Origin of the sequence: Amycolatopsis sp. NPDC004169, from assembly GCF_040610315.1 — a bacterium.
Lineage (GTDB): Bacteria > Actinomycetota > Actinomycetes > Mycobacteriales > Pseudonocardiaceae > Amycolatopsis.
Window position 1 is genome coordinate 54,262 of sequence record NZ_JBEXMD010000023.1, and the last position, 100,727, is coordinate 154,988.

The following is a 100,727-nucleotide window of genomic DNA, read 5'->3' on the forward strand; positions in this document are numbered from 1 at the left end:
GACCTGTCCTACAACGGGACGGTGGTCGCGACGACCGGCACCGACGTCGGCGGCGGCTACGCGTTCTCCCTGAACGCCAACGCCATGCCGGTCGGTGCGGGGACGTACACCCTGACCGAACGCCCGCAGGCGGGCTGGGTCCAGTCGCAGGCGCCGGCCCCCGTCGCCGTCGGGTACGGCGCGGGTGAAACGCGCTTCGGCGGGAACGACTTCGGCAACTACCGGCCGGCGACCATCGGGGGGCGCAAGTTCGACGACCACGGGGCCGACGGCAGCGGCGCCGGCGATCCCGGCCTGGCGAACTGGACCTTCGACCTGGACAACGGCGCCACCGCGGTCACCGGGGCCGACGGCGGGTACGGGTTCTCCGGCCTGCGGCCGGGAACGTACACCGTCCGGGAGCAGGACCAGAGCGGCTGGTGCCGGACGACACCCGAGTCCGGGAGTACCACCGTGACCGTCACCAGCGGCCAGGTCGCCGGCGGCGTCGACTTCGGCAACGTCTGCCTCGGCGCGATCGCGGTGACCGCTCCGGACGGTGTCGCCGTGCGCGTCGACGAAGTGAGTGTTCCGGGCGTCCTCGCGAACGATCCGCCGGCCCCTCGCACGACCTCGGGGACTTCGACGGTCGGCGGGCTGCTGCCCGGCACGTACCGGGTCACGCTGACCCTGCCGGACGGCGTCTTCACCACCGATGCGGATCTCACCTCGCTGGACGGGAAGTTCGCCATCGTCAAGACGGTCACCGTCGGCGAGTGCGGGACCACCGCGGTCGCGCCGCCGTTCGTCACCTCGCAGCCCGGCAAGATCACCGGCGGGGTCCGGATCCTCGTGCCCGGGGGGATCGCCACCGCGGGGTTCGAGTTCATGCAGCGCAAGGAAGGCCCGCGCGGCACGCTCGAATACAACGACCACGGCAACGGGATCGACGTGCACACCTCGGACATCACCGGGATCTCGGTCTCCGGCCAGGACGCCTACGTGTTCGGCCACGCCGTGCTGAACGGGGTCACCACCGGCTTCCGGCTCCACCTCGTGGACGCGGGGGAACCCGGGCGGGCGGACCGGTTCGAGCTGTTGCTCGCCACGGGGTATTCGGCCGGGTACGGCCGGACGCTCGACGGTGGGAACGTCCAGATCCACTGAGCGGTGAGACCGGCGGTGTGCTTCCCCGCACGCCGCCGGTTCCCCGTCACCCCAAGCGCTTGTCCCAGTCCTCGAACGCGCTCACCAGCTCCTCCGGCGCCCCGGTCTCCCGCAGCCGGCCGGTCTCGGCCTCGATGTAGTGCCGGTACAACGGCACCAGCCCCGCCGCCAGCTCCGGCTCCACCTCGGCCGCCTCCAACGGGTGCCCCGCTCGGACCTGCTGTGCCAACCGGACCAACGATGTCCCCGGGGCGTCGGCCAGCCCCAGGTACCACTCGATCGCCTCGTCGTTGTTCGCCGCGCGGCCGGTCGGTGTCGTTCCCGAATACAGGAACCGGACCGGGAACAGCACCGCCTTCGTGAACCACACCTTGTCCACCAGCAGGCGCTTCGGCGTCCGGAACTCCGCCGTCACCTCGTCCGTCGCCAGGACCGCGATCGCGAAGCCCGCGCTCTCCAGCAGCAGCTCCCGCGCCTGCGGGCGGGCGATCTCCGCGCGGACGTCCGTGCCGGTCAGCACCCGGCCGTCGTCGGCGAGCTGGAGGCGGTCCAGTGCCGGGAAACGGCCGTCGTCGCGGCCCTCGCGCAACGCCGGCAACGAAGCCCAGAACACCGATAGCTTGCGGTACAACGGGCTTCGCTCCTGCAGGGCCGCCGTCGTGCTCTCGACCGACGAGCGCGTGTCGTCGCCCGTTTCGGTCAGGACCAGGGCCAGGTCGATGTCGCTCGCCGCCGCGGAGTAGCCGCCGTAGGAGAGGCTGCCCAGCAGGTACGCGCCGATCAGGCGCTCTCCCAACGCTTCCTGGTACGCGCCGGCGGCCTCGAGGGCGATTTCCCGGGCCGCGGCTTCCGGTTCGGTTGTCGTCACGCAGCCACCGTATCGCGGCGGGCGCACTCGGCGATGCGGTCGGACACCACGCCGATCACCTGCCACGCCCGGTCCAGCACCGTGATCGCCGCCTCCGGGGTCCAGTCCGTGCGCCGCCGCAGCACTTCGTAGCCCATCTCCAGGTGCTCGACGTCGGCTTCGTCGTGCAGCTCGAAGTACTCGTCGTCGGGGAACGCCTTCGTGCCGGCCTGGCTGAACACCAGGCTGCCCGCCTCCAGGGCCAGGTGCGCCAGCACCGCGCGCTGCACGCCGGGCAGGATCGCGAACTGGTCGACGAACCAGGACGCGCCCATCTCGATCACCGGGTCCCAGACCAGCTCCCGGTCCTCCGCGCGGCTGCGGGCCAGGATCTTGTCGTGGCCGACCTCTTCGGCCTGGTGCTCGCACGCGAGCGCGCGCAGCTCGGGGTCGCTCTCGAAGGTCACCCGCGCGCTGATCATCCGCTGGAACGCGTTCGACCACGGCTGCAGGTAGGTGAGCACCGCCTTCTTCGTCTCGGCGGTGGTGCTTTCGTCGGTCAGCAGCCGGATCAGGTCCGACCCCTCGTACTCCCGCTGCCGCTGCTCGTTGTGGCGGGCAACGCGCTCGACGTCCTGCTCGGTCACGATCTGCTCCTTCCGGTCGGGGTCATCCGAGATCGACGGGCGAGAGGGGGGACGGCGGCGGCCGGTCGTAGACGGGGAGGCGGAAGTAGGTGGTCACGTCGCCGGGCCGGCCCGCGGCGCGGAAGCTCACCAGTTCCAGGACGCCCTTGCCCTCGCTCAGCGGCCCGGGGGCCAGCGCGGCGGCGAGGGTGCGGAACCGGCCGGGGTCGACGCCCTGGCCGTGCAGCAGCGCGGCCGTGCGCTCCACGGCTTCGCCGTCGTCGGGCACCAGCGCGGGCATCCTCAAGTACGTCGTGGACTCGGCGGCCCGGTCCACGCCGGAGCGGAACGCCAGGCAGCTCAACGCCGCCTCGCCGGCGTCGGGACGTTCGCCGGTCAGCGTCCGGTACGCGGCCAGCGCCCGTTCGGAGTCGTGGTGCAGTGCCACCGCGGCAACGCGCTCGACCTGGGCCAGGCCGGCGTCGTGGTTGCGGTAGTAGATCTTCACCCGGGCCTGGGCTTCGTCGGTCAGGTCGACGGCGAAGAACTCGATCTCGCGCTCGCCTTCGACAGTTTCGACGCGACGGCGAGCGTCGGCCCACGCCCGGGCCAGGCCGAGCCGGGCCATCGCGTCGGTCACCGCGGCCTCGCGGTGGGTGTGCGGCCAGGAGTACAGCCCGAAGTACGTCTTGTGGACCACGCCGGACGGAGGCCGCCAGGCGATCGAATGCCACAGCGGCGCCGGGGTCGGCCGGCCCGCGCGCGGGGTGAACGTCTCGCGGACGTGGTCGAGCCGACGGCTGCGGAAAACGCTCTCACCAGGCCAAACCACGTCGTGGCCGAGGCTGTCGAACAGGATGCGCAGCTCCGGCTGCGCGCCCGACCAGTTGACCGACATCTCGGCCGGGAAGCCGTCGTCCGCCACATAGGACGGCTGGGCGGGTGCGGACCCGATCCGCTCGTGCGCCCACGGCGGCAGCAGGGACCGCAGCATCCGGGTGGTCCGGACGGACTGTTCCACCGGGACGTCGAGCGCCTCGCACGCGGTGGCCCACAGTCCACCCAGGAAGTCGCCGAAGAGACGACCCTGTGCCGGGTAGTTTTCCCTTATATATTCAGGGAATTCCGGCGCGCGACTCGTCACGAGCGGATGCTATCAGTTGGATGCTTGCTCAACTAAAAATCTGCACCCGGGTGGTCCAGTCAATTGCGCCATGTGGGTACGCCGGTGTCCGCCGCGGGCACGCAGGGCCACAGCGGACACCGGCGGTGTCCTGTCCGGACAAAACCGGACAACGCGCAGCTCAGACCCGGGCGGCCGGGACCACCGTCATGGCGTGCTTCACGAGCCGGATCAGAGCGAGCTTGCTGGAGTCGCGGTCGCGTGCGTCACACATGACGATCGGCACACGGTCCGGGACGACCAGCGCCTCGCGGATCTCCTCGGGGGTGTAGCGCGGCGCGTTGTCGAAGCAGTTCACCGCCACGACGAACGGGATCTTCCGGCGCTCGAAGAAGTCGATCGCGGCGAAGCTGGTCTCCAGCCGCCGGGTGTCGACCAGCACGACCGTCCCGATCGCGCCGCGGGCCAGGTCGTCCCACATGAACCAGAAGCGCGCCTGGCCCGGCGTCCCGAACAGGTACAGCACGTGCCGCGGCGAGATGGTGATCCGGCCGAAGTCCAGCGCGACCGTCGTGGTCGTCTTCCGCTCGACGCCGGAGAGGTCGTCGACGCCGGCGCTCGCCTCGGTGAGCACCTCTTCGGTGGTCAGCGGCGGGATCTCGCTGACCGAACCGACCATCGTGGTCTTCCCCGCGCCGAAACCGCCCGCGATGATGATCTTGACCGGCGTGGGGACCATGTCCGCCCCCGTGCCGTCAGTACTTGATGAGGCCATCGAGAACCGCCTGGAGTGTTTCGAGGTCCGGCGACTGCGCCGGGTGGTGGGCAGGGGACCGCGTGATGACGAGTCCGCGTTCGATCAGGTCGCCGACGAGCACCCGCACGACCCCCAGCGGGATCTTGATGTAGACGGCGATCTCGGCGATCGACACCGGGTGGCGGCACAGCTGCACGATCGCGTTGTGCTCCGGGCCCAGCCCGGCCGGCTCCTGCTCCGAGCGCAGGGTCATCACCTGCGTGGACAGGTCCAGCCGTGCGGTACCGGCCGGTGTCCGGCCGCTGGTGATCGTGTACGGCCGGACCAGCGGCCCGGCGGCCTCGTCGTACCAGCCGTCGTCGACACTCATGTGGCCTCCCGCAGCACCGACGCCGCTTCTCGCGGCGCGGACGCCATGTAGTCGCCGACGCGCTTGACGAGCCGGCTCATCTCGTAGGCGATCATTTCGACATCGACGTTGTCCGCGGCCAGCACGGCGAGGCAGGCACCCTGGCCGGCGGCGGAGACGAACAGGTAGCCGCGCTCCATCTCGATCATGTTCTGCAGCACCGGGCCGCGGTTGAACTGCTTGCTCACCCCCTTGGCGAGGCTCTGCAGGCTGGAGGCGATGGCCGAAAGCTGGTCCGAGTCGTCCTTGCTCATCCCGGCCGACTTGCCGATCAGCAGCCCGTCGGCGGACAGCACGATGGCGTTCTGCGCGCCGACCACGCGGTTCACCATGTCGTCGAGCAGCCAGTTGAGATCGGGTTTGGCGTTCCCGTACTCGTTCATTCGACTTCAGACCCTGACTTTCCTGTGTGGACTTTCCGTGTGTGTGGGGCCGGGGAACTACGAGTTGTCGTCCGGTCCGCCGCGGCCGCGGCGGGTGCCCTTGTGGAACGCCGCGAGCGTGCGCGCGGTGCCTTCACCCGGGGCCACGACGTCGTCGGCGCTGTCATCGGGTTCGTTCTCGAGCTGGGCGACGAGGTTCTGCTGCGGCTCCCGCCGGGGCAGCCGGGGCCGGTCGTCGGTCGGCTTGAGCTCCGCCGCCGGGCTCGCGGTCACCGGTTCCGGTTCCGCCGACGGCACCGACGGGAGGGCGTCGGGCGGGGTGAGGGCGCGTGCCGGGTACGGCCTCGGCTTGGTGTCTCGCTTCATCGGGATCTGACCGCTGAACGAGGAGGGCGTGTCCATCGTGCGGAGCGAGCTTTCTGCCGCCTGCGGCGCCGGGGCGCCCACCGGGGCGAGGACCGCGGTGGTCTCGGCCGGGCTGGACTCGGGGCCGTCGGCCCGGTCGGCGTCCTCGCCGGCCAGGTGCTGGGTGGGAATGAGGACGGTGGCGCGCAGGCCGCCGTAGCGGGACGGGTCGAAGGTGACGGTGATGCCGAGCCGGTCGGCCAGCCGCGCGACCACGAACAGGCCGAGGCTGGAGTCGGCGCGCAGCGCCATCGCGTCGAACTCGGGGGCCTCGGCCATCATCCCGTTCGCCCACTCGCGGACGCCGTCCTTCATGCCGAGCCCCTGGTCAGACACGTCGACGACGACCCCGCGCGCGACCATCCGGCTGGTCACCTCGACCGGCGAGCCGGGCGGCGAGAACGACGTCGCGTTGTCGACCAGCTCGGCGACCAGGTGGATCGTGTCGGCCACCGCGGCGCCGACGATCGCGACGTCGGGCACCTGCTCGACCTGGACCCGGGCGTACTGCTCGGTTTCCGAGACGGCCGCGCGCAGGACCTCCATCAGCGGCACCGGCTTGCGCCAGCGGCGGCCCGGCTGCTTGCCGCCGAGGATGATCAGGTTCTCGGTGGTGCGGCGGGCGCGGGCGGCGAGGTGGTCGAGCTGGAACAGTGCCGCCAGCTGCGTCGAGTCGTCCTCGCGCGCTTCCATCTCGTCGAGGATCTGCAGCTGCTGGTGGACGAGGACCTGGTTGCGGTGCGCGATGCCGAGGAACACGTTGTGCACACCGCTGCGGGCCTTGGCCTCGCTCGCCGCGGCGTTGACGGCGGTCAGCTGGGCGACGTTGAACGCCTCGGCCACCTGCCCGATCTCGTCGCGGCCGTGGTCGAGCCGGGGGAGTTCCTGCTGCAGGTCGACGGGTTCGCCGCTCTTGAGCCGCTCCACGATGTCCGGCAGGCGGTTGCGCGCGAGGTCGAGCGAGTCGTTGCGCAGCCGCGCGAGGCGCGTCATCAGCGCGCGGTCGACGAGCGAGCGCGACACCCGGACGGCGACGATGATCGCCGCCAGCGACGCGAGCAGGGCGACGATGCTGCCGATGATGACGTTGCGCAGCTGGGCGTCACCGGCGTCGATCGCGGCGGCGGAAACCTTGTCCGCCTGGGTGATCGCGAGGTCGTTGAGGCTCTGGGCGACCTGGGTCGTGGCGTTCTGCCAGTCCGTTTCGGACACCGGCACGGAGTTCTGCTCGCCCGTCGACCACGGACCGCGCTTGACGAGCGCTTCTTCGGCCGTCGCCAGCTGGCGCCAGGCCGTGCTGGTGGCCAGCGCCTGGTACTTCTGGCGGACGCCGGGGTCGAGGAACGGCTCGATCTGGGCCAGCTGCGTCCGGTAGAGCCCGGACAGCTGCGCGAACTGGGCGAAGTCGTCGGGCGCGAAGGTCCCGGCGGAGAAGGCGGTGGAGACCAGCGACGTCTCGCGCGACATCATGTCGCCGGCGCGGAACACCGACGTCGCCGTGATGCCGCCGGTTGCGGCCTCGGCGTCGGGGACGATCCGCGCCTGGGTGTCGAAGAGGTTGGACGCGGTGTCCATCACGCCGTTGTAGTAGGAGTTGACCTGGGCGCGGTCGATGCTGCGGAAGCTGATCTGCGAGCGCAGCACGGGCAGCTGGTCGAACTGGGCCTTCAGCGCGTTCACCTTGGACGCGATCTCGTCCGGCGCGTTCGAGATCGTCGCGGCGAAGGCGTCCTTCAGCGCGGCAAGCTTTTCGTCGGTGGCCCGCTGCTGCTGCTGGAGGCGGGCCGGGCCGAGCGCCGGGTCGTCGAGGTACTGCAGGGCAGACTGGCGTTCCTTCTGGAACTCGGCCAGCGCGGTGGCCGCCGGGATCGAGACCTCACGGACGGAAGCCGCGACCAGCCGGACGTAAACACCGTTGAAGAGGAAGTAGGACGAGACCGCGATCCACAGCACCAGCAACGTCACGCTGGGAATGAGAACGGTCCTGGTCAGCCTTTTGCGGATCGACTTGTCGTACGGCTTGTCCGACTCGTCCCTGGGGTCTTTGTTCAGCACGGCGGTTCACGAACTCCTGAGTGACGGTCGGCGAGGAAAGGGGACCCGGACGAGGAAGCGGACACGACGATGGGACACAGCGGCCGCCGTCACCCGTCTTCGCCTCACCCTCCGTGTTGCCGCGGAATCGATCAGGGTCCGTTTTTTACCACGAACCCCTGACCCCTGTTCGGTGCGACCCGGCTTGCGGACACTCGTCCGCCCTCCGGCGAACGGTGTTTACTCAGCGTTCGGAGACGATCACCGGCATTTCCTCAGGTACTGGCGTTGTCGGCTATTCGGGGATGCTGATCGCTGCGCTGAACGGGTGAAAGTGAATTCCGCCGGTTCGGCGCGTGCAGTGCTTCGCGGCGGAGGAAAAAGGGGAACGGAGGGTGCCTGGAAGTGCTCGCCGCGGCCGGATGTGCGCCACCGGGTGCCACGCTGCGTCGCTTTACATACGGCAAAGTATTGTCAATCAGGCTGGACGTCGGTTACCGTCTTGTCAACTCAACCGCCAAGGAGGGTGTGATGAGCGAAGCGACCGGGACCGTGCCCGCCGGCTCCACCGAACGGTGGCGCGATCGCAAGCGGTACCTCTGGCTGATCGGCCTGGTCGTGCCCTCACTGGCGTTCCTCGCCATCGGGCTGCACGCCGCCACCGGGTGGGGTGGCTGGTTCTGGATCGGGCCGGTCGTGATCCTCGTGATCGTGCCGCTCGTCGACCTGGTCGCCGGGCTGGACCGCAGCAACCCGCCCGATGACGTCATCGCGCGGCTGGAGAACGACCGCTACTACCGCTGGATCACCTTCGCCTTCCTGCCCGTCCAGTACCTCGGCTTCGCGGCGGCGTTCTGGCTGATCGCGCGGGGCGAGCTCACCGTCGTGGACAAGATCGGGCTCGCCGTCTCCATCGGGCGCGTCGGCGGGATCGGCATCAACACCGCGCACGAACTGGGCCACAAGAAGGAAAGCCACGAGCGCTGGCTGTCGAAGATCGCGCTGGCCCAGAGCTGGTACGGGCACTTCTACATCGAGCACAACCGCGGCCACCACGTCCGCGTCGCCACCCCGGAGGACCCGGCGAGCAGCCGCGTCGGGGAAAGCTTCTACCGCTTCTGGCCGCGGACGGTGGCCGGCTCGCTGAAGTCCGCGTGGCGGCTGGAGCGCAAGCGCTACGCCCGGCGCAACCGCCACCCGTACCGGCTCGGCAACGACGTCGTCAACGCCTGGCTGATGTCCGCGGTGCTGTGGGCGGCGATGGTCGCCTGGCTCGGCGCCGGCATCCTGCCCTACCTGGTGATCCAGGCCGTGGTCGGCTTTTCACTGCTGGAGGTGGTGAACTACATGGAGCACTACGGCATGCTGCGGCAGCGGGTCGGCGCGCCCGGGCGGCGCCGGTACGAGCGGGTCGATCCCAGTCACAGCTGGAACTCCAACAACATCGCCACCAACGTCCTGCTCTACCACCTGCAGCGGCACAGCGACCACCACGCCAACCCGACGCGGCGCTACCAGACGCTGCGCGACTTCGCCGAGTCGCCGGTGCTGCCCACCGGGTACGCCGGGATGATCCTGCTCGCGCTCGTCCCGCCGCTGTGGCGCCGGGTGATGGACCCGCGGGTGCTCGCCCACTACGACGGTGACATCTCGCGCGCCAACATCCAGCCCGGCAAGCGCGCGCAAGTGCTGGCCCGCTACGGAACCCGCGTCACGGCGGCCGCGCCGGAGCTCGCCGACACCCGCGGCGACGCCACCGAAGGCGGCATGTGCCCCGGCTGCGGCTACGTCTACGACGAGCGGCGCGGCGACCCGCGGGAGGGCTTCCCGGCCGGCACGCCGTGGGCGGCGATCCCGGACTCGTGGTGCTGCCCGGACTGCGGCGTGCGCGAGAAGATCGACTTCGTCGCGCCGGGGCGGGTGGGCCCGGCCGCGGCGGGCACGACCTAGAATGCCGATCATGAGCAGGGCGGTTCCGGTGCCGGCGGAAGGTGGTCAGCACCGGCAGCCGATCATCGCCGCGGCGATCGAGCTGACGGCGCGGTCCGGCTGGCCGGCCGTCACGATGGCGCGGCTGGCCGAGCTGGCCGGGGTCAGCCGTCAGACGGTGTACAACGAGATCGGGTCCAAGCCCGCGCTCGCCGACGCGATGGTGGCGCACGAGCTCGACCGGTTCCTCTCGGCGGTCGGCGCCGCGTTCGACCGCCACCCGGACGACCTGGTCGAGGCGATCTACGACGCGGTCCGCGCGGTCCTCGAGCTGGCCGACGACAACACGCTGCTGCGCGCGATCGCCTCCGCCACCCACGGCACGGCGCCGGAGCTGCTGCCGCTGCTGACGACCGACGCGAGTGCGCTGCTCGCCCGGGCGAAGGCGGTGCTGGCCGCCCGGGTGGCGGCGTACCGGCTTCCGCTGGCCGAGGACCAGGTCGAGGTGGTGATCGACCTGGTCGTCCGCGCGGTGCTCAGCCACGTGATGCAGCCGTCGGACACCCCGGCCCGGACGGCGGACGCCCTGGCGTGGGTCGTCGCCCGCGTCCTCGGCGTGACGGCGAACCCCCCGCTGCGGCACACGTAGGCGCCGATCTGGCGGGGTGCCTCACCCGCGATCGGCCAAGCCCTTCCCAGGCAAGGGACTCGATGCCTGCCGCGGTGGTCGGAGGCGGACAGGTCCGCCGCGGCGGCACACGTAGGCGGGAGCCCCTTCAGCGCACGAGCCTCAGCGCAGCCCGTGCCGGTCCAGCCAGGAGGCGATCTCCGCCGCGATCTCCTTCGGGCGGTCCTCCTGCGCGTGGTGCCCCGCTTCCCCACAGGCGACCACGTCGAGCGCGGCGATGTGCGCGGCGCACCACTGCGCCATCTTCTCGCCGATGAGCAGCGTCGGTGAGCCTTCGAACGTCATCAGCAGCTTCGGCGTGCTCGCGCTGCTGGCCAGCCACTCGTCGTAGGCCTCGATGCGCTCGATCAGCTCGGCCGGGTCGCCGCCCAGTGGCAGCTGGCGTGCCCACGCCAGCACCGGGCGGCGGCTCTCCGGCGTCGGGAACGGGGCGAGGTAGGCGGCCAGGTCCTCGGCCGCCACCGGGGTGCGGACGCCGCCGGTGAACGCCTGGCGGATGAACAGGTCCTGCGCCAGCACCATGTCCTCGCCGGCGCCGGGCGTGCGGATCTTCCGCGAGCGCTCGGCTGCCTGTGGCGTCAAGTCCTCCCAGGCCATCGGCTTCACGATGGTTTCGAAGAAGGCGAGCCCGCGGACGCGGCCGGGGTGGCGGGCGGCGAAGTCGAAGGCGAGCGCGCCGCCCCAGTCGTGCCCGACGAGGACGACGTCGTCCAGGCCGAGCGCGTCGAACCAGGCGTCCAGGTGGTGGGCGTGGTCGGCGAAGGTGTAGGCGATGTCCGGCTTCGGCGAGCGGCCCATGCCGATCAGGTCGGGGGCGAGCAGCTGTCCGCCGCCGACGTGCGGGAGGACGTTGCGCCAGCTGTGCGACGAGCTGGGATTGCCGTGCAGGAACACGATCGGGGTACCGGTGCCGGTTTCTTCGTGGTGCAGCATCGGGTCTGTCCTTTCAGGAATCCAGTGGGGTGTCGAGGAGGACGCCGAGTTCCCGGACCAGCGCCGCGGTGCGGTCGCCGTGCCGGCCGCCGAGCGGGGCGAGGAGCCGGTCGAGCAGCTCGGCCACGGTGGCGATCGCCGGCTCGGTCACCTCGCGCCCGCGGGCGGTCAGGCGCAGCCGGACGGTCCGGGTGTCGGCCGGGTCGCGGGTGCGTTCGACGAGCCCGTCGGCGTCGAGCGTGCGGGCGAGCTTGGAGACGTAGAGCGCTTCCAGGCCGGTGTGGTCGGCCAGTTCACGCTGGCTCGGGCTCGCGCCGGCGCGCTCCAGCCCGAAGAGCGAAGACAGGAAGACGTACTGCGCGTGCGTGAGCCCGGCGGGGGCCAGGGCGCGGTCGACGGCGACCCGCCACTTCGTGGAGAGCCGCCAGACGAGGTGACCGGGGGTGCTCATGCCAGATACTGTACATGGCTACTAAGTACATGGCTACTATCGTCGGCCGACGAGGGTTCGGCTCGGATCGGTGCCCGTCAGGCGAGCTCGCGGATGCGCTCCACGGCCCGCCGGACCTCGGCGAAGCCGGTGGTGAGCGGGCTCAGCCCGATGCGGATGCCGTCGGGGCGGCGGAAGTCGATGAGCACGCCGTGCTCGATCAGGACGCGCGAAAGCCGTTCGGCGTCCGGGTGGCGGAGGGTGACGTGGCCGCCCCGGCGGTCGTCTTCGCGCGGGGAGGCGACCGTGAACCCGAGCGGGACGAGCCACGCGTCGGCCAGCGCGATCACCCAGCGGCCCAGTGCCACGGCCTTGGCGCGCACCCGGTCGAGGCCCGCTTCCGCCAGCAGCGCCACCCCTTCACGGACACCCACCATGCCGAGCACCGGCGGCGTGCCGGAGAGCGCCCGCCGGATGCCCGGCGCGGGAACGTACTCCGCGGCCATCCCGAAGGTGTCCGCGGCGCCCATCCAGCCGGTGATGGGCTGGCCGAAGGTCTCGTGGTGGCGGGCGTTGACGTAGAGGAACGCGGGCGCGCCGGGCCCGGCGTTGAGGAACTTGTACGTGCAGCCGACGGCGAAGTCGGCTTCGGCGGCGTCCAGCGCGACGGGGATCGAGCCGACGCTGTGGCAGAGGTCCCAGACGACGAGCCCGCCGCGCTCGTGCACCAGCCGCGTGACGGCGGCCAGGTCCGTGATCGCCGCCGTCCGGTAGTCCACATGGGACAGGGTGACCACCGCGGTCCGCGGCCCGACGGCCGCGGCGACGTCGTCGCTCCCGGCCCACCGCACGGTGAGGCCGAGCTCGGCGGCGACGCTCTCGACCAGGAACCGGTCGGTGGGGAAGTTCGCGGTGTCGGTGACGATCTCGTCGCGGCCCGGCCGCAGCGCGACGGCGGCCCGGAGCGCCTTGTAGAGGCACACGGACGTCGAGTCGGCGACGATGGTCTGCCCCGGCGCGGCCCCGAGGGCGACGCGGCCGAGCTCGTCCCCGATCTCTTCGGGCAGGGTCAGCCAGCGCTCGTCCCAGGACCGGATCAGCCGGGCACCCCACTCGTGCGCGACGAGCTCCTGCAGCCGTTCGGCGGTGGCGCGCAGCGGACGGCCGAGCGAGTTGCCGTCGAGGTAGGCGACGACGCCGGGATCGGTGATCGGGACGAACCGCTCGCGGAAGGCGGCGAGCTCGTCCGCGGCGTCGAGGCGGTCCGCGGCTTCCGGGGACAGGTCGGTGGCGCTCAGCGGTTCTTTTCCTTGACCCGTACGGTTTCCTTCCGCACCTCCGCCTGGGTCGCGCGCTCCCGGACCAGCCACTCGGGGCTCTCCTCCTTCAGCGCCTCGATCTGCTCGGTGGTCAGCGGCTCGGTGATGCCGCCGCGGGTGAGGCCGCCGATGGAAACGCCCAGCTTCGCCGCGACCACCGGCCGCGGGTGCGGGCCGGTGCGGCGCAGTTCGCGCAGCCACTCCGGCGGGTCGGCCTGCAGGGCGTTCAGCTCGTCGCGCGTCACGACGCCCTCGCGGAACTCCGCGGGGGTGGCTTCGAGGTACACACCCAGCTTCTTCGCCGCCGTCGCCGGCTTCATCGTCTGGGTGGTCTTGTGCGACGTCATGCCGTCCAGGGTAGCCAGCGTCACTCCCGGTAACCTGACCCGGTGACCACTTTCAAGCTCGCGTACGTCCCGGGAGCGACGCCCGCCAAGTGGGTGCGGACCTGGGGCGAGCGGGTGCCGGAGGTGCCGCTGGCCCTCGTCCCGGTCGCCGCCGCCGACGCCACCGGGCTGCTGCGCACCCGGGAGGCCGACGCCGCGTTGCTGCGCTCGCCGATCGACCGGGACGGCCTGCACGCGATCCCGCTCTACACCGAGACGACGGTCGTCGTGGTGCCCAAGGACCACCTGATCGCGGCGGCGGACGAAGTGTCCACCGTGGACCTGGCGGACGAGGTCGTGCTGCACCCGCTGGACGACACGCTGGAGTGGCCGGAGCCGCCCGGCCGCCCGGCGGTTTCGCGGCCGGAGACGACGGCGGACGCGGTCGAGCTGGTCGCGGCCGGGGTCGGGGTGCTCGTCGTCCCGCAGTCGCTCGCCCGGCTGCACCACCGCCGTGACCTGACCTACCGGCCGGTCGGGGACGCGCCGCAGTCGAGCGTCGCGCTGTCGTGGCTGGAGGAGGAGACGACGGACCTGATGGAGCAGTTCATCGGGATCGTCCGCGGCCGGACGGTGAACAGCACCCGCGGGCGGCAGCAGGCGCCGTCGGAGCGCAAGCGCCCGGAACGCAAGCCCGCGGCGGCGGCGAAACCGGCGCGGCGCGGCGGCGGCCCCGGCAAGCGGCGACGGCGGGGCTGAGCCGCTACGACGTCGTGCAGACGCAGTTGCCGTCCGCGCGGTCGGCCAGGTCGGGGTCGTCGAACCAGTGGCCGTTCTCGCCGAGGTAGCGGAACTGCAGGACGGTGCCCGGCGCGACGTCGACCGACGCCGAACGGCGGCCGTTGGACCGCGGGGTCAGGTGGTGCCTGCCGGGGGTCCAGTCGTTGAACGAGCCCACGACGCTCACCCGGCCGGCCGGCGCGCCGATCGGGAGGCTGAAGGTGACGCGCTGGGTGCCGGCCCGGCTCTTGCTGATCTTGATCACTGGTGGGGCCTTTCGCGGGGAACGGTTCAACGGGTGCTCGGCACTGAGCGCGCACATGATCGCACAGCTGTGACGATTTGGTCACGCCCAGTGCCCGATCGGGTTACGGCGCCGCTCAACGGGTCGCCACCGACCGGGTGGTCCTCGGGTGAACGATGATCATCTCGGGGTTGTCGGCGGATACCGGTGGGAAACTGACTGCCGTGACCGTCGTCGCTGATCGTCAAGTCAAGGACCCGTGTGCCTGGCTCAGCGCCGTCACCCACGAGCTCGCCGACGCCCCTCCGGCCGACACGCGAGCGGTGCTCCTGACGGTGTGGGACGGGCTCGCCGCCGCCCGTCTGGCCGGGCTGTACGCCGCGGCCGCTTCGCCCCGATGGCGGGCGAGACAGCGTCACGCCGAAGCGGTCGAGTTCGATCTCGCCCTGCAGCTGGCGCGGAACTGCACCATCGGCACCGGCCTGGCCATCCCGGCCCGGCTCCCGGGCGCCGCCGTCGCCTGGCCCGCCGAACGGGCCGACGGAGCGATCGCGCGGGTGGTCCGCTTCTGCCGCACGGCGGAATCGATGCTGCGCCGGGCGGGCGAGCTGACCCCCGTATGGGAGGACAGCCTCCTCGGGCCGGTGGCGCTGACCCGCTGGCTCGCGGACTGCTGGACGGGCGCGCATTCGGGCTGCCCGCTGCGGCTCCCGGTGCCCCCGCCGCCGTGGTGGCGGTGACGGGCGTGTCCGTCAGGGGAAGGCTGGTGCCGGTCGAGAGGAGGCCGAGGGTGACCGACCCGTGTTCGAGACTCCCGGAGCCGACCCGCGCGGCGGTCCGCGCGCTCCTGCTGGCCGAGCTGACGGCCGCGGGCCGCCGGGCGCGGGCGGCGGGCTGCCCGCCCGAGGTGTTGACGGCGGTCTTCGAGGCCCGCCGCCGCTCGATCGAGGACGGCTGACCGGGCGCTGCGGAGGCGGTCGAAGGTCGCGCGCACTGCTTCTCCTCGGTCGAGCCGGGGTTGGGCGGTGGGGGATCGCCGGCACCGCTGCGGCCGCAGCCCGAGTTCGCCGGTGGTGAAAAGCCGTCGCGGCTGCCGCTTGTCCTCCGCCGAGCCGGGAGCAGGCCGCGGTTCAGCGGTGCAGGATCGCCAGCGCCGCCGCCACGATCTCGTCCAGCCGGCCGCGATCCGCCAGCGCCGTCGTCAGCCAGTCCGCGTCGACCGAACTCGACGGTGCCTCGCCGAACACCGTCCGGACCACCGAGGCCACCGCCGCCGCGGCCGCCTCCCCGCGGTTCAGCCGCAGCTCGATCGCCCGCAGCGCCTGCTCGGCCAGACCCGCCAACCGGGCGTCCGCGCGCTCGTGCGACGCCACCAGCTCCAGGGCGGGCAGCTCCGCCGGCATCGGGGCGACCGGGGCCTGCTTGTGCCCCAGCGGGCGCTCGACGTGCTCGGCGTACCAGGCCGGGCGGGTGCGCATCGCCGCCAGGACACGCTCGACCTCGCGGTCGAGCGTGTCGCGGGTGGGTGGCGGCTCGCCCGTCAGCTCGGTGCGCCGCGCCGCCCAGCCGTCCAGGGGCCACAGCTCGGCTCCCGCCGTGGCCGGGACGCCCACCCAGACCAGGAGCTGCACCGCCAGGTCGCACAACCACCCGTCCCCGTCGAGGGCGCCGGACAGCCAGGCCGGCAGGCGGGGGCGCTGCAGTGCGCCGATCTCCCCGCGGCGGCGCCGGTGCGCGTCGACCGTCGCCGGGGTGAGGCGGGTCGCCAGCCAGCCCTCGAGGTTGCCGATCGGGCCCGTCGCGCGCCGCAGCGTGTGGTCCACCACCGCCTCGACGTCGTCGTGGAAGCGGTCGAGGCAGTCGGGCCGCAGCCACTCGAGCCCGCGGGCGCAGTCCGCGTGGCGGCGCCGGTGCTCCAGCGGCTTGGTGATCCGCGTGAAGACCAGCGGCCACGCCACCGTGTAGACCCCGCCGCGCAACCGGGCGAGGGCGCGGGGCCGCGCCGCCGCCGCGGAGCCGGCGAGCAGGCCGTCGCGGGCCAGCCGCCGGACGCCGGCGACGTCGGCCGGGCCGGTAGTGTCGAGCACCCTTCCTCCCCGAATGCCGACGGAAACTCGACGGGGAAAATCGTCGGGCAGCCGGCGAAGCGGAAAAGGCCGCGCACTGGCCGAAATCGCGCGGAACTGGCCAATGGCTGGCCACCGCGGAATCACCTGATCGGCGCACCCGGTTCCGCCGAGCGCAGTGAAGTGCGCGTGTCACAATGAAAAACCCATGGCACAGGACGATGGGCTGCTCCGGGAACTCACCACCCTGCGGCGCGGCTGGGGATTGGAAGCCGACCGGTTGCGCAGCCGGCTCGGGCCGCTCGTTTCCGGCTGGTGCGCCATCCACCGGACGACGAGCGATCGTGACGCGCGCCGCGTCCTGCGGGCGGCGATTTCCGCCGCGATCGCGGAATTCCCGGCCGACGACCGGCTGGCGGTGAACATCGCGCTGGGCATCGCCCCGGGCGCGCAGCACGCGCTGCTGAGCGACCGGATCGGCGTCCTCGCGGATCGGCTGCGCGTCTCCGAACGCACGGCCCGGCGCCGCGTCGACCGGTCGTTCGCCCGGCTCGCCGCGGAGATCGAGGCTGGCGTGCGGCCGGGCAACGGGCTGCCGAACCCGGACGAGGGCTGGTTCGTCAAGCGGCTCAACGTGCTCGTCCGGCTCGACACCGGCGAACCGGAGGTGACCGAGGAACGGCTGATCGTCGCCACCCGCGACGCCCTCGACCGGATCGCCGCGCAGTTCACCGTGCCGCGCACCGAGGACGGCCACGACGGCGAACGCGACGTCGCCGTGGACGCCCGGCACGGCGTGCGGATCAGCGCGGGCACCCGCGACGGACAGCGCCACTTCCGCTGGCTGCTCGACCTGCCGCGCGCTCTCGACCGCGGCGACACCCACACGTACTCGCTGGTCTACCGCATCCGGGACGGCCAGCCGATCCGGCCGTCGTACGTGTTCGTGCCGCTGGTGACGTGCGAGTCGTTCGAGGTCCGCGTCCGGTTCGACCCGCGGCGGCCGCCGCGCGTGGTGTGGCGGCTGGACCGCGTGCCGCCCTCGGTGCTCGCCGACCCGCCCCAGCCGGGCGAGCCGCTGCCGCTCGACGGCGCCTGCGAGGTGGCGCAGGAGTTCGCCGGGCCGCAGCTGGGGTACGCCTACGGGCTGCGCTGGCTGCCCGGCCAAGATATTCCATGACGTGAATATTTTCCGGGGTGAACACCTGCGGCCACCGAGGCGCACGCGGACGAGCCCGCGAACCGGGAACACGGCGGTGACCCACGATCGCCTGCGCTGACCTGCGCGGCAGCCGGGATCGGTTGACGACATCGGGTGGCTGGCCGATACTTGCTCACCGGGGGCGGAGCGCGAAAGGTGTCCACAATGGACGCCGAGCCTGTATTCAGCCTAGCTGACTGGGGAATTCATGACGATCCTGGTGACCGGCGCGACCGGAAACGTCGGCCGCAACGTCGTAGACCTGTTGCTGCGGGCGGGCGCCGACGTCCGCGCGACCTCGCGCAACCCGGACGCACTCGACCTGCCGGCCGCGGTCGACGTCCGCCGGGCGGACCTCGCCGAGCCGGAGACGTTCCGGCAAGCCCTGCAGGGCGTGGAAAAGCTCTTCCTGTACACCCAGCCGTCCGGCGTCGAAGGGGTGCTGGAGGTCGCGAAGGCCGCCGGTGTCCGGCACGTCGTCCTGCTGTCGTCGCTGGCCGCCGCCGGGCGCGACCCGGACCACTGGATCGCGCGGTGGCACCTGGCCGAAGAGGCGGCGATCGAGCGGTCCGGCCTGGCGTGGACGTTCGTGCGGCCGGGGGCGTTCGCGGTGAACTCGTTGCAGTGGGCCGAGTTCGTCAAGCGAGGCGAGCCGGTGCCGATCCTCTACGCGCACTCGTACCTGTCCTCGATCCACGAACGCGACATCGCCGAGGTGAGCACGACGGCGATGCTCCAGGACGGCCACGCGAGCGCGAAATACCACATCACCGGCGGCGAAAGCATCACCCAAGCCGAGCAGCTCGCCCTGATCGGCCGCGCGATCGGCCGTGAACTGCCGTACGTCGACCTCACCGGCGACGCCGCCCGCGCCGACTTCCGGGCCCGGATCGGTGGTCGGTTCGAGGAACTGGTCGAGGAGGGGACGGTCGGCCGCGAGGACGCGTCGAGCATCATCGAGACGCGGATCCGGTACTACGAGGAAGCGCTCGACGGGCCCGAGGAGATCGACCGGACGGTGGAGAAGGTCCTGGGCAAGCCGGCGCGCACCTTCGCCGAGTGGGCCGAGGACCACAAGGCGGACTTCACGAACTAGCGCACCCCACTACCACCCCGTCGCCCGCACGGCAATTCCGCGCGCGGACCCGGTCGTCCGGGTCCGCGCCGTTCTCCGAGTGTCCACTAAGGACTCCAGAGAGCGGTTTCCGCTGGAAGTGACCCTGTGGCGGCGGGGTTTTCGCTGCGCGGACGCCGCCGGTCCCGGCCGCCGGGCCGCGCGAGGAATACCAAGTGAGGGGATGCGCGGCCGGTCGCCGCTTCACTAACGTTCCGAATCCGAGCCGCACCGATCATGCTCTTCGTGCCGTGCGGGTCGTCGGTATTCCCCGTGCCCCGGAGGGTCCCCGCATGACCGAAACCGTTGTGTTCCCGCAGGACCGCACGTGCCCCTACCAGCCGGCCCCGGCCTACCTCCCGCTGGCCGACCAGAAGCCGCTCGCCCAGGTCGCGCTCTACGACGGGCGGCGCGTCTGGGCGATCACCGGCCGGGACGTCGCCCGCCGCCTGCTGATCGACCCGCGGATCTCCAGTGACCGCACCAATCCCGCGTGGCCGATGATGTTCGCGAGCATCGCCGCCACCGTCAGCGACGTCCAGCAGAAGGTGATGAAGATCGTCACCGCGCTGGTCGGGGTCGACGGCGCGGTGCACAACGCCCGGCGCAAGCTGCTCATCCCCAGCTTCACGACCCGGCGGGTCAACGCGCTGCGCCCGCAGATCCAGGCGATCGTCGACCGGCAGCTGGCCGAGCTGCTCGCGGCCGGTCCGCCCGCGGACCTGATCCCGGTGTTCGCCGGGCCGGTGCCGGTGACCATCCTCTACCGGCTGATGGGCATCCCGGACAGCGACCACGAGTACTTCGAGAAGACGTCGCAGCAGCTCGCGGGCGGCCCGGACGCCAACTCGGCCTACGACGAGCTGATGGCCTACATGACCGAGCTGATCGCCGAGAAACGGCGCAACCCCGGCGACAGTGTCCTCGACGACCTCCTCTCCGAGCGCACCAAGGGCGAGGCGGACGAAGAACTGGTGTCGACGCTCGTGCTGCAGGTGGCCGGCGGCCACGGCACCACCGGCACGATGATCTCGCTCAGCACGTTCGTCCTGCTGCAGAACCCCGAGCGGCTCGCCGAGCTGCGCGCCGACCCGTCGCTGCTGCCCACCGCCGTGGACGAGCTGCTACGGGTGCTGTCCATCCCGGACGGGGTGTCCCGGCTGGCCATCGACGACATCGAGGTCGAGGGCACCACCATCCGCAAGGGCGACGGCGTCTTCTTCATCACGTCGCTGATCAACCGCGACGAGAACGTCCACGAGGAGCCGGACGCCCTCGGCTGGCACCGGAGCACCGCCCGGGACCACGTGTCGTTCGGCTTCGGTGCCCACCAGTGCCTCGGGCAGAACCTCGCGCGCGTCACCATGGAGATCGCCATCGGCACGCTGCTCGAACGCCTGCCCGGCCTGCGGCTGGCGGTGCCCGCGGAGGAGATCCCGTTCAACCCCACCGCGGGGTTCCAGGTGCTCACCGAGCTTCCGGTTACCTGGTAGGGAAAAGTGGACGACTCCGTCGACCGGCGTACCTTCCTCACCGCCGCGGCGCTCGGTTCCGCGGGCGTCGCGGCGGGGGTGCTGCTCGGTCCGAGTGCCCCGCGGACGGCGTCGGCGGCGACCGGTGCGCCGGCGGCGCCGACCTTCGGGCTCACCAAGTTCCTCGACCCGCTGCGGATCCCGCCGGTGCTCCAGGCGCATTCGCGGCAGTACGGGGGCGAGCTCACCGTCACGATGACCACCGCGCGGGCGCGGCTGCACTCGCAGCTGCCGGAAACCACGCTGTGGACCTACGACGGCCACTTCCCGGGCCCGACCATCGAGGTGCGCGGCGGCCGGCGGCTGCGGGTGGCGTGGGCCAACGAGCTGACGGGCACGGTCCCGCTGGTGGCGGTGCGGGCGCCGTACGAGGTGCCGACGCCGGCGAACCGGCCCGGCTACCGCGCCGCCGACGGCAGCCTGCCCGCCGGGGTGGAGCTGGTCGAAGGCGTCGCCGAGCTGCCGCCGTGGAACGTCGTGCACCTGCACGGCGCGCTGACGAACGCCGGCAACGACGGCTGGGCGCACAACGGGATCTCACCGGGGCACACGCAGCTCACCGAGTACCCGAACCGCCAGGCGGCCACCGCGCTCTGGTACCACGACCACGCGATGGCCGTGACGCGCTTCACCGTCCACTCCGGACTCGCGGGGCTGTACCTGATCCGCGACGAGGAGGAGGACCGGCTGCGCCTGCCCGGCGGCGACCACGAGATCCCGCTGGTGCTGGCCGACCGCAACCTCGACACCGACCCGGCGACCGGCGCGCTCACCGGCCGGGTGCTGTTCAAGTTCCAGTACCTGCCCGCGTCCGGCACGACGGCGCCGGTCACCGGCCCGTTCACGCTCGTCAACGGCGGCATCTGGCCGCACCTGGACGTGGACGCGCGCTGGTACCGCTTCCGGGTGCTCAACACGGCCAACGGCCGGTTCTTCCGCCTCGACCTGGTCGACGAGGCGGGCACCGTGCACAACGACGCGGTGCGGATCGCCGGCACGGACGCGGGCCTGCTGCCTGCCCCGGCGGCGGTACCGGCCGGCGGCCTGACCCTGGCCCCGGCCGAGCGCGCCGACCTGCTGATCGACTTCAGCCGGTTCCCGGGGCAGCGGCTGCGGCTGGTCAACACCGGGGCGTCGATCGAGCCGGACATCATGCAGTTCCGCGTCGAGAGCCGCCGTCGCCCCGAACCGTTCCGCCTGCCGGCGCGGCTGTCGCCGTCGTACGCGCGCCTGGAGCGGGTTCCGGAGGACCACGACGAGGTGTTCGTCGTGTCGACCCCGCCGGGGGTGGCGGGCCGGCCGCACCCGGAGATGTGGGAGCTGAAGGAGATCACCGACCCGGCCGAGCTGCCCGCCCGCTTCCCGGAGGAGGGTGTCCTCCAGCTCACCGACCCGGCGACGGGACAGGTGCGGACGTTCCGCAGGGTGGCCAGCCTGTTCGACGACACGACGACGATCTTCATCGACCGCGGCCGCTGGGTGGTGTGGAACCTGCTCCAGCTCGGCGGGGCACCGCACCCGATGCACATCCACATGGCCCGGTTCCAGCTGCTGACCAGGAACAAGTTCGCCGACCTGACGGCGTTCGACCTCGCGGCGGGCGGCACGACCCGGCCTCTGCCCGCCCCAGCAGCCGGCGCGGCGATCGAGAAGCACGAGGAAGGCTGGAAGGACACGTTCACCACCTGGGCGGGGGAGTGGATCCGCGTCGCCGGCCGCTTCGAGGACGCGACCGGCGAGTTCATGTACCACTGCCACATCCTCGACCACGAGGACGAGGGCATGATGCGCCCGTTCGTGGTGCACCCGCCGGAGGTCAGCCGGTTCCACCGGCACGCGGGGAGCACGGGGCACCACCCGGGCATGCCCGGCCACGGCGGGCACTAGGCCGGCCGTCGGCTCAGCTTCGCCTGCGGCTCGCGATCTCCTCGGAGAGCTGCCGAACACGGGCGGGGTCCGCGTCCCGGGCGAGCGCGACGTAGTGGTCCATGACGGCCGGCCGGTAGCGCACGGGCAGCGTCTGTCCCGGAGCGAGCCGGGTGAGCTCCGTGATCGTGAGGTCTTCGTCCGCGATGCCGCGGAACGCGACGCCTTCGGCGGTCTCCACGTCGAACATCAGGACCACGCGCGGATTGCTGTTCACTTCCCGCCAGTCGACGAGCACGCCGAGCGCCAGCGCCCCCGTACGCAGTTCCGCGGTGCGCTTCCGGGCGTCACTGCTCAGGAGCGGGTTCGCGGCGACGCCCGGGAAGGCGGGCCCGACACCGAGCGACTCCGGACTCAGGTCGGGCCTGAGCTGCCCCGCCAGATCGTTCAGAGCGTTCAGCTTCTTCTTCCACCCGAACATCCTGCTCCCTCCCGCACGCCGGTGCCGGAATCCCGGCCTGGCCGCACCCTCGCCGTGATCGTACGGCGCCGGGTCACCGCGCCAGCGCGGCGTGCCGTTCCAGGAACCGGGCGACCTCCGCGGGATCCTCCAGCGGCAGCGGGTAGACCACGAGCCGGTCCACGCCCAGTGCGGCGTACTGCTCGGCGGCGCGCGCGCCCACCTCCACCGGGTCGAGCGGCAGGTAGCTGATCTCCAGCTGGCCCAACCGGGCCGGGCGGTCCACCTCCTCGGCGGCCCGGCGCAGCCCGGCCAGGTGGCGGGGCAGGTCGGCGAGCCCGCCGTTGCCGAACCAGCCGTGGCCGCGGGACACCGCGCGGCGGAACGCGGCCGGGCTGTGGCCGCCGACCACGATGCGGACACCCGCCGGGCGCGGGTGGGCGTCGACGTTGCGGAACTCGACGTATTCCCCCTGGTACGCGGGCGCCGGATCGGTCCACAGCGCGGTCATCGCGTCGAGGTACTCGTCGGTGCGCCGTCCGCGCCCGGCCATCGGCACCCCGAGTGCGCGCAGCTCGGGCTCGAGGTAGCCGGCGCCGACGCCGAGCAGCAGGCGGCCGCCGCTGAGCACGTCGAGGCTCGCCGCCTGCTTGGCGAGGACCAGCGGGTTGCGCTGCGGCAGGATCACCACGCCGGTGCCGAGGTCCAGCCGCTCGGTGACGGCCGCGACGTAGGCCAGGTGCACCAGCGGGTCGAGGATCGGGTCGGTCGGTTCCATCGGCGCCGCCGGCACCCGCGGGCTCGGCAGCACCACGTGCTCGCCCGCCCACCACGACCGGTAGCCGAGGTCCTCGGCCAGCCGCGCCAGCCGGACCGTCTCGGCCGGTGCCAGCGTCGCCTTGGCGTTCAGTCCCGACACGCCCAGTTCCATGTCCTTCTGCCCTTCGCCGCCGTCGATGATCACGGTCATCGTCGGGCCGCGCGGCCCCCGGCGTCCAAGATCGGGCGCTATAGCCTGTGGCTATGGATGTCCACGTCCGGGACCTGCGGTACTTCGTCGCGGTGGCGGAGGAGCTGAGCTTCACCAGGGCCGCGGGGCGGCTGTTCATCGCGCAGCCGTCGCTGAGCAAGCAGATCCGCCGCCTGGAGACGTCGCTGCGGGTCGCGCTGTTCGAGCGTGACCACCGCACGGTGACCCTGACCGCGGCGGGGGCGGCGCTGCTGCCGGAGGCGCAGCGGATCATCCGGCAGTGGGAGACCGCGCAGCACGCGCTCGCCGAGGTGGCCGCGGCGCAGCGGGCGACCCTGACGGTCGGGTTCCACACCAGGATCGGCCGCGGGCTCATCCCGAACGTCACGGCGAAGATGGCGACGGCGCTGCCGGAGTGGAAGCTGTTGTTCAAACAGGTCGCCTGGAGCGATCCGACGGCCGGGCTCGGCGGCGGTGAGGTGGACGTGGCCGTCGCCTGGCTGCCGGTGCCGCCCGGGTTCGCGCGGAAGGTCGTCGCCACCGAGGACCGCTGGGTGGCGCTGCCGGCCGGGCACCGGCTGGCCGCGCGGGAAGCGGTGCCGTTGGGCGAGCTGGCGGAGGAGGCGTTCATCGCGCTGCCGCGGGCGGCCGGGCCGCTGCGCGAGTTCTGGCTGGGCAACGACCGGCGCGAGGTGCCGGCGCGGGTGGTCGCCGAGGCGGAGACGGCCGAAGAGTCGCTGGAGGCGGTGGGTGCCGGGCTGGGTGCGGTGCTGGTTTCCGAGGGCAACGCGCAGATCTACCAGCGCGACGACATCGTGTACCGCCGGGTCACGGGGTTGCCGCCGAGCGAACTCGCCGTCGTCTGGCGGGCGGAGGACGGACGCCGGGCGGTGCGGGTCTTCGTCGAGGCGTGCGAGCGCTGCCTCTGCGCCGGGTGAGGTTTCGACGGCGAACGGCGTCGCGCCGGGGGTTGTCCTCCGGATGGAGAGTGCGGGCACCGGCGAAGGTGCGTCAGCACCGGGTAGCCGGAGCCGCCTCGTGGGGCGGGCGGGGCTCGAACCCGCGGCCAAGGGATTATGAGTCCCCTGCTCTAACCAACTGAGCTACCGCCCCCTCACTCGGGCGTGCGCAAGCGGCCCGAGGTTTGCATGTGCACAGAACACTCAGTTCGCTTCAAGTTATCACAGCGGCCATCCGGGCAGATCCGGTAGGCCAAACAGGTTGAACTGACCGCCGAGCGGCGCACGCTCGTCTAGGTTGCAAGGGCGCCACCGCTGACCGGAACGGCGGGAGTAAGACAATGGGCACTGCCACCTCGTCCCGTTCCCTGGCCACCCGGCTGGCGCTGCTGGACGCATTCGCCGCGGGGGCCGGGCTGGGGTACCTCGCACACGAGTACCGGGAGGTCATCGTGGCGAATCCCGGGCTGATCGGCTTGACACTGCTGTTCACGTTCGTTTCCGGCTACCTGATCCGCACCGCGGTCCGCGCTTTGCGGCGCGCGAGTTCACGCGTCGAGACGATTTTCGCGGAAGAGCTGGGAAAGAAGCCTTCGCCCCGCCCGCGATGACGGAAAATCCCGGCGGGCCGGGCGAAGGGTGCGGATTTCGTTCAGCGGTCGTCGGCTGACAGCGTCCAGGGCCTTGCCGGCGCGGTGTGGCGGCGGTCGTCGGTCACGCCGGTGGCCTGGCGCACCCGTACATCCGGCTTTGTACGGCGTCTGTACGCCCCGGCTGGACGCTCTCGCCGACATCCGAACCAGGAGGCGAGCCCGTGTCGCAGAATCCGTGTATCACGTCGAGAGCGCTTTCCCGGCGCTCCTTCCTCCGCGCCGGAGCCGCGACCGCCGTCGCGCTCGGTTCCGCCGCTCTGCTCCCCGGTGTCGCCTCCGCCGAGGGGGAGGGGATCCCCGCGTCGCCCCACATCGACATCACCCAGCCGTCCTCGGATCTCTTCCGCAGCAAGATGCTGCACGAATCGCACCACGTCATGCAGGGGTTCGCCTTCGACAACGTGAACCGGCGGCTGTTCGTCGTCCAGGCGCGGAACGGGACCTCCGGCGACGACCTGTGCATCAACCAGCTCAGCTTCAGCGGTGAGCTGCTCGGCTCGATGCACGTCGACCACGCCGGGCACGGCGTCTCGATCGGGGTGGAGCCGGTCGGCACCTCCTCCTACATCTGGATGGAGTGCGACGCCGACGGCACGACCACCGACGCCCGCGGCACCGCGCTGGCGCGCTTCAAGTTCGTCAACGGCGGCACGCCGTCGGTGAAGAAGTTCCTCACCGGCAGCAAGACGATCACCTGCGCGACCGACCCGGTGTACCAGCGGATCGCCGTGCGCCGCAGCGAAGGCGGCCGGATGTGGTACAGCGTCTTCCCGCTCGCCGGCGCGGCCGCCGGCGACTTCTCCAAGCCGCTGGTGCACTTCCCGCAGCCCGCGCTCAGCACGACGAGCGTGGTCTTCCAGGGCTACACGATCCTCGGCAGCAGCCTGTACACATTGGACGGATCGGGCCACGCCGACGCGGCCGACATCGACTCGTACGTGACGCGCATCGACATGAACACCGGCCTGGTGGCGGACCGCGACATCACCCGCGCCGGCTCGACGCTCGTCTACCGCGAACCCGAAGGCCTGGCCGTCTACCGCACGGCCGACGACGAGACGCGGCTGTTCCTCGGGTTCGGCTCGCGCAGCAGCATGGACAACGTCAACCGGTACGCCAACCTCTTCTACAAGAATGTCCTGGTGAACGCATGAAACTGGCAACCACGCTCTTCGCCGGCGCGCTCGCGGCGGCTTCCTTCGCCGGCGTCGCCGCGCAGGCGCTCCCGGCGTGCCCGGTGATCGTCAGCCACGGTGGCTACCCGACCGGTGCGAACCCGTGGGACCGCGACCAGCTGCGCGCCCCGAACAACCCCGAGGCCGTCGACGCCCTGATCGGCCAGGGCGCCGGCGGGTTCGAGGCCGACGTCCAGCTGACGAAGGTCGCGGTCGGCTCGGACGGGACGGTCAGCGGCAAGGCGGTGATGTGGCACAACACCTCGACGCACGGGCTGAACGGCGTCAAGAAGAACATCACCGACATCTACTGGTCCTCGGGCAGCGACAAGCTGGAAGGCCGGACGCTGCAGTGGGGCCCGTACCAGGGCGAGGGCGTTTATTCGCTGCGGCAGTGGCTGGACCACGTCGCCGCCAAGGGCGCGTTCGCCGAGCTGGAAATCAAGCCGGAGACGAAGGTGTTCCTCGTCGACGGATCCGCGGCGGTGAAGGCGAAGGCGTGGAGCGAGATCGCCGACCCGGTGCGCGAGCGCTACCGCAACCAGGCGATCACGGTGTACTCGCACGACCCGGACATCGCGGCGGCCCTGAAGTCCCGCGTGGCGGCCGGGACGTTCCCCGCGGTGCTCGGTGGTGGCCCGTCGTGGCCGGACACGGTGAAGTGGGAGGAGCCGCCGCCGTCGTGGAGCGGGAACGCGGCGAGCTGGCAGGCGAACCTGGCGACCGGCCCGGAACGGGTCGCGACCAGCTGGACGGCCGACTACCGGAAGTGGCTCGCCGGCCGGTGTTCCTGACCGTCCACAACGGAATCGACGAAAATCAGGCCGGCACGAGGTCCTGCTCGGCCGCGTACCGCCGGGCCAAGGTCGCGCAGACGATCAGCTGGAGCTGGTGGAACAGCATCAGCGGCAGCACGATCAGCCCGACCTGCGCGTGCCCGAACAGGACCGTCGCCATCGGCAGGCCGCTGGCCAGGCTCTTCTTCGACCCGCAGAACACGATCGTGATGCGGTCCGCGCGGGCGAAGCCCAGCAGGCGGGCGCCCCAGCCGGTGGCCGCCAGTACCGCCGCGAGCAGCGCGCCGCACACCGCCAGCAGCACCAGGAGGTGACCCGGGTCGAGCCGGTGCCAGATGCCTTCCGTCATGCCCGCGCTGAACGCCGTGTACACCACCAGCAGGATCGAGCCGCGGTCGACCAGCTTCAGCGGGGCCGCGTGCCGCGCGATCCAGCCGCCGATCCAGCGGCGGGCCAGCTGGCCGGCCACGAACGGCGCCAGCAGCTGCAGCACGATCCCGAGCACGGCCGACCCGTCGACGCCCGCGCCGTCCCCGGCGAGCAGCAGCGCCACCAGCAGCGGCGTGAGCACGATCCCGGCCAGGTTGGACAGCGACGCGCTGCAGATCGCCGCCGCGACGTTGCCGCGGGCGATCGAGGTGAACGCGATGGACGACTGGACCGTCGAGGGCAGCACCGCCAGGAACAGCACCCCCGCCGCCAGCTGCGGCGGCAGGACCGCGGCCGGGAGCAGGAACAGCGCCAGGCCGAGCAGCGGGAACAGGACGAAGGTGGCCGCGAGCACCACCGCGTGCAGCCGCCAGTGCCGCAGCCCTTCGACGGCTTCCTGCGTCGAGAGGCGGGCACCGTACAGGAAGAACAGCAGGCCGACGGCGATCGTGGTGGCGACGCCGAAGCCGTCCGCCACCGCGCCCGATGCGGGCAGCAGGGTGGCGACGCCGACGGTGGCGAGGATGGCGAGGACGAAGGGGTCTGGACGCAACCGGGACATGGCTCTCCTTCCACCGCCATTTTCGGCGACCCCACGCTCATTGTGAACCCCGATGACCGGACTGACTGTCATCACGATTCGCGATAAGCTGCGCCGGTGCTGGATCCCCGCCTCTGCCGTTCGTTCCTCGCCGTCGCCGAGACGCGCAGCTTCACCGCGGCCGCGCGGCGGCTCGGCGTCGGCCAGCCGACGGTCAGCCAGCACGTGCGACGGCTCGAGCGCGACGCCGGCGGCCTGCTGTTCGCCCGTGACACCCACACGGTGGAACTCACCGCGCGCGGGCAGGCGATGCTCGGGTTCGCGCAGACGGTCGTCGACACCGAAGAGCGGGCCGAGCGGCACTTCCGCGGCGCCGAGCTCCGCGGCCGAGTGCGCTTCGGCGTCTCGGAGGACTTCGCGCTCGGCGAGCTGCCGGAGATCCTGCACCGGCTGCGCCGCAGTCACCCGCTGGTGGACGTCGAGCTCACGGTCGAGCTGTCGGACGTCCTGGCGCAGCGGCTGCGCGCCGGGCAGCTGGACCTGGTGCTGGGCAAGCGCCGCCCGGGTGCGCACCACGGCCGGCTGCTGTGGCGGGAGCCGCTGGTCTGGATCGGGTCGGCCGCCACCGTGCTGGAGCCGGGCCAGCCGGTGCCGCTGGTGCAGTACCCGATGCCGTCGATCACCCGCCGGCTGGCGGTGGAGGTCCTCGAACGCGCCGGCCTGGAGTGGCGGGCGGCGTGCCAGACGTCGAGCCTCACCGGCCTGCGCGCCGCGGCGGCGGCCGGCCTGGGCGTGACCGTGCACGCCCGCAGCCTGGTCCCGGCCGACCTGATCGAGCTCGACGGCCTCCCGGACCCCGGCGACATCGAGTTCATGCTGCTGGCCAGGGAGTCGATGGAAGGCCCGGCGGCGGCGCTGGCGGAGTTCATCCTGGAGCGGGTCCGGCGTTAGTCCGCCGATACCCCCACCGCCACCCTCAACGGAGGAGCTGCGCTCCCGGTCACTCCGCCGGTGCCTCCGCCGCCCTCGACGGAGGAGCTACTCCTCTTCGCCGGTCAGCAGCCGCCGCAGCCGGCCGAGGGCCCGGTGCTGCGCCACCCGGACCGCCCCCGGCGTGGACCCCACCGCCGCGGCCGTCTCGTCCGCCGACAGCCCGACCACCACCCGCAGCACCACGATCTCCCGCTGCTTCGCCGGCAGCACGTCCAGCAGGCGGGCGAGCCGCTCGTTCAGCTCGAACCGCAGCGCCCGCTGCTCGGGGCCGGCCGTTTCGCTGACCCCGTCCGGGACTTCCGGGACCGGGTCGCTGCGGTTGCGGGCCGCGGCGCGGTGGGCGTCGGCCACCTTGTGCTGGGCGATCCCGTAGACGAACGCCAGGAACGGGCGGCCCTGGTCGTGGTAGGACGGCAGCGCCGTCAGCACCGCGAGGCAGACCTCTTGGGCGACGTCGTCCGCCGAAGCGAACGAGCGCTCGTGCCGGCCGACCCGGGCCCGGCAGTAGCGCACCACCAGGGGCCGGATGGTGGCGAGCAGGCGTGCGGTCGCCGCGTCGTCGCCCGCGATCGCGGCCGCGACCGGCTCGTCGTGACGCCGCCAGTGCGGCGGGAACGCTTCGGCGGGCTGCGCGGCGGCGATCTCGCGGACGAGGGCCCGGCTGCGCACCCGCAGCAGCGTGCCCTCGACGTCGAGCCCGGCGCGCAGCGAGTCGTGCAGCGCGGCGTTGGACTCCCGCAGCTGCTCGGTGATCGCCCGATCCCCGTACTCGGTTGCCGGCATTTCGCTCACCTTTCCCTGTCCCGCTGGTCGCCGGGCCGGGCGGCCCGGAGTCGCCGGAGGCGTTCCCGCACGTGGCGGAGGGTGGACCGGACGGTCGCCGGCGCGATCCGCAGCGCCTCCGCGATCTGCGACGGCGTGAACCCGTCGAGCGACCACGCCAGCACCATCCGCTGCTTGCCCGGCAGGGCGGCGAGCAGCTCGAGCAGGCCCGCGTGCTGCTCGACCAGCCCGGCGAGCTCGTCGTCGTCCTGCGGGTTGCCCGCCACGGTCCAGTCCGCCCGCGCGCCGCCCCCGGCGTCGAGCAGGCGCCCGGCGACCCGGCGCACCCAGGCCCGCGGGTCCTCGGCGATCGGCCACGCTTCGAGCGCGTGCAGCATCGCCTCGGCGGCGACGTCGCGGGCCGTCTCGAGCTCGAACCCGGCCTTGCAGAGGAACGCCACCAGGGCCGGGAAGTCCGCGCGGAAGAACGCGTCGAACTCGTCGTGACCGCACACCGGACCCCACCACCCCTCGCCTCACTAGGACAGGTGCAGTGAAGTGACCGCTACGTGTAACGATTCGATCAAGACTGCCCGGTAGGAGTAATGGAATGCGTTGCCTCGGTGACGGCTGGTGACGACCGGTTCCGGCCGGGTGCCGCGCCGGTCCGCGAACGGCGGGTTCCGGACGGGCTCCCACTCGGGCCTGACGGACGTGTTTACCCGCCCGAAGAGCCGGAAACCCCTCCCGGACAACGCAAGCGGATGGTGGAGGACTGTCCGTCCGCCGGTCGGTGCTGCGCGGAGTTCGCCGATCGGGTGACGTGATCGACATCGAAATCCCCGGAAGAAAGGCGTACTCTCATGTGTTGCAGTCTTGGTTGCCCGGAGGGTGAGCCGGGGACCGAAGCCAAAACCCCCTTGACCCAGGCGGATGCGCTCGCGCGCCCGCCAGTGTTAAGTCGGTTGACGCGCCCCAACAATGGGAAGCAGTAAGAGAAGGAGGTGAACGAAGGAAATGGAAGCCACGATGACGGGCTGGGCGGAACTCGCGGCCTGCAAGGACGAGGACCCGGAACTGTTCTTCCCGATCTCCGAGATGGGCCCCGGCGCCCGGCAGACGGCACAGGCGAAGGCCGTGTGCGCCCGCTGCCCCGTGCGCGCCGAATGCCTCGGCTACGCGCTCGACAACGGCCTCGACCACGGCGTCTTCGGCGGCACCACCGCGGACGAACGCCGCCGGCTGGTGCGCACCGCGCCTCAGCGGCACCGAGTGGCCTGACGCGCCGGCCGGTGACCTCTTCCCGGCGGCCGCAAGGACAGCAAGCAAATCCGGAAAGCAAATGAGATTCCGGTTGTGCGCTTGCCCGGGTGGGTGATTCCCCGTGAATCACCCACCCGGGCTTTTTTTCAGCGCAATATCTATGCGTCGCTTTGCATCTTTCCTGCCGGCCCGTGGTCATCGTGCTCGGCGGGCCAGGTCTCCGGCAGGCCCCACGCCGCCGCCGGGACCGACTCGAACGCGGCCATCGCCGTGATCGACCCGGCTTCGACTGTGAGCAGGGTGACCCCGAACCACCGGTGATCGTGCTCTCCCGGGCGCCGCAGGTAGGTGGCGACGGCGGGCTGGCGGTTGGCGCGCACGGGCAGCATCCGGAACCGCCCCACGCAGTCCGGCGACGCCGGGTCCAGCGAAAGGGAGAGCGCGCGCACGATCGAGGTCCGGTTGCCGAACCACAAGGTGTACGGCGGCATGATCGCCTGGGCGTCTTCGTGCAGCAGCCGGGCCACCGCGGCCGGGTCACCGGCTTCGTACGCGGCGATGAACCGCTTCAGCAGCGCCGTTTCCGCCGCCGTCGGGTCGCCGACCGTCCACTCGGCACGCCGCGCGGGCAACCGCTCACGCAACGTCGCCCGTGCCCGCTGGAGCGCGCTGTTCGCCGACGCCACGCTCGTCTCGAGCGCCGCCGCCGTCTCCCGCGCCGGCCAGCCGAGCACGTCCCGCAGGACCAGCACCGCCCGCTGGCGCGGCGGCAGGTACTGGACGGCGGCGAGGTAGGCCAGCTCGATGGTTTCCCGCTCGATGACGGCGTCCTCCGGGGCCGCGTCGTCGAGCAGCCGGTCGGGGCAGGGCTCGAGCCACGGCAGGTCGGCGGCCTCGATCGGCCCGGCCGGCTCCCCGGCCGGCCCGAGCTGGTCGGGCAGCACGCGCCGCGGGCGCCGGGCGAGCACGTCGAGGCAGGCGTTCGTCGCGATCCGGTACAGCCAGGTGCGCACGCTCGCCCGGCCCTCGAACCCGTCGCGGGCCTTCCACGCGCGCAGGAACGTCTCCTGCGCGAGGTCTTCGGCGTCGGCCAGGGAACCGAGCATCCGGTAGCAGTGCACCTGGATCTCGTGGCGGTGCCGTTCGACGAGCGTCTCGAAGTCCTGACCCACCCGGGAACGCTAGCGCACCCGGGCTGAAAGACTGGTCTGGTGAGTGGAACGGTTCTGGTCCTCGGCGGCCGCAGCGAAATCGGCCTGGCCGTGGCGAAACGCCTGGTCAGCGGGGACGTCCGGCGATTCGTGCTGGCCGCGCGGCCGGGCGCGGACCTCGCGGGCGAGGTGGCCGCGCTGCGCGAGGCGGGCGCGGAGACGGTCGAGACCGTGGACTTCGACGCCGACGACCTCGCCGCGCACGGCCCGTTCCTGGAGAAGGTCGCGGCCGAGCACGGCCCGCTCGACACCGTCGTGCTCGCCTTCGGCATCCTCGGTGACCAGGCGCGTGCCGAGCGCGACGCCGCCCACGCCGCCGCGATCGTCCACACCGACTACGTCGCCCAGGTCGGCGTGCTGACCCACGCCGCGAACCTGCTGCGCGCGCAGGGCCACGGCCGGCTCGTCGTGTTCTCTTCGGTGGCCGGGGTGCGCGTGCGCCGCGCGAACTACGTCTACGGCTCGGCCAAGGCCGGCCTCGACGGCTTCGCGAGCGGCCTCGCGGACGCCCTGCACGGCTCCGGTGTCCGGCTCGTGCTCGTCCGGCCCGGGTTCGTGATCGGCCGGATGACCGAAGGCATGACACCGGCGCCGTTCTCCAGCACGCCGGACCAGGTGGCCGAAGCGACCGTCGCGGCCCTGCGCCGCGGCCGCGACGTCGTCTGGGTGCCCGGAATGCTCCGTCCGGTCTTCTTCGCGATGCGCCTCCTGCCGCGGGCGATCTGGCGCAAACTGCCGCGGTGACGCGATCGCGCCGGCCACTGTGGCCGGAGCCACAGCACGTTCCCGTGCGCGCCTCCCTACCCTGCGTGGCAGAATTCGGCCGATAGGCCGGATTCCGCTCGGCCGATCGGGCAGCGTCACAGGTTTCCGACAACTTTCTCAGCTGATTCCCAGCAAACCCGGTGATCCTCGAAGGAGGGGGAACACCAGAGGGAAGCAAGGGGAACGTCGTGCTGTTGTCGTCGCGGGGCCGCCGGATCGGCGGCCGGGTCGCGCTCGGCGTCGTCTCGACCGTGGTGCTCGGCGCCACCGGTTACCTGTGGACGCAGCTGAGTGCGCTGGACGACGGCATCGTCACGGCCGACGTCATCCCGCCGGCCGCGCAGATCGACAGCGAGGACACGCCGGTCGGCGAGCCGCTGCAGGTCGCCCAGAACATCCTGCTCGTCGGGATCGACTCGCGGACCGACACCTACGGCAACCCGTTGCCGCAGAACGTGCTCGACGCGTTGCACGCCGGAGGCGGGGACGACGGCGGCGACACCACCGACACGATGATCGTGGTGCACATCCCGGCGGGCGGCGCCGCGGCCACCGCGATCTCGATCCCGCGTGACTCCTATGTGGACATCGCGGGCGGCTACGGCAAACACAAGATCAACTCGGCCTACAGCCGTGGCAAGAACGCCGCGATGTCCGGTTTGCGCGCCCAGGGGCTTTCCGGCGCGCAGCTGGAGGTGGCGGCGAACCAGGCGGGCGCGAAGACCGCGATCCAGACGGTGGAGAAGTTCACCGGGCTGACCATCAACCACTACGCGGCGATCAACCTCGCCGGCTTCGACGCGCTGTCGCAGGCCGTCGGCGGCGTCGAGGTCTGCCTCAAGGCGCCGGTGCACGACACCTACTCCGGCGCGGACTTCGCGGCGGGCACGCAGACGCTCTCGGGTCCGCAGGCGCTCGCCTTCGTCCGGCAGCGCCACGGGCTGACCAACGGCGACCTCGACCGCATCGCGCGGCAGCAGGCGTTCCTGTCCGGGATGGCGAAGAAGGTGCTGAGCGCGGGCACGTTCACCGACCCGTCGAAGCTGGGCCTGCTGGTCAGCGCGGTGCAGGGCGCGGTCGTGCTGGACAAGGGCTGGGACATCCTGAGCTTCGCCCAGCAGCTGCGGGGGATGACCTCGGGCGCGATCGCGTTCGCCACCATCCCGGTGCAGAGCCTGTCCCTGCCGACGCCGTCGGACGGCGACGCGGTCAAGGTCGACCCGGCGCAGGTCCAGCAGTTCGTCCGCACGGCGATCAGCACCACGAATGTCCAGGCCGCGGGCGACGACCCGGCCGGGAACGTGAAGCCGGTCGCCGCCACCGGCACCAAGGCGCCGGCGCCTTCCTCGAACGCGAAGCAGCCGGCGACCACCACGGCGGCCGCCGGCTGCGTCAACTAGCGCCTCACACGAACGCGGACTGGCCCGTGATCGCCTTGCCGACGATCAGGGTGTTCATCTCGCGCGTGCCTTCGAAGGAGTAGATCGCCTCGGCGTCGGCGAAGAACCGCGCGACGTCGTAGCCGAGCACGATCCCGTTGCCGCCGAAGATCTCCCGGCTCCAGGCGACGACCTCGCGCATCCGGGCGGTGACGAACGCCTTGGCCAGCGACGAGTGCTCGTCCTGGAAGATCCCCGCGTCCTGCAGGCGGGCGAGCTGCACCAGCATGCCCCAGGAGGCGGTGATGTTGCCGAGGCTCTTCACGAGCAGGTCCTGCACCAGCTGGAAGCGGGCGATCGGACGGCCGAACTGGGTGCGCTCCTTGGCGTAGTCCAGCGCGAGCTCGTAGGCGCCGACCATCACGCCCAGTGCCTGCCAGGCCACGCCGCCGCGGGTGGCGCGCAGGATCTCGGCGACGTCGCGGAAGGAGTTGATGCCCTGCAGGCGGTTGGCCTCCGGGACGCGGACATCGGTAAGGGTGATTTCGGCGTTTTCGACGATCCGGAAGGCCGTCTTGCCTTGAATCTTCTCCGCCACGAAGCCCGGCGTGCCCTTCTCGACGACGAAGCCTTTGACGTGGTTGTCGTCGAGGTCACGGGCCCACACCACGACGTAGTCGGCGAAGGTCGCGTTGCCGATCCACTTCTTGGCGCCGTTGAGGACCCAGGTGTCACCGTCTCGCTTGGCCGTGGTGCGCATGCCGCCGGCGACGTCGGACCCGCCGAGCGGCTCGGTCATCGCGAACGCGCCGATCTTGTCCATCGCGGCCATCTCGGGCAGCCAGCGGTCCCGCTGCTCCTGGCTCCCTCCACTGTAGATGGAGTACATCGCGAGTCCGTTGTGGACACCGAAGAACGTCGCCACGGAGGCGTCCGTGCGGCTCATCTCCATCGCCATCATGCCGGTGAGCAGGTGGCTGACCGCCGGCTTGTGCTCGCCGTAGCCTTCGTAGGGCAGCCCCGCGAGACCGCTCTCGCGGAACATCCCGATGAGCTCCTTCGGGAAGGTGCCGGCTTCCCAGTTCTCGTTCACCAGCGGCTTGACGTCGGTGCGCATGAACTCACGGGCCTGGACCAGCAGCTTGCGCTCGTCGTCGCCCAGCAGCGTCTCGTAGTTGTAGAAGTCGGCGGTCAGCTGGCCTTCGAGTGCTTCCATCGTCATCTCAGTTCTCCTCCAATGCGGACAGGACGGCGAGCTGCTTGCGGTCGCGCGTCTCGGCGAGTTCCGAGTACGTGGAGGAGCCGTAAGCCTTTTCGACGGCTTCGATCAGCCGTTCCTGCTCTTCGGGGCTCTGGCTGGGGTCGCCCAGCCCGGCCCACATCTTCTTCATGGACTTGCCGATGTGCTCGGCCATGTGCCGGTAGCCGCCGGGGCCACCGCCGAGGTGCGAGCCGAGGAACGGCCCGACCGTGGCCCAGCGGATGCCGAGCGAATTCGTGATGACCTTGTCGAGGTCTTCGGGGGTGACGACACCCTGCTCGACGAGGTAGATCGCCTCGCGGCTGAGCGCGTTCTGCAGCCGGTTGCCGACGAAGCCGGAGATCTCCTTGCGCTCCACGACCGGCGTGCGGCCGAGTGAGGTGTAGAAGTCGACGGCCAGCTGCACGGACTCGTCGCTGGTGCGCTCGCCGGGGACGACCTCGACCAGCGGGATCAGGTGCGGCGGGTTGAACGGGTGTCCGATGAGGACCCGGCTGCCGTCGATCTCGCCGGTGAACGCCGTCGACGGGATGGCGCTCGACGAGCTCAGCAGCAGCGCGTGCCGCGGCGCCTCCTCGACGAGCTGCTTGAACAGCTCCTTCTTGAACTCGACGTTCTCCGGCCCGTTCTCCTGCACGACGTCGGCGTCCTGCACGGCTTCGGTGACGTCGGCGGCGAGGTGGACGCGGCTCGCCAGCTCCTCGGCGGTGGTGCCGAGGTGCGGGGCGTACTGGGCCAGTGCCTGTGAGACGGCCTCGGCGAGGTCGGGGCGGGGATCGGTGACCCGGACGGTCAGGCCGTGGTGGGCGAACAGCGCCGTCCAGGACAGGCCGATGGTGCCGGCGCCGATGACTGCCGCGTTCCTCATGACTGCGCTCCCTTCAGGTAGTCGAAGACCGGCTTGACCGGGGCGAGCGTCAGGTCGGTGGTGATGTGGCTCGCGGACACGACCTCCAGCACCGGCAGGTCGGCCAGCGGGGCCAGGACGTGCTGGAACAGCTGCAGCCGCGCGGGGCCGGTGTAGGCCTCCTTGACCACGACGTCGGTGATCTCGGTGCGGACCAGCTCCTGCACGCGCGGGGCACCGTCGTAGCCGGGGATCGTCTTGAGCATGAACGTCGGGACGGTGATCTGGCGTTCGGCCTCGCGGACGTCCAGCTCGTGGTGCTTGTAGCCCATGGTCGCGGTGGCCACCCGCAGCGTCCCGTAGTCCAGCGTGCCCACGAGCACGCCGTTGTCGACATAGAGCTTCGGCGACCCGATGGTCTTCGGGTACGCGCTGACCTCGCGCCCGGACGCGGTGGCCGGGAAGTTGTCGAGGTACATCGCGTGCAGGTACTCGCCGCGCTCGCCGTCGAAGCTGACCTCGATCGCCTGGCCGGACTCGGTGTACGGGCCGTAGCCGGAGACGTCGCCCATCTTCATGACCTCGAACCGCACCAACGGTTCCTCGACCTGCAGCGGCTCCGGCACGACGGCGCGCAGGGCGGCGGCGTCGGTGCGGTAGACGATGTTCAGGTATTCGCGGTTCGTGAACCTCGGGACCACCGGCGCGAACGCCGGGGCGGTCAGCGGGGTCGTCACGTGCCGCCGGACTTCTTCGATCTTCATTCGCCTGTCCACTTCGGAGCGCGGCGCTCGGCGAAGGCGGTCATGCCCTCGCGGACGTCGTTCGACTGCATCAGCTTCCGGATTTCTTCGCGTTCCGCGGCTTTCGGGTCCGCGGCACGCACGATCTTCTTGACCGCGGCGAGCGCGAGGGGCGCGTTCTGCGCCAGCTGCTCGGCCAGGCCGACGGCGACCGCGGCGGCGTCACCGGTAGCGGTGACGCGGTTGACCAGGCCCAGCTCGCCGGCGCGGCGGCCGGTGACGGGCTCGCCGGTCAGCAGGAACTCCATCGCGAGGTGGTGCGGGATCCGCTGGGGCAGCCGGATCACCCCGCCGCCCGCGGCGATCAGGCCGCGCTTGACCTCGGGCAGACCGAACTGCGCGTCTTCGGCGGCGACGATCAGGTCGCACCCGAGGGCCAGCTCGAACCCGCCGCCCATGGCGAACCCTTCGACGGCGGCGATCAGCGGCTTGGCCAGCTCGGCTTCGGTCAGGCCGCCGAACCCGCGGCCCGGGATCTCCGGTGACTCGCCCTTGAGGGCGGCCTTGAGGTCCATCCCGGCGCTGAAGGTGTTTTCGGCGCCGGTCAGGACACCCGCCCGGAGCGTGGGGTCGGCCTCGAGTTCGTCCAGGGCGGCGGCCAGCTGCTTCGCGACGGCGGCGTTGACCGCGTTGCGGGCCTGCGGGCGGTCGATCGTGATCAGCAGGGTGCTGCCGATCCGTTCGGTGCGTACTTCACTCATGAACTGCTTCTTTCAGAGTTCCGCGAGGACTTCGGCGGTGTCCTGGCCGGCCAGCGGGGCCAGGCGGCGGATCGAGCCGGGCGTCGCGGAGAACTTCACCGGGATGCCGACCGTGCGGATGGTGCCCTCGCTCGGGTGCTCGACGGTGTCGAGCAGGTGGCCGTCGCGGACGTACGGGTCCTCGTGGGCCTTGTCCAGCTCCAGGACCGGGGCCATCGGGATGCTGTGCTTCGCGCAGACCTCGGCCCACTCCTCGGTGGTCAGCGCCGGGGCGCACGCGGCGATCTGCTCGGTCAGCCACTCGTTGTCGGCGCGGTTGATGGCCTCGCCGTTCACCCGCGGGTCCGCGGCGAGGTCCGGGCGCCCGGCGGCGGCGAAGAAGTCGCGGAAGTTCTTCGGGTTGTAAGGGATGACGCAGGCGAGGCCGTCCTTGGTGCGGACCGCGGCGTGGCCCTTCGTCATCGACAGCGCGAACCCGGTGGGGCTTTCGGCCGGCTCGAACGTGTGCCCGGCGAGGTGCTCGACCAGGTTGAACGCGATCAGCGTGTCGGTCATCGGGATCTCGATCTGCTGGCCCTGGCCGGTGCGGTCGCGGTGGACCAGCGCGGCGAGCACGCTGTAGGCGATGGTCAGCGACGAGACCTTGTCGCCGATGATCGTCGGCAGGTAGACCGGCTGGCCCAGTGCCCGGTTGGCCACGTCGACCAGGCCGGAGGAGGCCTGCACGGTCTCGTCGTAGGCGGCGTTGCCGGCCTGCGGGGAGTCGCCGCGGAAGCCCTGCGCGTGGGCGTAGACCAGCCGCGGGTTGCGCTCGGCGACGTCGGCGTAGTTCAAGCCGAGACGGGCCAGCGCGCCGGGGCGCATGTTGGTGATCAGCACGTCGGCCGTGTCGATCAGCTTCAGCGCCTGCTCGCGCTCGGTCTCGTCCTTGAGGTTGAGGGCCACGCTGCGCTTGTTGCGGTTGACGTTGAGGTTCAGTGCGGTCATGCCCGGCGTGGTGCGGTACTCGCCCACCCGCACGGTGTCCGCGGGGGACTCGATCTTGATCACGTCGGCGCCCAGGTCGCCGAGGATCTGGGCCGCGTACGGGCCCATCACCACGGTCGAGAGGTCGATCACGCGCACGCCGTCCAGCGGTCCGGTCGTCATGTGTTTGCGTCCTTTCGCGCCTTGCTGTTCTGCTCTACTTCCGAACTTAGGCGCGGGCGACGGGAAAGGGAATGATCATGATGCGAACAATGGTATGACTCTGGCGGTCATACCATTCTTCAGCTGCTGAGCGGTTCGGCGAAGATCTCTTTCGCGGCGTCGACGAGGTCCTTCAGGTCGCCGACGCCGCGGTCGCGCCGCCAGAGGAGGCCGGTGTCCAGCTGAGGGCGGAAATCCGAGAAGGGGAGCACGATGACGTTGTCGAGCCGGTAGCCGTGCATCGGGCTCTTGGCGTCGAGCATGGAAATGGAGAATGCTTCGCCGCTGGAGATGATTTCCGACGTCCCGCCGTAGCCGGTGTTGGTCAGCCGGATGCGTTTCTTGATGCCGAGCTCGTTCAATTGGTGGTCGAGCTGCTCGAAATAGGCGGGAACGATCTCGCCTGGTGAGGCCACGTACGGGAATTCGGTGAGCTCGGCCAGGCTGACGGAGTCCCGCCCGGCGAACAGGTCGGCCGGGACGACGGCACCGAGCCGTTCGGTCATCACGGGCAGCTGGTCCAGCGCGGGATCGGTGACGGGCAGCCGGGCGAGGGTGAGGGCCAGCTTCCCGTCGTGCACGCCCTGCACGAGGTCGGCGGTGGTGCCGGGCCAGCGCTTGAGCTCGTAGGTCAGTTTCACCCGTTCGGCGAGCGCGTTGACACGCTCCCGCAGATCGGGGTGCACGCCGGCGGGCATGCCGAGGAAAACGGTGCTGCGCTGCGGCCGAGTGGCTTCTTCCAGCTTCCAGGGAATGGCACTGACCTGCTCGAGGACGTCCCGCGCGAGCGGCAGCAGCGCGGCCCCGGCGTCGGTGAGGGTGACGTGGTGGGTGCTGCGGTCGAACAGCTGCTGCCCGAGCTCGTGCTCCAGGTCCTTGATCCGCTGGCTGAGCGGAGACGCGGCCATGTGCAGCTTCCGCGCGGCCGCGGAGAAGTTCAGCTCCTCGGCCACCGCGACGAAGTAACGCAGGTGCAGCATCTCCATCCCCCGACCCTACGACCCCCGCGTGTCGTCCCCCCAATCACGTGAGATGCCCCTCCAATCACGAGTGATGCCCCCTCAATCACACGAGATACGCGTCCAATCACACGAGATACGCGCTGGATCACGTGAGTTCCGTCTCCGGTCACGCGAGTCCCGGGTACCGGGCCGGCGAACTCGCGTACCCGGACGGACGACTCGCGTACCCGGACGGACGACTCGCGTACCTGGAGGGTCGGGCCGGTGTGATCCGGGGCGGAAGCCGCGTGATTGAAGGCGGAACTCGTGTGATTGGAGGGGGATCTCGCGTGATTGAGGGGGCATCTCGTGTGATTGGAGGGGCATCACTCGTGATTGGAGGGACGACACGGTCAGGGAGTCAGGGGGAAGGTGAGGGTGAAGGCGGCGCCGCCTTCGGGGGCCGGGCCTGCGGTGAGCGTTCCGCCCATGCGGGTGACCAGGGCGTGGACCAGCGCGAGGCCGATGCCGGAGCCGACCGGGCGGCGGTCGCGGTAGCGGGCGTTCAGGACGCCGCGCTCGAACGCCACCGGGTAGTCCTCCGGGGCCAGCCCCGGCCCGCCGTCCCGGACCGCCAGCGAAGCCGACGAACCGGACACCGTGAGGGCGAACACCATCGGTGCCCCCGTCGGGGTGACGCGCAGGGCGTTCTCGGCCAGCCCGTCGACCACCTGACGCAGCCGGCGCGCGTCCGCCAAGACCGGCACAGGAGATGAAGGCGCCGAAACGGAGAGGGAAACCCCCTCCCGCGCGCACCGCAGCTGCCACACCTCCGCGCAGTCGCGCACCAGCGCGGCCAGGTCCACCGAAGCCATGTCCAGCCGGAACTCGTCCGCCCCCAGCCGGGCCAGCTCCAGCAGGTCCTCGACCAACCGCGAAAGCCGCGCCGCCTCGCGCTGGATCGTCTGCCCGGCGCGCACCGCGTCGTCGCCGGAAGCGACGCCGTCCGCGATCGCCTCGGCGAAGCCCGTCACCGCCGTCAGGGGCGTCCGCAGCTCGTGCGACACCGACAGCAGGAACTCCCGCTGCCGCGCCTCGCTGACGGCCAGCGCGTCGGCCAGCGCGTTCAGCGACCCGGCCACCTCCGCCACCTCGCGCGGCCCCTGCACCGGCACCCGCACGTCCCGCCGTCCCGCCCGCAGCGAGCCCGCCACGAGCGCCGCCCGGCGCAGCGGACGACCGAGCAACCGCCCGGAAGCGAAGCCGGCGAAGGCCGCCACCAGCAGCCCGATTCCCAGCGCCAGCAGGATGTTGCGCACCAGCGCCCGTTGCGTGGCCTGCGCGTTCTGCGTGGGCAGGACCAGCGCGAACGCCGCCCCGCGCGGGCCGACCACCCGCGTCTCGACCAGGTACTGCGACCCCGCCACCGTGACGCGCCGGGAGCCGTCCGCGCCGAGCCCGGCCTTGACCGCGGCCTGGACCGCGGCGGCGTCCCCGACCGCCTGCCCGCCCGCCCGGCGGACGACCACCGAGATGCCCTGCCCGCGCACGACGTCGGCCACCTTGCCGACGCCCAGCCGGTTGCCGATGCCCGTTTCGTCCAGCTGGGACGCCACCACGTCGGCCTGCGCGGCCAGTGACGCCTGCAGCGCGTTGTCCGCCGTCGTCCGGATGAGCCGGGCCGCGACCAGCCCCGCCACGATCACCGCCACGCCCGCGACGGCCAGGCAGACCAGTGTGATCCGCCCGGCGAGCGTCCCCCGGACCCTCACGCCGGGTCCGCCGCGTACCCGATGCCGCGCACCGTCCGGATCGGGCTCGACGGCCCGAGTTTCGCGCGCAGCTGCGCCACGTGGACGTCGACCGTGCGCGTCCCCGCGGCCGCGGCGTACCCCCAGACGGCGCTGAGCAGCTGGTCGCGCGAAAGCACCTGCCCCGGGTGCCGGAGCAGGTGCGTCAGCAGGTCGAACTCGGTCGAGGTCAGGGCGACCTCGGCGTCCCCCGCCCAGGCGCGGCGGCTGGTGAGATCCACCCGCGCCCCGCCGACGGTCAGCACCGATGCGGCCGGCGCCGCCCCGGAGGCGCGGCGCAGCACGGTCCGGACCCGGGCCGCCAGCTCGCGCGGGCTGAACGGCTTGGTCAGGTAGTCGTCCGCGCCGATCTCCAGGCCGAGCAGCCGGTCGAGCTCGTCGTCGCGGGCGGTGACGAACAGCACCGGCGTCCAGTCCCCGGCCGCGCGCAGGGCCTTGCAGATCTCGATACCGTCCATTCCGGACAGTCCGATGTCGAGCACGATCGCCACCGGCTTGAGCCGCCGGACCGCTTCGAGGGCCCGGCCGCCGTCGGCCTCGACGTGCACACCGAAGCCGTCGCGCTTGAGGTAGAGCGCCGCCAGCTCGGCGATCGCGGCCTCGTCCTCGACCACGAGGACGAGGCCGCGCCCCGGTGACCCCATGCCTGCTCCCGTCTCCACCGTCACTGACGGGAAGACGCTAGCCGGTCAGCCATCGCTGTTCATGTCCGACTCGATGCCGTTGAGTGTCGACTCGATCCCGCTCAGCTCGCCGGACGGCGAGACCGTGGACGACGACGCCGGCGGGTCGCCGGGCGAGCCCATCAGGTTGTCGCGGCAGCCCGAGCAGCCGAGCGCGACGAGCGCGGCGGCCCCGACCGCCGCCGCGACCCTCGCGCCCCTCACTTGGTCGGCGCCGTCGACGGCGCGGCCGGCTTGCAGTGCGCGGACGCGAAGGCGTCGAGCTTCTGCTTGGCCGCGTCCAGCTCACCGATGCGGCCCTGCCGCTTGGTGGCGCGCTGGTCCAGCTGGTCGGCGCGGGCGGTGTGCCCGGCCGCCCGCTGGTCGGCCGCCCGGGCCTTGAGGTTGGCGACCGAGCCCTTGACCTCGGGCCCGCCGTTGATCCGCTTCTCCAGGTTCTCGGCCTTCTTCTGCAGCTTCGGCACCCAGTCCGAGCAGACCTGCTGCGACTCCTCGGGGCTGAGCGTGATCGGCGCCACCGGCGTCGGCGTCTCGGCCGAAGCCAGCGGCGCCGCCACCAGCAGGCAGGCCGCGCTCGCCCCGCCCGCCAGGGCGAGCCGCGTCCAGGTGGTTCCTCGCATCGTTTCTCCTCGTCTTTCGTTCCGGGGTACGGGGAGAACTCTGGCCGGGCGGTGTTCGGAGCGCGTCCGCCTAGTGTTCGGGCTTTGTAAGGCCGACGGTGACCGACGTTCGCGCGAGGTCGAACGTCAGCGTGTCGCCGAGGCGCGGCAGCGCCGGGTCGAACAGCAGCCCGTCGGTGCCGCCGAGGAGCAGCCCGAGCCGGTGCCCGGCCGGGACGACGTGGTCGAGCGCGGTGAGGCCGAACGTCATCGAGTACGCCCGGCCGGGGACCAGCGGTTCGCCGTGCCGCAGCGACGCGTGGTGCCCGAGGTCGGCCCAGCCGGCCGCGACGATCCGGTGGTCGACCGGCACGACGTCGGCGGCCGTGTCGAGGAAGCACGCGCTGTCGCCCTCGGCACTGGCGCCCCAGCACGACCGTGTCGCGAGGTTGCGCACGCCGCTGCCGTACTCGGCGGTGTTGCGCAGGTCGGCCGGCCCGTAGTCGACGAGCGCGACGCCGACCCGGGCGGCGGCCTGGTCCGACGACGCCGTGATCGTCACCGAGGGCGACCCGGCGAGCCGCACCGGCGCGGGGAGGACGGGACCGGTGAACTTCGCGGCCGACACCCCGGCCGCCCACTGCTCGCGGGTGACGCCGGGGTCGTCGACGACGGCCGCCGTGCCGGACCCGGTCGGCCCCAACGTGCCATCGGCCGACGGGCGGAAGGTCGCCGGCAGCGTGGCGGGCGGCCAGCTCCGGACGTCGGTCCAGCGGTCCGGCGCGGTTTCGAGGTGCACGACGGGCTCCCGCTCGACGCCGTTGCGCAGCCCGAGCAGCCAGCGGTCGAACCAGCGGTGCAGCGTCTCGACCCACTGCGCCCGCTGCAGGTCGAAAGGGTCGGTGTGGCCGGCCTGGCTCAGCCACGCCCTGCGCGGGACGCCGGCCCGGCCGAGCGCGGCCCAGTAGCCGGCGAACTGGTTCGGCGCGACGACCCAGTCCCCGAAACCCTGCGCGATGAGCACGCTCGCCTGTCCGGGACGCGGGACATAGTGCACGCTCCGCCAGTAGTCGTTGTAGTCCCCGTTCGTGCCCGCGCGCGCCTTGACGTCCGCTTCGAACGGCTGGCACAGCTCGGCGGCGCGCTCGTTGTAGGTGAAGGCCGACCCGGTGTTCTCCGGCGTGGCCAGTGGCGCGCCGTTCGCGACGAGCTGGGCGTAGTTGTCCGCCACGCCTTCGATCGGCACGATGGTCTTCAGCCCGGCGACGCCCGAGGCGGCCATCCCGATCGCGGTGGCGCCGTCCTGCGACTTGCCGATCGCGCCGACGTCCCCGGTGGCCCAGCCCGCGGTCACCGGACGCCCGCCGTCGGGGGCGTCGAAGGCCTTCGCCCGCCCGTTCAGCCAGTTCACGACCGCGTTGCCGGAGCCGACGTCGTCGAAGCAGCCGGACGACCGGTTCGTGCCGCCGACGTCGGCCAGCACGACGGCGTAGCCGCGCGGCACGAAGTAGTTGTCGTAGAACAGCGGGAACTGCTGCGGTGTGCCGTCCGGCGCGTACGTCTTCTTCTGCTGCTCGTTACCGCGGCCGCAGCACGCGTAGTACGGGCTGACGTCGAGGATCACCGGCACCCGCACGCGCGCGTCGGGCCGGATGACGTCGGCGGCGATCCGGTCGGGCTTGCCGTCGTGGTCGTTGTCCGTGCCGGTTTCCACCCACGCCGTCTCGCGGATCGCGTCGGCGTAGGAATAGACCGGCCGGCTTTCCGCGGCGGCGGCCGGGGGTGCGAGCCCCGCGGTCGTGAGCAGAGCGGCCAAGAACCCCAGTATCAGTCGCATCCGGACAGGGGATCACGGTTTTTCGTACATCGCCAGGAACTTCTTCATCGCGGCGTCGACGGCTTCGCGGTCGCCGGTCGTGACGAGGTCGAGCAGCAGCCCGCGGGTCACGGCGAGCCCGAGCCGGGCGTGGGCGGGCCGGTCGGCCTCCGGGACGCCGAGCCGGGCGAGCCGGGCTTCGATGGGGCCGAGCCAGTCGTCGATCACGCCGTCGAGGAACTCCGCCGTGCCCGGGGCGCCACCGAGGGCCTGGCCGTAGAGCTGGAAGAACAGCTTTTCGTTGGCGCGCAGGTCGTCGTCGGAGAGCCGGCGCCAGAAGTCCGCCGGATCGAGGTCGGCGAGCGCGGCGCGCTGGCGGGCTTCCACCTCCCGCGCCACCGCCGTGAGCAGGCCTTCCTTCGACCCGAAGTGGTAGATCAGCATGCGGTGGCTGGTGCCGAGGTCCGCGGCCAGCGCCCGCAGGCTCCGGTCCGCGCCGCCGTGGTGGGCGATGTGGTCGATCGCCGCGTCGAGCAGCTTGGCGCGCGGGCTTGTGCCGATCATGTACCGGATGGTACACGTACCAAATGGTACAAAGAATCTCGGTGCACGCCTCCTCGGCCGCTTCGGCCGCCGACCTGTACGCGCTGCTGCGGGACGGCGCGAGCTGGCCGAAGTGGTCGCCGCTGGGGTCGTTCGAGCTGGTCCGCGAAGGGGAAGGCGAGCCGGAGGGGCTCGGCGCGGTCCGGTTGTTCAAGACCAACGGCGTGCGCTCGTACGAACGGATCGTGGCGCTCGAGCCGGGCCGCCGGTTCGGCTACGCGCTGGAGCACGGCCTGCCGCTGCGGGACTACGTCGCCTACGTCGACCTCTCACCCCGCGACGGCGGCACCGACATCCACTGGCACTCGACGTTCACGCCGAAGATCCCCGGCACCGGCTGGTTCTACCGGTGGTTCCTCGGCTCGTTCATCAAGCGGGTGGCCGCGGGTCTGGCCCGGGCCACCGCCTGATCGGCGTGTTACTCTCCCTGGGAGAGTGAGGAGGCGTGCCGTGGGGCCCGATCCGTACGACCGCAACTGCCCGACTCGCCAGCTGCTCGACCGGATCGGCGACCAGTGGACGGTGCTGATCGTCGGCGCGCTGTCCGCCGGCCCGCTGCGGTTCACCGAGCTCGGCCGCCGCGTGGACGGGATCTCCCAGAAGGTGCTGACGCAGACGTTGCGCAGCCTGGTCCGCGACGGCATCCTCACCCGCACGGCGTACCCGACGATCCCGCCGAAGGTCGAGTACGAGCTGACGGCACTGGGACGCAACCTGTCCGAGCCGCTGGACATGCTGGACCGCTGGGCCCGGCAGCACATGGCGTCGGTCCAGGAGGCCCGGGACGCCTACGACGCGGAGCACACGCCCGCTTCCGCTTAGCAGTTGACAGCTCCTGGACAGTTCGTCCCGTTACGGGTTCGTTCGTCCCGTCCGCAGGGACACTGTCGCGGTGCTCAACGAGACCGTGCCCCCTCCGGGCTGGGGAGTCGTTGCCCTCACCGCGTTGTTCGCCTTCGCGGTGTCGCTGACCTCGGTCGTCACGCCGCCCAGTGGGCGGCGGAGCCTCCTGCGCAACGCCAACGTCCTCGGCACCCTCTTCCACGAGGGCGGCCATGCCCTGCTGGTGCTGCTGATGGGCGGGACGGTCAGCCGCGTGAAGATCGACGACGCCGAAGGCGGCGGCACGTTGTCGCGCGGTACTGCGGGCCTCGCCAATGTCCTGGTCGGCGCCGCCGGGTACGCGATGCCGCCGCTCGCCGGGCTGGGAGCGGCCGTCCTGCTGCACCGCGGGCACGTCCAGGCCGTGCTCGTGCTGACCCTCGTCGCCATGGTGTTCCTCTTGCTGTTCGCGCGGGACCTGCGCACCTTGATCATGATCTTCCTGGTGGGGGCGGTCGTGTACGCGGCCTTGCGCTATGCCCCGGCCTGGCTGCGCACCGCCGTCGCCTACACCGAAGCCTGGCTGCTGCTGACGAGTGAGCTCGCCGGGGTGCGGGTCCTCGTCACGAACCGCCGCGAGAAAGGCTTCCGCGGCCATACGGATGACGCCGCCATTCTGGCCAAGCAGACCAAAATGCCGTCGCCGCTGTGGATCGGCGGGTGGTTCCTGCTCAACGGCTGGGCGATCTGGCACGCCGCCCCGCTGCTGTTTCCCTAACGGGCCACCAGACCCGCCTCGTGGGCCAGCAGCCCGGCCTGCGTCCGGTTCGCGCAGTCCAGCTTCACGAGCATCCGCGAGACGTAGCTCTTCACCGTCGCCTCGGCGAGGTGCAGGCGCGCCGCGATGTCCGCATTGGACAGTCCGGAACCCAGGCACGCCAAGACGTCCCGCTCGCGGTCCGTGAGACCCGCGATGCGGCGGCGGGCGTCCTCGCCGCGTTCCCGGCTGTCCGACGACAACGCCACCAGCCGGCGCGCGGCCGACGGTGACAGCACCGTGTGGCCGTCCGCCGCCACGCGGACCAGGCCGATCAGGTCCTCCGGGGGTGTCGACTTCACCAGGAAGCCCGCCGCGCCCGCGCGCAGCGCGCGGATCACGTACGTGTCCGCGTCGAACGTGGTCAGTGCCACCACCGCCGGCGGGTCCGGCAGCGCCGTGATGCGGGCGATCGCCGTCAGCCCGTCCACGCCCGGCATCCGGAGGTCCATCAGCACCACCCGCGGCCGGTGCCGGACCACCGCCTCGACGGCTTCGGCGCCGTCGGCGGCCTGGGCGACCACCTCGATGTCGTCCGCCGAACCCAGGATCGTGCGCAGGTGCGCGCACACCATCGGCTCGTCATCGACCACGAGCACCGGGATCACAGTGCGTGCCTTCCGCCGTCGGGACGTAGGCGGGCAGTATCGCACCGACCCGGAACCCGCCGCCCGGTCGCGGGCCCGCGTCGAACCGCCCGCCGACCAGTTCGACGCGCTGCCGCAGGCCGGCCAGCCCGGCGCCGGATCCGCTGCCGGCCAGCGCCGGGTCGGGCGGGAGCGCCGCCGCCGTGCTATCGACCGAGACGTCGAGGCCGCCCGGGTGGTAGCGCAGGGACACCGTCGCCGACGCACCCGGCGCGTGCTTGCGCACGTTCGTCAGCGCCTCCTGCACGAGCCGGTACGCGGTGCGCGCGACGGTCGGCGACAGCTGCGCCGGATCGCCGTCCACCACCAGGTCCGTGGGCACGCCGACCGACCGGGACTCCTCGACCAGCCGCGCCGGGTCGCCGGGCTCGGCCGGGCTGAGCGTGCGCGGCCCGGCCTCGGCGCCGTTGCGCAGGACGCCGACCAGGTCGCGCAGCTCGTCCAGGGCCAGCGCCCCTTCGCGGCGGATGTCCTCGGCCGCCGTCCGCGCGGCCGGGTCGGCCGACGTCACGCCGAGGGCACCGGCGTGCAGCACCATCAGGCTGAGCCGGTGCGTGACGACGTCGTGCATCTCGCCCGCCAGGCGCCGCCGTTCCGCGGCCCTGGCCTGCTCGGCGAGCAGGTGCTGTTCGCGCTCGGCGCGTTCCGCCCGGTCCCGCAGGGATTGCAGCAGCTGCCGTCGGGCGGCGAAGTACAGCGAGGCCAGCGCCGGCAGCGCGGTGTTGAGCAGGCCGAACGGCGTGGTCGACCAGCTCGGCGCCCACGGCCGCGAGGCGATCACGGCCATTACGCCGGCCACCCAGAGCACGCTCCGCTTGTCCAGCACCCGCGCGGCCTGGGACAGGATCACCGGGGTGATCGTCGGCACGGTGGTCAGCGCGAGCGGGTGGACCGGCACGAGCAGGCCGGGCGCGAAGGTGTCGGTCACCAGCATCGCGACCGCCGCCGCGGTGACGAACGCGCACACCGGGCCGGGGAACCGGAACAGCAGCACCAGGCTGAGGTCGCAGGCGACCTGCAGGACCAGCCCGGCGGCCGGGCCCCACGCACCGGTCGTCCGGTCGCCGATGAGGTGGAAGAGGACGTTCATCCCGGCGAACGCCAGCGCCGCGCCGAACAGCCAGCAGGCGTCGGAGCGGCTCGGCCACAGCGGCCGCCGGGCGGTGGTCACGCGGTCACGGTAACCGCTGCCACGGGCCGCCGCCGGAGGATGCAACCAAAGTTGCGCCCGGCAGCCACGTTCGTCGCGACGGGCACCATCCTCGGCCGGTTTCGCTCGGGCCCGGGTTCGCGGTGGACTGGAGCGGACGACGAGGGAGGGAACCGCGATGGGCGAGCTGTCCTTGCCGGCCCGGGCGTACCTGCTGGCGTGCGACACGGCGCGCGACCGGCTGCCGGACCGCGAGCGGGTGGCGCTGCTGGTCCGCGCGGCGGCGCTGACGGACCTGGTGCTGCGCGGCCGGATCACCGACGACGGCGGCCGCCCGGTAGCCTCGGGAGCGGGCGGCACGGGGCACCTGGTGCTCGACGACCTGCTCGCCGAGCTCGCCGCCGACCCGCACCGGAAGTGGCGCGCCTGGGTGCGCCGCGGCGCGCGCGAGACGTTGCGGTCCCTGGAGGAACAGCTCGACGCGGCCGGGGTGATTTCGCTGCGGACGTCCCGGGTGCTGGGGCTGTTCCCGCGGCGCCGTCCGGAGGTTCGCGAGCCCGCGGCGGCCGCGGCGCTGCGCGACGAGGTGCGTGCGGCGTTGCGGAGTGACGCGCCGGTGTCCGCGGACGTCGCGGCGCTGACGGCGCTGACGGCGGCGGTCGAGCGGGCGGCGGTGCTCTCGAGGGGTGAGCGCCGCCGCCACCGCGACCGGCTCGCCGGGCTGGAGGAGCAGGCCGGGGCCGCGGTCCCGGCCCTGCGCAAGGTGATCCGCGAACTCCGCGCCGCCCGCACGGCCCGGATCGCCGCGGCTTCCGGAGGCGGCGGCTGACGCCGTGTCGTCCCGGCGATCACGCGTGTCGACCCCGAGATCACGCGCGTCGGCCCGTGCTCCGGGTCGGCACGCGTGATTGAGGAGCCAGCACGCGTGATTGCGGGGACGACACGGCCTCAGTTCGTGAAGAGGCGGTCGAGGTAGTAGTCCACTGTGGAGATGGCCTGGGCCGGAGTGCGGTGGCCCATCAGGATTTCCGAGCCTTGGGAGTCCGCGATCGCCCAGAGCAGGGCCGCCTCGGTCTCGGGGTCGGCCCACGCCGGGACGTCGCCCGCCTCCTGGGCCTGGCGGACCTGGCCGGCGAAGAACTCCAGGAGCTCCGGCATGCCTTCGCCGAACGCCTTCGCCATCGCCGGATCCGCCACCGCGCGGATGAAGTACGCGACGCCGATGAGGAAGTCGGCCTCGCTGTCGGCGTCGCGCGGGAGGATTTCGACCAGGCAGGCGCGCAGGATCGAGCGCGGGGTCGGCGGGCCGTCGGCCAGCACCTTCGCGGTGATCCGCTCGCTGCGGAGTCGGTGGCGGTGTTCGAGGGCGTAGCGCAGCATTTCGTCCTTGGTCCGGAAGTAGTGCTGCACCGACCCCATGGACATGCCGGCCTCGGCCGCGACCTGGCGCAGGCTGACGCCTTCCAGGCCGGCGCGCGTGGTCAGCCGTTGCAGTGCCTCGGCGATCTGCACCCGGCGCTGCTCGTGGTCCACCTGCTTCGGCACGTCCGCTCCCGTTGTCATGCGATCGCATTGCGAAAATCGGGCTTCCGCCGTTACGATGCGACCGCATTGTAAAACAGTCTCGGGGGTGTCCGGTGGAGACCGGAGAAGTAAGGCTGCGGCCACCGCGCCACGCGCTCGACCGCCGCGCGATCGCCTGGTGGCGCGCGCAGGGAGCGCTGGCGTTCGGGCCCGCGGTACTGGTGCTCGCGGTCCTCGGCGTGCTGCTCCCGCCGGCCGCGGTCTGGCTGCTGGCCCCGGCGGTCGTGCTCGCGGTGCTGGGGATGGCCTCGTGCGCGGTCCTGCCGCGGTGGTGGTTCGGGGTGCACCGCTGGGAGGTCACCGACACGGCGGTCTACGTGCGCGCGGGGTTCCTGTGGCAGGAGTGGCGGGTGGTACCGCTGTCCCGGGTCCAGACGGTCGACACCCTGCGCGGCCCGCTGCAGCAGCGCTTCGGCTTGGCGACGGTCACGGTGACGACGGCGTCGGCGCGCGGCGCGGTCCGGCTTCGCGGCTTGGCCGCCGAGGTCGCGGCCGAGGTGGCGGAACGGCTGACCGAGCGCACGGACGCCATCCCGGGGGACGCGACATGACCGCGGAACACGCCCCCGCGGCCGCGGGAACACCTCCACGCGGCGGCGGAGAAGACGGCACCGCCGGGGCCGCTGCGGCTGGTGGCTCGCGCGCCGCCGTAGCCGGCGAAATCGGCAGCGGGGCGGGCGAAGACCGGGGCAGCTCCGCCGCCTCGGCGGGCTGGCGTCGGCTGGATCGGCGGGCCCTCGGCGTCACCGCGGTCCTCATGGCCGGCGTGGCCGTCTCCGCCGGGACCCCCGTCGCCATCGGTACCCGGTCCCTCTGGCTGCTCCCCGCCGCCGCGCTCCTCGTCGCCGCCGGGGTGCTCGCCGAATACCTCCGGTGGCGGCACACCCGCTTCCGCTGCACCGCCGAGCGCCTCGAAATCGAGTTCCGCTTCGCCGTCCACACCCGCAAATCCCTGTCCCGCGAACGCATCCGCACCGCCGACCTGACCGCCAACCCGCTGCACCGCGCGTTCGGCGTCGCCGCGCTCACCATCGGCACCGGGCAGCAGGACACGATCACCCTCTCCCCGCTGGCCAGAGCCGACGCCGAAGCCCTGCGCACCGAACTCCTCCACCGGACCCCGCAAGACTCCACCGAGGACGGTCCGATCAGGACATTCGACCCGCGGTGGATCCGGTACGCCCCCGTCTCCTTCGTCGCCCCGGCGCTCGGGCTGGCCGCGTTCGGGTCGCTGTTCAAGGTCGCCGACTGGTTCGGGGCCGGCGGCCGCCTGCTCGGCCGGCTCCTCGGCCTCTTCGGTGACCTCCCCCTGGCCGCGAGCGTCCTGCTCCTGCTCGTCCTGGCGATCGCCGCCGGGGTGGCCGGCGCCACCGGCCTGTTCACCGAAATGTGGTGGCACTACCGGCTGGACCGCGAACCCGGCGGCACCCTGCGCGTCCGCCGCGGGCTGCTCACCACCCGGTCGACGACCATCGAGGAACGGCGGCTGCGCGGGGTCGAACTGGTCGAGCCGCTCGGTGCCCGGCTCGCCGGCGCCGCGCGCGTGGACGCCATCGCCACCGGCCTGCGGCGGGACGACGACAAGACCGAGTCCAAGACACTCCTGCCACCCGCACCGAAAACCGTCGCGCACGACGTCGTGGCCCAGGTCCTCGGCGAGCGCGTCGAGACCGTCGAGCTGGTCCCGCACCCACCCGCGGCCCGCGGGCGGCGGCTGCGGTGGGCGGTGGCCGCCGCGCTCGGGCCGGTGCTGGTCCTGCTGGTGCTCGGTGCGCTGCTCACCGACGTGCCGCTCGTGCTCGGCGGCGCGCTCGCCCTCGTCGCGCTGCCGGTCGCCGTCCTGCTCGCCCTGGACGCCCACCGCGGCCTCGGGCACGGCCTGCGCGGCCGCTACCTGGTGACGCGCGCGGGCACCGTCCGCCGCGGCACGGCCTTGCTGGCCAGGGACGGGGTGATCGGCTGGACCGTGAAGCAGTCGGTGTTCCAGCGGCGGCGCGGCCTCGCGACGTTCACCGCGACCACCGCGGCGGGCTCCGGCGCCTACGCGATCCGCGACGCCGCCGCCGGCGAGGGCCTGGTGTTCGCGGACGGCGCCGTGCCGGGGGTGCTGACGCCGTTCCTCGAGGCTTCGGCGCCCGCCGAAGCGTCGCGGACCTAGGTTCGGGGCATGGACGAATTCCGTGCCCTGCACGTCCCCGGCGCCCCGCTGCTGCTGCCCAACGCCTGGGAGTTCGGCGTCGGCGCCTTCCTCGCCGCGCAGGGCTTCCGGGCACTGGGCACGACCAGCCTCGGCGTCTCCGCGGCGGCGGGGGAGCCGGACGGCGCGCCGTCGACGCGCGCCGCGACCGTCGCCCTCGCCACCCGCCTGACCCGGCTGGACGTCCTCGTCACCGTCGACATCGCCGACGGCTTCAGCACCGACCCGGCCGCGGTCGCCGACCTCGCCGCCGAACTGGCCGCGGCGGGCGTGGCAGGCGTCAACCTCGAAGACGGCCGGGCCGACGGTTCACTCGCCACGGTCGAGGCCCAGAGCGCGCTGGTCACGGCGGTGAAGGAGCGCGTGCCGGAGCTGTTCGTCAACGCCAGGACGGACACGCACTGGGCCGGCGACCGCTCGCTCGCCGAGGCCGAGCGGCGGGTGCGGGCGTACGCGGCGGCGGGTGCGGACGGCGTCTTCGTCCCCGGCCTCGCCGAGCCGGCGGACGTCGAGCGGATCGTCGCCGTCGGCCTGCCGGTCAACCTGCTGTTCCTGCCCGGGAAAGCCACCCTCGCCGGGCTGGCGGAGCTGGGCGTCGCGCGGGTCAGCCTGGGTTCGCTGCCGTACCGGATGGCCCTCGCCGCGGCGGCCGGGACCGCGCTGGCCGTGCGCGACGGCCGTGACCTGCCGCTGCGCCCGCCGTCCTACGCCGACGTCACGGCGCTGCTGCCGTAAATCGGGTGAACCGCCCGGGCCGGATCTGTTTGGCTTGGGGTATGCGCGCCTTCGGAACCGATTTCGCCGCCCCGCCCGGATACTTGAACACGCCCAGCGTGGGCGTCCCGCCCGCGCCGGTGGCCGCGGCGGTGGCCGAGTCCGTGGAACGCTGGCGGACCGGCGCGACCCGGCCGGGGGAGTTCGACGAGTACGTCACCCGGGCCCGGGCCGGGTTCGCCCGGCTCCTCGGCGTCGAGCCGGAGCGGGTGGCGAGCGGCGCCTCGGTCTCGCAGCTCATCGCCAACGTCGCCGCCGCGGTGCCCGCCGGCACCCGCGTGCTCACCGCCGGAGGCGACTTCACCAGCGTGACCTTCCCCTTCGCGGCGCAGCCCGGCGTCACGGTGACCGAGGTGCCCCTGGCCGAGCTGCCGTCGCGGGTCGAGGGGTACGACCTCGTCGCGGTGAGCGTCGTCCAGTCCGCCGACGGCCGGATCGTGGACCTGCCTGCCCTACGTGCCGCGGCCGCGGCCGCCGGCGCGGCCGTGCTGCTCGACGCGACCCAGGCGGTCGGCTGGCTGCCGCTGGACGTGGCGTGGGCGGACTGGGTCGTCGGGGCGGGCTACAAGTGGCTCTGCTCGCCGCGCGGCACCGCCTGGCTCGCGGTGCGGCCGGACGCCCAGGAGCGCACCCGGGCGGTGGCGGCGAACTGGTACGCGGGGGAGGACCCCTGGGCCACGGTCTACGGCCTGCCGCTGCGGCTGGCCGGCGACGCCCGCGCGTTCGACCTGTCGCCGGTCTGGCTGGCCCAGGTCGGCTCCGCGGCGGCCCTGGAGTACTTCGCCGGGCTCGACCTGGCCGAGGTCCGGGCGCACAACACCGGCCTGGCCGACGCGCTGCTGGAGAAGCTCGGCCTCGAGCCGCGCGGCACCGCGATCGTGTCGCTCGACGCGGACCCGCGGCGGGTGGCGGACGCGGGCGTCGTGTCCAGCGTCCGCGGTGGCCGGGTGCGGGTCGGCTTCCACCTCTACAACACGCTTGACGACGTCGAACGCCTGTTACCCGCATTCGAGTGAACTCGCGGCGGCGGGTGAACTACCGTATGTCCCCGTGGTTGGTGCGCATTTCACCCCAGGCCCGTCCGACACGGCCCCGCTGGGCGCGGTACCCCCGCAGCCCCGCCCGCCCGTACCGGGCCCGCCGGCGCGCGACACCCGGTCCCTGCTGCTCAAGGGCGCCGGGCTGGTCGCGATCGCCGTCGTGTCCGGGCTGCTGTGGTTCCTGATCCGGCACGACTCGACGCCGGACCAGCCGGTCGCGCAGCCGCCGGCGCAGAACACCGGGCAGTTCCAGTACACCCTGGTCGCCGGGCCGGTGAAGACCACCGACTGCGCCGAGAAGTCCTACGGCCGGACGAAGGACTTCTTCCAGGACAACCCGTGCCGGTCGCTGGTCCGGGCGCTGTACACGACGGAGTCGGGCGGCGCGAAGGCGCTGGTGTCCGTGGCGCTGGTCGGCATGCCCGACTCGACGAAGGCGAAGGCGCTCAAGACGCTGACCGAGCAGGACGGCACCGGGAACGTCACGGACCTGGTCAAGGACAAGACCTTCGCGGGCACCGGCACCCCGAGCGTGAGCGGCAAGGACGCGGCGTACTCGTCGCGGGTCGTCGGCACGAACACGACGATCGTGCTGGCCGACTTCTACGACAAGCACAAGGACAAGGACCTGATCGAGCGGATCGCCGACGACGCGCTGCGCCTGTCGGACGACCTCCCCTCCTGAGTGGTGAGGCGGGCCGGAGCCCGCCTCACCCACACCAGGTGCGTCAGGCGGTCCGGCCGGGCATGGCGATCGCCACCGGCTTCTGACCGGCTTCGCCGCGCCAGGGCGTGCCCCGGCGGGCGGCGGCGACCAGCGCGTGCAGCGCCGTCGTGCGCAGGCCGGCGTCGTCGGTGTGGTCGATCACCGCGAGCCACGCCGACGCGCAGTCCGCTTCGGCCGTCGCCACCACCTGGGACGCCGACTTCGCGTCCGTCACCGGGTTCTTCGGCACGTACGCCGCCTCCGGCGCCACCGGGGTCGCCCCGGCGGCCGAGAGCGCCGTCTGCAGGAAGTCGCGGCGCAGGGCGTGCTCGGCCGCACCGCTCTTCTCCGCGTCGCCGAAGTCACCCGGCAGGAACGCGCTGACGAGCCCGTACACCCACACGGCGGCGTGCTCGGCCGCCAGTGCCACCTGCAGCGGGTCGACCGCCTCCGGCGGCACCGCGCCGGCCGGGGCGGCACCCACCTTCGGGACGTCCTCGCCCGGGCCCAGCGCCGGGGCGAGGCGCTGCAGCGACGCGCAGCCCGCCGCGATCGCCGCGACCAGCCCGGCGCGGTAGCGGGGCAGGCCGCCGACGAGGTCTTCGGCCTGCTTGCGCGCGGCCGCCAGGCGGTCCTTCAGGTCGCCGAGCGCGGCCGGGGCGGGTGGGGCCGCCGACGGCGACGGCGTGGGCCGGTTCAGCCGGTCCACTTCGGACTTCAGGGCGGCCGCGTGCGCCGCGCGCGCGTCGGCGAGCTGGCCGGCGGCGTCGGCGTCCGCGCCCTTGGCCAGCGCCCGCGCGGCGTCGGCGTCGGCCTGGGCGGCGGCCAGCAGCGGCTGCAGCGGGTCGGGGCTTTCGTCGTAGCCGGGCCCGCAGGCGGCGAGGGGAACGGCCAGTGCGGCCAGTGCCCCCGCGCGGAGGGCGCCGCGGCGGGTCAGCTCGGTCGGTCTTCCGGTCACGCCGCCCCATCCTGCCAGGCCCCGGGGCGGCCCCGCCGCTCGCGCGGGGTGACCGGGCGACCGGATAAGCTGGTCCACCACCGACCCGACCACCCAGCCCGAGCAAGGAGACCCCCACGTGCCAGGAGAACTCGCCAGCCGGCTTCAGCCGATAGTGGCCGAAGCCGTCACCGCCGCGGGTTTCGACCTCGATTCGTTCGAGGTGCAGCAGGCCGGCCGGCGGCAGCTGGTCAAGGTCGTCGTCGACGCCGACGACGGTGTCGGGCTGGACGAGGTCGCCGAGGTCAGCCGCAAGGTCTCGGCGGCGCTCGACGAGAACGACCACGTGCTGGCGAGCGCCTACACGCTGGAGGTCACCTCGCCGGGGCTCGACCGCCCGCTCACCCAGCAGCGGCACTGGCGGCGCGCGCGGTTCCGGTTGGTCAAGGTCACCCCGGCCGACGGCGCGCCCTTCATCGGCCGGGTCGGCCACGCGGGCGAGCACGCCGCCCGCGTCCTCGAAGGCGGCAAGATCCGCGACGTCCGCTACGCCGACGTGGCGAAGGCGGTCGTGGAGATCGAGTTCAAGCAGCCGCCCGCCGAGGACCTGAAACTGCTCGAAGACGACGCGTCCGGCTTGATCACGGCCGAGACGGAGAAGGGGTCGAAGTGAACGTCGACATCGCCGCGCTGCGGGCGATCGAACGGGACAAGGACATCCCCTTCGAAACGGTGATCGAGGCCATCGAGACGGCCTTGCTCACCGCGTACAAGCACACCGAGGGCCACCAGCCGCACGCCCGCATCGACATCGACCGCAAGACGGGCCTGGTGCGCGTGCTCGCGCACACGCTGACCCACGACGGCCAGGTCGACGAGGAGTGGGACGACACCCCGGAGGGGTTCGGCCGGATCGCCGCCACCACCGCCCGCCAGGTCATCCTGCAGCGGCTGCGCGACGCCGAGCACGAGAAGACCTTCGGCGAGTTCTCCACCAAGGAGGGCGAGATCGTCGCCGGCGTCATCCAGCGCGACGCCCGCGCGAACGCCCGCGGCATGGTCGTGGTCCAGGTGGGTGACACCGAAGGCGTGCTGCCCTCCGGCGAGCAGGTCGCCGGGGAGTCCTACGAGCACGGCAGCCGGATCAAGGCGTACGTGGTCACGGTGTCGCGCAGCAACCGCGGCCCGCAGATCACGCTCTCGCGCTCGCACCCGAACCTGGTGCGCAAGCTGTTCGCGCTCGAGGTGCCGGAGATCGCCGACGGCACGGTCGAGATCGCCGCCGTCGCGCGCGAGCCGGGGCACCGCACGAAGATCGCGGTCAAGTCCACCGTGCCGGGCGTCAACGCCAAGGGCGCCTGCATCGGCCCGGTCGGCGCGCGCGTGCGCAACGTGATGAGCGAGCTGGCCGGCGAGAAGATCGACATCATCGACTACTCCGAGGATCCGGCTCGCTTCGTCGGGAATGCGCTGTCGCCCGCGAAGGTTGTTTCGGTACGAGTCGTGGACGAGCGGGCGAAGACCGCCCGTGTCGTGGTGCCGGACTTCCAGCTGTCGCTGGCGATCGGCAAGGAGGGCCAGAACGCCCGCCTCGCCGCCCGCCTGACCGGCTGGCGGATCGACATCCGCAGCGACGCCGCACCGGCGGACGACGGTGACGATCGCGGGGGTGATCAAGACCACGCCCGTCCGTCGCGGCCCGCCGCGACAACCGGTTCGGCTGAGTGAAGGTCGAAGCGCTAGACTCAGGAGTGGTTCGAAGCCCGCGGCGGGTAGCCGAGCACCAGCCCCACCGGATTTCCCCGGTGCGGACTTGTGTCGGCTGCAAGCGGCGGGCATTGATCGGTGAGCTGCTGCGCGTGGTCGCGGTGGCCGGGCGGGTGGTCGTCGACGAGCGTCGGCGGCTGCCGGGCCGGGGGGCTTGGCTGCACCCCGACCCGGACTGCCTGGCCAAGGCCGAACGGCGGCGAGCATTCCCGAGGGCCCTGCGGGCTCCCGGGGCGCTCGACGCCCGCGAGGTCCGCGAGCACGTCGGGCGCACCGGAGCACCACGAACCACGCACCACGAACCCGGGACGTCCCCGGAGTCGCGAGGAAGCAAGGAAGCAGGTCGACCCGTCATGAGTCAGCCGTGAAGCTGAAGCCATGAGCGTCAGACAATAAGGACGAGGTCAGCGGGTTTTCCGCCTGGCCTCCCCTAGATGAGGAGAGTTGTGCCAGGCAAGGCCCGCGTACACGAGCTCGCGAAGGAGCTCGGCATCACCAGCAAGGACGTGCTCGCGAAGTTGAAGGAACAGGGCGAGTTCGTCAAGTCCGCGTCGTCCACGGTCGAGGCGCCCGTCGCCCGCCGTCTCCGCGACGCGTACGCCCCCAAGGGCGCCAAGAAGCCCACGCCCGGTCCGTCGGCGCGCCCCGGTCCGCCGGCCGCCAAGCCCGGGCCCGCCGCTCCGAAGCCCCCCGCGCCTGCCCAGCAGGCTCCGGCGGCCCAGGCGGCTCCGGCCCCGTCGGTCCAGTCGGCTCCGGCCGCACCCCAGCAGCAGGCGCCCGCCGCGGCGAAGCCGGCCACCCCGGGGCAGCGCCCCGGCCCGCGGCCCGGCCCGCGCCCGGCCACGCCCGCACCCCAGCAGCAGGTCCCGGCCGCGAAGGCCGAAGCTCCTGCCGCGCCCAAGCAGGACACCCCGGCCGCGCCCGCCCAGGGCGGCACCGGCTCGGTCGTCCCGCCGAAGCCGCAGGGCCCCAAGCCCGGCGGTCCCAAGCCCGGCCCGCGCACCCCGCGCGTCGGCAACAACCCGTTCGGCGTCGGTTCCGGCGCCCCGGCCCCGCGCCCGCAGGCTCCGCGCCCCGGCGGCGGCCAGGGCGGCGACAACCGGCCCCCGCGTCCCGGCGGTGGCGCCGGCGGTGACCGTCCGGCCCCGCGGCCGGGTGGTGGCGCCGGTGGCAACCGGCCGAGCCCGGGCAACATGCCCCCGCGGCCGAACCCCGGCATGATGCCGGGCCGCACGCAGCGTCCCGCCGGTCCCGGTGGCGGCGCCCGCGGTGGCCCCGGCGGCGGCGCCCGTGGCGGCCCCGGTGGCGGCGGTCGTCCCGGTAGCGGCGGCGGTTTCCGCGGCGGTCCCGGTGGCGGTGGCGGCGGCGGTGGCTTCCGCGGCGGCCCCGGTGGCGGCGGCGGTGGCGGCGGCTTCCGCCCGGGTGGCGGCGGTCCCGGTGGGGGCGGCGCCCCGGCCGGTGGCGGCGGCTTCCGCGGTGGCGGCGGCGGTCGCGGCGGCCCCGGTGGCCGTGGCGGTACCGCGGGTGCCTTCGGGCGTCCCGGTGGTCCCTCGCGCAAGGGCCGCAAGTCGAAGCGGCAGAAGCGCCAGGAGTACATGGACAACATGCAGGCGCCCAGCGTCGGCGGCGTCCGCCTGCCCAAGGGCCAGGGCGAGACGATCCGGCTGCCGCGCGGTGCCTCGCTGACCGACTTCGCCGAGAAGATCGACGCCAACCCGGCTTCGCTGGTGCAGGTGCTCTTCCACCTCGGCGAGATGGTCACCGCGACGCAGTCCGTGTCGGACGACATCCTCGAGCTGCTCGGCGGCGAAATGAACTACAACGTTCAGGTCGTCAGCCCCGAGGAGGAGGACCGCGAACTCCTGGAGACCTTCGACATCACGTATGGCGAAGACTCCGGCGAGGAAGAGGACCTGCAGGTCCGGCCGCCCGTCGTGACCATCATGGGTCACGTCGACCACGGTAAGACCCGCCTGCTCGACACGATCCGGAAGACGAAGGTCCGCGAGAGCGAGGCCGGCGGCATCACGCAGCACATCGGTGCGTACCAGATCGAGACCGAGCTCGACGGCAACCCGCGGCTGATCACCTTCATCGACACCCCGGGTCACGAGGCGTTCACCGCCATGCGTGCCCGTGGTGCGAACTCGACCGACATCGCGGTGATCGTGGTGGCGGCCGACGACGGTGTGATGCCGCAGACGGTCGAGGCGATCAACCACGCGCAGGCCGCCAAGGCCCCGATCGTGGTCGCGATCAACAAGATCGACAAGGAAGGCGCGAACCCGGACAAGATCCGGCAGCAGCTGACCGAGTACGGCCTGGTCGCCGAGGAGTACGGCGGCGACACGATGTTCGTCGAGATCTCCGCGCGGCAGAACATCAACATCGACGGCCTGCTCGAGGCGATCCTGCTGACCGCCGACGCCGCTCTGGACCTCCGGGCCAACCCGGACATGGAGGCCCAGGGTGTCGCGATCGAGGCGCACCTCGACCGCGGCCGCGGCCCGGTGGCCACCGTCCTGGTCCAGCGCGGCACGCTGCGCGTCGGTGACTCGGTCGTGGCGGGTGACGCCTACGGCCGCGTCCGCCGGATGGTCGACGAGCACAACGTCGACGTCACCGAGGCGCTGCCGTCGCGGCCCGTCCAGGTCATCGGCTTCACGTCGGTGCCGGGTGCGGGTGACACCTTCCTGGTGGTCGACGAGGACCGCGTCGCCCGGCAGATCGCCGAGCGCCGGTCGGCTCGCACGCGGAACGCGCTCAACGCGTCGCGCCGCAAGCGGGTCAGCCTCGAGGACCTCGACTCCGCCTTGAAGGAGACGAACAGCCTCAACCTGATCATCAAGGGTGACAACTCGGGTACGGTCGAGGCCCTCGAAGCCTCGCTGCTCCAGCTGGACGTCGGCGACGAGGTCGAGCTGAACGTGGTCCACCGCGGTGTCGGTGGCGTGACCGAGTCGGACATCGACCTGGCGACCGCGTCCGACGCGATCGTCCTCGGGTTCAACGTCCGCGCCCAGGGCAAGGCGACCGAGCGGGCCACCCGCGAGGGCGTCGACGTCCGGTACTACACGGTCATCTACCAGGCGATCGACGAGATCGAGCAGGCCCTCAAGGGCATGCTCAAGCCGGAGTACGAAGAGGTCGAGCTGGGCCGCGCGGAGGTCCGCGAGGTCTTCAAGTCCTCCAAGATCGGCACGATCGCGGGTTGCCTGGTCATGTCCGGCGAGATCCGGCGCAACGCCCGGGCCCGTCTGCTCCGCGACGGCACCGTCGTGGCGGAGAACCTGCCGATCAGCTCGCTGCGGCGGTTCAAGGACGACGTGGTCGAGGTCCGCGAGGGCTACGAGTGCGGTCTGACGCTCGGTTCGTACGGCGACATCAAGGTCGACGACATCATCGAGACGTACGAGCAGCGCGAGAAGCCGCGAGCGTAAGGATGTTCGACACCGGGTGTGCGTTTCCGCGCACACCCGGTGTCTCCCTACTACACCACTAAAAATTTGCCTATGTTCGTCGGAGCTCTCGAGCTCGACATCCTGCTCGGCGACGTCCATTCGCTGAAGCAGAAGCGATCCGTGGTCCGTCCGGTGCTGGCCGAGGTGCGCAAGCGCTTCGCCGTGTCGGTGGCCGAAGCCGGGCACGCCGACCTGCACCGCCGCACCCTCATCGGGGTGGCCGTGGTGGCCGAAGGTGGCGAGCACGTCCGGGACGTGCTCGACTCGTGTGAGCGGTACGTGGCGAGCCGGCCGGAGTTCGAACTGCTCTCCGCCCGCCGTCGGCTGCTCGGCCCAGAAGACTGATTTTTCCCTAGGAGAACGACATGGCTGATCCGGCTCGGGCTCGCAAGCTCGCGAAGCGGATCTCGCAGATCGTGGCGTCCGCGATCGAGCACGAGGTCAAGGACCCCCGGCTGGACTACGTGACCATCACGGACACGAAGGTCACCGGCGACCTGCACGACGCCACGGTGTACTACACGGTCCTCGGCGAGAAGCTGGACTCCGTCCCGGACTTCGCCGGCGCGGCGGCCGCCCTCGAATCGGCGCGCGGGGTGCTGCGCACGAAGGTCGGGCAGGGCACCGGCGTCCGCTACACGCCGACGCTGACGTTCGTCGCCGACACGATTCCCGAGGAGTCGAAGCGCATCGAGGACCTGCTGGCCAAGGCCCGTGAGGCCGACGCCGAGGTCGCCCGCCGCGCGACGGGCGCCCAGCACGCGGGCGAAGCCGACCCGTACAAGGCGCCGCGTGAAGACACCGAAGACGACGACGAGTTCGCGGAGGAGGAGAGCCGGGGCTGACCCGTGCTCTCCCGCCGCGGCCTGCTCGCCGGCAGCGCACTGGCGTTGCTGGCGGGCTGCTCGCCGTCCGGACCCCCGCCGGGCCCGGCGCCGGTACCGGTGCCGACCCGCCCGTCGGGGTTGTCCGAGCCGGTGACGGTCCAGCGCATGGCCTCGGCGGCCCGCGGTACCGACGTCGACCTGGTTCTGATCACCCCGTCCGGGGTGCCGTCGGCGGGCCTGCCGGTGTGCCTGGCCCTGCACGGCCGCGGCGCCCAGGCCCGGACGTTCCTCTCCCTCGGCGTCCCGGACGTCCTGACGGCGGCTGTCCGCGCGGGAACGCCACCGTTCGCGATCGCGGCCGTCGACGGTGACCACTATTGGGTGAAAACCGACGGTCCCGACGACCCGCAGCGCATGCTGACCGAAGAGGTCCCCGCCTGGCTGGCGGCCCGCGACCTGCGTCCACCGTCGGCGGTGTTCGGCATTTCGATGGGGGGCTTCGGAGCGTTGCGCTTCGCCCGCGCGCACCCGGAAGTGCAGGCGGTCGCGACGGCGAGCGCGGCACTGTTCGTGAGCTGGCCGGACGCCCGCAGCCGCAAGGTGTTCGCCGGCGAAAACAACTGGCGGGCGGAGGAACCCCTCCTGCACACTGCCGACCTGCGCCCCGCAACCCTCGGCGTGTGGTGCGGCGAGTCGGACCCGTTCCGGGCTGCGGACCGCCGCTTGGTGAAGGCGGTGTCGCCGCAGGTGTCCCGGTTCACCCCGGGCGGCCACGACGACGAGTACTGGCGGGGCGTGCTGCCGGAGATCGTGAAGTTCGTGGGGGAGAAGCTGGCATGACCGACCCGTCCGGCCTGTCGAAGGCGGTGTGGACCGACGCGGACTTCCCGCAGATGGGCTGGCACGACAGCCGCATCCACGCACTCGCCTACCTCGAGGACGACGACCCGCCACCGGGCCGGCTCCTGCTGGACCTGGACTACATCGTCCGCTGGGTCGAGCCCGCCCGGCGTGAGAAGCACTTCACGTTCTGGATCACTCCGGCGACCCTGGTGTTCGACGAAGCCTGGGACATCACGGGCACCATCGGCCCGCTAAACAGCAGCCTGGAGATCGCGGACCTCCACCGCCTCGACCCACCGGACGACAAGCCGTACCCGGTGTGGCACGTGGAGGGGCACGAGTTCGACCTGAAGCTCCGGGCCCGCGGGTTCCGGCAGTACTTCCGCCGGCCACCGCAGCACGTGGACCGGCAGGTGCTGACCCTCGCCCAGCGTGGTGGGCTCAGCTTCGCCGAGCAACCCTTCGCCTGAACCATGGCGCAGGCGGAGGGAGTCCGCGAGACTGCCCCGATGGCCTCCGAACACGCCCAGACCGACCAGTTCCGCGGTGCCCGGATCCACCTCTGCGACCTCGCCGGTCTCGAGATCCGCGACTGCGAGGTGAGCGGCCTGAAGATCGTCGACTGCTACGGCAGCGACGTCTACCTCGGCGGCGACTTCGAACGAGTCGTCGTCAACGACGTCGACGTGACCGCCTACGTCGAGGCCGAGCTCGACTGGCGGTACCCCGCGCGGGTGCTGGCGCGGGAGGCGGTCACCCCCGAGGACTACCGGGTCGCCTGGGATGCCGTCGAGAGCGGGTGGGCCGCGACGCTCGACCGGGCGAGGCTGCTCCCTGAGGCCGACCTGCACGAGCGGGTCGGCGGCGAATGGTCGTTCGTCGAGACGCAACGGCACCTGCTGTTCGCCGCCGATGCCTGGCTCGGCAACGCCGTGCTCGAAGAGGACACGCCCTACCACCCGCTGGGCCTGCCCGCCGGAGCAACGCCTGCGGACGTGGCGGCGAACCTCACCCTCGAAGCCACGCCGACGCTCGACGAAGTACTCGCGCCGCGGCTCGCCCGCATGGCCGCGATGCGGCAGGTCCTCGACGGGCTCACCCCGGCCGGGCTCGACCGGGTGTGCCGCCGCAAGCCGGCCGACCCGTACCCCGACCAGGAGTACGTCGTGCGCCGCTGCCTCAAGGTGGTCTTGAAGGAAGAAGCCGAGCACCACCGCTACGCCGTGCGTGACCTCGCGGTGCTCGAGGCGGCCCGGCCCTAGCGCGAAGCGAACAGGATGGCTTGCGCGACCTCGGCGCCCGGGTCCAGCAGCCATTCCGCGTCCACCGTGAACCCGGCCGCCCGCGCCCGGCGCGCCAGCCACCACGGCTGCCGGAGGTGGACGTCGACCCGCATCGGGTGGCCGCCGTAGCCCGAGGTCTTCCGCCGCGTGCCCACGCCGACGTGGTAGCCGATCACCAGCAGGCCACCCGGCCGCAGCACGCGGTGGAAGTGCCCCAGCGCCGCCGGCACCTCCTCGTCCGGGACGTGGATCAGCGACCAGAACGCCAGCACCCCGGCCACCGAAGCGTCGCCGAGCGGGAGATCCGTCATCGATCCCACGTCGAACCGCAGCTCCGGGTGGGTGCGCCGGGCGAGGTCCACCATGCCCGGTGACAGGTCGATGCCGGAGGCGTCGACCCCCAGCGAAGCCAGGTGCGCCGTGAAGTGCCCGGGCCCGCAGCCGACGTCGAGCGCCGGGCCGTCGACCTCCGCCGCGAACAACGCCAGGGCCGCCCGCATGTACGGCTGCTTCTCGAGCACGCCGGAAACGAACTCGGCGTAGCTCGAAGCCACCGTGTCGTAGGACGTGGCGGTGTCGGCGAGCCAGCTCACGGGCGCAGGCCGTCGAGCACCAGCGCGACCCCGTGCCGCCAGTCCTGCGCCGCCGCGGCCGCCGCGAACACCACCGCGAAGTCCACCAGCTCGAAGTCCGGGCGCAGCACGCCCGCGTCCTGGGCGCGCGAGACGATCCGCTGCATCCGGGAACCGTTGGCCTGCTTGGCTTTCTCCAGCCCGGAGGCCGGGTCGAACGTCCGCGAGCACACCTCGGTGAAGCCGCGGTCGGAAACCTGCATCAGCACCGAACGCTCGACGAACAGGACGAACCCGGCCCACGGGTCTTCGCACGCGAGGGCTTCCTCGAGCACGGCCTCGGCTTCCTGCAGCACCGGCAGGAACGCCGCCTCGACGAGGTCCGCCCGCGTCGGGAACCGGTTGTAGAGGGTGCCGATGGCGACTTCGGCGCGCCGCGCGATCTCGTCGAGCGGGGCGTCGACCCCCTTGGCGCCGAACACTTCCCGCGCCGCGGCGACCAGCGCCTCCCGGTTGCGCCGGGCGTCCGCGCGGAGGGGACGCTGCTCGACGCTCACACCCGGAGTATAGCCGTGGCCGTACGCCCGGTTGCCCGCCTGATCGGAACCTCACAGTGCCCACGGCGGGTCCCCGGCGGGAGCACAATGGGGGTAGCGGGGGTCAACCCGCACCGAGACGGCCACCGAGGGGAGGTCGGCACCGCGTGCACTCCGACCTTTCCCCGTCCGGCCGCACCGGAGTCCTCCTGGTCGGCACCCGCGGGCAGCGGGGCCCCGGTGAGGTGCTGATCAGGATCAGGGGCGGCCTGGAAACCTTCCTTGCCTGGTCCGACACGGAGCTGCCGAAGGGCACGACCGTCCTGGTCGTGGACACCCGGGGCCGGCGCACGGTCGACGTCGTGGCGTGGGACGCCTCGGATCCCGCTTCATAGTGCAGTCGAAGGACAGCCGATGTTCGGTTACCGCGTGCCCGCCCCCAACGAGGCGATGCTGATCTCCGGGGGCAAGAGCAGCAAGGGCGCGTCGCCGTTCCGGGTCGTCACCGGCCACGGCGCGTTCGTCATGCCGGTCTTCCGGAAAGTCCGGTTCCTCACGCTCGCCATGTGCGAGGCGGAGGTGACCGAGGTGTGCGTGACGAAGCAGGCCATCGCGCTCACGGTCCGGGCGGTGATCGCGTTCAAGGTCGGCAACGACACCGAGAGCATCGTCAACGCCGGCCAGCGGTTCCTCTCCGACCAGGACCAGATGTCCGTGCTGACCGGCCGGATCTTCGCCGGTCACCTGCGGTCGATCATCGGGTCGATGACCGTCGAGGAAATCATCACCGAGCGGCAGAAGCTCGCCACCGAGGTGCTCGACGGCTCGGCGGTCGAGATGGCCAAGATCGGCCTCACCGTCGACGCGCTGCAGATCCAGTCGATCGACGACATGAAGCTCGGCTACATCGCCGCGATGGCCGCGCCGCACAACGCCGCCATCCAGCGGGACGCGCAGATCGCCCAGGCCGTGGCGAACCAGGCGGCGGCCGAGGCGGAGCAGAAGTCGCAGCGGACGCAGGCCGAGTACGCCCGGCAGACGTCGATCGTGCAGGCGCAGTACCGCGCCGAGGTCGACGCGGCGCAGGCCCAGGCGGCCCAGGCCGGCCCGCTCGCGCAGGCGAAGGCGCAGCAGGAGGTCATCGACGCGCGCACCGAGCTGGCCCAGCGCGAAGCCGAGCTGCGGCAGCAGCAGCTGGTGGCCGAGGTGATCAAGCCCGCCGACGCCGAGGCCGAGCGGATCCGCATCCTGGCGCTGGCCGAGGCGGAGAAGATGCGCGTGCAGGCGGAAGCCGCGGCGTCGAACAACCGGGTCGCGCTCGACCGGATGCTCATCGACCAGCTGCCGCAGATCGTCAAGGAGGCCGGGCGGGGGCTGTCCGGGGCGAACGTCAACATCCTCAACGGCGCCGACGGCCTCGGGGAGATGGCCGCCGGGCTGGTCGGCCAGGGTCTGTCCATCCTGGACTCGGTGAAGCGCGGCCTGAGCCCGTCGCCCGCGCCCGCCGCGGCGCCGGCGGAGAACGGTCAGGCGCCGGCGGAACTCACCCGGTAGCTCAGGACGCCGGCTTCACCGCGACGACCAGGTCACGCAGGATGGCCTGGTCGACGCGGTGGGCGAACTCCGCCCACGGCCCGCCTTCGCGGACGTCCAGCCCGGCCTTGCCCAGCACCGCGACCAGCTCTTCCCGCGGCAGCACGGTGGTGTTCCACGAAATCCCGAGCGCGCCGCCGGGCTTCAGCACCCGCGTCCACACCGGAACGGCGGCCGCCAGCAGGTCGCGCGGGCTCCGCTGCAACCCGGCTTCGCGGTGGCTGCCGTGCTGGACGCCGTACGGCGCGTCGGTGACGATCACGTCGCAGGAGTTCGCGCGCAGCACCTCGTCGGTGGTCAGGGTGTCGGCGTTGAAGTAGGTGAGCTTGCGCGTGTCGCCCGCTTTGTAGGCTTCCTTGTCCAGCGCGTACTCGATGTCGAGCCGCCGGCCGAGGCGGACCTTGTTGCGCCGCAGCTGACCCGACTCCGCGGTGTGCTTCACGCGCTTGTTCCGCAGCCACGTCTTGATGAACGCCTCGTACGCCTCGAAGTCCTTGGTGTCGACGTCCAGGCCGGTCGCGTGCAGGCCGTACATCATCGCCTGGTTCAGCGTGGTGCCGCGGCCGCACAGCGGGTCGAGCAGGTACTTCGGCCGGCCCGAGAACGGGTCCGCCGTCGCCATCAGGGTGACGTTCACCAGCAGCTTGGTGAACAGCTCGTTGGTCTTGCCCGGGTACTTCTGGATGGTCAGCAGGTCCGAGTCGGCCATCGCCAGCGGTGTCACCGGCACCGGACGGAGGACGCCGTCACCGAGCTCGAACAGCGCGTACAGCGACGAGAGGTTGGACAGCAGCGCGAGGTCGCGCTCGCCGAGGGGCGCGGAGCTGGTGAAGCGGACGTAGCCGACGCCGCCGAGCTCGACCTCTTCGATCGCGGACAGCTCGGCCGCCAGGCCCGCGCCGAACACCGCCAGCTCGGCGCGCAGCAGCGCGGGGGAGGAGGCGGCGTAGACCCGGTTGGCCGAGGGGTAGACCAGCATCGCGTACTCAGGCATCACGCAGAGCGTAGCGTGACGCACCGTGACCCCTACTTCGGCGCAGGACATCCGGGACGCGGCGGCCCTGCTCGCGGCGGCCGTCGACGTGACGATCCTCGGCCACGTGCGGCCGGACGCGGACGCGCTGGGCAGCGCGCTGGCCCTCGGCCGGGCGCTGCGGCAACGCGGAGCGGCGGTGCGCGTCTCCTTCGGCGAGCCCGACGAGGCCCCGGAGACGCTCCGGTGGCTCGACGAGGACGGCCTGCTCACCCACCCGGACGACCTCCCGGACGCCGACGGCCTGCTCGTCTGCGTCGACACGCCGACGCCGAAGCGGCTCGGCCGGCTCGCCGGGCGCGTCGAGCCGGCCGGGGCGGTGCTGGTGATCGACCACCACGCGACGAACACGTTCTACGGCACCTGCCACGTCGTCGACGAGAGCGCCGAGGCCAGCGCGGTCCTGGTGTTCCGGATCCTCGACGCCATGGGGGTGGAGCTGGACGAGCCGATCGCGCGCGGGATCTACGCCGGGATCGTCACCGACACCAGCGGGTTCCGCCGGGCCAGCCCGGAGACGCACCGGATGGCGGCGCGGCTGCTGGAGGCCGGGGCGGACCCCGAGGTGATCGTGCGGCGGATCGTCGACGAGCGGCCGTTCACCTGGCTGCCGATGCTCTCGTCGGTGCTGCGCGAGGCCCGGCTGGAGCCGGATGCCGCGCAGGGCCGGGGTTTCGTGCACGCGGTGGTGTCCGCCGACGCGGCCCGCACGGTGCGCGGCGAGGAGGTCGAGTCGGTGATCGACGTCGTCCGCTCGGTGCGCGAGGCGGCGGTCGCGGCCGTGCTCAAACAGGACCCCGCCCACCTGGGACAGTGGCAGATCTCGTTGCGCAGCATCGGGATCGACGTCTCGGCGGTGGCGGCGGAGTTCGGCGGCGGCGGGCACCGGCAGGCGGCAGGCTGCACGATCGCGGGCTCGGCTCCGGACGTCATCGCCGGCCTGCGGGAGGCGTTGGAGCGGGCGCCGCTGCTGTAGGCCCGTCGGACGGCGGGGCCGGAAAGTTCCCGGGTTCCCGCCGCTCAGAACTGTGGGTGGCGGCGGTTAGAGTCCGTTTCGTGGCGAACGTGGAGGAGATCGAGCGGGTTCCGGCGAAGCGCGTGCTGGGGCTGGCCGTGCCCGCACTGGGGGTGCTGGCCGCCGAGCCGCTGTACGTGCTGGTGGACACCGCCGTGGTCGGTCACCTCGACGCGCTGTCGCTGGCCGGGCTCGCGCTCGGCGGCGTCGTGCTGGCCCAGGTGTCGAGCCAGCTGACGTTCCTGTCCTACGGCACGACGTCCCGCACGGCCCGGCTGCACGGCGCCGGCCGCCGGGCCGACGCGGTCCGCGAGGGCGTGCAGGCGACGTGGCTGGCGGTGTTCGTCGGGCTCGTCGTGCTGGCCGCGGGGCAGCTGCTGGCCTGGCCGATCGCGCGGGTGCTTTCGGGGAGTGACGAGATCGCGTCGGCGGCCGTGTCGTGGCTGCGGATCGCGTTGTTCGGGGCGCCGCTGATCCTGGTCACCATGGCCGGCAACGGCTGGATGCGCGGGGTGCAGGACGCCGCGAAGCCGTTGCGGTACGTGCTGGCGGGCAACGGCATCTCGGCCGTGCTGTGCCCGGTGCTGGTGTACTGGGCGGGGCTCGGGCTGGAGGGCTCGGCGATCGCGAACGTCGTCGCGCAGGTGATCTCGGCGTCGCTGTTCATCCTGGCGCTGGTGCGCGAGAAGGCCGGGTTGCGGCCGGACTTCAAGGTGATGCGCGCCCAGCTCGGCCTGGGCCGCGACCTGGTGCTGCGCAGCCTGGCGTTCCAGGCGTGCTTCGTCTCGGCGGCGGCCGTCGCGGCCCGGACGTCGACCGAGGCGGTCGGGGCGCACCAGGTCGTGCTGCAGCTCTGGACGTTCCTCGCGCTGGTGCTGGACTCGGTGGCGATCGCCGCCCAGTCGCTGGTCGGGGCGGCGCTCGGGGCGAACTCGGCCCGGCAGGCGCGCGGGGTGGCGTCGCAGATCACCGGGTACGGGCTGCTGATGGGCTGCTTCCTGGGCGTGCTGTTCGCGGCGCTGTCGTGGGTGCTGCCGCACGCGTTCACGTCCGACCCGGGCGTGCTGGCGGAGATCCCGCACGCCTGGTGGTTCTTCGTGGCCCTCCAGCCGATCGCGGGCGTGGTCTTCGCCCTGGACGGCGTGCTGCTCGGCGCGGGCGACGCGGCCTTCCTCCGCAACGCAACCCTCGGCAGCGCGGCCCTCGGCTTCCTCCCGCTGATCTGGGCCTCCCTCGCCTTCGGCTGGGGCCTCACGGGCATCTGGACCGGCCTCTCCCTCTTCATGCTCCTCCGCCTCGCCGCGGTCCTGGCCCGCTGGCGCTCCGGAAACTGGGCGATCACCGGCGCCACCCGCCCCACCTGACCCGTACCCGGACGGTCGGCCCGCGTACCCACGGGGTCGGCCTGCGTACCTGGAGGGTCGGCTCACGAACCGACCCTCCAGGTACGCAAACCGACCCTCCAGGTACGCCGGCCGACCCTCTGAGCTCGGGTGATGGGGGTTACCTGTGGGGAAGACCACCCGGTTCGCGGCTATGGTTCGTGGTTGCTTAGGCGATACAAGTAGTAGGGACGGCAGCGTGGGCGTCCTGCGCCCCGAACTCGCTCAACCCTGGAGGAACCCGTGCCCGCCACCGGCCGTGCCACCGCCCGGTCCTGGCTGATCTGGCTCGCCGCCGTCACCGTCTACCTGCTCGCCGTCTTCCACCGGACGTCCTTCGGCGTCGCCGGGCTGCAGGCCGCCGAGCGCTTCGGCGTCGGCGCGGCCGCGCTCGGCACCTTCACCGTCCTGCAGGTCGGCGTGTACGCCGCCATGCAGATCCCGACCGGCGTCCTGGTCGACCGCTACGGTCCCCGCCGCGTCCTCACCGTCGCCGTGCTGGTGCTCGGCGCCGGTCAGCTCCTGCTCGGCGTCGCCCACTCCTACGGCCTCGGCCTGCTCGCCCGCGGGGTACTCGGCCTCGGCGACGCGCTCACCTTCGTCAGCGTCCTCCGCCTGGTCGCGGCCCACTTCCCGGGCCGCCAGTACGCCCTCCTGACGTCGTTCACCGCGGCCGTCGGCTACATCGGCAACCTCGCCGCCACCGTTCCGCTCGCCCTGGTCCTCGACGGCGCCGGCTGGACCCCCACCTTCCTCGCGGTCGGCGTGATCACGGTGCTCTACACCCTCGTCGTCGCCCTCCGCGTCCGTGACGTCCCGGCGGGCACCCCGGAGCCGGTCCGCGAGGCGGTCCGGCCCCGCGAGCTCGCCCACCAGGTCGCCGAGGCCTGGCGGACGCCGGGGACGCGCCTGGGCTTCTGGGTCCACTTCAGCACGATGTTCGCCCCGAACGTCCTGACGCTGCTCTGGGGCGTCCCCTGGCTGGTCCAGGGGCAGGGCCAGGCGAAGGCGACGGCGAGCGCGATGCTCACCGTGTTCGTCTTCGGCTCGATGGCGGGCGGCCCGCTGCTGGGCGGCCTGATCGGACGGCGGCCGTCGCTGCGGATGCCGCTGGTCGGCGGCTACATCGGCGGGGCCGTGCTGGTCTGGGCGGTGCTGCTGGGCTGGCCGGGCCAGGTGCCGCTGCCGGTGCTGGTGCCCGCGTTCGCCTTCCTTGCCCTCGGCGGCCCGGCCTCGATGATCGGCTTCGCGCTCGCCCGCGACTACAACCCGCTCAGCCGGGTCGGGACGGCGACGGGCGTGGTCAACGTCGGCGGCTTCGTGGCGACGACGTTCGCCGCCCTCGCCGTCGGCGTGCTGCTCCAGACCACCGGCGGGGACTTCCGGGTCTCCCTGCTGGCGCTGGTCGCGGTGCTGGCCTTCGGCACGGTCCGGATGCTCGTGTGGTGGCGCCGCACCCGCACCCACCTGTTCCTGGCCGAGGCCCGCGGCGAGGAGCTGCCGGTGCGGATCACCCGCCGCCGCTGGGACGCCGCTCTCCCGGAGACACCGATCGTCGCAGCGTGACCGCCTGCAGCAGCTCCGGCGCCACGGCGAACCCGCGCCGCCGGTAGGCAGGCACGGCCCGCGGCGACGAGTGCACGGTGACCCGCTCCAGCCCCAGCTCCGCGGCGAGCCGCAGGGCGCCGTCGATCAGCCGGCCGCCGAGGCCGCCGTCCCGCGCTTCCGGCACGACGTACACGCTCTGCAGGTCCCCGGCGGCCCGCGACGGCGCCGCCGGCGTCGGCACGCGCGGGGTGATCGCCAGGAACGCCATCCCGAGCACGCGGTCGTCGCGCACCAGGACGAGGCACCGGTGGGTGGCCGCGTTCTCCCGCGCCCAGGCGGCGAAGGCCCGCACGAACGCCTCGCGGCCCCCTTCGGGCAGCCCGTCCCGCTCGGCCACCCAGCGCCACCTGAGCGCGGCGACCTCTTCCAGCTCGGCGGGCCGGGCGGCCCGGACTTCGATCTCCGTCACCCCGCCATGGTGGCTGCCGGAACGCGGGAAAGCCCGGGCCGGGCGGGGAAGCGGCCGTCATCCGGACCTCGACAAGCGGCAGCTAGGGTTGCCGCGTGTCGAGCCCGAAACCGCCCCGCCGTCCCGCCCCGCCTCCCGGCCTGCTCATCGTCGACAAGCCCGCCGGCATGACGTCGCACGACGTCGTCGCGCGCGCCCGCCGCATCATGGGCACCCGCAAGGTCGGGCACGCCGGCACGCTCGACCCGATGGCCACCGGGGTGCTCGTGCTCGGCATCGAGCGCGCGACCAAGCTGCTCGGCCACCTGGCCCTGGACCGCAAGACCTACCTCGCCACGCTGAGCCTCGGCAGCAGCACGACCACCGACGACGCCGAGGGCGAAGTCCTCACCACCGCGGACACCGCGCAGACGACGGACGAGGACATCGCGAGCGGCGTCGAGAAGCTCACCGGCGACATCCAGCAGGTCCCCAGCGCGGTCAGCGCGGTCAAGATCGACGGCAAGCGCGCCTACGCCCGGGTCCGGGCCGGCGAGGACGTCGTCATCCCGGCCCGCCCGGTCACCGTCTACCGCTTCGACGTCCTCGCCGTCCGCCACGAGGAGGACCACGTCGAGGTCGACGCGGTCGTCGAGTGCTCCTCCGGCACCTACGTCCGCGCGCTGGCCCGCGACCTCGGCGCCGACCTCGGCGTCGGCGGCCACCTGAAGGCCCTCCGGCGCACCACCGTCGGCCCCTTCACCCTGGCCAGGGCGAGGACGCTCGACCAGCTCGAAGAACAGCCCGAACTGAGCCTCGACCTCGACGCCGCCGTCGCCGCCGCGTTCCCCCGCCGGGATCTCGACGCCGCCACGGCGAAGGCGGTCCGCCACGGCCAGCGCATCCCGGCCGCCGGCATCGAGGGCACCTACGGGCTCTTCGGTCCCGACGGCCGGGTGCTCGCGCTGGCCGCCGACGAACAGGGCGTGTCCCGCGCGGTCGTCGTGTTGCTGCCCGCCTAGGGTGGGTTCGAGAGACAGGAGTGTGACGTGCTTCGGTGGCGTGGGCTGGGGGACCTTCCCGGCAGCTGGGGCCGGTGCGTGGTCACCATCGGCGTGTTCGACGGTGTCCACCGCGGGCACCAGGAGCTGATCAACCGGACGGTCGCGGCGGCCGCCGAGCGCGGCCTGCCGAGCGTCATGCTGACGTTCGACCCGCACCCGTCGGAGGTGCTGCGCCCGGGCAGCCACCCGGCGCAGCTGACGACGCTGCGGCGCAAGGCCGAGATCGTCGAAAGCCTCGGCGTCGACGTGTTCTGCGTGCTGCCGTTCACCCTGGAGCTGTCCCGGCTGGGGCCGGAGGAGTTCGTGCACGAGGTGCTGGTCGACCGGCTGCACGCGGCCGCGGTGATCGTCGGGGACAACTTCACCTTCGGCGCCAAGGCGGCCGGCGACGTCGAGCTGCTGCGCGCCCTCGGCCGCCGGTTCGGCTTCGCCGCGTACGGCGCCGAGCTGCAGGGCAAGGAACTGTCCGAAGAGGACCAGTCGGCGATCACCTTCTCCAGCACCTACGTCCGGTCGTGCATCGACGCCGGTGACGTGGTCGCCGCGGCCGAAGCGCTCGGCCGCCCGCACCGCCTCGAAGGCATCGTCGTGCGCGGCGACGGCCGGGGCCACGAGCTCGGCTACCCGACGGCGAACCTGTCGACCCCGCGGTTCGCCGCCGTCCCGGCCGACGGCGTCTACAGCGCGTGGTTCACCCGTTCGGCAGACCCGGCGCGCCGGCTGCGCGCCGCGGTCTCGGTCGGCACCAACCCGACGTTCTCCGGCCGCGAGCGCACCGTGGAGGCGTTCGTCCTCGACGTCGACGAGGACTACTACGGCCAGCACGTGGCCATCGACTTCGTGACGCGGCTGCGTGACCAGGTCCGGTTCGGCGACTCCGCCGGGCTCGTCGCGCAGATCGACGACGACGTGGTGGCGACGAGAAAGGCACTCGAACTGCCCCCGGACGCCCTGACCGGGGACGAATAGGGGATTCCGCGTCCACGAACCGGGCAGCGATGGCAAGATGCTCACGGACGGTGTGCGCGACTGTGCTCACGACGGTGTGCGCGCTGTGCTCGTGAAAACAGGGGAGCAGGAGACTGGTGGAGGACCACAAGATCGTCCAGCGGAACATCGCGTTGCAGCGCGAGTGGTACGGGGAGCCGCTCGGCGACCGCGTGCGCCGGCTCGTCGTCGCGTTCGACGTTTCGCAGGCGTTCCTGGCGGAGGTCCTCGGGATCAGCGCCCCCATGCTCAGCCAGGTGATGAGCGGGCGGCGGGCGAAGATCGGCAACCCGGTCGTGCTGGCCAGGATGATCATGCTCGAGCGCAAGATCCTGGTGCCGGAGGTCGCGGCGGGCAACCGTGACGCGATGCTGGCCGCGATGGAGGACGTCCGTGACTCCCGGCCCACCGTCGGCCGCGACAACATCCCGGTGGTCAACGAGGACGCGAAAGTCCTCGCCTACCTGCGCGACCTGGCCGAGGACGAGGACCTCGGCGAGGCCGCCAAGCGCCTCGACGACGACTTCCCGGCCATCGCCGACCTGCTCCGCCGGGCGGGCAACGGCGCCTGATGCCGGTCCTGTTCAGCGCCCTGCTCCCGCCGGAGGACGTCGTCGCGGCGATCGCCGCGGAGCTCGGCGCACGGGACAGCGGCCTGCGCTGGGAGCCGCCCGAGCGCTGGCACGTCACTCTCGCCTACTACGGCCAGGACGACGTCGGGACGCGCGCGGCCTGGCTGGGCGAGCGGCTGGCCGGCCGCCGGTGCGTCGACGTCCGGCTGGAAAAGGCCGCGACGTTCCCCGGGGTGCTGTGGTTGACTGTCGCCGGAACGGAGCTGACACCGCTCGCGAACGCCGCGGGCGCCGGTGCCGAACCGAGGCCCTACCGGGCCCACCTGACGCTCGCGCGGTTCCCCCGGGAAGAACCCGGGCTCGCCGCGCGTTGGACAGAGCGTCTCGCGGATTTCACGAGCCGGTGGTGGCCGGCCACCGAAGTGGCGCTGATGACCAGCGAACGCGAACGGGGTGCTCCCCGCTACCGGGTGGCCCGCACCTTCGAGCTGGACCGCGCCTGAACAGCGTGTTCAGCGGGCTGGTAACCTCGACGATCGGGTCCGGCTGCAGTCCGTGGCGGCCGTGACCGTCTTCCCGGCGTGCATCCGGCGTCCGGGGCCGCACGGCACTGAATATTTCGAGGAGCAACACAAGTGGCGCTGTCCACCGAAGAGAAGAAGTCGATCCTGGCCGAGTACGGCGTGCACGACTCGGACACCGGATCCCCCGAGGCCCAGGTGGCGCTGCTCACCAAGCGCATCGTCGGCCTCACCGAGCACCTCAAGGCTCACAAGCACGACCACCACTCGCGTCGCGGGCTCCTGCTGCTGGTCGGCCGTCGCCGCCGGCTGCTGAACTACGTGATGAAGGTGGACATCGAGCGTTACCGTGCGCTGATCCAGCGCCTCGGCCTGCGCCGATAGCTTTACCCGAGGGGGAGTGACCACGAGGTCGCTCCCCCTCGCCACAAGATGGCGCGAGCGCGCACGAGGGTCCGTCCGCCGGTCCTCGGTAGTGGTTCCCGGGAAGCGTCCCGGGAGCTTCGATCGAAGACCGGCCTCATTCCTCGAGCGTCCTCAGGCGAAACGGGTCCCAGGGTGGGAGACTCGCGCCAGTAGAAGGAACCAAAGAGGAGAAACATCTATGACCGACTCCACCGGAGTCACCGTGCACGAGACCGAAGCCGTCATCGACAACGGCCGGTTCGGCACCCGCACCGTCCGCTTCGAGACGGGCCGGCTGGCGCGCCAGGCCGCCGGCGCCGTCGTCGCGTACCTCGACGAAGAGACCATGCTGCTCTCGGCGACGACCGCGTCGAAGCACCCGAAGGAGCACTTCGACTTCTTCCCCCTCACCGTCGACGTCGAAGAGCGCATGTACGCCGCGGGCCGCATCCCGGGCGCGTTCTTCCGCCGTGAGGGCCGCCCGTCGACCGACGCGATCCTCACCGCCCGCCTGATCGACCGCCCGCTGCGCCCGTCGTTCGCCGACGGCCTCCGCAACGAGATCCAGGTCGTCATCACCGTCCAGAGCCTCAACCCGGACGACCCGTACGACGTGCTGGCCATCAACGCCGCTTCGGCGTCGACCCAGATCGCCGGCCTGCCGTTCTCCGGCCCGGTCGGCGGCGTGCGCGTCGCGCTGATCGAGGACCAGTGGGTCGCGTTCCCGACCTGGTCGCAGCTGGAGAAGGCGACCTTCAACATGGTCGTGGCCGGCCGCATCGTCGGTGACGACGTCGCCATCATGATGGTCGAGGCCGAGGGCACCGAGCACACGCTCGACCTGATCGCCGCGGGCGGCAAGGCGCCGGACGAGACCTCGGTCGCCGAGGGCCTCGAGGCCGCCAAGCCGTTCATCAAGGTCCTGTGCGAGGCGCAGCAGCGCCTGGCCGCCGAGGCCGCCAAGCCGACCGGCGAGTTCCCGGTCTACCCGGCCTACCAGCCGGACGTCTACGAGGCCGTCGCGGCGATCGCCACCGACGACCTGGCCCGCGCGCTGCAGATCGCCGGCAAGCAGGACCGCGACGCCGCGACCGACGAGGTCAAGGCCGCCGTGATCGAGAAGATCGGCCTTGGCGAGGGCGAAGCCTTCGAAGGCCGTGACAAGGAGATCGGCGGGGCGTTCAAGGCCCTGACGAAGAAGATCATGCGCCAGCGCGTCCTCACGGAGAAGATCCGGATGGACGGCCGTGGCCTCACCGACATCCGGTCGCTTTCGGCCGAGGTCGCCGTGATCCCGCGGGCGCACGGCTCGGCGCTGTTCGAGCGCGGCGAAACCCAGATCCTGGGCGTCACCACGCTGAACATGCTGCGCATGGAGCAGCAGATCGACTCGCTCTCCCCGGAGACGACGAAGCGCTACCTGCACCACTACAACTTCCCGCCCTTCTCCACCGGTGAGACCGGCCGCGTCGGTTCGCCGAAGCGCCGCGAAATCGGTCACGGCATGCTCGCCGAGCGCGCCCTGGTGCCGGTGCTGCCGAAGCGGGACGAGTTCCCGTACGCGATCCGCCAGGTCTCCGAGGCGCTGGGCTCCAACGGCTCGACGTCGATGGGCTCGGTCTGCGCGTCCACCATGGCGCTGTACAACGCCGGCGTGCCGCTGAAGGCGCCGGTCGCGGGCATCGCGATGGGCCTGGTGTCCGATGAAGTGGACGGTGAGACGCGTTATGTGGCGCTGACCGACATCCTCGGCGCCGAGGACGCCCTCGGTGACATGGACTTCAAGGTCGCCGGCACCAAGGACATCATCACCGCGCTGCAGCTCGACACGAAGCTCGACGGCATCCCGTCGGAGGTCCTCGCGGCCGCGCTGAAGCAGGCGAAGGACGCCCGCAGCACCATCCTCGAGGTCATCGCCGAGGCGATCGACGGCCCGGACGAGATGAGCCCGTTCGCGCCGCGCGTCACCTCCGTGAAGATCCCGGTCGACAAGATCGGCGAGGTCATCGGCCCGAAGGGCAAGATGATCAACTCGATCACCGAGGAGACCGGCGCCGACATCTCCATCGAGGACGACGGCACGATCTACGTGGGCGCGGCCGACGGCCCGTCGGCGGAGGCGGCGATCGACAAGATCAACGCCATCGCCAACCCGCAGCTGCCCAAGGTCGGCGAGCGCTTCCTCGGCACCGTGGTGAAGACGGCCGCGTTCGGCGCGTTCGTCTCGCTGCTGCCGGGCAAGGACGGCCTGGTGCACATCTCGAAGCTGGGCAACGGTAAGCGGATCGCCAAGGTCGAGGACGTGGTCAACGTGGGCGACAAGCTCCGCGTCGAGATCGCCGACATCGACAACCGCGGCAAGATCAGCCTGATCGTGGTCAAGGACGAGGACGCCAAGCCCGCCGAGGGTGACGCCCCCAAGGCCGACGCCGAGAAGGCCGAAGCCAAGTAAGCACCGCTTGTTCGATCCGTGAAGGCCATCTCGGGGGTACCCCTGAGGTGGCCTTCACGGCAAGGTGAGTAAGGAACTAATGGCACGGCAGGTTTCCGGGCACGAGCAGCCCGTCGGCACCACCCGCACGCTGGAGTCCACTCCGGACGGTGCGGTCGTCAAGCGCAGTGTCCTGCCCGGCGGCCTGCGGGTGATCACCGAGCACGTCCCCGCGTCGCGCTCGGCCACGGTCGGGCTGTGGGTCGCCATCGGCTCCCGCGACGAGCCGGCCGCCGTCGCCGGTGCCGCGCACTACCTCGAGCACCTGCTGTTCAAGGGCACCAAGCACCGCGACGCCACGCAGATCGCCGAGGAGATCGACGCGGTCGGCGGCGAGTTCAACGCCTTCACGGCGAAGGAGCACACCTGCTACTACGCGCAGGTGCTCGACGCCGACCTCCCGCTGGCCGTCGACCTGGTCACCGACGTCGTCTTCGACGCCCTGTGCACCGACCGCGACATGGACATGGAGCGCAGCGTCGTCCTCGAAGAGATTTCGATGCGCGACGACGACCCCGAGGACCTGCTGCACGAGACGTTCGTGACGGCGATCCTCGGCGACCACCCGCTCGGCCGCCCGGTGCTCGGCACCGAGAAGTCGATCATCGGCATGTCCCCGGCCGCGTTGCGGAACTTCTACAAGCGCCGCTACACGCTGCCGCGGATGGTCCTGTCCGTGGCCGGCAACATCGACCACAGCCAGGTGCTGCGGCTGGTCCGCAAGGCGCTCGGCGAGCGCCTCACCGGCACCGCGACGCCGATCGCGCCCCGCGAAGGCCGGGCCCGGATCAAGACCCCGCCGAAGCTGGCCCTGCACACCGACGACACCGAGCAGGCGCACGTCATGCTCGGCCTGCGCTCGCTGTCCCGCCACGACGACCGCCGCTTCGCGCTGTCGGTCCTCAACGCGGCGCTCGGCGGTGGCATGTCGTCGCGGCTGTTCCAGGAGATCCGCGAGCAGCGCGGGCTGGCGTACCAGGTGTACTCGTCGGTCGCGAGCTACGCCGACACCGGGCACCTGGCCGTGTACGCGGGCTGCCAGCCGGAGAAGCTCGGCGACGTCGCCGGCGTCATCCGCGAGGTGCTGGACAAGGTCGGCGTCGACGGCCTGACCGACGCCGAGGTGGCCCGCGCCAAGGGCCAGCTGCGCGGCGGGCTGGTGCTGGGCCTGGAGGACACGTCGTCGCGGATGTCGCGGATCGGCAAGAACGAGCTCAACTACGGCCGCTACCTGGGCGTCGACGACACGATTGCCCGCATCGACGCGGTCACCACCGAGGACGTGTGTGCGCTCGCTCGCACTTTGTTCGCGCGGCCCGGTGGCGTCTCGGCCGCGGCGGTCGTCGGGCCGTACGCTCACGCCGACGACCTTCCGGACGACCTGCACGAGGTGATCGCGTCATGACCATCAACGTCGGTGTGCTCGGCGCCCGCGGCCGCATGGGCGCGACGGTGGTGAAGGCCGTCGAAGGCGCCTCGGACATGAAGCTGGTGGCGGCGCTGGACGCGGGCGACGACTTCGCGGCACTGAGCGACGCCCAGGTGGTCGTGGACTTCACCCACCCCGACGCCGTCATGGGCAACCTGGAGTACCTGGTCGAGCACGACATCCACGCGGTCGTCGGCACCACCGGGTTCAGCGAGTCGCGCTTGGCGTCGCTGCGCGCGCTGCTGGAGCCGAAGCCGTCGCTGGGCGTGCTGATCGCGCCGAACTTCGCCCTGGGCGCGGTGCTCGCGATGCGGTTCGCGGCGCAGGCGGCGAAGTTCTACGCCTCGGCCGAGATCATCGAGCTGCACCACAACCGCAAGGCCGACGCGCCGTCCGGCACCGCCGCGCACACCGCCCGGATGATCGCCGCGGCGCGCGCGGAAGCGGGCGTGACGCCGGGCCCGGACGCGACGACGGACGAGCTGGACGGCGCCCGCGGCGCGACGGTCGAGCAGGTCCGGGTGCACTCGGTCCGCCTCCCGGGCCTGGTCGCGCACGAGGAGATCCTCTTCGGCGGTGAAGGGGAAACCCTGACCATCCGCCACGACTCCCTCGACCGGACGTCGTTCATGCCGGGCGTGCTGCTCGGCGTGCGCGAGGTGCTGAACCGTCCCGGCCTGACGGTCGGCCTGGAAAACGTCCTCGACCTGTGAGGGCCCGCAACGTTGCGCTGCTGCTGACGGCGGCGCTGGTCGTCTACCTGTTCCTGCTGGCGGACAGGGCCATCGCGCTGTTCAAGACCGGCACGGGCGCCGGCATCGCGCTGGGCGCCGGTGTCCTGCTGCTGCCGGTGCTCGGCCTGTGGGTGGTCGTGGTGACCTGGCGCAACGGCCTTCAGATCCAGCGCCTGTCCCGCCGCCTGGACGCCGAGGGCGCGCTCCCGGACGTCTCCGACCTCCCGCGCCGCCCCTCGGGCCGGGTCGATCGCGAGGCGGCCGACGCGTGGTTCGAGGAGCGCCGCGCGGAGGTCGAGGCCGACCAGGACAACTGGCGCGCCTGGTACAAGCTCGCGTACGCCTACGACATCGCGGGCGACCGCCGCCGGGCGCGCGAGACGATGCGGAAGGCCGTCGAGCTGGAAGCCGCCTCACGTGCCGAGTAGGTCCGGCGCGAAGATCTCCTCGATCCGCCACCGCCGCGCGGACAGGCCCTGCTCGTGGTGGTACCGCAGGTAGGTGTCGAGCGCGGTGCGGTTGGCCGCGATCCCGTAGGGCCACCAGTCCTCGCCGAACTCGGCGACGGTGTCGTCGACCAGCGCGTTCGCCCACGGCAGCATGGTCTGCACCTGGTAGAGCCGCTGTCCCCGGCGGTAGCGCGCGGTGGCGGCGTCCTTCGCGGCTTCGAACATCGTGTAGACGCGCCGGGCCAGGCCGGGGTCGCCGGCGAGCAGGTCCCGCCGGACGACGACCGTGTGCATGATCGGGAAGATCCCGGTGCGGCGGTGGTAATCGCGCTCCCGGTCCGGGAAGTCGGGGAAGAGCCGGGCGACGTTCGGGGAGCCCTCGAGCACGCACTGCGGGACGTTGGCCGAGAACAGCACGTCGAGTTCGCCGGTGTCGAGCATGGTGCCGAGCGTCTTCCCGTCGCCGGCCACGGTGACGTCGACGTCGTCGGGATGCGGGTGCGGGATGAAGCCGAACGGCTCGGCGGGGTGCTCGAGACCGCCGACCACCCACCGGTTCGCCTCGGGCCGGAACCCGTGCTCGTCCATCAGGATGCCTTTGGCCCACACGCCCGAGTCCTGGCCGTAGGTGCCGAACTCGCCGATGGTCCGGCCGGTGAGGTCACCCGGTCCGGTGATCCCCGAGTGGGTGTTGACGAAGACGCACGAGTGCCGGAAGACGCGGTTGGGGAAGATCGGCAGCGCCACGAACGGCGTGCCTTCGTCGAGCAGCCGCAGGTAGAACGTCAGGCCGAGTTCGGCGACGTCGAACTCGCCGCGGATCGCCCGCTCGAAGATCTCCGGCAAGGTGGGGGCGGTCTCCACGCCGGTCAGGTCGCGGGTGGTGTCGTAGGTGAAGGTGCCGATGCGCATGGTTCCGATCCTCGGCGCGCGGGGCCCGGGACGTCCAAGACCGGTTCGGGCCACTCGATACCGTGGGGGTATGGACTTGCGGGCGCTCCGGTACTTCGTCGCGGTGGCCGAGGAGCGGCACGTCGGGCGCGCGGCGGAGCGGCTGCACATGGCGCAGCCGCCGCTGAGCCGCGCGATCCGGAGGCTGGAGGACGAGCTGGGCGCGGCGCTGTTCGACCGCACGCCCAAGGGCGTCACGCTCACCGGCGCGGGCGAGGTGCTGTACGACGAAGCGGTGGCGCTGCTGGCGCAGGCGGGCCGTATCCGAGACCGCGTGACCGCGGCGGCGACCCTGAGGGTCGGGACGTTGGCGGACGCCGCCGAGCAGGTCGGCGCCCGGCTGGTGGCTCGGTTCCGCGAACGGCACCCGCAGGTGGACGTGCGCGTGCACGAGACGGACCTCGCCGACCCGACGGCCGGGCTGCGCGCCGGCCTGGTCGACGTGGCACTGACCCGCACACCGTTCGACACGGCGGGGATCGGAGTCCACGTGCTGCGCCGGGTTCCGGTGGGCGTGGTGCTGCGCGACGGCGACCCCCTGGCGGACCGGACGACGGTCTCGACGGGCGACCTGGCGGGCCGCCGCTGGGTCCGCCTCCCGGACGGCACCGACCCCCGCTGGACGGCGTACTGGACGGCCGGCCCGCCGGGTGCGGACGCGCCGGTTCTGCGGACGATCCAGGAGTGCCTGCAGGCGGTGCTGTGGAACGGCATCGCGGCCCTCGCCCCGGTGGACCAGCCGCTCCCGCCGGGGCTGCGGGTGGTGCCGGTGTCCGACCGGCCGGAGAGCGAGCTGGTGGTGGCGTGGCCGAAGGCGGGCGGTCCGCTCGTGCGCAGTTTCGTGCGGATCGCGGCGGAGGCCGACCGTTGACGGCTCTGGGCGGCTTGCCGGTGGGTGGTTCGCACGGGTCGCGGCGGGGTGGCCCGTTGACGGGACCGGGCGGCCTGCTGGTGGTGGCTTTGTGCGGATCGCCGTGCGGGCGGATCGGTGAAAGTGCTGGGCGGCTTGGTGGCGCGCGGATCGGCGCGGGGGCGGTTCGGTGAAAGTGCTGGGCGGCTTGGTGGCGTGCGGATCGGCGCGGGGGCGGTTCGGTGATGGTGGTGGGGCGGCCCGGTGGTGGCCGGTTGTGTGCGGATTGCCGTGGGGATGGATCGGTGATGGTGGTGGGCGGCCCGCTGGGGCGGAGTTCGGTGGTGGTCCCCGTGGGAGCCGGCTGGTGATACTGCTGCTGAAGCTCGTCCTGGCGCCGTTGCTGGTGGTGGGTTCGTCGGTCGCCGGGCGGCGGTGGGGGCCCGCGGTGACCGGGCTGCTGGTCGCCATGCCGGTCGTTGCCGGGCCGATTCTGCTGATCACCTACCTGGAGCACGGGCCGGTGTTCGTCGCGCGGGCCGCGTCGGCGTCGTTGCTGGGGCTGGTGTCGCTGGCCGCGTTCGGCGTGGTGTTCGCGCGGGTGTCGCGGGCGCGCGGCTGGGTCGGGACGGTTTTCCTCGGCTGGCTCGTGTGCCTGGCCCTGGACCTGGCGCTGTCGTTCGCACCGGTGCCGGTGTGGGTGGCGCTCGGGCTGGCGTGGGCGGCGGCCTGGGTGGGCATCCGGTTGCTGCCGGAGCCGGGGGAGGCGGGGCCGGTGACGTTGCCGTGGTGGGACCTGCCCGCCCGCGCCCTCGCGACCGCGGTACTGGTCGTGGTCCTGACGGCCGCGGCCGGACGGCTCGGCCCCGACCTGACGGGAGTCCTCGCCCCCTTCCCGACCGGGACCAGCGTGGTGGCCGTGTTCGCACTGGCCCAGGGCGGCACCCGGGCCGCCGCGGCGACGATGCGGGGAGTGCTCCGCGGGCTGGGCGGGTTTTCGGCTTTTTGTTTTCTGGTGGCGGTGTTCGCCGAGCCGATCGGCGGGTGGGCATTCGTGGTGGCGGCGGCCGGGACGGTGGTGTGGCAATTCGCTGACAGTTGTCGTTCGTTCGGGAAATGAGCGGCGTTCGTACTATCGGCCGCATGAAACCGACTTCGTCTTCTCCTGGTTGCCGGGCGTTGTCCGCGTCGCTGCGTGAGGTGCGTGAGGCGCGGAAGTTCGGGTTGCGTGAGCTGGCCCGGGCCCTGGAAGTGGATCCGCGGTTGTTGTCCCAGTGGGAATTGGGGGTTCGCGTGCCGCCGATCGAGGAGGTGGCCCGGATCCTCGGATACCTGAGAGTGGATCGGGTCACGACCAATCGGATCCTGGCTTTGGTGCAGCACACCAAGAACCCCAACTGGCTGGACTCCAACCCCTCGGATCTCCCCGCGGCGCTGACGGCGGTCATCCAGTGCGAGCGGACCGCCAGCCGGATCACCAACTGGTCGCCGCTGATCATTCCCGGATTGCTGCAAACTCCCGACTACGCCCGCGCTCTGCTCGCCGCCTCCGACATCAAGGTCGAGGAAGTAGATGTGCGGCTGATGGCCCGCTTGAAACGGCAACGCATTCTCTCCGGCTATGAGCCGGTTCGGGTCCAGGCCCTCATCTCCGAGTTGGCGATCCGCGAGGTGGTCGGCGATGCGGACATCATGTCCGACCAGATCGATTACCTGCTGCGCTTAGCTGTTACATCTAACATTTCAGTGCGGATCGTGCCTGCCGACGTGGGTTACCACCCAGGCAAGGGCGGTATGTTCGCTCTGTACGAGTTCCCGAGCGACCCGGCGATCGTTCTGTTGGAGCATCACCACGCAAGCGCCTTCATCAACGAGTTGGACGCTATCGCCAGCTATCGGAAGCTGGTAAAGCTGTTATCCGACAAGGCTTTGAGCGAAGAGGCATCGCGGAGCCTGCTGCAGGAGATGGCGCGATAGGGGGCACTGTGGTCACCTGGCGGAAGTCGAGCTACACAGCCAAGGACGAGTGTGTCGAGGTGTTCCTCGCCGAGACCGTCGGCGTGCGGGACACGAAAGCCCGCCACCTCGGCCAGCTCACCGTCTCCCGCTCCGCCTGGACCGCCCTGCTCTCAGTGGTGCAGCCACCCTGCGAACACCGCAGGTGAAGCCGCTATCAAACTGAAGCGGATCCACCTTCCGGCCAGTCCCGTGGTCAGGAACGTCGCGAGCCGCATTCGCACCAACCCGGCCAGCACGCTCGTCGCCATGAACGGCGGCAGCCCGACCAGGGAGCTCACCCCGTACGTCCCCGCCATCCAGTGCGGGTGCCGGTGGCAGCGCTCGCGCAGCCGCTCGACCCACCCGCGGATCCGCTTGGTCCGCAGCTGCCAGCGCACCCGCCGTGGCGTCAAGGGCCGCTCGCGGTGGAGCCGGTCGTGCAACGGCTTCGGCAGCTTGATCGTCCCGCGCGCGGCGAGGTAGTACAGCGTCTTGCCGGCGATCTGCCCGACCGCCACCGCCGCCCCCAGCCACAACCAGTGCAGCCCCGGCTGGCTCGCGCACAGCCCGAGCAGGAAGACCTCGGCGTTGATCAGCGGCACGATGGCCGAACCGAACGCGACGCCCAGCGTCAGCAGGATCCAGCTCATCGTGTCACCTCCTGAAAAGCTCTCGCGTTCTTCCAAGTTATCAGTTCGAAATCTCCGCGCACTGGGGTTGACCCCACCTTTCGGCCGGTGGTCCGCACCAGAAGATCACCTGACGGACGGCTTCCCGTCACCCTCCGCCGGAACAATGACGGGGTGGCCGCCGAGCAACCCCGTACGCCCGCTGACCGATTCGGCGCCCTCTGCCAGGCCGTCGTGCGCGTGCTGCCACTGGGTCTGTCGCGGATCGTGGCGCCGACGTTTCTCGGGTTCTGCCTCATCAACGGGTTCACGTTCGGCGTCGACCTCGGGCTGCTGACCGTCTTCCACGGGGTGTTCGGCTGGCCGGTGTGGCTGGCGATCACGCTCGCTTACGTCTGCGCGTTCGGGCTGAGCTTCGCGCTGAACCGGACGTTCAACTTCCATTCCCACGCCGCCGTCGGAACCCAACTCGCGCTTTACATCATTGCGATCGGTGTCAATTACGCGGCGTTTCTGCTGGGTGTGGGCGCCGGGTTGACGGCGCTGGGCGTCGAATACCACGTCTCGCGGCTGCTCGCGGGCGCGTGCGAAGGCGTGTTCATGTACGCCGTGATGCGGTGGGTGATCTTCCGGGACTCAGGCGAGCTCGAGGTCGAGGTCGCCGGTGAGCCGGACTTCGCGGACCATCCGGTCGCCGGTGTCGAGGGTGCGGACGGTGCCGTCGGGGTTCCAGCCGGCCCGGCGGTAGAAGGCGAGGGTGGCGTGGTCGCCCTGGGCGACCCAGGCGATGCCGCGGGAGGCGCCGTCGGCCCGCAGGCCCGCGGCGGCCGTCGCGAGTAGCCGCCCCGCGTGCCCGCGGCGCCCCCAGCGCGGCTCGACGAGCAGGGTGGCGATCAGCCCGGTCGTCCCGGCGTCCTCGGGCAGGCTCCCGTCGGCTTGGGCGACCTCCTCTTCGGGCGCGCGGCCGGCGACGCAGAAGCCGACGGTGAACTCGCCTTCGGTGGCCACGTACACGAGGCTGTCCGGGTAGTCGATGGTCTCCGCCCAGGTGCCGGCCAGGTCGGTGGCGGCCAGCTGCGCGAGGGCCTGCTTGCCGAGGAGGTCTTCGTAGGCGGCGTGCCAGGTGTCGCGTTGGATGCGGGCGATCTCCGCGGCGTCGGACAGGTCGGCGGGGCGGACGGCGGCGTCGCTCATGGGTCGTGAAATTAGTACAGCGGCGCGAAGCGCCTCCGTTGAGGGCGGTGGTGAGGGCATGGATGGACGGTCGCCGGTTTTGTCGGTGGTGGGTGGCACCATGACCTCATCATGCAAACGATCAGCGTCTCGACGGCCCGGAAGACGTTCCTGGCCGCACAGGGCTTCAGCGACCCGCGTCCCTCCGGCGTGCCTTCGCGGCAGCACCTGAAACGGGTGTTGTCGCGGGTCCAGCTGCTGCAGCTGGACTCGGTGAACGTCGCGGTCCGGGCCCACTACATGCCGGTGTTCTCGCGGCTGGGCTCGTACGACCCGGCGATGCTCGACGAAGCGGCGTGGGCGCACTCGGCGCGTCGCCCGCGGTTGCTGGTGGAGACGTGGGCGCACGAGGCGAGCCTGCTCCCGATCGAAGACTGGCCGCTGATCCGCTCGGGCGCCAAGCGCGACGGCTGGTGGCGGCACTACGGGCCGTTGATCGAGAAGTCGCCGGGCCTGGTCGACGAAATCCTGTCGGTGGTCAAGGAGCTGGGCCCGATCGGCGCGGGCGGCATCGAGCGCGCGGTGGAGGCGGACGCGCAGCGCCGCGGGCCGGGCTCGTGGTGGGAGCGGTCGGAGGTCAAGCGCGTCTGCGAGTACCTGTTCGGCATCGGCCAGCTGACCACGGGCACGCGGCGTTCCTTCGAACGTCTCTACGACCTCACCGAGCGGGTCGTCCCGCCGGAGATCCTGTCCCGCTCGGTCACCGCCGACGAGGGGGCGCGGGGCCTGATCTCGCGGTCGGCGCGGGCGCTGGGCGTGGCCACCGAGACCGACCTGCGCGACTACTACCGCCTCGGCCCGGGCCCGGCCCGCCAAGCCGTGGCGGAGCTGGTGGAGTCGGGGGAGCTGGAGCCGGTCGCGGTGCGCGGGTGGAAGCAGGTGGCCTACCGGCACGTCGCGGCGCGGACGCCGCGGAACGTCGCGGGCCGGGCGTTGCTGTGCCCGTTCGACCCGCTGATCTGGGAGCGGGCCCGCACCGAGCGGCTGTTCGGGTTCCACTACCGGATCGAAATCTACGTCCCGGAGCCGAAGCGGGTGTACGGGTACTACGTGTTCCCGTTCCTGCTCGACGGTTCACTGGTCGCGCGCGTCGACCTGAAATCCGATCGGGCCGCCGGCGTGCTGCGGGTCCAGGGTGCGTTCGCGGAGGAGGGCGCGGACGTGGCCCGGGTCCTCCCGGAGCTGGTGGCGGAGCTGCGGCACATGGCGGAGTGGCTGGGCCTGTCCGGCGTGGTGGTGGGCACGCGTGGCGATCTGGCCGGGCCGCTGGCGAAGCTGGTGCGCTGAGGAAGCTTGACCTTGACACAGTGACAAGGTCTTCACTGCGGGGGAGGAGGTGGTCACGATGAACCACGCAACGGACACCCGGCTGCTCGAGGCGCTGGGCGCGGCGAACCCGTCGACCCGGCTCCAGGCGGCGCTGGCCGCGGGCACCCGGGCCGACCCCGGGCTCGTCGAGGCGCTCGTGGCGCGGTGCGCGGCCGAGCCGGACTTCTTCGTCCGCGACATGCTCACCTGGGCGCTGACCCGCCTGCCCGCGGAGCTGACCGTGCCCCGGCTCGTCGCGGAACTGCGCTCCGGCCGGGCCCAGGCCCGCAGCCAGGCCCTGCACACGCTGTCCAAGATCGGCGACCGGACGGCGTGGCCGGCGCTCACCCGGGAGCTGCTGCACGACCGGGACGACGAAGTCGCGCGAAGCGCCTGGCGGGCGGCCGTCGTGCTCGTGCCGCCGGGGGAGCACGCGGACCTGGCGGCCGAGCTGGCCCGTGAGCTCGGCCGCGGTGACCGGGCCGTGCAGCTGAGCCTCAGCCGGGCCCTCGTCGCGCTCGGCGACGTGGCCGAAGGGGCCTTGCGGGCGGGGCTGGTGAGCGCCGACCCGGTCGTGCGGGCGCACGCCCGTGCCACGGAACGGCTGCTGCAGGACCCGGAGGCCGGGTTCGACGTGGCCGTCGACGAGGCGAGGCGGATCGTCGCGCTCGGCCCGGAACGCGCGGCGAGCTGATGGGCGAGACGGCCGTGGGCGCCTTGCGGCCGGAGCGCGCTGCGGGTGCGGCGTGCTGATCGGTGAGGTGGCCCGCCGGTCCGGGGTGAGTTCGCGGATGCTGCGGCACTACGACTCCCTCGGGCTGGTGCGGCCGACCGGCCGGACCGTCGGCGGCTACCGCGAGTACGCCGAGGCCGACATCCGCCGGATCTTCCACGTCGAAGGCCTGCGGTCGCTGGGGATGTCGCTGCGGCAGATCGGGCAGGCGCTGGCGGATCCGGCCTTCACACCGTCCACTTTGGTCGGTGAGCTGATCCGGCGGACCGAAGACCGGCTGGAGCGGGAGCGGGAGCTGCTCGAGCGGCTCCGCGCGATCGACGCCTCGGAGCCCACGGGCTGGGACGGCGTGCTGCACGTCGTCGAGCTGCTGCACGGGCTCGATTCCCCCAGCCCGGGGCGCCGGCAGCAGGCCGCGCTGGACGTGCCGCTCCCCACCGAGCTGCTGGCCAGGGCGGTCCTGACCGAGACGAACCCGAACGTCGCCGGGGCCCTGCGCTGGGCGCTGGCACGGGCGGGCGCGGACGGCCTGCCCGCGGTGGCCGCCGGCCTGAGCTCACCCGACGCCGAAGTCCGGCGGCGCGCGCTCCTGGCGATCGCCGAGCTACCGGGAGAAGAGGCGGCAGCGGCGCTGGCATCCGCGCTCGAGGACCCGGAGCCGGGCATCCGCCGCCACGCGGCACTGGCCGCCGGCCGCCGCGGAACGACGGCCGCGGTCCCGATTCTGGTCGGCATGGTGGCCGAGGGAACGAGCGACGTCGAGGCGGCGGAGGTCCTGGGCACGCTGGCCTCGGACCCGGAGCTGGGGCAGCAGATCGTGAGCGCGCTGGCCGCCGAGCTGTCCGCGGACACGGCGGTCCGGATCCGCGTGGCCCAGGCGCTGGCCGAACTCCCGGCCCCGTTGTCGCAGGACACCTTGCGGCGCATGGCCGACGACGAGGACCGGGTGGTCGCGCTGATCGCCTCGGCGGTCACGGAAGCGCTCGGCAGGTCCGGCTCGTAGGCCTACCGGCGTGTGGCTGGCGGCCGCGTTCGCCGCCGCCAGGCTGCGGTTCGCAGGTCCACCGGCCGCCGCGCGCCATGCCCGTCGCCGCGGGGACCGGCCTTCTGCGACTCGAAGCCCGGCCGCGCGCCGATTCTGCGCCGGTATTTCGCGCGCGAACGGGCCGTTCCCGGCACCCCCGTCCCGGGAACGGCCCGTCCCTCCCCCTTGCTCAGCCCGCCGCGCGTGTCACCACGGCGTTGCCGGTGCCCGTGCGGGCGCGCACCTTCAGCTGCACCCCACCCTCGGGCGCGGCTTCGGCGACGTCCAGCTCGCTGGAGACGCGGCCGGCGCTGGAGGTCAGGTCGACCTCAGCGGCCGTCCCGCCGCGGATGCCGATCCGGACCTCGCCCGAGCCGGTGATCAGGTCGAGCGAGCCCGACGCCGCGTCGGCCACCGAAAGGTCGCCGCTGCCCGTGCGGGCCATCACCTCGCCCGCCACCGCGCCCAGCCAGACGTCGCCCGTGCCGGTGGCCAGCGTCGCGGACCCGCTGATCGACGACGCCTCGACGTGGCCGCTGCCGCTGCGCAGCTGCAGCCCGCCCAGTGTCGGGCCGAGCTTGACCGCGCCGCTGCCGGTGCGGATGGTCGCCGAGCCGTCGGCCCGGTCGAGCTTCACCTCGCCGGAGCCGGTCAGCAGGTCGACGCGGCCGGCCGAGCCGGTCACCGTGACGTCCGCCGCGCCCGCCCGGACCTCGACGTGCGAGCCCGCCGGCGCGTGCACCTTCACCGCGAGCGCGGCGTTGCGCAGCTGCCACGCCTTCGGGGCCTGCACGACCAGGCGGTTGCCGAGCTTCTCGATCCGGCTCTGCCGCACGGCCTCGGCGGGCGAGCTCGACGGGTCGACGCCCAGCTGGTCGCCGAAGCGCTCGCCGACCCACGACAGCAGGCTGTTGACGCCCGCCACCCACGGCTGCTGCTCGCCCTGGTCGTGCCGCAGCTCGACGCGCGCGCCGGAGTCGCCGTCGAGGACGACCTCGACGCGGCCGATCGTGACGCTGATGTCGAGCTCCAGCGGGACGTCGGTCTCGAACTCGTCGATCCGGACCAGCTCGTCGTTCGGCTCTCCGGCCGGTGTGGTCTGTTCTTCACTCATCGTCTCGTCCCCCTCAGCTTTCGACCCAGCCGTGCAGGTGCGATCCGCCGCCCCTGCCGCCGTGGTGCTTGTGGCCGCCGCCGCTCTTGCCGTGCCCCAGCGCGCCCTGGACCGCCTGCGAAACGAAGGTGTTCAGCGAGACGCCCTGGGCGGCGGCCGCGCGTTCGGCCTGGCCCTTGATCTGCTCGACCAGCCGGAGGGTGATCCGGCTGATGTCACCGCCGTCGATGGGTGGCGGCGGTGTGGTGTCACGTGGTGTCTCCCGTGGCGTCGGCTCCTCGGCGGTGCCGGTGACGACGACCCGGACGTCCCGCCCGTCAAGCCGGACGTCCACCACCTGGCCCGGCAGTGCGGCCGTGACCTCGGCGGCGAGGTCGGCGAGGGCGTTCATCAGGGTCAGGCGGACGGCGGGCTCGAGCGCGGAGGACAGCAGCGCGGCCGCCCGCCGGGTCTGCTCGTCCCCGGCGGCAGCCGTGTTCGCGAGGTCCTCGCGAAGGGTGGCGATGTACGGCGTCAGGTCCATGACACCACTATGACGTCATAAGTGGTGTCAGTCAAGGCGGCGATGATGTCGCCCGTCACCCGGGAGTGACCGGCCTCACGCGGTTAGGCTGCGCGGGAACCGGGAGAAGGAGTGCTGACGTGACCGGAACCGTGTCACCCCGAGTGCAGCTGATCGCGAAGACCGAGTTCTTCCCGCCCGGGGACGTGCCGTGGTCGACCGACGCGGACGGCGGGGAAGCGCTCGCGGAGTTCGCCGGCCGCGCCTGCTACCAGTCGTGGCAGAAGCCGAACCCGGCCACCGCCACCAACGCCGGCTACCTCGAGCACATCATCGACGTCGGCCACCTCTCGGTGCTGGAGCACGGCTCGGTGACCTTCTACGTCACCGGCATCTCCCGGTCGCTGACCCACGAGCTGATCCGGCACCGCCACTTCTCCTACTCCCAGCTGTCGCAGCGGTACGTCCCGGAGCGCGACGCCGAGTTCGTCGAGCCGGAGATCATCGCGAACGACCCGGTGCTGCACGAGAAGTTCGTGGCGGCGACCCGGGCGAGCGTCGAGGCCTACACCGAGCTGCTGACCGGGCTCGAGGAGAAGTTCGCCGACGTCCCGAGCGCGACGCTGCGCCGCAAGCAGGCCCGGCAGGCCGCCCGTTCGGTGCTGCCGAACGCGACCGAGACCCGGATCGTCGTGACCGGGAACTACCGCGCTTGGCGGCACTTCGTCGCCATGCGCGCCACCGAGCACGCCGACGTGGAAATCCGCGAGCTGGCCGTGGAGTGCCTGCGGCAGCTGCAGAAGGCCGCGCCGAACGTGTTCGCCGACTTCACCATCTCGACGTTGCCGGACGGCACCGAGATCGCCACGAGCCCTAAGGTGCTGGAAGGCTGATGAAGCGACTCGCGATCGACGTCCGTCCCGGTGAGTACGCCGTCGTGCGGCTGCCCGCGGACGCCCCCGTGCCCGCCGAGCTGTTCGAACCCGGGGACACCCTGGTTTCGGTGACGCGGACACCCGAAGAACTGTCGGTGATCTGCCTGGCCGGCCGCGAGCCGGGCGGCGCGACGGCGGCCGAGGACGGCTGGCGGCTGCTGTCGGTGCGCGGGCCGCTGGAGTTCACGCTCACCGGCATCATCGCCGCGCTGGCCTCCGAGCTGGCCGCGGCCGGGGTCGCGCTGTTCTCGATCTCGACGTTCGACACCGACCACATCCTGGTCAAGGCCGGCGACCTCGACCACGCGGTCGCGGCGCTGCGTGAGTCCGGTCACGACGTCGCCCGCGATTGATGTTTGCCGACCACCGAACCGTGTAAGCCGGTGGCGAGGGTGGGAGTCCTCACCCTTGAAAAGCGAAGTTCGGCATGCCTAAACTTCGGTTTGGGTTGCCCGACATCCGGGGTTCGAGAGGTGGCGTCATGGCTGTGACCGAGGCAGTCCGGCCGAGACTGGCCAGCCGCCTGCGGGCCGGGTCCGCCCTGCTCGGGCCCGCGTTCGTCGCCGCCATCGCCTACGTCGACCCGGGGAACGTCGCATCCAACATCAGCGCCGGCGCCCGCTACGGCTACCTGCTGGTCTGGGTGATCGTCGCGGCGAACCTGATGGCCGTGCTGGTGCAGTACCTGTCGGCGAAGCTCGGCCTGGTCAGCGGGATGTCGCTGCCGGAGGCCCTGCGCGCCCGGCTGCCGAAGCCGGCCCGGCTGGCGTACTGGGCGCAGGCGGAGATCGTCGCGATCGCCACCGACCTGGCCGAGGTGGTCGGCGGCGCGATCGCGCTCAACCTGCTGTTCGACCTGCCGCTGATCGTCGGCGGCCTGATCACCGGGGCGGTGTCGCTGACGCTGCTGGCGATCCAGGACCGCGGCGGCCAGCGGACCTTCGAGCGGGTGGTGACCGGGCTGCTGGCGGTGATCGCGATCGGCTTCCTGGCGAGCCTGTTCGTCGAGCCGCCGTCGGCCGCGGCGACGGTGGGCGGTCTGGTCCCGCGCTTCGACGGCGCCGGCAGCGTCCTGATCGCGGCGGCGATGCTCGGCGCGACGGTGATGCCGCACGCGGTCTACCTGCACTCCGGCCTGGTCCGCGACCGTCACGGCCGCTCCGAAGGGGCACAGCGCCGCCGCCTGCTGCGCGCGACCAGGGCCGACGTCGGACTGGCGATGCTGCTGGCCGGCGCGGTGAACCTCGGCATGCTGCTGCTGGCCGCGACGAACCTGCAGGGCCAGGAGGGCGTCGACAGCATCGAGGGCGCCCACGGCGCGGTCGCTTCGGCGCTCGGGCCGGGGATCGCGCTGCTGTTCGCGATCGGGTTGCTGGCGTCGGGCCTGGCGTCGACGTCGGTGGGCGCGTACGCGGGCGCGATGATCATGCAGGGGCTGCTGCACAAGCGGATCCCGCTGGTGCTGCGCCGCCTGGTGACGCTGACCCCGGCGATCGTGGTGCTGGCGCTGGGCGCGGACCCGAGCGCGGCGCTGGTGGTGTCGCAGGTGGTGCTCTCGTTCGGCATCCCGTTCGCCTTGGTCCCGTTGATCAGGTTGACGGCCGACCGGTCGCTGATGGGCGAGGACGTGAACCGCCGCCTGACCACGGTGGCGGCCTCTGTGGTGGCGGCGATCATCATCGCGCTCAACCTGGTGCTGATTTACCTCACCTTCGCCGGCTGACGTCGCTTTCCCACCACGCCGGGTCACGAATTCCGCGGAACCGGCAGCGCTGCGCGACGGTCCGACTAGCATCTGCGCGACCGCCGCCAAAAGGAGCACCGTGACCGACGAACAGACCCGGCCCTACCCGCCGCAGGCCCCCGTCACGCCTGGTCAGCGGGTTGTCGCCGGCCGCTACCTGCTGCTCGGCGAACTCGGCCGCGGCGGCATGGGTGTCGTCTGGCGGGCGCAGGACCAGGTCATCGGGCGGCAGGTCGCCGTCAAGGAGCTCCGGCTGCCCGACGCCGAGTCCGCCGCCGTCTTCTCCGAACGGGCGCTGCGCGAGGTGCGCACCGGCGGGCGGCTGAACGACCCCGCCATCGTCACCGTCTACGACGTCATCACCGACGGCGGGACCACCTTCATCGTCATGGAGCTCGTCGAAGCGCCGAGCCTCGCCGACCTCGTGCGGCAGCGCGGCCCGATGCCCGCCGCGCAGGCCGCGCAGGTGGGGGAGCGGGTGCTCGCCGCGCTGCAGGCCGCCCACTCCGCCGGGATCGTGCACCGGGACGTCAAGCCCGCGAACATCCTCGTCGCGCCGGACGGCCGGGTGAAGCTGACCGACTTCGGCATCGCCCACGCCGTCGACGACCCGCGCCTGACCACCAGCGGTATGATCGTCGGCTCGCCCGCCTTCATGGCGCCCGAACGCGTCCAGGGCCGCGAAGCCCTGCCCGCGTCCGACCTGTGGTCGCTCGGCGCGACGCTGTTCTTCGCCGTCGAAGGCTCGATCCCGTTCGAGCGCGCGACCACCGCGGCGACGCTGCACGCGATCATGACCGAGATCCCGTACCTGACCCGCGGCCACGGCCCGATCGCCGCGGCCATCCTCGGCCTGCTCGTCGCCAACCCCGACGCCCGGCTGACCGCGGCCCAGGCCCAGAACCTGCTGACCACGGCGCAGGGCGTGCGGCCGACCCCGCCGGGCGGCACCGCCATGCTCTTCCCGTCCGCCGCCCCGGCGGCACCGGCGAAGACCCACCGGGCCTGGTGGCTCACGGGCGCCGCGGTGCTCGTGGCCGGTGCCCTGGCCGGCGGCTTCTTCGCGGGCAAGGCGTACGAGACGCCCGCCCCGGACGAGCAGAAGCAGCCGACGATGACCTACGGCGTCGGCGGCCAGCTCCGCACCGACATCGGCGGCTACTACCGGTGCTTCAACACCCCGATCCAGGACGGCTCGATCATCAGCGAGGAAGACAACAAGACCGACTGCGACAAGAGCCACACGCTGGAGGTCTACGAGATCGGGAACCTGATTTCGGTCGAGAACTGGAGCACCGACGACGCCAAGGTCGCGGCCTATCCCGGCCTGCCCGCCGTGACGGCGAGCGGGGAAGCCGCGTGCGCGACCGCGTTCCGGTCGTCGATCGTGCCCGAGGCGAACCGGGCGGACCTCACCTTCCGCGCGCTCGTGCCCACCGAGACCGAGTGGCGCCGGGCGCCGGCGAAGCAGGGTGAAGAGCCCAGCCGCGAGTTCTACTGCTTGCTCGCGCGCGCCGACGGCGGCCCCATCACCGCCCCGATCGTGACCAAGGTCAAGTAGAAGTTCCGCGACGAGCGGCCGACCCCGGGAAATCCTCCTGGTGACCAGGTCGGCGCGGTTTTCGTCGGACCCTCGGGGTACCGTCTCACCCATGTCCAACCCACCTACCGCAGCGCCCGGACGGCCGTTCGGGCGCGTGCTCACCGCGATGGCCACCCCGTTCGACGCCGAGGGCGCGCTGGACCTGAAGCGGGCGCAGGAGCTGGCCGAGCACCTCGTGGAGCTGGGGAACGACGGCCTCGTGGTCAACGGCACCACCGGCGAGAGCCCGACCACGAGCGACGCGGAGAAGCAGGACCTGATCCGCGCCGTGGTCGAGGCCGTCGGCGACCGCGCGACCGTCGTGGCCGGCGCGGGCACCAACAACACCGCGCACAGCGTCGAGCAGGCCAAGCAGGCCGAAGCGGCGGGGGCGCACGGCCTGCTGGTCGTCACCCCGTACTACTCGCGGCCCAGCCAGGCCGGGCTGTTCGCGCACTTCACCACGGTCGCCGACAGCAGCGGCCTGCCCGTGCTGCTCTACGACATCCCGCCGCGATCGGTCGTCCCCATCGAGGTCGACACGCTGCTGCGGCTGGCCGAGCACCCCCGGATCGTCGCGGTCAAGGACGCCAAGGGCGACCTGATCGCCGGCTCCGAGGTCATCGCCAACACCCACCTCGCCTACTACTCGGGTGACGACGGGCTGAACCTGCCGTGGATCTCCGTCGGCGGGGTCGGCGTGGTGAGTGTGATCGGTCACGTCGTCGCGGGCCGGATCGGCGCCATGATCGACGCCTACGAAAAGGGCGACACCTCCACCGCGCGCACCAACCACCGCGCCATGCTGCCCGTGCTGCGGGCGATGTCGCGGGTCGGCGGGGTCGCGTTCAGCAAGGCGGCGCTGCGGCTGCGCGGCTTCGACATCGGCGACCCGCGGCTGCCGATCGTCGCGCCGACCACCGAGCAGACGGCCCTGATCGCCGCTGATCTTGCCCAGGGCGGCGTGCCGCTGGGCGACACGGCGGCTCAGGACTGGCATGGTGAGCGGGTGGCACAAGCAGACTCGCGAGCGGCCTACGTCGCGCCGACCTCGCACACCAGCGTTGGGACCCTGCCTCGGTGAGCTCACTTCCCCCAGGTCCAGGCCCCACCAACGCCCCGCCCGCACTGCCCGAGGGAGCTCTGCGCGTCGTCGCGCTGGGCGGTATCGGCGAGGTCGGGCGCAATATGACCGTCTTCGAGTTCGGCGGCCGGCTGCTCATCGTCGACTGCGGGGTGCTCTTCCCCGAGGACGACCAGCCCGGCGTCGACCTGATCCTGCCGGACTTCCGCGCGATCGAGGACCGCCTCGACGACATCGAGGGCCTGGTGCTCACCCACGGGCACGAGGACCACATCGGCGCCGTCCCGTTCCTCCTGCGCCTGCGGCCGGACCTGCCGATCTACGGATCGCGGTTCACCAACGCGCTGCTCGCCGCGAAGGCGAAGGAGCACCGGCAGCGGCCGAAGCTGATCGAGGTCCGCGAAGGCGAGCGCCGCGACGTCGGCGTGTTCAACCTCGAGTTCTTCGCGGTCAACCACTCCATCCCGGACGCGCTCGCGGTGGCGATCCGCACCCCGGCCGGCGTGGTCCTGCACACCGGCGACATCAAGCTCGACCAGCTCCCGCTGGACGGGCGCCTCACCGACCTGGCCGGCTTCTCCCGGCTCGGCGACGAGGGCGTCGACCTGTTCTGCGTCGACTCGACCAACGCCGAGGTGCCCGGGTTCGTCATGCCCGAGCGCGACATCGGCCCGGTGCTCGACGACGTCATCCGGCGCGTGGACCAGCGCGTGATCGTGGCCTGCTTCGCCAGCCACGTGCACCGCGTCCAGCAGGTTCTCGACGCCGCCGAGCGGCACGGCCGCCGGATCGCGTTCGTTGGCCGGTCGATGGTCCGGAACATGGGCATCGCGGCCGAACTGGGCCTGCTGAACGTGCCGGACGGCCTGCTCGTCGACCTCGACCAGGCGAGCACCCTGCCGGAGAGCAAGGTCCTGTTCGTCTCGACCGGGTCGCAGGGCGAGCCGCTCTCGGCGCTGTCGCGGATGGCGCGCGGCGAGCACCGGCAGATCTCGATCCGCGCGGGCGACACGGTCGTGCTGGCCAGCTCGATGATCCCGGGCAACGAGACAGCGGTGTTCGGCGTGGTCAACGGCCTGACCCGGCTCGGCGCGAACGTCGTCCACCAGGGCAACGCGAAGGTGCACGTGTCCGGCCACGCGTCGGCGGGCGAGCTGCTCTACCTGTACAACGCGGTGCGCCCGAGCAACGTGATGCCGGTCCACGGCGAGTGGAAGCACCTGCGCGCGAACGGCGAGCTGGCGATCCGCACCGGCGTCGCCCCGGACAACGTGGTGATCGCCGAGGACGGCGTGGTCGTCGACCTGGTCGACGGCAAGGCGTCCCGCACCGGCCGCGTCGAGGTCGGGCACGTGTACGTCGACGGCCTGTCGGTCGGCGACGTCGGCGAGTCGACGTTGTCGGACAGGCTGGTCCTCGGCGAGGGCGGGTTCATCTCGATCAGCGTCGCGGTGGACTCCAGCACGGGCCGCGCGGTCAGCAGCCCGACGGTGTCCGGCCGCGGCTTCTCCGACGACCCGAAGGCGCTCGCCGCCGTCGTGCCGCTGGTGGAGATGGAGCTGGCACGCACGGAGGCCGAGGGCATCACCGACACGCACCGGATCGCGCAGGCGGTCCGCCGGGTGGTGGGCCGCTGGGTGGCCGACACCTACCGCCGCCGTCCGATGATCGTCCCGACGGTCATCCCGGTCTGAGTCCTTTCCCGCGGAACGCCTTCGCCTGGTGGGCGAAGGCGTTCTGCGTTTTGTTCCGCCGTCCGCGGCCGTGGACACCCCGCTGCGGGTGGGGACGGGTCCCTCCGGAGGAGGAGTTCGTCCGCCTGTTAGGCCGTCCGGCGCACGTGCGGCCGCTTTGCTGCGGGATAACCTTGATCCCCACCCGCCTCGCGCAGAGAGGCCGCGCCGATGGGACGTCATTCGGACGGGAGCCGACACCGGCTGCTGGTGCCTGTCCTCGCGACCGGTCTCGTGCTGGTCCTCGGAGCGGCCGCGTGGGTGACGGTGACGACCGTGCGCGCCAAGCCGAAGTGCGAGCAGCCGGCGAAGGTCCTCGTCACCGCTTCGCCGGACATCGCGCCCGCGCTGTCGCTCGTCGTGCACAGCCTGAACCTCCAGTGCGGCAGCATCGAGATCCAGACGCGCGAGGCGACGCAGGCCGCCGAGCGGCTCGCCCTCTCGGACGGCAGCCCGCGGCCGCAGGTCTGGGTGCCGGACTCCACGCTCGCGCTGCGCCGCGCCCACCAGCTCGGCGCGGCCGACGTCCCCGAGACCGGGGCGTCGGTGGCGAGTTCGCCGGTGGTGCTCGCGGTCGCCGCGGACGTCGCCAAGGGCCTCGGCTGGCCCGACCGCGTGCCCACCTGGGCGGAGACACTGGCCGCGCCCGGCGTCGTGCCGGGGATGCCGGACCCGTCGCGGGACGCGGTCGGCGCGGTGGCGTTGCTCGGCCTGCGCGACAGCGTCAAGGCGGCACTCGAGCCGTCGGCGGCGTACGTGGCGATGCTGCGGCGGTTCTCGTCCAACACGCTGGGCGCGGAGACCGAGCTGATCGCCCGGCTGCCGGGATCCAGTGACGGCAGCGGCGCGGCGGCGGTGACGGCGTTCCCCGCGTCGGAGAACTCCTTGCTGCGCCACAACGTCGAGGACCCGAGCTCCCCGCTCGTCGCGGTCTACTCGACGGCGGTGCCCACATTGGACTACCCGTTCGCGGAGCTCGGCGGGATCACGCCCGAGCAGCGCCCGCTCGTCCAGGCGCTGCGCGACGCGGTCCTGGGCGACGCGGGATCGGACGCGATCGCCCGCACGGGCCTGCGCGCGGCGGGCGGCCAGGCCCTGCGCGACCACCCCGACGACCCGCGGGTCCAGCCGACGGGCATCCGCGTGGCGAACCTCCCACCGGCACCGGTGGTCGACGAGCTGCTCAACCAGTGGGCGGGCATCAACCTGAGCGCGCGGGTCCAGGTGCTGATCGACGTCTCGGGCTCGATGAACGCGCAGGTGCCGGGGACGAACCTGAACCGCATGCAGGTGACGATGGAGGCGGCGGCCAAGGCCATGCACCTGTTCAAGCCGGCGACGCAGCTGCGGATGCTGGCGTTCTCGACCCGCCTGGACGGCGACAAGGACTACCGCGAGCTGCTCCCGATGGCATCGGTGGCCCAGCACCTGGCGAGCGGAGCACTGGACAAACTGGCCAGGGTGACGGCCACCCCGGACGGCGGAACGGGGTTGTACGACAGCGTCCTGGACACGTACCGAACAGCGCGGCGCGAGTGGGAGCCGGGCCGGTTGAACCTGGTGATCGTGATGACGGACGGCCGCAACGAGGACCCGCACGGCATCTCCCGCGCGGACCTGCTGACCGAGCTGGCGAAGCTGCAGGACCCCCGCCGCCCGATCCCGCTGATCGGAGTGGGCATCGGGCCGGACGCGGACAAGACGGAGCTGGACCAGCTGACGGGGGCCACGGGCGGGCAGGCGTTCCTGGCCCCGGACCCGGCGAAGATCACGGACGTGTTTTTCGGCGCCCTGTCCCGAATCGCCGGCGGCTAGACGAGTAATGCGTAAGTCTGGGTGGTGACCGGAGACGGGCGAAGGGTGTTCAAGATCCGTTTGTGACGACAGACCTGAACACCCTTCTCA

At 72.2% G+C, this 100,727-nt stretch carries 108 protein-coding genes, 1 tRNA gene and 1 pseudogene (1 of these 110 running past the window's edge); 65 read left to right on the forward strand and 45 right to left on the reverse strand.

The window, feature by feature from the left end:
• Positions 1-1,146: the 3' portion of a post-COAP-1 domain-containing protein gene (locus ABZX11_RS28135; protein ID WP_354918297.1), read on the forward strand. The gene continues 555 nt to the left of window position 1, outside the view; the window shows 1,146 of its 1,701 coding nt (coding positions 556-1,701); the start codon falls outside the window, past its left edge; it ends in the stop codon at positions 1,144-1,146.
• Positions 1,147-1,192: 46 nt separating this feature from the next.
• Here the strand turns inward: ABZX11_RS28135 and ABZX11_RS28140 are convergent, their stop codons facing one another.
• From ABZX11_RS28140 to ABZX11_RS28170, 7 genes are all read right to left on the reverse strand, one after another.
• The gene (locus tag ABZX11_RS28140) at positions 1,193-2,014 is read right to left on the reverse strand and encodes a hypothetical protein (RefSeq protein WP_354918300.1); all 822 of its coding nucleotides are present in this window, start codon (positions 2,012-2,014) and stop codon (positions 1,193-1,195) included.
• Positions 2,011-2,640, reverse strand: a complete 630-nt coding sequence (locus tag ABZX11_RS28145; RefSeq protein ID WP_354918303.1) for a hypothetical protein — start codon at positions 2,638-2,640, stop codon at positions 2,011-2,013. Before ABZX11_RS28145 ends, ABZX11_RS28140 begins: the two co-directional genes overlap by 4 nt.
• A 22-nt stretch (positions 2,641-2,662) precedes the next feature.
• Complete coding sequence (locus tag ABZX11_RS28150) at positions 2,663-3,763, reverse strand: hypothetical protein (protein WP_354918307.1); 1,101 nt, start codon at positions 3,761-3,763, stop codon at positions 2,663-2,665.
• Positions 3,764-3,923: 160 nt separating this feature from the next.
• Complete coding sequence (locus ABZX11_RS28155; protein ID WP_176171650.1) at positions 3,924-4,481, reverse strand: ATP/GTP-binding protein; 558 nt, start codon at positions 4,479-4,481, stop codon at positions 3,924-3,926.
• Positions 4,482-4,497: 16 nt separating this feature from the next.
• Positions 4,498-4,869, reverse strand: a complete 372-nt coding sequence (locus ABZX11_RS28160; protein ID WP_176171649.1) for a DUF742 domain-containing protein — start codon at positions 4,867-4,869, stop codon at positions 4,498-4,500.
• Positions 4,866-5,291: a roadblock/LC7 domain-containing protein gene (locus tag ABZX11_RS28165; RefSeq protein WP_043776238.1), complete on the reverse strand. Its 426-nt coding sequence runs from the start codon at positions 5,289-5,291 to the stop codon at positions 4,866-4,868. Before ABZX11_RS28165 ends, ABZX11_RS28160 begins: the two co-directional genes overlap by 4 nt.
• A 57-nt stretch (positions 5,292-5,348) precedes the next feature.
• Positions 5,349-7,751, reverse strand: a complete 2,403-nt coding sequence (locus ABZX11_RS28170; RefSeq protein ID WP_176171648.1) for an ATP-binding protein — start codon at positions 7,749-7,751, stop codon at positions 5,349-5,351.
• Positions 7,752-8,261: 510 nt separating this feature from the next.
• Here ABZX11_RS28170 and ABZX11_RS28175 point away from each other — a divergent pair.
• Positions 8,262-9,680: a fatty acid desaturase gene (locus ABZX11_RS28175; RefSeq protein WP_354918312.1), complete on the forward strand. Its 1,419-nt coding sequence runs from the start codon at positions 8,262-8,264 to the stop codon at positions 9,678-9,680.
• A gap of 1 nt (position 9,681) precedes the next feature.
• Complete coding sequence (locus ABZX11_RS28180; protein ID WP_176171646.1) at positions 9,682-10,308, forward strand: TetR family transcriptional regulator; 627 nt, start codon at positions 9,682-9,684, stop codon at positions 10,306-10,308.
• Between the two features lie 141 nt (positions 10,309-10,449).
• Here the strand turns inward: ABZX11_RS28180 and ABZX11_RS28185 are convergent, their stop codons facing one another.
• From ABZX11_RS28185 to ABZX11_RS28200, 4 genes are all read right to left on the reverse strand, one after another.
• Positions 10,450-11,280: a haloalkane dehalogenase gene (locus ABZX11_RS28185; RefSeq protein ID WP_354918316.1), complete on the reverse strand. Its 831-nt coding sequence runs from the start codon at positions 11,278-11,280 to the stop codon at positions 10,450-10,452.
• Positions 11,281-11,293: 13 nt separating this feature from the next.
• Positions 11,294-11,731 carry a MarR family transcriptional regulator gene (locus ABZX11_RS28190; protein WP_176171644.1) on the reverse strand — a complete coding sequence of 146 codons (438 nt, stop codon included), beginning with the start codon at positions 11,729-11,731 and terminating at the stop codon, positions 11,294-11,296.
• 77 nt (positions 11,732-11,808) lie between these two features.
• The gene (locus ABZX11_RS28195; RefSeq protein WP_176177820.1) at positions 11,809-13,008 is read right to left on the reverse strand and encodes an aminotransferase class V-fold PLP-dependent enzyme; all 1,200 of its coding nucleotides are present in this window, start codon (positions 13,006-13,008) and stop codon (positions 11,809-11,811) included.
• Positions 13,005-13,376: a DUF5997 family protein gene (locus ABZX11_RS28200; RefSeq protein ID WP_176171643.1), complete on the reverse strand. Its 372-nt coding sequence runs from the start codon at positions 13,374-13,376 to the stop codon at positions 13,005-13,007. Before ABZX11_RS28200 ends, ABZX11_RS28195 begins: the two co-directional genes overlap by 4 nt.
• Before the next feature lie 42 nt (positions 13,377-13,418).
• Here ABZX11_RS28200 and ABZX11_RS28205 point away from each other — a divergent pair, with 42 nt between their 5' ends.
• Positions 13,419-14,114, forward strand: coding sequence for a LysR substrate-binding domain-containing protein (locus ABZX11_RS28205; RefSeq protein ID WP_354918321.1), 696 nt, complete (start codon positions 13,419-13,421; stop codon positions 14,112-14,114).
• Between the two features lie 4 nt (positions 14,115-14,118).
• Here the strand turns inward: ABZX11_RS28205 and ABZX11_RS28210 are convergent, their stop codons facing one another.
• Positions 14,119-14,400 carry an isoamylase gene (locus ABZX11_RS28210; protein ID WP_354918324.1) on the reverse strand — a complete coding sequence of 94 codons (282 nt, stop codon included), beginning with the start codon at positions 14,398-14,400 and terminating at the stop codon, positions 14,119-14,121.
• 203 nt (positions 14,401-14,603) lie between these two features.
• Here ABZX11_RS28210 and ABZX11_RS28215 point away from each other — a divergent pair, with 203 nt between their 5' ends.
• Together ABZX11_RS28215 and ABZX11_RS28220 are read left to right on the forward strand one after the other, a co-directional pair.
• Entirely contained in the window at positions 14,604-15,119 is a 516-nt protein-coding gene (locus tag ABZX11_RS28215; RefSeq protein WP_354918327.1) for a hypothetical protein, read from the forward strand.
• A 50-nt stretch (positions 15,120-15,169) separates the two neighbouring features.
• Positions 15,170-15,337 (forward strand): hypothetical protein, encoded by a 168-nt coding sequence (locus ABZX11_RS28220; RefSeq protein ID WP_176171639.1) that lies wholly within the window; start codon positions 15,170-15,172, stop codon positions 15,335-15,337.
• Between the two features lie 172 nt (positions 15,338-15,509).
• Here ABZX11_RS28220 and ABZX11_RS28225 read toward each other — a convergent pair whose 3' ends face one another.
• Positions 15,510-16,466 carry a hypothetical protein gene (locus tag ABZX11_RS28225; protein WP_354918331.1) on the reverse strand — a complete coding sequence of 319 codons (957 nt, stop codon included), beginning with the start codon at positions 16,464-16,466 and terminating at the stop codon, positions 15,510-15,512.
• A gap of 187 nt (positions 16,467-16,653) precedes the next feature.
• On the opposite strand from ABZX11_RS28225, the gene ABZX11_RS28230 reads away from it, so the two are divergent.
• The 4 genes from ABZX11_RS28230 (at position 16,654) to ABZX11_RS28245 (ending at position 22,179) form a co-directional block, all read left to right on the forward strand.
• Positions 16,654-17,625 (forward strand): hypothetical protein, encoded by a 972-nt coding sequence (locus tag ABZX11_RS28230; RefSeq protein WP_354918334.1) that lies wholly within the window; start codon positions 16,654-16,656, stop codon positions 17,623-17,625.
• Positions 17,626-17,854: 229 nt separating this feature from the next.
• Positions 17,855-18,742 (forward strand): NAD(P)H-binding protein, encoded by an 888-nt coding sequence (locus tag ABZX11_RS28235; protein WP_354918337.1) that lies wholly within the window; start codon positions 17,855-17,857, stop codon positions 18,740-18,742.
• Positions 18,743-19,053: 311 nt separating this feature from the next.
• The gene (locus ABZX11_RS28240; protein ID WP_354918340.1) at positions 19,054-20,253 is read left to right on the forward strand and encodes a cytochrome P450; all 1,200 of its coding nucleotides are present in this window, start codon (positions 19,054-19,056) and stop codon (positions 20,251-20,253) included.
• Between the two features lie 6 nt (positions 20,254-20,259).
• Complete coding sequence (locus tag ABZX11_RS28245) at positions 20,260-22,179, forward strand: multicopper oxidase domain-containing protein (protein WP_354918343.1); 1,920 nt, start codon at positions 20,260-20,262, stop codon at positions 22,177-22,179.
• Between the two features lie 13 nt (positions 22,180-22,192).
• Here ABZX11_RS28245 and ABZX11_RS28250 read toward each other — a convergent pair whose 3' ends face one another.
• A complete protein-coding gene (locus ABZX11_RS28250; RefSeq protein WP_176171635.1) occupies positions 22,193-22,639 on the reverse strand; it encodes a hypothetical protein in 447 nt (148 codons plus the stop codon).
• 73 nt (positions 22,640-22,712) lie between these two features.
• Entirely contained in the window at positions 22,713-23,588 is an 876-nt protein-coding gene (locus tag ABZX11_RS28255) for an LLM class F420-dependent oxidoreductase (RefSeq protein WP_354918347.1), read from the reverse strand.
• 53 nt (positions 23,589-23,641) lie between these two features.
• Between ABZX11_RS28255 and ABZX11_RS28260 the strand changes: the two genes are divergently transcribed.
• Complete coding sequence (locus tag ABZX11_RS28260; protein ID WP_354918350.1) at positions 23,642-24,526, forward strand: LysR family transcriptional regulator; 885 nt, start codon at positions 23,642-23,644, stop codon at positions 24,524-24,526.
• A gap of 101 nt (positions 24,527-24,627) precedes the next feature.
• Here the strand turns inward: ABZX11_RS28260 and ABZX11_RS28265 are convergent.
• Positions 24,628-24,701 (reverse strand) — tRNA-Ile (locus ABZX11_RS28265).
• 187 nt (positions 24,702-24,888) lie between these two features.
• Between ABZX11_RS28265 and ABZX11_RS28270 the strand changes: the two genes are divergently transcribed.
• The 3 genes from ABZX11_RS28270 (at position 24,889) to ABZX11_RS28280 (ending at position 27,169) form a co-directional block, all read left to right on the forward strand.
• A complete protein-coding gene (locus tag ABZX11_RS28270) occupies positions 24,889-25,158 on the forward strand; it encodes a hypothetical protein (RefSeq protein WP_354918354.1) in 270 nt (89 codons plus the stop codon).
• A gap of 203 nt (positions 25,159-25,361) precedes the next feature.
• Positions 25,362-26,354, forward strand: coding sequence for a twin-arginine translocation signal domain-containing protein (locus ABZX11_RS28275; protein WP_354918357.1), 993 nt, complete (start codon positions 25,362-25,364; stop codon positions 26,352-26,354).
• Complete coding sequence (locus ABZX11_RS28280) at positions 26,351-27,169, forward strand: hypothetical protein (RefSeq protein ID WP_176171630.1); 819 nt, start codon at positions 26,351-26,353, stop codon at positions 27,167-27,169. Before ABZX11_RS28275 ends, ABZX11_RS28280 begins: the two co-directional genes overlap by 4 nt.
• Before the next feature lie 25 nt (positions 27,170-27,194).
• Here ABZX11_RS28280 and ABZX11_RS28285 read toward each other — a convergent pair whose 3' ends face one another.
• Positions 27,195-28,163 carry a bile acid:sodium symporter family protein gene (locus ABZX11_RS28285; RefSeq protein WP_354918360.1) on the reverse strand — a complete coding sequence of 323 codons (969 nt, stop codon included), beginning with the start codon at positions 28,161-28,163 and terminating at the stop codon, positions 27,195-27,197.
• 96 nt (positions 28,164-28,259) lie between these two features.
• Between ABZX11_RS28285 and ABZX11_RS28290 the strand changes: the two genes are divergently transcribed.
• On the forward strand, positions 28,260-29,093 hold the full coding sequence (locus tag ABZX11_RS28290; RefSeq protein WP_176171628.1) for a LysR substrate-binding domain-containing protein: 834 nt from the start codon (positions 28,260-28,262) through the stop codon (positions 29,091-29,093).
• A gap of 87 nt (positions 29,094-29,180) precedes the next feature.
• Here the strand turns inward: ABZX11_RS28290 and shbA are convergent, their stop codons facing one another.
• On the reverse strand, positions 29,181-29,777 hold the full coding sequence (shbA, locus tag ABZX11_RS28295) for an RNA polymerase sigma factor ShbA (protein WP_176177817.1): 597 nt from the start codon (positions 29,775-29,777) through the stop codon (positions 29,181-29,183).
• A 146-nt stretch (positions 29,778-29,923) separates the two neighbouring features.
• The gene (locus ABZX11_RS28300) at positions 29,924-30,412 is read right to left on the reverse strand and encodes a sigma-70 family RNA polymerase sigma factor (protein WP_354918363.1); all 489 of its coding nucleotides are present in this window, start codon (positions 30,410-30,412) and stop codon (positions 29,924-29,926) included.
• Positions 30,413-30,914: 502 nt separating this feature from the next.
• Between ABZX11_RS28300 and ABZX11_RS28305 the strand changes: the two genes are divergently transcribed.
• A complete protein-coding gene (locus ABZX11_RS28305) occupies positions 30,915-31,178 on the forward strand; it encodes a WhiB family transcriptional regulator (RefSeq protein ID WP_176171626.1) in 264 nt (87 codons plus the stop codon).
• A gap of 140 nt (positions 31,179-31,318) precedes the next feature.
• Here ABZX11_RS28305 and ABZX11_RS28310 read toward each other — a convergent pair whose 3' ends face one another.
• Positions 31,319-32,332, reverse strand: a complete 1,014-nt coding sequence (locus ABZX11_RS28310) for an RNA polymerase subunit sigma-70 (RefSeq protein WP_354918366.1) — start codon at positions 32,330-32,332, stop codon at positions 31,319-31,321.
• Between the two features lie 39 nt (positions 32,333-32,371).
• Here ABZX11_RS28310 and ABZX11_RS28315 point away from each other — a divergent pair, with 39 nt between their 5' ends.
• On the forward strand, positions 32,372-33,115 hold the full coding sequence (locus ABZX11_RS28315) for an SDR family NAD(P)-dependent oxidoreductase (RefSeq protein WP_354918369.1): 744 nt from the start codon (positions 32,372-32,374) through the stop codon (positions 33,113-33,115).
• A 209-nt stretch (positions 33,116-33,324) separates the two neighbouring features.
• Complete coding sequence (locus tag ABZX11_RS28320) at positions 33,325-34,536, forward strand: LCP family protein (RefSeq protein ID WP_354918372.1); 1,212 nt, start codon at positions 33,325-33,327, stop codon at positions 34,534-34,536.
• A gap of 4 nt (positions 34,537-34,540) precedes the next feature.
• On the opposite strand, the gene ABZX11_RS28325 is transcribed toward ABZX11_RS28320, so the two are convergent.
• The 12 genes from ABZX11_RS28325 to ABZX11_RS28380 all read right to left on the reverse strand — a co-directional run bounded on the left by ABZX11_RS28325 (position 34,541) and on the right by ABZX11_RS28380 (position 45,729).
• The gene (locus tag ABZX11_RS28325; RefSeq protein ID WP_176171622.1) at positions 34,541-35,737 is read right to left on the reverse strand and encodes an acyl-CoA dehydrogenase family protein; all 1,197 of its coding nucleotides are present in this window, start codon (positions 35,735-35,737) and stop codon (positions 34,541-34,543) included.
• A gap of 1 nt (position 35,738) precedes the next feature.
• Positions 35,739-36,644 (reverse strand): 3-hydroxyacyl-CoA dehydrogenase NAD-binding domain-containing protein, encoded by a 906-nt coding sequence (locus ABZX11_RS28330; RefSeq protein WP_354918375.1) that lies wholly within the window; start codon positions 36,642-36,644, stop codon positions 35,739-35,741.
• Positions 36,641-37,387 (reverse strand): acetoacetate decarboxylase, encoded by a 747-nt coding sequence (locus ABZX11_RS28335; RefSeq protein ID WP_354918378.1) that lies wholly within the window; start codon positions 37,385-37,387, stop codon positions 36,641-36,643. The genes ABZX11_RS28330 and ABZX11_RS28335 overlap by 4 nt, the downstream gene beginning before the upstream one ends.
• A complete protein-coding gene (locus tag ABZX11_RS28340; RefSeq protein WP_176171619.1) occupies positions 37,384-38,127 on the reverse strand; it encodes a crotonase/enoyl-CoA hydratase family protein in 744 nt (247 codons plus the stop codon). Before ABZX11_RS28340 ends, ABZX11_RS28335 begins: the two co-directional genes overlap by 4 nt.
• A gap of 12 nt (positions 38,128-38,139) precedes the next feature.
• Entirely contained in the window at positions 38,140-39,276 is a 1,137-nt protein-coding gene (locus tag ABZX11_RS28345; protein ID WP_176171618.1) for a CoA transferase, read from the reverse strand.
• 119 nt (positions 39,277-39,395) lie between these two features.
• Positions 39,396-40,301: a LysR family transcriptional regulator gene (locus ABZX11_RS28350; protein ID WP_354918382.1), complete on the reverse strand. Its 906-nt coding sequence runs from the start codon at positions 40,299-40,301 to the stop codon at positions 39,396-39,398.
• 368 nt (positions 40,302-40,669) lie between these two features.
• Positions 40,670-42,028 carry a HAMP domain-containing sensor histidine kinase gene (locus tag ABZX11_RS28355; RefSeq protein ID WP_354918385.1) on the reverse strand — a complete coding sequence of 453 codons (1,359 nt, stop codon included), beginning with the start codon at positions 42,026-42,028 and terminating at the stop codon, positions 40,670-40,672.
• Positions 42,025-42,711: a response regulator transcription factor gene (locus tag ABZX11_RS28360; RefSeq protein ID WP_176171615.1), complete on the reverse strand. Its 687-nt coding sequence runs from the start codon at positions 42,709-42,711 to the stop codon at positions 42,025-42,027. Before ABZX11_RS28360 ends, ABZX11_RS28355 begins: the two co-directional genes overlap by 4 nt.
• 45 nt (positions 42,712-42,756) lie before the next feature.
• On the reverse strand, positions 42,757-42,954 hold the full coding sequence (locus ABZX11_RS28365) for a hypothetical protein (protein ID WP_176171614.1): 198 nt from the start codon (positions 42,952-42,954) through the stop codon (positions 42,757-42,759).
• On the reverse strand, positions 42,951-43,370 hold the full coding sequence (locus ABZX11_RS28370; protein ID WP_176171613.1) for a hypothetical protein: 420 nt from the start codon (positions 43,368-43,370) through the stop codon (positions 42,951-42,953). The genes ABZX11_RS28365 and ABZX11_RS28370 overlap by 4 nt, the downstream gene beginning before the upstream one ends.
• Before the next feature lie 70 nt (positions 43,371-43,440).
• Entirely contained in the window at positions 43,441-45,186 is a 1,746-nt protein-coding gene (locus ABZX11_RS28375; protein WP_354918390.1) for a CocE/NonD family hydrolase, read from the reverse strand.
• Between the two features lie 12 nt (positions 45,187-45,198).
• Complete coding sequence (locus ABZX11_RS28380) at positions 45,199-45,729, reverse strand: TetR/AcrR family transcriptional regulator (protein WP_354918393.1); 531 nt, start codon at positions 45,727-45,729, stop codon at positions 45,199-45,201.
• A 23-nt stretch (positions 45,730-45,752) separates the two neighbouring features.
• On the opposite strand from ABZX11_RS28380, the gene ABZX11_RS28385 reads away from it, so the two are divergent.
• From ABZX11_RS28385 to ABZX11_RS28395, 3 genes are all read left to right on the forward strand, one after another.
• On the forward strand, positions 45,753-46,178 hold the full coding sequence (locus ABZX11_RS28385) for an SRPBCC family protein (protein ID WP_354918396.1): 426 nt from the start codon (positions 45,753-45,755) through the stop codon (positions 46,176-46,178).
• Between the two features lie 40 nt (positions 46,179-46,218).
• Positions 46,219-46,590: a helix-turn-helix domain-containing protein gene (locus tag ABZX11_RS28390; protein ID WP_176171609.1), complete on the forward strand. Its 372-nt coding sequence runs from the start codon at positions 46,219-46,221 to the stop codon at positions 46,588-46,590.
• A 70-nt stretch (positions 46,591-46,660) separates the two neighbouring features.
• Positions 46,661-47,368: a M50 family metallopeptidase gene (locus ABZX11_RS28395; protein ID WP_354918399.1), complete on the forward strand. Its 708-nt coding sequence runs from the start codon at positions 46,661-46,663 to the stop codon at positions 47,366-47,368.
• On the opposite strand, the gene ABZX11_RS28400 is transcribed toward ABZX11_RS28395, so the two are convergent.
• Together ABZX11_RS28400 and ABZX11_RS28405 are read right to left on the reverse strand one after the other, a co-directional pair.
• Positions 47,365-48,015: a response regulator transcription factor gene (locus ABZX11_RS28400; protein ID WP_176171607.1), complete on the reverse strand. Its 651-nt coding sequence runs from the start codon at positions 48,013-48,015 to the stop codon at positions 47,365-47,367. The two genes, ABZX11_RS28395 and ABZX11_RS28400, sit on opposite strands and share 4 nt — an antisense overlap.
• On the reverse strand, positions 47,990-49,225 hold the full coding sequence (locus ABZX11_RS28405; RefSeq protein WP_354918403.1) for a histidine kinase: 1,236 nt from the start codon (positions 49,223-49,225) through the stop codon (positions 47,990-47,992). The genes ABZX11_RS28400 and ABZX11_RS28405 overlap by 26 nt, the downstream gene beginning before the upstream one ends.
• 157 nt (positions 49,226-49,382) lie before the next feature.
• Between ABZX11_RS28405 and ABZX11_RS28410 the strand changes: the two genes are divergently transcribed.
• Positions 49,383-50,033 carry a GPP34 family phosphoprotein gene (locus tag ABZX11_RS28410; protein ID WP_354918406.1) on the forward strand — a complete coding sequence of 217 codons (651 nt, stop codon included), beginning with the start codon at positions 49,383-49,385 and terminating at the stop codon, positions 50,031-50,033.
• Between the two features lie 119 nt (positions 50,034-50,152).
• Here ABZX11_RS28410 and ABZX11_RS28415 read toward each other — a convergent pair whose 3' ends face one another.
• Positions 50,153-50,749: a TetR/AcrR family transcriptional regulator gene (locus ABZX11_RS28415; protein ID WP_254896864.1), complete on the reverse strand. Its 597-nt coding sequence runs from the start codon at positions 50,747-50,749 to the stop codon at positions 50,153-50,155.
• Positions 50,750-50,841: 92 nt separating this feature from the next.
• Between ABZX11_RS28415 and ABZX11_RS28420 the strand changes: the two genes are divergently transcribed.
• The 5 genes from ABZX11_RS28420 (at position 50,842) to ABZX11_RS28440 (ending at position 55,484) form a co-directional block, all read left to right on the forward strand.
• Complete coding sequence (locus ABZX11_RS28420; RefSeq protein ID WP_354918409.1) at positions 50,842-51,339, forward strand: PH domain-containing protein; 498 nt, start codon at positions 50,842-50,844, stop codon at positions 51,337-51,339.
• A 206-nt stretch (positions 51,340-51,545) separates the two neighbouring features.
• Entirely contained in the window at positions 51,546-52,946 is a 1,401-nt protein-coding gene (locus ABZX11_RS28425) for a PH domain-containing protein (protein WP_354918522.1), read from the forward strand.
• Between the two features lie 9 nt (positions 52,947-52,955).
• On the forward strand, positions 52,956-53,720 hold the full coding sequence (locus tag ABZX11_RS28430) for an isocitrate lyase/phosphoenolpyruvate mutase family protein (protein ID WP_176171602.1): 765 nt from the start codon (positions 52,956-52,958) through the stop codon (positions 53,718-53,720).
• A gap of 41 nt (positions 53,721-53,761) precedes the next feature.
• Positions 53,762-54,775: an aminotransferase class V-fold PLP-dependent enzyme gene (locus ABZX11_RS28435; RefSeq protein ID WP_354918412.1), complete on the forward strand. Its 1,014-nt coding sequence runs from the start codon at positions 53,762-53,764 to the stop codon at positions 54,773-54,775.
• A gap of 79 nt (positions 54,776-54,854) precedes the next feature.
• Positions 54,855-55,484, forward strand: a complete 630-nt coding sequence (locus ABZX11_RS28440) for a hypothetical protein (RefSeq protein WP_176177815.1) — start codon at positions 54,855-54,857, stop codon at positions 55,482-55,484.
• 43 nt (positions 55,485-55,527) lie between these two features.
• Here ABZX11_RS28440 and ABZX11_RS28445 read toward each other — a convergent pair whose 3' ends face one another.
• Positions 55,528-56,463: a ferritin-like domain-containing protein gene (locus ABZX11_RS28445; protein WP_354918415.1), complete on the reverse strand. Its 936-nt coding sequence runs from the start codon at positions 56,461-56,463 to the stop codon at positions 55,528-55,530.
• Positions 56,464-56,581: 118 nt separating this feature from the next.
• Between ABZX11_RS28445 and rimP the strand changes: the two genes are divergently transcribed.
• The 9 genes from rimP to ABZX11_RS28490 all read left to right on the forward strand — a co-directional run bounded on the left by rimP (position 56,582) and on the right by ABZX11_RS28490 (position 64,602).
• The gene (rimP, locus tag ABZX11_RS28450) at positions 56,582-57,115 is read left to right on the forward strand and encodes a ribosome maturation factor RimP (RefSeq protein WP_354918418.1); all 534 of its coding nucleotides are present in this window, start codon (positions 56,582-56,584) and stop codon (positions 57,113-57,115) included.
• Positions 57,112-58,170, forward strand: coding sequence for a transcription termination factor NusA (nusA, locus tag ABZX11_RS28455; RefSeq protein ID WP_354918421.1), 1,059 nt, complete (start codon positions 57,112-57,114; stop codon positions 58,168-58,170). The genes rimP and nusA overlap by 4 nt, the downstream gene beginning before the upstream one ends.
• Positions 58,171-58,247: 77 nt before the next feature.
• Positions 58,248-58,577, forward strand: a complete 330-nt coding sequence (locus ABZX11_RS28460; protein WP_254896863.1) for a YlxR family protein — start codon at positions 58,248-58,250, stop codon at positions 58,575-58,577.
• A gap of 78 nt (positions 58,578-58,655) precedes the next feature.
• On the forward strand, positions 58,656-61,649 hold the full coding sequence (gene infB, locus ABZX11_RS28465) for a translation initiation factor IF-2 (RefSeq protein WP_354918425.1): 2,994 nt from the start codon (positions 58,656-58,658) through the stop codon (positions 61,647-61,649).
• 72 nt (positions 61,650-61,721) lie between these two features.
• Positions 61,722-62,015: a DUF503 domain-containing protein gene (locus tag ABZX11_RS28470; RefSeq protein WP_176171596.1), complete on the forward strand. Its 294-nt coding sequence runs from the start codon at positions 61,722-61,724 to the stop codon at positions 62,013-62,015.
• Positions 62,016-62,035: 20 nt separating this feature from the next.
• On the forward strand, positions 62,036-62,515 hold the full coding sequence (gene rbfA / locus ABZX11_RS28475) for a 30S ribosome-binding factor RbfA (protein WP_176171595.1): 480 nt from the start codon (positions 62,036-62,038) through the stop codon (positions 62,513-62,515).
• 3 nt (positions 62,516-62,518) lie between these two features.
• Positions 62,519-63,337, forward strand: coding sequence for an alpha/beta hydrolase-fold protein (locus ABZX11_RS28480; RefSeq protein WP_354918429.1), 819 nt, complete (start codon positions 62,519-62,521; stop codon positions 63,335-63,337).
• Entirely contained in the window at positions 63,334-63,810 is a 477-nt protein-coding gene (locus ABZX11_RS28485) for a hypothetical protein (protein WP_354918432.1), read from the forward strand. The genes ABZX11_RS28480 and ABZX11_RS28485 overlap by 4 nt, the downstream gene beginning before the upstream one ends.
• A gap of 39 nt (positions 63,811-63,849) precedes the next feature.
• Complete coding sequence (locus tag ABZX11_RS28490; protein ID WP_354918435.1) at positions 63,850-64,602, forward strand: DinB family protein; 753 nt, start codon at positions 63,850-63,852, stop codon at positions 64,600-64,602.
• On the opposite strand, the gene ABZX11_RS28495 is transcribed toward ABZX11_RS28490, so the two are convergent.
• Both ABZX11_RS28495 and ABZX11_RS28500 read right to left on the reverse strand, forming a co-directional pair.
• Entirely contained in the window at positions 64,599-65,216 is a 618-nt protein-coding gene (locus ABZX11_RS28495; RefSeq protein ID WP_354918438.1) for a class I SAM-dependent methyltransferase, read from the reverse strand. The two genes, ABZX11_RS28490 and ABZX11_RS28495, sit on opposite strands and share 4 nt — an antisense overlap.
• Entirely contained in the window at positions 65,213-65,752 is a 540-nt protein-coding gene (locus ABZX11_RS28500) for a helix-turn-helix domain-containing protein (protein ID WP_354918441.1), read from the reverse strand. The genes ABZX11_RS28495 and ABZX11_RS28500 overlap by 4 nt, the downstream gene beginning before the upstream one ends.
• A gap of 146 nt (positions 65,753-65,898) precedes the next feature.
• On the opposite strand from ABZX11_RS28500, the gene ABZX11_RS28505 reads away from it, so the two are divergent.
• Positions 65,899-66,126: a hypothetical protein gene (locus ABZX11_RS28505; protein ID WP_176171589.1), complete on the forward strand. Its 228-nt coding sequence runs from the start codon at positions 65,899-65,901 to the stop codon at positions 66,124-66,126.
• 19 nt (positions 66,127-66,145) lie between these two features.
• Positions 66,146-67,285 (forward strand): SPFH domain-containing protein, encoded by a 1,140-nt coding sequence (locus ABZX11_RS28510; RefSeq protein ID WP_354918445.1) that lies wholly within the window; start codon positions 66,146-66,148, stop codon positions 67,283-67,285.
• Between the two features lies 1 nt (position 67,286).
• On the opposite strand, the gene ABZX11_RS28515 is transcribed toward ABZX11_RS28510, so the two are convergent.
• Positions 67,287-68,318, reverse strand: a complete 1,032-nt coding sequence (locus ABZX11_RS28515; RefSeq protein WP_354918448.1) for an SAM-dependent methyltransferase — start codon at positions 68,316-68,318, stop codon at positions 67,287-67,289.
• 25 nt (positions 68,319-68,343) lie between these two features.
• On the opposite strand from ABZX11_RS28515, the gene ABZX11_RS28520 reads away from it, so the two are divergent.
• The 3 genes from ABZX11_RS28520 to ABZX11_RS28530 all read left to right on the forward strand — a co-directional run bounded on the left by ABZX11_RS28520 (position 68,344) and on the right by ABZX11_RS28530 (position 72,320).
• Positions 68,344-69,333, forward strand: coding sequence for a bifunctional oligoribonuclease/PAP phosphatase NrnA (locus ABZX11_RS28520; RefSeq protein ID WP_354918451.1), 990 nt, complete (start codon positions 68,344-68,346; stop codon positions 69,331-69,333).
• Between the two features lie 80 nt (positions 69,334-69,413).
• Positions 69,414-70,736 (forward strand): MATE family efflux transporter, encoded by a 1,323-nt coding sequence (locus ABZX11_RS28525; RefSeq protein ID WP_354918454.1) that lies wholly within the window; start codon positions 69,414-69,416, stop codon positions 70,734-70,736.
• A gap of 261 nt (positions 70,737-70,997) precedes the next feature.
• Positions 70,998-72,320, forward strand: coding sequence for an MFS transporter (locus tag ABZX11_RS28530; RefSeq protein ID WP_354918457.1), 1,323 nt, complete (start codon positions 70,998-71,000; stop codon positions 72,318-72,320).
• Here ABZX11_RS28530 and ABZX11_RS28535 read toward each other — a convergent pair.
• The gene (locus ABZX11_RS28535) at positions 72,265-72,771 is read right to left on the reverse strand and encodes a GNAT family N-acetyltransferase (RefSeq protein WP_354918460.1); all 507 of its coding nucleotides are present in this window, start codon (positions 72,769-72,771) and stop codon (positions 72,265-72,267) included. The genes ABZX11_RS28530 and ABZX11_RS28535 overlap by 56 nt on opposite strands.
• Before the next feature lie 95 nt (positions 72,772-72,866).
• Between ABZX11_RS28535 and truB the strand changes: the two genes are divergently transcribed.
• The 9 genes from truB (at position 72,867) to ABZX11_RS28580 (ending at position 81,381) form a co-directional block, all read left to right on the forward strand.
• Positions 72,867-73,772: a tRNA pseudouridine(55) synthase TruB gene (gene truB / locus ABZX11_RS28540; protein ID WP_176171584.1), complete on the forward strand. Its 906-nt coding sequence runs from the start codon at positions 72,867-72,869 to the stop codon at positions 73,770-73,772.
• Between the two features lie 27 nt (positions 73,773-73,799).
• Positions 73,800-74,783, forward strand: coding sequence for a bifunctional riboflavin kinase/FAD synthetase (locus ABZX11_RS28545; protein ID WP_354918463.1), 984 nt, complete (start codon positions 73,800-73,802; stop codon positions 74,781-74,783).
• Positions 74,784-74,899: 116 nt separating this feature from the next.
• Entirely contained in the window at positions 74,900-75,373 is a 474-nt protein-coding gene (locus ABZX11_RS28550) for a helix-turn-helix transcriptional regulator (RefSeq protein WP_176171582.1), read from the forward strand.
• Entirely contained in the window at positions 75,373-75,876 is a 504-nt protein-coding gene (locus tag ABZX11_RS28555) for a 2'-5' RNA ligase family protein (protein ID WP_354918466.1), read from the forward strand. The genes ABZX11_RS28550 and ABZX11_RS28555 overlap by 1 nt, the downstream gene beginning before the upstream one ends.
• 132 nt (positions 75,877-76,008) lie before the next feature.
• Positions 76,009-76,278: a 30S ribosomal protein S15 gene (gene rpsO, locus ABZX11_RS28560; RefSeq protein WP_003084034.1), complete on the forward strand. Its 270-nt coding sequence runs from the start codon at positions 76,009-76,011 to the stop codon at positions 76,276-76,278.
• 220 nt (positions 76,279-76,498) lie between these two features.
• Complete coding sequence (locus ABZX11_RS28565) at positions 76,499-78,751, forward strand: polyribonucleotide nucleotidyltransferase (protein WP_176171580.1); 2,253 nt, start codon at positions 76,499-76,501, stop codon at positions 78,749-78,751.
• A 79-nt stretch (positions 78,752-78,830) separates the two neighbouring features.
• Entirely contained in the window at positions 78,831-80,195 is a 1,365-nt protein-coding gene (locus tag ABZX11_RS28570) for a pitrilysin family protein (RefSeq protein ID WP_354918469.1), read from the forward strand.
• Positions 80,192-80,932: a 4-hydroxy-tetrahydrodipicolinate reductase gene (dapB, locus tag ABZX11_RS28575; RefSeq protein WP_176171578.1), complete on the forward strand. Its 741-nt coding sequence runs from the start codon at positions 80,192-80,194 to the stop codon at positions 80,930-80,932. Before ABZX11_RS28570 ends, dapB begins: the two co-directional genes overlap by 4 nt.
• On the forward strand, positions 80,929-81,381 hold the full coding sequence (locus tag ABZX11_RS28580) for a tetratricopeptide repeat protein (protein WP_176171577.1): 453 nt from the start codon (positions 80,929-80,931) through the stop codon (positions 81,379-81,381). The genes dapB and ABZX11_RS28580 overlap by 4 nt, the downstream gene beginning before the upstream one ends.
• On the opposite strand, the gene ABZX11_RS28585 is transcribed toward ABZX11_RS28580, so the two are convergent.
• A complete protein-coding gene (locus ABZX11_RS28585; protein WP_176171576.1) occupies positions 81,367-82,314 on the reverse strand; it encodes a 4,5-dihydroxyphthalate decarboxylase in 948 nt (315 codons plus the stop codon). The genes ABZX11_RS28580 and ABZX11_RS28585 overlap by 15 nt on opposite strands.
• A gap of 70 nt (positions 82,315-82,384) precedes the next feature.
• On the opposite strand from ABZX11_RS28585, the gene ABZX11_RS28590 reads away from it, so the two are divergent.
• The 4 genes from ABZX11_RS28590 (at position 82,385) to ABZX11_RS28605 (ending at position 85,368) form a co-directional block, all read left to right on the forward strand.
• Complete coding sequence (locus ABZX11_RS28590; protein WP_176171575.1) at positions 82,385-83,224, forward strand: LysR substrate-binding domain-containing protein; 840 nt, start codon at positions 82,385-82,387, stop codon at positions 83,222-83,224.
• 346 nt (positions 83,225-83,570) lie between these two features.
• Complete coding sequence (locus ABZX11_RS28595; protein ID WP_354918474.1) at positions 83,571-84,323, forward strand: hypothetical protein; 753 nt, start codon at positions 83,571-83,573, stop codon at positions 84,321-84,323.
• A 23-nt stretch (positions 84,324-84,346) separates the two neighbouring features.
• A complete protein-coding gene (locus ABZX11_RS28600) occupies positions 84,347-85,180 on the forward strand; it encodes a Scr1 family TA system antitoxin-like transcriptional regulator (RefSeq protein WP_354918477.1) in 834 nt (277 codons plus the stop codon).
• A gap of 59 nt (positions 85,181-85,239) precedes the next feature.
• Positions 85,240-85,368 (forward strand): DUF397 domain-containing protein, encoded by a 129-nt coding sequence (locus ABZX11_RS28605; RefSeq protein WP_354918525.1) that lies wholly within the window; start codon positions 85,240-85,242, stop codon positions 85,366-85,368.
• Here the strand turns inward: ABZX11_RS28605 and ABZX11_RS28610 are convergent.
• Positions 85,333-85,851: a hypothetical protein gene (locus ABZX11_RS28610; protein WP_354918480.1), complete on the reverse strand. Its 519-nt coding sequence runs from the start codon at positions 85,849-85,851 to the stop codon at positions 85,333-85,335. The two genes, ABZX11_RS28605 and ABZX11_RS28610, sit on opposite strands and share 36 nt — an antisense overlap.
• 246 nt (positions 85,852-86,097) lie before the next feature.
• On the opposite strand from ABZX11_RS28610, the pseudogene ABZX11_RS28615 reads away from it, so the two are divergent.
• Positions 86,098-86,448: pseudogene (locus ABZX11_RS28615) on the forward strand (GtrA family protein); the annotation flags it as partial.
• 18 nt (positions 86,449-86,466) lie between these two features.
• On the opposite strand, the gene ABZX11_RS28620 reads toward ABZX11_RS28615, so the two are convergent.
• Complete coding sequence (locus ABZX11_RS28620; RefSeq protein WP_354918483.1) at positions 86,467-87,024, reverse strand: GNAT family N-acetyltransferase; 558 nt, start codon at positions 87,022-87,024, stop codon at positions 86,467-86,469.
• 111 nt (positions 87,025-87,135) lie between these two features.
• Between ABZX11_RS28620 and ABZX11_RS28625 the strand changes: the two genes are divergently transcribed.
• From ABZX11_RS28625 to ABZX11_RS28635, 3 genes are read left to right on the forward strand one after another with little or no spacing between them, the layout of a single operon-like run.
• The gene (locus ABZX11_RS28625; protein ID WP_354918486.1) at positions 87,136-88,350 is read left to right on the forward strand and encodes a crosslink repair DNA glycosylase YcaQ family protein; all 1,215 of its coding nucleotides are present in this window, start codon (positions 87,136-87,138) and stop codon (positions 88,348-88,350) included.
• 58 nt (positions 88,351-88,408) lie between these two features.
• On the forward strand, positions 88,409-89,065 hold the full coding sequence (locus tag ABZX11_RS28630; protein WP_354918489.1) for a HEAT repeat domain-containing protein: 657 nt from the start codon (positions 88,409-88,411) through the stop codon (positions 89,063-89,065).
• Between the two features lie 52 nt (positions 89,066-89,117).
• The gene (locus ABZX11_RS28635) at positions 89,118-90,107 is read left to right on the forward strand and encodes a HEAT repeat domain-containing protein (protein WP_354918492.1); all 990 of its coding nucleotides are present in this window, start codon (positions 89,118-89,120) and stop codon (positions 90,105-90,107) included.
• Positions 90,108-90,318: 211 nt separating this feature from the next.
• Here ABZX11_RS28635 and ABZX11_RS28640 read toward each other — a convergent pair whose 3' ends face one another.
• Together ABZX11_RS28640 and ABZX11_RS28645 are read right to left on the reverse strand one after the other, a co-directional pair.
• On the reverse strand, positions 90,319-91,242 hold the full coding sequence (locus tag ABZX11_RS28640) for a DUF4097 family beta strand repeat-containing protein (RefSeq protein WP_354918494.1): 924 nt from the start codon (positions 91,240-91,242) through the stop codon (positions 90,319-90,321).
• A gap of 13 nt (positions 91,243-91,255) precedes the next feature.
• Positions 91,256-91,765, reverse strand: a complete 510-nt coding sequence (locus ABZX11_RS28645) for a toxin-antitoxin system HicB family antitoxin (RefSeq protein ID WP_354918497.1) — start codon at positions 91,763-91,765, stop codon at positions 91,256-91,258.
• Positions 91,766-91,884: 119 nt separating this feature from the next.
• Here ABZX11_RS28645 and thyX point away from each other — a divergent pair, with 119 nt between their 5' ends.
• The 7 genes from thyX (at position 91,885) to ABZX11_RS28680 (ending at position 100,637) form a co-directional block, all read left to right on the forward strand.
• Positions 91,885-92,637, forward strand: coding sequence for an FAD-dependent thymidylate synthase (gene thyX / locus ABZX11_RS28650; protein ID WP_176171567.1), 753 nt, complete (start codon positions 91,885-91,887; stop codon positions 92,635-92,637).
• Positions 92,637-93,032, forward strand: coding sequence for an ACT domain-containing protein (locus ABZX11_RS28655; RefSeq protein ID WP_354918500.1), 396 nt, complete (start codon positions 92,637-92,639; stop codon positions 93,030-93,032). Before thyX ends, ABZX11_RS28655 begins: the two co-directional genes overlap by 1 nt.
• Before the next feature lie 128 nt (positions 93,033-93,160).
• Entirely contained in the window at positions 93,161-94,402 is a 1,242-nt protein-coding gene (locus ABZX11_RS28660; RefSeq protein WP_354918503.1) for an Nramp family divalent metal transporter, read from the forward strand.
• A 100-nt stretch (positions 94,403-94,502) separates the two neighbouring features.
• Positions 94,503-95,984: a serine/threonine-protein kinase gene (locus tag ABZX11_RS28665; protein ID WP_354918506.1), complete on the forward strand. Its 1,482-nt coding sequence runs from the start codon at positions 94,503-94,505 to the stop codon at positions 95,982-95,984.
• A gap of 91 nt (positions 95,985-96,075) precedes the next feature.
• Positions 96,076-97,089, forward strand: coding sequence for a 4-hydroxy-tetrahydrodipicolinate synthase (dapA, locus tag ABZX11_RS28670; protein WP_176171563.1), 1,014 nt, complete (start codon positions 96,076-96,078; stop codon positions 97,087-97,089).
• Complete coding sequence (locus tag ABZX11_RS28675; RefSeq protein WP_176171562.1) at positions 97,086-98,783, forward strand: ribonuclease J; 1,698 nt, start codon at positions 97,086-97,088, stop codon at positions 98,781-98,783. Before dapA ends, ABZX11_RS28675 begins: the two co-directional genes overlap by 4 nt.
• Before the next feature lie 210 nt (positions 98,784-98,993).
• On the forward strand, positions 98,994-100,637 hold the full coding sequence (locus ABZX11_RS28680) for a substrate-binding domain-containing protein (protein ID WP_354918509.1): 1,644 nt from the start codon (positions 98,994-98,996) through the stop codon (positions 100,635-100,637).
• Positions 100,638-100,727: the final 90 nt, after the last annotated feature.

What these genes read in the sequence shown, in the direction of transcription:
- ABZX11_RS28555 (WP_354918466.1), top strand. Translation starts at nt 75,373, where the DNA reads ATGCCGGTCCTGTTCAGCGCCCTGCTCCCGCCGGAGGACGTCGTCGCG.
- ABZX11_RS28640 (WP_354918494.1), bottom strand. Translation starts at nt 91,242, where the DNA reads ATGAGTGAAGAACAGACCACACCGGCCGGAGAGCCGAACGACGAGCTG.
- ABZX11_RS28235 (WP_354918337.1), top strand. Translation starts at nt 17,855, where the DNA reads ATGACGATCCTGGTGACCGGCGCGACCGGAAACGTCGGCCGCAACGTC.
- ABZX11_RS28305 (WP_176171626.1), top strand. Translation starts at nt 30,915, where the DNA reads ATGGAAGCCACGATGACGGGCTGGGCGGAACTCGCGGCCTGCAAGGAC.
- ABZX11_RS28490 (WP_354918435.1), top strand. Translation starts at nt 63,850, where the DNA reads ATGGCCTCCGAACACGCCCAGACCGACCAGTTCCGCGGTGCCCGGATC.
- ABZX11_RS28200 (WP_176171643.1), bottom strand. Translation starts at nt 13,376, where the DNA reads ATGACGTCGCACAAGACCACCCAGACGATGAAGCCGGCGACGGCGGCG.
- ABZX11_RS28590 (WP_176171575.1), top strand. Translation starts at nt 82,385, where the DNA reads ATGGACTTGCGGGCGCTCCGGTACTTCGTCGCGGTGGCCGAGGAGCGG.
- ABZX11_RS28585 (WP_176171576.1), bottom strand. Translation starts at nt 82,314, where the DNA reads ATGCGCATCGGCACCTTCACCTACGACACCACCCGCGACCTGACCGGC.
- ABZX11_RS28180 (WP_176171646.1), top strand. Translation starts at nt 9,682, where the DNA reads ATGCCGATCATGAGCAGGGCGGTTCCGGTGCCGGCGGAAGGTGGTCAG.
- ABZX11_RS28155 (WP_176171650.1), bottom strand. Translation starts at nt 4,481, where the DNA reads ATGGTCCCCACGCCGGTCAAGATCATCATCGCGGGCGGTTTCGGCGCG.
- ABZX11_RS28345 (WP_176171618.1), bottom strand. Translation starts at nt 39,276, where the DNA reads ATGACGACCGGACCGCTGGACGGCGTGCGCGTGATCGACCTCTCGACC.
- ABZX11_RS28435 (WP_354918412.1), top strand. Translation starts at nt 53,762, where the DNA reads ATGCGCGCCTTCGGAACCGATTTCGCCGCCCCGCCCGGATACTTGAAC.
- ABZX11_RS28360 (WP_176171615.1), bottom strand. Translation starts at nt 42,711, where the DNA reads ATGGGGTCACCGGGGCGCGGCCTCGTCCTCGTGGTCGAGGACGAGGCC.
- ABZX11_RS28250 (WP_176171635.1), bottom strand. Translation starts at nt 22,639, where the DNA reads ATGTTCGGGTGGAAGAAGAAGCTGAACGCTCTGAACGATCTGGCGGGG.
- ABZX11_RS28410 (WP_354918406.1), top strand. Translation starts at nt 49,383, where the DNA reads ATGGGCGAGCTGTCCTTGCCGGCCCGGGCGTACCTGCTGGCGTGCGAC.
- ABZX11_RS28350 (WP_354918382.1), bottom strand. Translation starts at nt 40,301, where the DNA reads ATGGAGATGCTGCACCTGCGTTACTTCGTCGCGGTGGCCGAGGAGCTG.
- ABZX11_RS28630 (WP_354918489.1), top strand. Translation starts at nt 88,409, where the DNA reads ATGAACCACGCAACGGACACCCGGCTGCTCGAGGCGCTGGGCGCGGCG.
- ABZX11_RS28165 (WP_043776238.1), bottom strand. Translation starts at nt 5,291, where the DNA reads ATGAACGAGTACGGGAACGCCAAACCCGATCTCAACTGGCTGCTCGAC.
- ABZX11_RS28230 (WP_354918334.1), top strand. Translation starts at nt 16,654, where the DNA reads ATGGCACAGGACGATGGGCTGCTCCGGGAACTCACCACCCTGCGGCGC.
- ABZX11_RS28285 (WP_354918360.1), bottom strand. Translation starts at nt 28,163, where the DNA reads ATGTCCCGGTTGCGTCCAGACCCCTTCGTCCTCGCCATCCTCGCCACC.
- ABZX11_RS28335 (WP_354918378.1), bottom strand. Translation starts at nt 37,387, where the DNA reads ATGAAGATCGAAGAAGTCCGGCGGCACGTGACGACCCCGCTGACCGCC.
- ABZX11_RS28430 (WP_176171602.1), top strand. Translation starts at nt 52,956, where the DNA reads ATGGACGAATTCCGTGCCCTGCACGTCCCCGGCGCCCCGCTGCTGCTG.
- ABZX11_RS28470 (WP_176171596.1), top strand. Translation starts at nt 61,722, where the DNA reads ATGTTCGTCGGAGCTCTCGAGCTCGACATCCTGCTCGGCGACGTCCAT.
- ABZX11_RS28425 (WP_354918522.1), top strand. Translation starts at nt 51,546, where the DNA reads ATGGCCGGCGTGGCCGTCTCCGCCGGGACCCCCGTCGCCATCGGTACC.
- ABZX11_RS28185 (WP_354918316.1), bottom strand. Translation starts at nt 11,280, where the DNA reads ATGCTGCACCACGAAGAAACCGGCACCGGTACCCCGATCGTGTTCCTG.
- ABZX11_RS28485 (WP_354918432.1), top strand. Translation starts at nt 63,334, where the DNA reads ATGACCGACCCGTCCGGCCTGTCGAAGGCGGTGTGGACCGACGCGGAC.
- ABZX11_RS28380 (WP_354918393.1), bottom strand. Translation starts at nt 45,729, where the DNA reads ATGATCGGCACAAGCCCGCGCGCCAAGCTGCTCGACGCGGCGATCGAC.
- ABZX11_RS28600 (WP_354918477.1), top strand. Translation starts at nt 84,347, where the DNA reads ATGAAACCGACTTCGTCTTCTCCTGGTTGCCGGGCGTTGTCCGCGTCG.
- ABZX11_RS28190 (WP_176171644.1), bottom strand. Translation starts at nt 11,731, where the DNA reads ATGAGCACCCCCGGTCACCTCGTCTGGCGGCTCTCCACGAAGTGGCGG.
- ABZX11_RS28255 (WP_354918347.1), bottom strand. Translation starts at nt 23,588, where the DNA reads ATGACCGTGATCATCGACGGCGGCGAAGGGCAGAAGGACATGGAACTG.
- rbfA (WP_176171595.1), top strand. Translation starts at nt 62,036, where the DNA reads ATGGCTGATCCGGCTCGGGCTCGCAAGCTCGCGAAGCGGATCTCGCAG.
- ABZX11_RS28610 (WP_354918480.1), bottom strand. Translation starts at nt 85,851, where the DNA reads ATGAGCTGGATCCTGCTGACGCTGGGCGTCGCGTTCGGTTCGGCCATC.
- ABZX11_RS28680 (WP_354918509.1), top strand. Translation starts at nt 98,994, where the DNA reads ATGGGACGTCATTCGGACGGGAGCCGACACCGGCTGCTGGTGCCTGTC.
- ABZX11_RS28340 (WP_176171619.1), bottom strand. Translation starts at nt 38,127, where the DNA reads ATGAGTGAAGTACGCACCGAACGGATCGGCAGCACCCTGCTGATCACG.
- ABZX11_RS28370 (WP_176171613.1), bottom strand. Translation starts at nt 43,370, where the DNA reads ATGCGAGGAACCACCTGGACGCGGCTCGCCCTGGCGGGCGGGGCGAGC.
- ABZX11_RS28385 (WP_354918396.1), top strand. Translation starts at nt 45,753, where the DNA reads ATGGTACAAAGAATCTCGGTGCACGCCTCCTCGGCCGCTTCGGCCGCC.
- ABZX11_RS28620 (WP_354918483.1), bottom strand. Translation starts at nt 87,024, where the DNA reads ATGAGCGACGCCGCCGTCCGCCCCGCCGACCTGTCCGACGCCGCGGAG.
- ABZX11_RS28375 (WP_354918390.1), bottom strand. Translation starts at nt 45,186, where the DNA reads ATGCGACTGATACTGGGGTTCTTGGCCGCTCTGCTCACGACCGCGGGG.
- ABZX11_RS28280 (WP_176171630.1), top strand. Translation starts at nt 26,351, where the DNA reads ATGAAACTGGCAACCACGCTCTTCGCCGGCGCGCTCGCGGCGGCTTCC.
- ABZX11_RS28240 (WP_354918340.1), top strand. Translation starts at nt 19,054, where the DNA reads ATGACCGAAACCGTTGTGTTCCCGCAGGACCGCACGTGCCCCTACCAG.
- ABZX11_RS28270 (WP_354918354.1), top strand. Translation starts at nt 24,889, where the DNA reads ATGGGCACTGCCACCTCGTCCCGTTCCCTGGCCACCCGGCTGGCGCTG.
- ABZX11_RS28160 (WP_176171649.1), bottom strand. Translation starts at nt 4,869, where the DNA reads ATGAGTGTCGACGACGGCTGGTACGACGAGGCCGCCGGGCCGCTGGTC.
- ABZX11_RS28325 (WP_176171622.1), bottom strand. Translation starts at nt 35,737, where the DNA reads ATGACGATGGAAGCACTCGAAGGCCAGCTGACCGCCGACTTCTACAAC.
- ABZX11_RS28175 (WP_354918312.1), top strand. Translation starts at nt 8,262, where the DNA reads ATGAGCGAAGCGACCGGGACCGTGCCCGCCGGCTCCACCGAACGGTGG.
- ABZX11_RS28515 (WP_354918448.1), bottom strand. Translation starts at nt 68,318, where the DNA reads ATGCCTGAGTACGCGATGCTGGTCTACCCCTCGGCCAACCGGGTCTAC.
- dapB (WP_176171578.1), top strand. Translation starts at nt 80,192, where the DNA reads ATGACCATCAACGTCGGTGTGCTCGGCGCCCGCGGCCGCATGGGCGCG.
- ABZX11_RS28260 (WP_354918350.1), top strand. Translation starts at nt 23,642, where the DNA reads ATGGATGTCCACGTCCGGGACCTGCGGTACTTCGTCGCGGTGGCGGAG.
- ABZX11_RS28330 (WP_354918375.1), bottom strand. Translation starts at nt 36,644, where the DNA reads ATGAGGAACGCGGCAGTCATCGGCGCCGGCACCATCGGCCTGTCCTGG.
- ABZX11_RS28645 (WP_354918497.1), bottom strand. Translation starts at nt 91,765, where the DNA reads ATGGACCTGACGCCGTACATCGCCACCCTTCGCGAGGACCTCGCGAAC.
- dapA (WP_176171563.1), top strand. Translation starts at nt 96,076, where the DNA reads ATGTCCAACCCACCTACCGCAGCGCCCGGACGGCCGTTCGGGCGCGTG.
- ABZX11_RS28660 (WP_354918503.1), top strand. Translation starts at nt 93,161, where the DNA reads ATGGCTGTGACCGAGGCAGTCCGGCCGAGACTGGCCAGCCGCCTGCGG.
- ABZX11_RS28565 (WP_176171580.1), top strand. Translation starts at nt 76,499, where the DNA reads ATGACCGACTCCACCGGAGTCACCGTGCACGAGACCGAAGCCGTCATC.
- ABZX11_RS28570 (WP_354918469.1), top strand. Translation starts at nt 78,831, where the DNA reads ATGGCACGGCAGGTTTCCGGGCACGAGCAGCCCGTCGGCACCACCCGC.
- ABZX11_RS28510 (WP_354918445.1), top strand. Translation starts at nt 66,146, where the DNA reads ATGTTCGGTTACCGCGTGCCCGCCCCCAACGAGGCGATGCTGATCTCC.
- ABZX11_RS28625 (WP_354918486.1), top strand. Translation starts at nt 87,136, where the DNA reads ATGCAAACGATCAGCGTCTCGACGGCCCGGAAGACGTTCCTGGCCGCA.
- ABZX11_RS28655 (WP_354918500.1), top strand. Translation starts at nt 92,637, where the DNA reads ATGAAGCGACTCGCGATCGACGTCCGTCCCGGTGAGTACGCCGTCGTG.